Source organism: Cupriavidus sp. FW306-01-F10A (genome assembly GCF_058782785.1).
On record NZ_JBYSYA010000013.1, the window covers coordinates 1 to 114,903 of the forward strand.

The window sequence follows — 114,903 nt, forward strand, 5'->3', positions numbered from 1 at the left end:
TGGTCGAGCAGCTCCTTGAACTTGAACAGGATGCGCGCGCGGCGCAGCGGCGGGGTGTCGGCCCAGGCGGGGAATGCCGCATGGGCGGCGGCAACGGCGTCGGCCACGTCCTGCGTGGTGCCGAGCGCCACGCGTGCGGCGACTTCGCCGGTGGCGGGGTTATAGATATCGGCCAGACGCTGCGATGCGCCGCGTGTCTGCCGGCCTGCGATGCTATGGCCGATGATGGTCTGCACCGCGCTGGCTTCTGCAACTATGTCTTCCACTTCCGCTCCTGAATGCTGGGTCGCTGACGGCATGCGGCTTGCCCGAACTTTGCGTCTGGTGAAGACGCTGGCGCAAACATCCGCCAGTCTCGCACTGGCATCGATGCCGCGTCGCACAAGGCGTGCCGGGCCGTATTGAGCGCAAGCTTGGTGCAGTTGCGCGGCCCCGTCCAATGATTTATCGTCAATCGCAATATAAGCCACGCAAAATATTGCGCCGCACCACGCCTCGCTCCCGCGCCACCTTTCGCCCCGACACTGCCTTGGACCTCCACCACCTGCGCGCCTTCGTTGCCGTCGCGCGCGAGGGCAACCTGACCCGCGCCGCGCAGCGGCTGCACCTGACGCAGCCCGCAGTCAGCCTGCAGCTGAAGGCGCTGCAATCAGCGTGGCGCATCCGGCTGTTCGAGCGCACTGCCGCGGGCCTGACGCTGACCGCCGACGGCGCCGCATTGCTGCCGCTGGCCGAGCGCATCCTCGACGGCGTGGGCGACCTGCAGCACACCGTCAGCGCGATGCATCACACCGTGCGCGGCCGGCTGGCGATCGGCACCATCCTCGATCCGGAATTCACGCGGCTGGGCCCGATGCTGCGCACGCTGGTGGAACGCCACCCGCAGATCGGCACCGAGCTGCGCCACGGCATGTCGGGCTGGGTGCTGCAGCAGGTACGCAGCGGCGCGCTCGACGTGGGCTTCTACCTGGGCCAGCCGCCCGACGCCGGCTTCCATGCGCTGACGCTGACGCCCTTCTCTTACTACGTGGTGGCGCCCAAGGGCTGGAAAGAGCGCACCGCGCTGCGCTCATGGGCGCAGCTGGCAACGCTGCCGTGGATCTGGACGCCGCCCGAATCGGCGCACAACCGGCTCTTGTCCGCGCGCTTTGCGCAGGCCGGCGTCGACCCGGCCGGCGTGCCCAAGGTGGCGCATGTCGACCAGGAGGCTTCGATGCTCGACCTGGTGCGCTCCGGCGTGGGGCTGTCGCTGGTGCGCGACGCGATCGCGCTGCGCGAATCGCATGCGCACGGGCTGGTGATCGTTGAAGGGGTCTCGGTGCAGACCGAACTGACGCTGGTATGCCTGGCCACGCGCCGCGACGACCCGGTCGTCGCGGCAGTGTTCGGCGTGGCCGAGTCGGTGTTCCGGACTTAGTGTCCCTGCTGCTGCAGGTGACGCTGCAGCCAGCCGGTCAGCGCCGCGAACACTTCGCCGCGCAGCGGCAGCGCTTCATTGAAGATCTCGTGGTAGCCGTGCTCGAACCAGACCTGTTCGCGCAACTCCGGCGGCGCGTGGTCGAAGAAGCTGCGGCTGCCGGCCGGGTCCACCACGCGGTCGGCGCCGCCGACCAGCATCAGCGTGGGGGCCTCCAGCAGCGCGGCATCGGCCTGGGCCTGCGCCATGCCGCGGATAAAGCTCTCCAGTACACTGGCGGTGATGGTGGTCTGCACCAGCGGGTCTGAGCGGTAGGCGGCCACCACGGCGGGATCGTGCGACAAGAGCCGCGCATCGATCGGATTGGGCACGCGCAGCCGCGGCGCCAGCGCCAGCAGCACGCGGTGCAGCGCCAGCATCGGGCCCGACAGGCGCAGCGCCAGCGCGGGCGAGGACAGCACCAGCGCGCGCACCGGGCGCACGCGCGCGGTGGCAAAGCGCGCCGCGATCATCCCGCCCATGCTGTGGCCGAGCAGGATCGGCAGCTCGTTCCAGCCAGGCACCGCGGCATCATAGATCTCGGCGAGGTCGTCGAGGTAGGCATCCTGATGGTCCGCCACCATGCGCGCGCCGCCGCTGGCGCCATGGCCGCGCAGGTCGTGCGCACGCACGCGCAGGCCCAGCCCGCACAGCACATCGGCCACATGCTGGTAGCGTCCGGCATGCTCGGCAAGACCATGCACCAGCAGCACCGAGCCGAGCGGCTCGGCAAAGCGCGCCGGATCGGGTTGCCAGGTGCGCAGCAGCAGCTCGGTGCCGTCGCGCATGCGCTGGCGGCTCTGCACCGGCGCGTGCGTGCCGGCAGGGGTAGCGGCAGGCATGCCGGCAACACCGGCAATAGCAGGATCGTCCGTCATCGGTTGTTCCATTCGCGCAAGTCTCCTCCCGGCACGGAGCGCCAGCAAAGCGCTGGCGCCGGCTGTCGTTATTCTTTGTGGTGCTGCCTGCTGCCTGCCTTGCCTTGCACTGTCTGTCCCGCTCAACCGTGGCAGGCAAGCCTGCCCTGAGCTTCCGGCTGCGCCATATCGGCCAGGATCGGGCAATCCGGCCGGTCGTCGCCGCTGCAGTGCTGCGCCAGCTCGCGCAGCGTGTCGCGCATGGCCGCCAGTTCGGCGATGCGCAGCTCAAGGTCGGCCACATGCCGCAGCGTCAGCGCCTTGACGTCGGCGCTGGCGCGGCCGCGGTCATGCCATAGCGACAGCAGGTTGCGGATCTCGTCGAGCGAGAATCCCAGATTACGGGCGCGCCGCACGAAGCGCAAGTTGTGCACCGCGCGTTCGTCATAGCGGCGGTAGCCGCCCTCGGTGCGCGGCGGTGCCGCCACCAGCCCGATCGATTCATAGTGCCGGATCATCTTGGCCGACACGCCCGACGCCTGCGCCGCTTCGCCGATATTCATCACTCACCTCCTTGCGCGGCAGGTGCCGCACCGGCTTGTGGACGCCAGCGGCGCAGCAGCAGCGCATTGCTGACCACGCTGACACTGGAGAACGCCATCGCCGCACCCGCCACCACCGGGTTCAGCAAGCCGGCTGCGGCCAGCGGAATGCCCACCACATTGTAGAAAAAAGCCCAGAACAGGTTCTGCCGGATCTTGCGCACGGTGCGGTGCGAGACCGCCAGCGCATCGGCCACCAGCGCCGGGTCGCCGCGCATCAGCGTGATGCCGGCGGCGTGCATGGCCACGTCGGTGCCGGTCGACATGGCAATGCCCACGTGCGCCGCCGCCAGCGCCGGCGCATCGTTGATGCCGTCGCCCACCATCGCCACCACCGCGCCATCGCGCCCCAGCGCCTGCACCCGGGCGGCCTTGTCCTCGGGCAGCACCTCGGCCTGCACGTCGTCCAGCCCCAGTGCCTGCGCGACGCGAGCCGCCGCGCCGGCATTGTCACCGGTCAGCATCACGGTGCGCACGCCGGCCGCACGCAGCCTGGCGATCGCCGCCGGCGCGCCCGGCTTGATGGCATCGCCGAACGCGACCAGCCCGGCCACGCGCGGCGGCGTGGTTTCGACCAGCCACGACACGGTACGGCCATCCGCGCGCAACTGCTCCGCCAGCGTTGCCAGCGAGCCTGCCGCTGCGCCCAGCGCGTCACGCAGGCGCTCGCTGCCCAGTTGCAGCGCCTGGCCGTCCACCACGCCGGCAATGCCGCGGCCCGGCAGGGCCTGCACCTCGGTGGCCTGCGGCGCGGCAATGCCGCGCGCCTGCGCCGCGGCCAGCACGGCGCGGGCCAGCGGATGCTCGCTGCCGGCCTGCAGCGCGGCCAGCCGCGCCAGCAGCGCGCTGCCGTCGGCATCGGCGGGATCGGCCGCATGCAGCGCCACCACTTCCGGCTTGCCGACCGTGAGCGTGCCGGTCTTGTCGAATGCCACGACGCTGACGCGGTGCGCCACCTCCAGTGCCTCGGCGTCCTTGATCAGGATGCCGGCGCGCGCGCCGGCGCCGGTGCCGGCCATGATTGCCGTGGGCGTGGCCAGGCCCAGCGCGCACGGGCAGGCGATCACCAGCACCGCCACCGCGTTGAGCAATGCGGTTTCCCAGTCTCCGGCAAAGAGGCCCCAGCCCAGCACCGTCAGCAGCGCAATGCCCAGCACCACCGGCACGAACACCGCGCTGACCTGGTCGACCATGCGCTGGATCGGCGCCTTGGCCGCCTGTGCGTGCTCGACCATGCGGATGATGCGTGCCAGCACGGTCTCGGCGCCCACCGCCTCGGTGCGCGCAACCAGCAGCCCTTCGAAATTGATGGCGCCGCCGGTGATGCGGTCGCCGGGCTTCTTCGGCACCGGCACGCTTTCACCGGTCAGCATCGATTCGTCCGCGTGGCTGTTGCCTTCGATCACCTCGGCGTCCACCGGGATGCGCTCGCCGGGGCGCACCACCACCTCGTCGCCTACGCGCACCGCCGCCAGCGGCACGCTCTGCTCCACACCGCCGCGGCGCACGCGCGCGGTATCGGGACGCAGCGCCGCGAGTGCGCGAATGGCATCGGCGGTCTGGCGCTTGGCGCGGGTCTCCAGCCACTTGCCCAGGCGCACCAGCGTGATCACCACCGCCGCGCTTTCGAAGTACAGGTGCGGCATGGCGTCGGCCGGCGTGCGCCACATCAGCCACAGCGACAGCCCATAGGCCGCCGTCGTGCCCAGCGCCACCAGCAGGTCCATATTGCCCGCGCCGGCACGCACCGCCTTCCAGCCAGCCTTGTAGAAGCGCCAGCCGAACACGAACTGCACCGGCGTGGCCAGCAGCCACTGCAGCCATGCCGGCAGCATCCAGTGCACGCCGAACCATTCCAGCACCATGGGCGCCACCAGCGGCAGCGACAGCGCCGCCGAGATCGCCACCGGCCAGGGGCCGTCCCAGAAGGCAGTGCCCTGCCCGGCCTGCGGCGCCTGCGATGCGGCATCGGCCACCGGCGTCGCGCCATAGCCGGCGCGCGCGACCGCGGCCACCAGCGCAGCGGTATCCGCCGCTCCGCGCAGCAGCGTGACGCTGGCGCGCTCGGTCGCCAGGTTGACCTGCGCCTCCATCACGCCCGGCACGCCGCGCAGCGCCTTCTCGACCCGGCCAACGCATGAGGCGCAAGTCATGTCGGCAATATTCAGCTCGATGGTGTCCTGCGGCACCGTGTAGCCGGCATCGGCCACGGCACGGGCGGCGGCCGGCAGCACCGCGCCCGAGTCGGCGCGCAGCGTTGCGGCTTCAGTTGCCAGGTTGACGGCCACGTCGCGCACGCCCGGCACCCGGGCCAGCGCGTTCTCCACGCGGCGCACGCATGAGGCGCAAGTCATGCCGTCTACCGGCAGGCGCCATTCGGGCATTTCGTCGGCCGGCCGGTCAGCCGGCCTGACAGGTTGTGAAGCGAGCACAGCGCTGGAATTTGGCATGGGTTCTGAGTCATCCACAGTGTCGATGTCAGCATCATGGACCTTACCATCATTGGAAGGTCAAGGTCGGATGCACAGGGGGTTACCGTCACATAAGCGCCAATAAATTCCTCTTGCGCTTCCCACCATGGGAACGTTCAAACTACATCTGTCGCGGCACCCGCCGCCCGTCCCATCCCGTTCAGGAGAGTCCCACCATGATCCAGTTCCAGGTCGAAGGCATGTCGTGCAACCACTGCGTGGGCGCCATCACGCGTGCCGTACAGGCGGTTGACCCGGCCGCGCGTGTCAGCGCGGATGTGCCCGCCCAGGCCGTACGCGTCGAGAGCAGCGCCGACACAGAGGCCCTGCGCGATGCCATCGAAGAGGCCGGCTATCCGGTCAGGTCGGTGGCGTAAGCTGGCCACCGCAGCCGGCGCCAATAAGAAAGGGCACCCCCGGTGCCCTTTCTGCCGTCAGTGTGCCGCGCTCAGAAGCGGTAGCCCACGTTCAGGAAGGTCACAACGGGATCGATCTTGATCTTGGTGTGCGACTGGATCGTCACCGGGCCCGCCTGGGTGGTGAAGGACGCGCGGGTCGACACCGGCACGTACGAGACCGACAGGCCGACAAACCAGTTGTCGTTGATGGCGTAGTTGGCGCCGATGTTGAAGACCGGGTTCCACGACGGCTTGGCGCTGGCGGTCATGCGCGCACCCGGCACGAACTCGCGGTTGACGAAGTTCTGGTTGGTGATGGTCTCATCGGTGAACCAGGTGTAGTTCACGCCGATGCCGACATAGGGACGGAACCTGGTCTTGGCGTCGAAGAAGTGGTACTTGACCAGCAGCGCCGGGCTCCACTGCTTGACCGAACCGAGCTTGCCATACTGGGCATAGTTGCCGGTGCCCTTGACGTCGTGCTTGGGCGGAATGCCCGCGACGATTTCACCGGAGATGTTGTCGGTGAAGTAGTGCGTGAAGCCCAGGCCCAGCGTGTCGGCGGATTCGATTTCCGCGCCGGTGTTCGGCCGGGTCAGGCCCACCGGGCGGCCGTTGATGCTGTCGACAGTCAGCGGATCGGCGGAGCTGTTCGGCATCACGCGGAACCAGCCCAGGCTGACGATATTACTGCCGGCGGACTGCGCGTGTGCGGCTCCGGCCAGCGCCATGACAGCGCCCGCCGCCAGCATCTTCTTATAGGTCGATTTCATAATCCTCTTACTCCTCTTTCGGTTACTGCCGTGTGCATTATCCGGCCAGCCGGTGCACGACTGTTTCACCGATGACACTGATTCGTAGAGGACGCCCCCTAAAAGGAGGGTTAACCACTAAGAAACCAGCATGGGAGCGGCTCTCAGGGCGGGTCACCGAGGCATCCGCACAACGGTTTATGCCGCGCGCAGGAAAAAACCCTCAGGCAAGAGCGGTTTTATAGGGCGGGCACGCAACAGTGGCCGCGCGCCTGCCCCATCCCTGTGCGGTCAGGGTGTCACGATGCTGAAGTTCGGCTCGGCCTTGTCCATCAGCGCCGTCCACGCCACCAGCGCCTGCGGGTCGCCGTCCACGCGCGCGCGGCCCGCCTGGGTCTCGGCCTGCAGCGTGGTCTGGCCGGCCAGCACGCCCATCAGCACGGCGCGCGGCATGGTCAGCGTGGCCTGCGGGGACGCGTGCTGCGCGTCGGGCTTGTAGCGGAACACGCCGTTCTCAACCGTCAGCGCAAAGCGCTTGCCGGTGTCCGGCTGTACCCAGTTCAGCGCCAGCGTCTTGCCCGCGGCGCGGTCGCCGTTCAGGCTGATCGCCAGGTAGTCCAGGAACATGGTGTCGGTCATGGCACGCAGCACGTCCGGGCTGCCGGCGCGGCGGCCGGCCTGGGGCGGGCCGCTGCGCAATTCGGCGGCACCGGTCAGGTAGGCATTGCGCCAGGTCGAGGATTCGGCCTGGTAGCCAAGCTGCTCCAGCGCGTCGGCTTCCAGCCGGCGGGCTGCTTGGTTGGACGGATCGGCAAAGACCACGTGCTTGACCACCTCGGCCACCCAGCGGTACTCGCCACGCGCGTACGCTGCGCGCGCCTGCTCCAGCACGCGGGGCGCGCCGCCCATGAATTCGACATAGCGCTTGCCCGCCTCTTCCGGCGGCAGCGGGTTCAGGTTGGCAGGATTGGCGTCATACCAGCCCAGGTAGCGCTGGTACACCGCCTTGGCGTTGTGGCTGACGGTGCCGTAGTAGTCGCGCAGATGCCATTCGGCAGCCAGCGGCGGCGGCAGCTTCACGCGCTCTGCGATTTCGGCCGGCACGTAGCCCATGTTGGCCAGCCGCAGCGACTGGTCATGGATGTACTTGTAGCCGTCGCGCTGCTTGCCCAGGTAGGTGACGATGTCCTGGCGGCCCCAGGTAGGCCAGTGGTGCTGGGCGAACAGGACCTCGGTGCGGCCGCCGAAGCGGTCGATGGTCTCGTCCAGCGCGCGCCACCACTGGTTGGCGTCGCGCACTTGGGCGCCGCGGATGGTGTACAGGTTGTGCAGGTTGTGGGTGGCGTCCTCGGCGGCGCACAGTGCCTTCCACTGCGGGAAGTACATCAGCATCTCGGCCGGGGCCTCGGTGCCCGGCGCCATCAGGAATTCGATCTGCACGCCGTCGATGGTGCGCGTGTCGCCGGTCTTGTGGATCAGGTCCGTCGGCGCAATCAGCGTCACCGTGCCGTGCGCCACGCCCTTGCCCAGCCCCGCATCCACCTGCCCGGTGGCCGAGCGCGGCAGGTGGATGCCATACATGTACTGCGCGCGGCGGCTCATGGCGTTGCCGGCGAAAACGTTCTCGCTGACGGCCTCTTCCATGAAGCCTTCCGGGGCCAGCACCTTGACCCGCCCGGCCTTGACGTCGTCTTCGCTGATGACACCCTTGACCCCGCCGAAGTGGTCGCCATGGCTGTGCGTGTAGATCACCGCGACCACTGGCTTTTTGGGCCGGTGCTTGAAGTACAGGTCGAGGCCGGCGCGCGAGGTTTCCATCGCCGTCAGCGGGTCGATCACGATCAGGCCGGTATCGCCCTCGATGATCGTCATGTTGGCGATATCGAAGCCACGGATCTGGTAGATCCGATCCGTCACCTGGAACAGCCCGTTGTGCATATTCAGCTGGGCCTGGCGCCACAAGCTAGGGTTCACGGTGGCTGGCGCCTGGTCTTGCTTGAGGAAGCCGTACGGGTCCAGCGCCCACACCACGTTGCCCTTGGCGTCACGGATCTCGGCATTGTCCAGCGTGCCGATAAAGCCACGGCGCGCTGCCTCGAAGTCACGCCGGTCCTGGAACGGCAGTTGTTGCAGCACCGCCGCATTGGCACGGGCGGTGGCATCGGTGGCTGGATTGCCCGCGGTGGCCGGGGCAGGTGCGGCGCCGGCGGTGCCGGCAAGGCTGATTGCGGCTGCAGCCAGCGCGGCGGCGGCTGCGGCAATGGCAGTCGGGTACGACATCTTGGTCTCCTGGAAATCCTGGGCCGGATGTCCGTCTCCGGCCTGGCTTCTGTAATTATGCTGAACGTTCAGTACAATACTGGAGTTTGCTGGCAGATCCCGGCCGCTGTCAAATAGGCATCCGGCCCGAATACTCTTAAATTGCTGCCGGCACCACCTGTCTTCCGCCCCGCCCATGCCACCGACCCGCCCGGCCGCACAAAAGCCTCCAGCCTCCGTCACCAAGAACCGCCGCGGCCTGGAAACGCGCGAACGCGTCATTGCCGTGACGCGCGGACTGATCAGCGCGCACGGCTACGCCGAGGTGACCCTCGACCAGATCTCCGCCGAGGCCGGCGTGGCCAAGAGCAGCCTGCTGTGGCATTTCGGCAGCAAGGAAATGCTGCTGGCGGAAGCCGCAACCAGCCTGTTCCGGGACATTGGCGAGGGGCTGGGCGCAGAGCCGCACCGGGGCAAGACCGCGGCGCGGCGGCTGGAAAACGCCTTCGACCGGGTGGCCGACTATTTCACGGCCAATCCGGAAGCCAAGGGTGTCGTGCTGGCCCTGCTGTTCTCAGGCAGCGTGCCGCCCAGCGTGCGCGAGGAGATCCGCCGCAGCTGGGACGCGCATGTGCAGGACCTGGTCGATGCGCTGTCCGCCCCGGGGCGCCCACTGCCCGCGCCGATCGCGCGCCTGATGGTGGCGACCATCCATGGCTGTTACTGCCACTGGTATGCCAGCGACCGCAGCGAACCGATCGCCGGCTTCCTGGCGCCGGCGCGCGAGCTTTTCAGCGACTGGCTGCGCGCCAGGGACGGCGGCGAGTAATCAGCCGCGGCTGGCCAGCACGCAAGCGGCCAAGTCCCACAGCGCGTAGCCCACGCTCTTGAACACCAGCGGGCTGCCAGCCCGCGCGCGGATGGCATCGGCCTGCAGGATCGCGGTCTCGAACGGCTGCACGTCGGCCCAGTCGATGCCGGCCTGCAGCAGGTCGCCGGCCTCGTCCTCGATCCCGAACAGGGTATCGGCCAGCAGCCGGCCGCTATCCGCGGCCGCATGGCACAGCGCCGGCGGCAGTTCGCACATGTCGGGCCGGAACGCGCCGACCGCGGCAATGAAGTGATCGTCGCGCCAGAGGCCGCTGTCCAGGTCCGGCAGCACCGGGCTGCGGCTGGACGTGACCGTCACCACCATCGATACCCGGCGCAATACCGCCGCGACCGACTCGGCCACCTGCGCTTGCACCCCCAGCGTGCGCGCGTGCGCGGCCAGCGCCTCGGACTTGTCGCGCGTGCGCGAATGCAGCCACACCTTGCGCACGCCCAGCCCGGCCACGAAGGCCTCCAGGTGCGTCAGCGCCTGCACCCCGGCGCCGACGATCAGCAACTCGCCATCCTTGCGCGCGGCAAAGCACTGCGCCGCCAGCAGCGACACGGCCGCAGTGCGCCGTCCCGTCACCGTGGGGCCGTCGAGCATGGCGATACGCGCGCCGGTGTGCGCGTCGGCCACCACCACCTCGCCGAGGATATTGGGCAGCCCGCGCTGCGGGTTGCCGGGATGGACGGTGATGTTCTTGGTCATCACCAGGCTGCGGTTGCGCGCGGGCATCACCAGCAGCGTGCCTTCGCCACCTTGCGCATCGCCCACCGGCAGTGCAATGCGCGGCGGCGCCATGGCGGTGCCGTCGCGCAGCTCGGCCAGCATGTCGGCGATGGCTTGCGCCAGTTCGGGATACGGCAGGCGCGCCGCCGTGCTGGCGGCATCGAGGGGGACGAGGGACATGCGCTGGCTCCGGCAAGACGTTGCGAAGCGCCATTATTGCGCACAGAGCGCCAGCGGCCTCAGCGCTTGGCCGCTGGCACCGGCGCGCGCACTGACGCGCCACGCACCTCGATGCCGATGCGGTCCACCACCTTGCCAGACGCATCGAGCAGCTCCACCTGGTGCCGCCCCGGCCACGGCAGCCATGCCACCTCGCCGCCGCGCCCCAGCGGCTTGCCGTCCATGCGCCAGCTGACCGTGCGCGCGGTCTGGCCGGCCACGCCCTCGGCATGGAACCAGACCCGCTGCGCCGCGGGCGGCATGTCGGGGTCCAGCGCAAACACGGTGCCGTCGGCGGGATTGGCGATCACGGGTGCGGTCGGGCGCGCGGCGGGTGCGCTCACGCTGACGCGCCGGATCGCCGTGCCGGCCAGAAAGACTTCATCGCGTGCCGGCTCCAGCCCGTCGTCGAAGCTCAGCGCCACGCGCTGCACGCCGGCGGGCATGGCGGGCGCGTGGCTGGCGCGCGCGCGGTGCAGCGCTTCCATGATGTCGTGCCAGACCGGCGCTGCGCCCGATACGCCCGAAACCTCGTGCATGCTCGCGCCGCTGGCATTGCCGACCCACACGCCCACGGTGTAGTGCTGTGACCAGCCGATGCACCAGTTGTCGCGCATGTCCTTGCTGGTGCCGGTCTTCACCGCGGTCCAGAAGCGCGTGGTGAGCGGGCTGTCCAGGCCGAAGGTGCGCGCGCGCGCATGGCGGTCCGACAGGATGTCGGCGATCACGTAGCTCGCGCCCGGCTGCATCACCGCTGTCATCGGTGCGGCCGCTGCCCCTTCCCGCAGCCGTGGCGGCGCGTAGCGCCCGCCATTGGCCAGTGCCCGGTACGCATTGGTCAGCGCCAGCAGCGACACGTCGGCGCTGCCCAGCGCCAGGCTGAACCCGTAGTAGTCCCCGGCCTCGGCCAACGGCAGCCCCAGCGCCACCAGCCGCTTGTGGAAGCGGTGCGGGGTCACCATCACCAGCGTGCGCACCGCGGGCACGTTCAGCGACGCGGCCAGCGCCGCGCGCAGGCTGACCCAGCCGACATAGCGGTGGTCGTAGTTCTGCGGCACGTAGAGCCCGCCGCCGACCGGCAGGTTTACGGGCCGGTCGTCCAGCAGCGAGGCCGCGGTCAGCCGCGTCTCTTCCAGCGCCTGCTCGTACAGGAAGGGCTTGAGCGTCGAGCCCGCCTGCCGCAGCGCGGCCGCGTGGTCCACCTGCGCGGCGCCTGACAGCGTGCCCGACGAGCCCACATAGGCCAGCACGTCGCCGCTGGCATTGTCGATCACCACCACCGCGCCGTCCTCGACATTGCGCCCGCCCAGTTCGCGCAGGTGCCGGTCCAGGCTGGTGGCAGCCACGCGCTGCAGGCGGGCATCGAGCGTGGACGCGATGCGCGCAGGCATGGGTACGCCCGCGGCCAGTTGCGAGCGCGCTTCGCCGACCAGGCGCCGTGCCAGGTGCGGTGCCAGCTGCGGCGACGCCGCCGATGGCGTGGCGGCCGCGGCGCGCTGCGCGACCGGCCCGGTGCGCAGCAGCGCCAGTTGCGCAAAGCCTTCCAGGCCTTCGCACTCGCGCGGCAGGCGCATCTCGCGCAGGATGCCGCAGGCGCGGCTTGCCACCTGGGCGGCCTTGGCATTGGGCGCGCGCACCAGCGCCACCGCCAGGGCCGATTCCCTCGCGTTGAGCCCTTCGGGGTACTTGCCGAACAGCACCTGCGACATCGCCGACAGGCCCACCAGCTCGCCGCGGAACGGCACCAGGTTCAGGTAGCCCTCCAGGATCTGGTCCTTGCTCCAGCTGCGCTCCAGCGCCGCCGCACCGGCGGCCTGCCCCAGCTTCTGCGTCAAGCTGCGGCCCTGCCCCGGAGCGCCCGGCCGGCGCAGGTCCTCATCGAGCAGGCCCGCCAGCTGCATGGTCAGCGTCGAGGCGCCGCGCGTGCGTGTGTTCCACAGGTTGGCCCAGGCCGCGGCCGCCACGCCCTGCCAGTCGACCCCGCTGTGGGCATAGAAGCGCCGGTCCTCCGACAGCACGATGGCAGTGCGCAGCGCGGGCGAGGTATCGGCCAGCGCGACCCAGTCGCCGCGGCGCGCGCGGAAGTCGTCGCGCACGCGGCCCACGGTATCGCCGTGGCGGTCCAGCACCACCACGTCGGCACTGCGCCAGTCGGTACGGACTTGCTCGAAGGACGGCAGGGCCATGGCCGGCGCGGACCAGATCAACGCCGTCACCAGCACCATGCGAATACAGCGCTGCTTCATGCCTGCTCGCGTCCCGCCACGATGCCCGCCACCAGCAGCACCTGTGCCGCGGCGTAGGTCCACCAGATGCCAAGCTGGAAGGATTCGAACGGCACCAGGAAGCGCGCGATGCCGATCATCATGTCCGATGCGGCAAAACACAGCGCCCCCAGCGCCGCCAGCGGCGTGGGCAGGCGCGCCACCAGCGCGCTGCAGGCCATCGCCGCCAGCACGCCCACGTATACCGCCACCGGCACCGTCAGCGGGCCCATATTGGGCCAGAAGCGGCCCAGCATGGTGCCCGCCACGCCCAGCATGGCGCCGCACGCAATCAGCCGGTGCGGGCGCGTGTCGCCCGCCAGCGGCACCAGCACGCGCAGGTAGGCCAGGTGCGCGAGCAGGAAGGCGCCAAGCCCGCCCATGAACGAAAACGTCAGCGTCGGCAGCGCCAGCAGGAGGTCGCCCAGGGCCGAGAACAGCAGCGCAGTGACCAGCCAGCGGCGCTCAACCAGCGGCCGGTGGAACCACGCGGCGCGTGCCAGCAGCAGCGCCATCGCGGTCTTCCACGCGGGCTGCATGGCGATATGCCCGGTCAGCGGCGCGCCTTCAGGCAGCTCGATCGCCACCTGCACCAGCAGCGCGCCGTAGATGATGCCGGCCAGCGTGCCCGCGAGCCACCACTCGCGCACGCGTGCCGGCATCATCATCGACAGCCAGCTCATGGGCGCGCCCCCACCGCCAGCCGCGCATTGGGCGCCACGCCGAACACGTCGGGCGCGTACATCGCTTCCACGCGCGTGGGCGGCAGCGCGAAGTCGCCGGCGTTGTTCAGCCGCACCGTGTATTCGACCGATACCGTGCCCTTGGGCAGGTAGCCGAAGTACTCGCGGTAGGCCTGCGGCGTGCGCTCGGTGTAGGCCGGCCAGGCCGCGCCCTTGCGCTGCTCGCCGCGCGTGGCGATCGCGGAGTCACGGCCCAGGCCGCTGCCGAGGATGGTGGCGCCGGCAGGCACCGGATCGCTGACCACCACCCAGGTCATGTCGGCCTGCGCATCGATCTCCAGCTTGACGCGGTACACATCGCCGCGCGACCACTTGCCCTGCACCGCCTGCTCCTGCGGGGTCACGGTGCGCTTGATGCGGTAGCCCGCGGCCAGCGGCGCGGTCACCGGCACCGCCGCCAGCGCCTGCACCGTGGCCCACGGATGGCCGGCGCCGGCGTGCTCCACCTGCAGCGTGCCGCCGTCGGCGCCGGTCGGCCACGGCAGCTCGACGCTGCCCTCGGCCACGCCGTCGGTGCGCTGCGCGCGCGCCCAGTCGAAACTGCGCGAGGCGTCGGCCGCATTGCTCACGCTCGCCCGCGTGGTGCCCGCCACCGGTGTCTTCTCGAACGCCTGCGAGAAGCGCGTCACCGCCAGCATGCCCCACGCGTTGGCAGTGGTGGTGCCCCAGGCACCATGCACCTGCCGGCCCAGCAGCCCGGTGGCCAGTTGCGGCGCATCTTCCTTCCAGCCCGGCAGTTCCGACGCCAGCGCCAGCAGGCGCGCGGCATTGGTGTCGCCGCCGGCCATCATCCACCACCAGTTGTCGTTGCGCTCGGTGGAGAACGCCAGGCGCGTGCCCTGCACCGTCAGGCGCGAGCGCAGCAGCTGCTGCGCCTCGGCCAGGCGTTGCTCGCGCTGCGGGATGTCCTGCATGCGCGTGAGCAGCAGGGTCCAGTCCAGCAGCGCCGAGGTCGGCCACTGCGCCGGCAGGATCTGGATCGACCCCAGCATGCGCGCCTGCGCATGGCCGGTGCGCGACAGCGCCTCGAGCGCTGCCAGCTTGCGCGCCTCCAGGTACTGCGTGCCGGCCACCGGCGCCCAGCTGTCGCGGCGGATGCGGCCTTCGACGAAGTCGGTCAGCCCGCGCTCCATCTGCGTGCGCTGCGCGTCGGGGATGCGCAGCGCCAGCCCGACGCGCGCGGCCTCGTCGGTGACCGCCAGCAGGTAGGCGGTCAGCACTTCGCTGCCAAAGTCGCCGTCGGCGTTCAGCGGGAAGTACGAGGCCAGCCCGTTGGCATCGAGGTAGGACGGCAGCTGCGTCATCAGCGCGTCCCACGCGGCGGTGTCGTTCAGGCCGATGGCCTTCGATGCGCGCTGCTCCAGGCAGGTGAACGGGTAGTTGCGGAACCACTCGCGCACGCCCGGCATACCGCCCGCCAGCGACGACTGGAAGTTCACCTGCAGCCCCCCGCGCACCTTGCCCGCAGGATCCGCCAGCGCGCCCGGCGGCGCCTTGAGCGGCACCGACAGCGACGGCGACACCTGCGCCAGCGTGGCCTGCTGCACTGTCACCGGCACCGCCGGCACGATCTGCTGCGACACCTTGATGCGGTCGGCCGCCCCACCCGTGCCCTGCTCGCTCGCCTGCACTTCCCACATCACCGTGCCGCTGCGCGAGTACGCCAGCAGCGCGGGCGCGGTCACGTCCCAGCCAATCTCGCGCGCTTCGCCGGCGGGGACCTGCACGGTCTGCGCCGGCAGGCTGGCCTCATTGCCGAGCAGCGTGCCGCGCGCGCTGGCCTGCACCGTCATCGCGCGCTTGGTGGTATTGCGCAGCGTAAACATGGCGCGGTAGCGGTCGTCCTCGCGCACCAGCAGCGGCAGGCCGGAAATCACCTGCAGGTCCTGCGTGGCGGCGATGGTGGCGCTGCCCGTGCCGAAGCGGCCGAGGCCAAGGTCCGCCACCGCGACGATGCGGAAGCTGGTCAGCGAATCGTTGAGCGGCACCTCGATGCTGGCGCGGCCCTCGGCGTCGAGCTGCACGCGCGGGTTCCATACCAGCAGCGTGTCGAACAGCTCGCGCGTGGGGCTCTTGCCGCCGCCGCCGCCCGCCGGCACCGCCTTGCGCCCGTAGTGGCGGCGCCCGATGATCTCCATCTGCGCGGTCGACGTTTCCACGCCGTAGCCGCGCCGCTGCAGCATCGCATCGAGCAGATCCCAGCTGGTGTTGGGCATCAGTTCCAGCAAGGCCTGGTCCACCGCGGCCAGGGCCACTTCGCCGTTGGCGGCGGGCTTGCCGTCGGGCAGCTTCACCTGGATCGCCACGCGCGCCTTGCCGCGCACCGGATAGCTGGCCTTGTCCGGCGTCACGGTAACGTCGAGCCGGTGGCCCGCATTGCCGACGCGGATCTCGGCCAGCCCCAGCCGGAAGGCCGGCTTGGACAAGTCCACCAGCGCGGTCGGCGCGGCATATTCGCGGCCCTCGCTGCGGAACGCGCGCCACCACTCGCCCGGCTGGCGCCAGCCCCAGGTGAAGAACGAATACCAGGGCACCTCATGCAGGCGCCCGCGCAAGGCCAGCACCGACACGTAGACGTTGGGCCCCCACTCCGGCTTCACATGCACGCGCACGGTGGGATCGCTGCCGTGCAGCTCCACCACCTGGGTCTGGTAGATGCCCTCGCGCTCCACCGCGACCAGCGCGGTGGCATGGCGGAACGGCATGCGCACCTGGAACACCGCGGTCTCGCCCGGCGCGTAGGACTTCTTCTCCGGCAGCAGGTCGATGCGGTCATGGTTCTCGCCGCCGAACCAGAGCTCGCCCTGGCGCGTGACCCAGACCGTCGAGGCCGCCTGCGCGGTGCGTCCGTCCTTGTCGCGCGCGCTCGCCACCAGTTCGATCTGGCCGGCCTGCTCCAGCGCCACGTCGCAGCGCGCACGGCCTTGCGCATCGGTGCGGGTCTCGCACACGGTGCCGAGGTCGCGCGTCTCGGAGCGGTTGTCATAGCGGTAGAAGCCGCCCACCACGCGCTTGCGCGCCGAGGTGGTGATGCGTGCCCGCGCGTTGATCTTGACCGGCGCATCCGCCACCGGCTTGCCGTTGACGTCCAGCACCACGCCGTGCACGGCCAGCTTCTGCTTGACCGAGACCCAGCCATCGGTGCGGATGCCGGCCACCACCGCCGCCGGCCACACCGGCACGGTCTGGCGCAGCGTCTGGATCTCGCCGTTGGGGTCGGCAAAGCCGGCTTCGAGCAGCAGGTCGCGCGGGGCTTCAATCTTGGGCAGCTTGCGCAGCGTGACGGTGCCGTTGCCGTTCTTGTCGAGCGTCACCGGCAGCTTGTCGGCGACCAGCTTCTGGCTGTCGGCACTGGCATCGCCCTGCCCGTCCTCATCCATCTCCTCGTCGCCGCTGGCGCTTTCGCGCTGCGCGCGCGGCGGGTTGAACGAGAACTCGTCATAGCCGGGGAAGCTGACGTATTTGTCGCGCAGCAGCGCGGACACGCGCACGGGCAGCCCGGCCGCACCGCCGCCGGAGAGGTAGTGGATCTCCACGCCGACCGGCAGTTCGGCAGGCGCCACCACGGCCCCCGCCTTGCCTGCCACCTGCAGCGTGCCGGCCAGTACCGGCAGGCGGAATGCCTCGACCCGGAAACTGCCGCTGGTGTAGCTGCGCGCGCCACCATTGTCCTGCGCTGCGCCTTCGCCCTTCTGCGTTTCCAGCTCGACGCTGTAGACCCCCAGCTTGGCCGCCGCCGGCACCTGGAAGGTGCTCTCCGCGCTGCGCCCGCCGGTCGCGGTCTGGCGCCATTGCAGCGGCAGCTCGTAGGTCTGGCCGCTGCCTTCATGGCGGATCACCACGCGCGTGGGCAACGGGCGGCTGGCCGGCGGCAGGGCAAAACCCTGCGCGGTCTCGGCACGGATCAGGTGCTTCATCGACACGGTCTCGCCGGCGCGCAGCAGCGTGCGGTCGAAGATGGTGTGGGCGCGCACCGTGGGTGCGGTGCTGGTGTCGGTCGGCACATTGAAGCGCCAGCTCTCGATGCCGCGGTTCCAGTCCGACATCACGAAGGCCATGTCGGCCTTGCCGCGTGCCTGCGGGTGGCCGGCGGCGATGCGCGCCGAGACGAAATATCCCGACAGCCCGTTCTGCTCGCAGGCGCTCTCGGGCGCGGCAGCCAGCCTGGCAAAACGCACCACGCCGCTGGCATCGGTACGCCCTTCGCCCAGCAGGCGGCCGCTGCAGTCGCGCACCGCCACGGCGGCATCGGCAACCGGCTTGCCGTCATCCAGCGTGGTGACCCAGGCCAGCCCGCTGCGGCTGCCGTCGTCTTCATTGCCAGCGCTGCGGCCCAGCTTGAAATGCACGCCCAGGTTGGTAACCAGCGCCGCGGTGCGCACGTACATCGGCGCGCGCTTGCCCAGCAGCGACTCGCCCAGCATCGGCGAGGCGATCTCCACCACATGGAAGCCCGGTTCCGGCAGCGGGATGCCCATCACCTCGAACGGCCGCGGCGCATCGCCCGAAGGCTTGGGCACGGCCAGCTTCTGCACGCCGGGGGCGCGATCCAGCAGAGACACCGAGCGCGTCTCGATCGACACCGCATTGCGCGGGTTGTTGACGCGATACGGGGATCGGCCCGCCAGCACGGCGTCGAGCTCGGCCCGGGTATAGCTGGCCTCATGCATGCGGCGCACCAGGCCAAACCATTGCATCACGGCCGTGTCGTCGTCCACGCGCAGCTTCATCACGGTGCCGGCCCTGGCCTGCACGCCGCGCACGGCGAGGTCGGCCTCGACGTTGCGCAGCGTCACCGGCAGCAGCGGCGGGTAGTCGGCCGGCGCCTTGCCGCGCGGCAGCTCGCCGAAGCGTTCCACCACGCCAAACGGCGCCGCGGCAAACTTGGCCAGCGGCGGCATCGATGCGGTGGCCACCTTGAGCGGGAACAGGTCGGCATTGGCCAGCGTGCGGCCGCTGTCGTCCTTCAGGTTGCGCGGCACTTCGATGGTGAACTGGGCCTTCTCCGCGAACGGCGCGGCAAAGGTCAGCGCGCTGACGCTGGCGTCCGGCGCCAGGTCGGGATCGAACTGCGGCGCGCGCGGGCCGGACGGCGTCTTCAGCACCACACTCTCGGCCAGCTTGCGCGGCACCGGCGAGGAGAAGCTGACCGACATCGGCCGCAGCGGCGTGCACGGCGACTGCGCGTGTTCACGCTCGCAGCTGAAGCTGGCGGTGAAGGGTTCGCGCACGGTGTAGTCAAAGCGGCGCTCGTCGCGCGTGGCCACGCCGGACGGCGTGGCAATGCCCGCGCCCAGCACCAGTTGCACCCGCGCCGCGGCCGGCAGCCGCTGCTGGCAGGCAAGCAGGTGCACGGCATCGGGCGCCTGCCTGGCGATGCGTTCCCAGTGGATGGCGTCGAGCACGGCATCACGCTCCTTGCCGGCAAGCAAGCGCACCGGGATGCGCTCGCCCAGCCCCTGCGCCTGGCACCAGGCGTGCTCGCGCACCGAGGCCGCGGTGGCGGCGCCATTGAAGCGCAGCGCAAAGACCTGATCTTCCTCGATCTCGCCGCCCGAAGGCCGGCTGGACACGACCGTCGGGCCCCCGGTCTCGAACCGGTACTCCGGCTTGCCGGCATAGGCGGTGCCGGCCACGCTGCGCAGGCCGGTGCGCATGCGCACGGTGCAGCGCACCCCCGGCGGCAGGTCGCTGGCAAAGTCATAGACCCAGTTCTTCGCATCGATCCAGCGGGCCTGCCCGCCGGTGCCGGCACCGGTGCAGGAAACCGCCGCGGGCGCGGTGGCCTGGACGTCGCCCATCGGCACCATGGCCTCGTCGAAGCGGATCGCCACCTGCCGCACCTGCCCGACCGTGCCTTCAGGGGAGAAGCGCGTCACCTGCGCGGCCTGCGCGCCGCCCGCTGCCAGGATTCCAAGCGTGGCCACCAGGGCCAGGACTGCGCGCCGCGCATGCAATTGCGTTGGCATCCTGCCAAGACCCCGATCGGCTCGGGCGACGATTCCCTTCATCCTGCCATCCTCCGTTCCCGCCACGTTTGCGGCACCTGGCGAGGGTGACACGCACGCCACAGGAGCGCAAGACCGGCACGCAAACCTGCAACGCGCCGCAGGAAAAGATTCAGCGCAGGTGCGACAGCGGCAGCGGCCCGTCGCACTTGATCGCGGTCAGGACGATATTCGAACGCACGCTTTCCACGCCGGGCACGCGCATCAGCCGCTTCATGGTGAATTCGGCCAGCGTGGGCAGGTCGGGCACGACCACGCGGATCAGGTAGTCAGCCTCGCCGGCCACCGAATAGCACTCCTGCACCTCTTCCAGCAGCAGGATCTCTTCGCGGAAGCGTTCGATGATGGTGTCGGCATGGTGGGCCAGCTTGACGCTGATAAAGACCATCACCCCCAGGCCCAGCGCCTGCGATGACAGGTTGACGCGGTAGCCGGTGATGACGCCGTCGGCTTCCAGCCGCGCCAGCCGGCGCCCGACCTGGCTGGGCGACAGGTGCACGCGTTCGGCCAGCTGCTGGTGGGTGGTGCGGCCGTCGGCCTGCAGGACGGCCAGCAGCGCGAGGTCGAAGGGGTCCAGGGAGACGCCGGAGGCAGTCATACACAAATCCCGCACTCTTTATTTGAACGATGCACATTATATGCGCCGCCGCACCAAAACAAGCGGATTTTGCGGCCATTCTGCGCGCCTGGCTGTCTAAACTACGCAGTAAATCCGCATTCATGCTGCCGCCGATGCAGCAAGCACGCATTACAAGGAGACGCGCACCATGTCCATCGCCACGGCCACCGAAGCCCCCGGCGCCTTCCAGGGCACCCTGACCGACAAGCTCAAGGAACAGTTCGACGCCGGCCTGCTGTCCGGCCAGGAACTGCGCCCCGACTTCACCATCGCCCAGCCGGTGCACCGCTACACCAGCACCGACCACGCCATCTGGCGCAAGCTGTACGAACGCCAGGCCGCGATGCTGCAGGGCCGTGTCAGCGATGAATTCCTGCAGGGCCTGGCCACGCTGGGCATGGACAAGGACCGCGTCCCCGATTTCGACCAGCTCAATGAAACCCTGATGCGCGCCACCGGCTGGCAGGTCGTGGCCGTTCCCGGCCTGGTGCCGGACCAGGTGTTCTTCGAACACCTGGCCAACCGCCGCTTCCCGGCCAGCTGGTGGATGCGCAAGCCCGAGCAGCTGGACTACCTGCAGGAGCCGGACTGCTTCCACGACGTGTTCGGCCACGTGCCGCTGCTGATCAACCCGGTCTTTGCCGACTATATGGAGGCCTACGGCAAGGGCGGCCTGAAGGCGAACGGGCTCGGCGCGCTGGACATGCTGTCGCGGCTGTACTGGTACACGGTTGAATTCGGCCTGATCCGCACGCCGCAGGGCCTGCGCATCTACGGCGCGGGCATCCTGTCGAGCCAGGGCGAGTCGATCTACAGCCTGGATTCGGCCAGCCCCAACCGGATCGGCTTCGATGTGCGCCGCATCATGCGCACGCGCTACCGCATCGACACCTTCCAGAAGACCTACTTCGTGATCGACAGCTTCGAACAGCTGTTCGATGCCACCCGGCCGGACTTTGCGCCGCTCTACGAAGAACTGCGCGCGCAGCCGACGCTGGGCGCGGGCGACGTGGCCCCGGGCGACCAGGTGCTCAATGTCGGCACCCGTGAAGGCTGGGCCGACACCGAAGACATCTGATCCGGCCCCTTGCCGGCAAACCCGGGGCGCGCTGCCCCGCTTCCCGCTTTGTGAAACAATGCCGGCATGCCCGCCGCCACGGCGCGGGCGGGCCGGCTGTCCGCATTGATTTGCGGCCTTCGTTTTCGTTACGACCAGATCGAGCCCCTTATGACCCCTCTTTCCCCGCAAGCCCGTGTCACGCTGCTGGCAGACCTGCCCGGCTGGGCCACCGTCCCGGACCGCGACGCGATCTTCAAGCGCTTCACCTTCCATGACTTCAATGCCGCCTTCGGCTTCATGACGCGCGTGGCGATCCAGGCCGAGAAAGCCGACCACCACCCGGAATGGTTCAACGTCTACAACCGCGTCGACATCACGCTGTCCACGCACGATGCCAACGGCCTGACCCAGCGCGACATCGACCTGGCCCACTTCATCGAGCGCGCCGCCGACGCGGTGACGGACTAAGCGCGGGCGCGGCGGCAGCGCCGGATCGGGCCGCTGTAGGCAATCCGTAAGGAAGCGGAGGCCCGCGGCTAGTACAATCTGCGGCAGGCCCGCACCTCCCGTGTGCGCCAAGAGGCCTTCCCTCCAGCCATGCCCAACTTCCTGCCCGAACTGCCGCCATGCGTATCCTGCTGATCGAGGACGACCGCCAGATTGCCAGCGGCGTCGAAGCCGGCCTGTCCCGCGCTGGCCACCAGATGCGCGTCGTCCACGACGGCGTCTATGCCACCGAACACCTGCTGCGCGAGCAGCACGACCTGGTCATCCTGGACCTGGGCCTGCCCGGCATCGACGGCATGACCCTGCTGGCGCGCTACCGCGCCCGCAACCGCACCACCCCGGTCATCATCCTGACCGCGCGCGACGAGCTGGAAGACAAGCTCTCGGGCCTGAACGCCGGCGCCGACGACTACCTGATCAAACCGTTCGCCCTGCCCGAGCTGGAAGCGCGCGTGCGCGTGCTGCTGCGCCGCAGCCAGCACGGCGAGGCCGCCCCCGAGCGCGACGTGCGCCTGGGGCGCCTGCGGCTGTCGGGCAACGACCGCCGCATGTTTATCGACGCCCGCCCGCTGGAGCTGTCGCCGCGCGAGTTCGCGGTGCTGGAGCTGCTGCTGCAGCGCCAGGGCCGCGTGGTCAGCAAGGCGCAGCTGCAGGACCACCTGGCCACCTTTGCCCACCCCGCCGGCGAAGGCGGCGACACCGTGGGCGACACCGCGATCGAGGTCTATGTGCACCGCGTGCGCAAGAAGCTCGAGGACAGCGATGTCGAGATCGTCACCGTGCGCGGCTTCGGCTACCTGCTGCAGATCCGCGCCGGACAATGAAACCGCTCCGGCCGCCGCGGTTATCCGACACGCGGCCCTGCCTTTCGGCCTAGCCGGCAATGTGGCCTCGCTCCCGCACCTCCTCCCGGGTTTCCTGGCGCACGGCCTCCCGCATCGCAACGCGGAACGTGCCCCCGGCTTCCGCCGCCGCTGACGCCGCCGGCGACACCCCTGCGCCCGCGGCGACGCGCCAGGCCTCCCGCCCCGGCTCCAACATCAGCCTGCGCGCGCACCTGCTGCGCGCACTGGCCACGCCGCTGTTTGCACTGGTGCTGACCAGCGGCTCGCTGTCGTACTGGCTGGCGGCGCACTACACCACGCAGGTGTTCGACCGCGCGCTGTATGGCGTGGCCAACAACATCGCCCAGCAGATCCGCATTGCCGGCCCGCGCCTGGAGCAGGACATCCCGATGATCGCGCAGACGCTGGTCGAGGCCGAGGGCACCGACCGCATCTACTGGCGCATCCACGGTCCCGACGGGCTGATCGGCGGCATGGACACCTGGCTGGGCTACGGCACCGGCCAGACCACGCTGCACGATGCGCGCCTGTTCTACGCCTGGTTCAGCGGCCGCCAGGTGCGCGCGGTGCGGCTGCCGGTGATGCTGCCCAGCGCCGCGGTGGACGAACTCGGCACCAGCGAGGCCGGCAAACCCGCGCGCGGGCCGATCGTGGTGGAGGTGGCGGAGCTGCTGGACCGGCGCGAGACCGCCGCCAACGAGATCCTGTTGTCGGTGTCGGTGCCGCTGATCCTGCTGCTGCTGGTCGGCAGCCTGATCCTGTCGCACGTGCTCAAGGAAGAGCTGGTGCCGCTGCAGATCCTCGCCGACAAGCTCAACCGGCAGACTGCCCGTTCACTCGCCGCGCTCGACGAGACCCAGGTGCCGGCCGAGGTGGCGCCGCTGATCCGCGGCCTCAATGCGCTGCTGGCGCGGCTGCGCGACGCGCTCGACGCGCAACGCAAGTTCATTGCCGATGCCGCGCACCAGCTGCGCACCCCGCTGACCGCGGTCAAGCTGCATGCCGACCGGGCCCAGGAAGCCGATTCGCTGGAAGTCGCCCGGCATGCGCTGCGCGAGGTGCAGACCGCCGCCGACCGCGCGGTACGGCTGTCCAACCAGCTGCTGTCGCTGGCGCGCGCCGAGCCGGGGCTGTCGCTGGAGCGTCTCGGGCCGGTGGAACACTTCGACCTGGCCGAGCTGGCCTTCGAGATCGGCGCCGAGTGGGTGCCGCAGGCGCTGGCGCAACGCATCGACCTGGGCTTCGAGATCCTGCCCGGCCCCACCTTCACCGGCAGCGCGCCCGCGGTGGTGCGCGGCAACCGGCTGCTGATGCGCGAGGCCCTGTCCAACCTGATCGACAACGCGGTGAAGTACGTGCCCGCGGGCGGGCGCATCACGGTGCGCGCCGGCGGCGAGGCCATGGGTCACCGCGGCATGGCGGTGGTGATGGTCGAAGACAACGGCCCCGGCATCCCGCCGCAGCGGCGCGAGGAAGTCTTCAAGCGCTTCTTCCGCGGCGACCGCGCCCCCGAGCCGGGCGGCGGGCGGGCGGCCCACAGCGGCGGCGCCGGGCTGGGGCTGGCCATCGTCCATGAGATCGTGACGCTGCACCAGGGCACCATCCGCATCGAGGACGTGCCGCCGGTTCCAGGTGCGGCCGGCGATGCACCGGCCGCGGACGGCGCGCCCGAACGGCGGCCGACCATGCGCTTCGTGATCCGGATCCCCTGCGAACCACCAGGATCGGTGGCCTGAACCCGCCGCTGCGCTGGCGGCGGCGCGGGTTGGGACGCGCGCCTTACTTGGCCTTCTTCTTCTTTTCCTTCGGTGCCAGCATGGTGCCGCGGCATTGCGGGCTGCCGCAGCGGCACTCGAATTCCTTCTTCAGCTTGGCGGTATAGCGCGCGTCGATGACCAGGCCGTAGTCGTAGAACAACTCCTCGCCCTGGGCAATGTCGCGCAGCGCGTGGATAAACACGCGGCCCTTCTTCTCGCGCGCCTCGCAATTGGGTTCGCAGGCGTGGTTGATCCAGCGCGCGCGGTTGCCGCCGTACTTGGCGTCGATCACGCTGCCGTCGTCCAGGCTGAAGTAGAAAGTGTGGTTGGGATCGCTGGGATCGTGCGGATGGCGCTCCAGCGCCTTCTTCCACGAAATATGCTCGCCCTTGTACTCGATCACGCGTTCGCCTTCGGCGATCTGGCCGATCGCATAGACCCCCTTGCCGTGCACGCCTGACTGGCGCACCTCGATCCGGTCGCTCGCCGTCTTCTTCTTGCCCTCGTCCGCTGCCTTGCGCTTTGCCTTGTCCGCCATTTGCCTTTCCGTGCTCGTCGCCTGTTGTGCCTGAGTGGCCCGCTGTGCCGGCCGTTCCGGCGCGAGCGGGGATGATACCGGTGCAACCGTGACACGTATACGTAACACCCCTTCCGGCGACCTCACCGTATACGCCTTGGTTGCAATTGGCACGTATACGGCACCCCGTTTCCGCCTCAGCCGCCGCCCGTTTACGTCCCCGCGTGTGGATAACCCCGCCTCGAACTGTGGACAAGCACGCGGATTGGATGTGGGCTGCCTGGGGCTGGCATGGGGATGCCTCAGGCATAAGTCGGAGGGCTTGCGGCACTGGCCTCCTCCGGATGGCTGAGTCATCCACCTCGACCAACATTGGATACGACCACTTCTCGTTTACGTAAACCGTTGAACCGAAAGACGTTTACGTGGTTTTCCACAGCAGGAGCGGGTGTTTACTTACTACTACTATTTGTATACATGAAAGAAAAAGGTAAACCGAAAGAACGAACCAACGGCGTCGGCAACAGAATGCCCCCAAGGCATCATCCGAATGGCCGGGACCGTAAACGTCGCGATAGCGCGAAACTTTGTGGTTTTGGGTTTGAAGATTGGGCGTATACCTCGGGCGTATACGCCCAATCACACCGACTTGCGCGTATACGCTGCCAGACAGTATCTGGAGCCGGTCCGTAAACCGATCCTGCAAGGCGCCATGCATGCCCCGAATAGCTGCTCTGTTCGCTGTCAGGCCCGGTGATCCGATAACATGCAACATAGTGCAGTCGGTGCCTCCCGAGGCTGCCAGAGCGTCTGCAAGCGCTTCTGGCCGTCGCTGGCTCTCCAGGCCTGTCCAATACGCCTCGGCGTGCGCAGAGGGCCTCTGAGAGCCTCTGGTGAGGGATGGGTGAGGGCACAGGCACCCGGTCCGCGCGCCATCGCGCCTGCGCGGCTTGGGTGCCCTGCCCTGTCAGCTTAGGGCGCTTTCGTCACCTTCCGCCGCTTGCGATGGCTGTACCCAGCTGCGTCGATTTGCCGCGAAGCCCAGCCTGGCGCGGCCTCGCGGAAACTGCCAGGTAACAATCTGTTCCCGGTGCGCCTTGTCCGACACGGTATCATGTGGCCCGCGGCGTCTTTGCCGGAGCGGTGCCAGTCAGGCCGCCCGGCATGCGGACGCCTGTGTTTTATCAACTCGATACGGAGTGAAGCATGACGAAAACCGAACTGATCGACGCTATCGCAGCCGGGGTGGACGGTCTGACCAAGTCCAAGGCGGAACAGGCACTGAACGTGACCCTGTCGGCCATCATGGACGCCGTGGCCAAGGGCGAAACGCTGAGCCTCATCGGCTTTGGCACGTTCAGCAAGGGCGAGCGTGGCGAGCGCATGGCGCGCAACCCGCGTACCGGCGAAGAAATCAAGGTCGAAGCAGCCAAGACCGTGAAGTTCAAGGCTGGCCAGAAGTTCAAGGACGCTGTCAACCAGTGAGCCTGACGGGCTGCACTGCAGGGCCCGAATTGTCAGACCCCGCCATGCCGCCGCCCGGTGCCCGAGGGTGCAGGCGAGCGCCAGGCGGGGGACGTTATCCACAGCAGTAAGCTGATTTTCTGCAGTATCCGCCGCATCGCTGAATCCGCCATCGGGGCGATCGCGCGCGAAGTCTTCCAACAGGCGTCCAGCCGTGGCCGTGACAGGCCGGACCGGGTGCCGTGCCACATGGGGCCTCCATGCTTGCCCGTCCGCCGCGCCGCAGATCTCCACAGCGTTATGCACAGCGCTTTCCACAGCCGGTTCCACAGCTTTCTCCACAGGCTGCAGGCGCCATGCGCGCGGCCTGCGTTGCCGTGGCGCTGGCACTGCTGAGTGCCTGCACCACCGTCAGCGAGCCGGTGCGGCCGCAGGCGAGCGCCCTGCCCGACACCGAAAGGCCGGTGACGCGCCCGGGCGCCACGCCGCGCGAACGCATCGTCGAGATCGCCACGCAGGAATGGGCCCGCTGGGGCGGGCAGGTGGTGCGGCTGGGCCGGGACGACACCTCCTGCGTCACCTACAGCCCGGTGCCCGCACCGGAACTGCCTGCGCCACTGCCAGAGATCCCGGAGGCCCAGCCAGCTTCCCCCGCGGAGGCCGGGGCACCCGCTGCCGCCACCACCGACACCGAATCCAAGACCAACGGCAATCCGCCACCCGCCGCCAGCTGCCTGTCCTTTCCGGACGGCACCGGCATGGAAGCCACGCCCCTGGGCTGCTCGCTGGCGCGCCGCTACTGGGGCATCGTCGGCGAAGCGCCCGGGTGCCGGCAGGTGACGCAGGGGTCCTGGGCCTGGTCGGCGGTGTTTATCTCATGGGTGCTGCGCAAGGCGGGGCTGGACGAGCGCCAGTTCCTGACCGGGCAGTCGCACTCGATGTACGTGGTCGATGCCCGCGACGGCATCCTGCCCAGGCCAGCCTTCCATATCGAGCCCGTGCCCGCCATGCCCAGGCCCGGCGACATCATCTGCGCCGGGCGCGGGCGCGACCGCTATCTCGAGGACATCGCCGAAATCGGCTTCGGGACCACCCCCATGCATTGCGACATCGTGGTCGGCGTGGATCCGGCAACGCGCGTGGTGCGTGCCATCGGCGGCAATGTCCAGCAGTCGGTGTCGATGGAGGAGATCGAGCTGGGCGATTCGGGCCGGCTCGACGGCGTCACCAATTCGCATATGCCGTGGCTGCTGGTGATGCGCAACGACCTGCAGTAGCTGGTTTATTGATGCGATTTATCAGGGTGTCCTGATTTTATTTGCGTTGATTATTCGCGGGAATAATCATGCGATTAGTCGAACAGTTCCAGTTGCGACGTATCCCGGTCGCTGGTCCCTACCCCCACCCCCAGCAGCCGCACCGGCAAGCCCCGGCGCGCATGGCCCTCGGCCAGCAGGCGCGCGTAGACGGTGCGGTCCGGCGCGTGGCCGCGGCATTCCACCGTGGTCTGGCGGAAGTCAGAGAAGCGCAGCTTCACGGTCAGCTTGTCGATGGTGTCGTGTGCCTGAGCCCGGTCGATGCGGGCTTCGAGCATGGCGATCAGCGGTTCCAGCTCGGCCATGCAGGCCTGCAGGTCGGGCAGGTCGTTGGCATAGGTCTCTTCCACGCTGATCGACTTGCGCTCGCGCTCGGGCGTGACCTCGCGCTCGTCGACGCCGCGGCACAGCTTGTAGAGCCGCGCCCCGAAGACCCCGAACTCGCGGTGCAGCCGGTCCGGCGACCACGGCCGCAGGTCGCCGCAGGTCTCGGCACCCAGGCGCCGCAGCTTGGCCGCGGTGACCTTGCCCACGCCGTGGATGCGCTCCACCGGCAGCGCGGCGACAAAGCCATCGACCGCCGCCGGCTTGACCACGAACAGTCCGTCGGGTTTGTTCCAGTCGCTGGCGATCTTGGCCACGAACTTGCTCGGCCCCACCCCGGCCGACACCGTCACCCCCACTTCATCGCGCACACGCTGGCGGATTTCCTCGGCGATGCGGGTGGCGCTGCCGGCGTGGCGGGTGCAGAGGCTCACGTCCAGGTAGGCCTCGTCCAGCGACAGCGGTTCGACCAGCGCGGTGTATTCGCGATAGATCGCGAAGATCCGGCGCGAGACCTCGCGGTACTTGTCCATCGCCGGGCGCACGATCAGCAGGTTCGGGCAACGCTTGAGCGCCTGTGCCGACGGCATCGCCGAACGCACGCCGAAGGCGCGCGCTTCGTAGTTGCAGGTGGCAATCACCCCTCGCCGGTCGGGCGAGCCGCCCACGGCCATCGGGCGGCCGCGCAGCGAGGGGGCGTCGCGCATCTCGACCGAGGCGTAGAAGCAGTCGCAGTCGCAATGGATGATCTTGCGCTGGACCGAGGGAGTGGCATCAGGCGGGGCGGACATGGTGGCCAGGCACCGTATTGGTTATCCGTGCGACGAATGAAATGGCTTGATTTTTAGTTGGTTTCATTGATCGATTGGATGATAGTGGGCTTCTGCCGCGCATTCATCCATAGCCCCTCGGCCGCATACAAGGCCAGCGACAGCCAGATCAGCGCGTAGCCGACCTGCTTCTGCGCCGGGAACGGCTCGTTCCACAGCCACACGCCCAGCAGCAGCTGCAGCGTCGGCCCGGTGTACTGCAGCAGGCCCAGCAACGACAGCGGAATGCGCCGCGCGCCGGCCGCAAAGAACAGCAGCGGCACCGCCGTGACCGGCCCGGCCAGCAGCAGCAGCCACTGCGTACCCGGCGCTGCGTGGGTGAAGCTGTCCTGGCCGGTGGCGAACAGCCAGGCCAGTGCCGCCGCGGCCAGCGGGAACAGCAGCAGCGTCTCCAGCGACAGCCCTTCCAGCGCACCCAGCGCGCCAGTCTTGCGCAGCAGGCCATAGCCGCCGAAACTGGCCGCCAGCCCCAGCGCGATCCACGGCAGCTGGCCTGCCGCCACCGTCAGCCAGGCCACCCCGGCCGCGGCTACCGCGATCGACAGCCATTGCACCCGGCGCAGCCGCTCGTGCAGGAACACCACGCCCAGCAGCACGCTGAACAGCGGGTTGATGAAGTAGCCCAGGCTGGCATCGACCACGCGGTTGGCCGACACCGCCCAGATGTAGAGGAACCAGTTGGCGCACAGCAGCGCCGCGCTGGCGCCGAACGACAGCAGCAGGCGCCGGTCCCTGAGCACCCGGCCCAGCCACGCCCACTGGTGCCGCCAGGTCAGGATCAGGCCGAGGAATACCAGCGACCACACCATCCGGTGCAGCAGGATCTCCAGCGGTGCAATGCCGGGCAGCGATTTGATATAGAGCGGGAGCAGCCCCCAGATGACGTAGGCCAGGAGGGCGTAGAGAATGCCGAGTTGCATAGGGATTTCCGGTAGATGCCGGCGATTCTACCGGCGCCGCGCGATCCCCGCCCGACGGGCGCCCGCCTGCCGTGGCCAACAAAAAACCCCATGCTCCCGAGGGAACATGGGGTTTGCGGCAGGCCCCGGGGCGGCCGGGGCAGTGTGCCGCTTACAGCTTGCGCGCGAAGCTGAACTGGGCGAAGCCCTGTTCGGCCACGTTGAACCAGGCGGCCTGGTTGTTGCGGAACACGCGCCAGTCGTCGTAGATCTTCTTGAACGACGGGTTCTTGGCGGTTTCGTCGGCGTAGGATTCCTGGGTCGCCTTGAAGCAGGCCTCCATGATCTCCTTGGAGAACGGGCGCAGCTTGACGCCGTTTTCCAGCAGGCGCGCCAGCGCCTGCGGGTTGACCGTGTCGTACTTGGCCATCATGTTGGTGTGCGCCTCGATGGTGGCGGTTTCCAGCGCGCGCTTGTACAGCGCCGGCAGCTTCTCGTACTCGGTGGCCGAGGCGTAGAACGACAGCTGCGCGCTGCCTTCCCACCAGCCCGGGTAGTAGTAGTACGGCGCCACCTTGTAGAAGCCCAGCTTCTCGTCATCGTACGGGCCCACCCACTCGGCCGCGTCGATGGTGCCCTTTTCCAGCGCCGGGTAGATGTCGCCGCCGGCGATCTGCTGCGGCACCACGCCCAGGCGCGACAGCACCACGCCGGCAAAGCCGGCGATGCGGTACTTCAGGCCCTGCAGGTCGGCCACGGTCTTGATTTCCTTGCGGAACCAGCCGCCCATCTGTGCATTGGTGTTGCCGCCCAGGAAGTTGACGACGTTGTATTCCTTGAAGAACTCGCGCATCAGCTTCATGCCGTTGCCCTGCATCATCCAGGCGTTCTGCTGGCGTGCGGTCAGGCCGAACGGGATGGTGGTGTCAAAGCACAGCGTCGGGTTCTTGCCGAAGTAGTAGTAGCCGGCGGTGTGGCCGATCTGCACGGTGTTGTTCTGCACCGCGTCCAGCACCTGCAGGCCCGGCACGATTTCACCGGCGGCAAACACCTTGATGTTGAACTTGCCGTCGGTCAGTTCCTTGACGCGGGCCGACAGCAGCTCGGCACCGCCGTAGATGGTGTCGAGCGACTTGGGGAAGCTCGAGGCCAGGCGCCATTCCACGGCCGGGTTGCTGCCGACCACGGCCGGCGCTGCCGGGCCGCTGGCGGCGGCAGGTGCTGCCTTCTCTTCACCCTTGCCGCACGCGGCCAGTGCCCCCGTGGCGGCCACGGCCGACGCTTTCAACAGAAAGGAACGACGTTCCATCTCCACTTCTCCTCTTATAGATATTGATTCGGATGCAGGCTCGCGGCTTGCATGATGCCGCGCGCCGGACCGTGACGCACCAGCCGCCGGGGTACAGCGGCTTGCGCAACGCTGTGCCTGTTGCGAACGGGCACGGCGGCGTGCCCTGCATGCCTGGCGCCGGTCGCGGGCCACGGCAAAGGGCTGTCTTACCCGAAAGACAAGCCAGCCGATTATAGCGGTGGCTCTTTCGCCACGGGGTATCGCGCAAGTGCGGGTTTTCGCTAGTCAATCGCGCCATATCCCGGGGTTTTTCGCATTGTGAGACGGCGCACAGTGTGATGGATTTTGTAACCCGGCTTGCGGTCAAATGGGTCGGCTGATAAAAAACAGTCCCGCCTCCGGAGCCCTTGCCTGCTCCGGCCATCGTTGTTGCTTGACTGAATTGCTGTCCGAATTGCCGCCAGTCTCCCGTCGAATTCCCGCCATCCCGCTTTGTCCCGGCCCTGCCGGACGCGATGGCCTGCCCCTGCGCCGCCTCGGTTTTGCCGTGCTGGCCGCGTGGGGCCTGGTCGCGTGCGCGCAGACCGGGGATGCGACGACCAGCGCGACCACCCCGCCGCCCCGCATCGAACCGCGCCCGGCGGTGCCGCCGGTGGTGACCGCTGGTTCGGCGCTAGCCGCCGGGCCTGCTGCCACGCCGGCCACGGCAAGCACGGAGGATCCGCTGGCGGCGCTGATCGCCGGCGAAGCGGCACCTGCGGCCAGCGTGACCGTGCCAGCGGCACCGGCGCCAGGCACCACGGGCGAGCCGGCTGCCCAGCCCGGCGTGCAGCCTGACGGCAGCGCGCCGGCAACCCTGGCCGGCACCAGCCCCGCTGCCGACCCGAGCTTCGTCGGACCGCCTGAACCGCCACCCCAGCCGCCGCCGCCACTGGTGCTGTTCCCGCCCCGGCTCGGCCAGTTCCAGGCCGAGGCGCCCGCCGAGCCGGCGGACAGCACCACCGGTGGCACACCGCCGGACGCCCCGCCGGTACTGCACTCGCAGCTGCCCGCCGACGACCCCGCCGGGGATTCCGTGTGGCGCCTCGGCTACAGCGGCCGCGCCGCGGCCGAGGAACGCCCGGCCACCATGCGCGCCTGCCCCGGCGGCGCGCTTTCCACCGGTATCGGCAACGGGCTGGCCTGCCGCAGCGCCGGCGAGGTCAAGATCCGCGAATCGGTGCTGGACCTGGATGGCGGCGCGCAGGTGATGCTGATCGCGCAGGCGCGCGGCACCGACGCCACCACGGTCAATGGCCGCCCCGCGGCGATCGATCCCTACGCCCTGGTGCCGCAGTTCTATACCGCCGTCAGCGGCCTGGCGGTGCTGGACGGCGCCACCATGTGGGCCGGCCGGCGCGACAATGCGCCGTTCCTGCTGTCGTCCGGCCTGCTGCCGCCCAATTCCACGGCGATGCGCTTCGGCGTCGACAACGCCAAGGTGATCGGCGATATCGGCCTGAGCTACCAGTACACCGCGCGCGCCGACCAGAACGGCCAGAACCTGCCCAGCTACCACTCGCTGCGCACCGCGCCCATCAATACCAACGAACAGGGTTCGATCCAGCTCGGCTTCACGCGGGTGGAGGCGCAGCCGCTGGTGGAAGACCCCGGCGGTGCATGGTGGGCGTCTGCGTTGCACGAGCAGAAGGGCGTGCTGTTCGGCACCAACCGGCTCGGGGTGCAGTTCGGATCGGGATCGCGCACCGCCATGACCGGCTACACCGGAATGGGACCGGCGCTGTCGCGCACGCGCGTGGCGGAATCGATGGAATGGAAGGGCCGTTCAGGGCTGAGCGGCGCGGTGGAGCAAAGCCTGCAGTTCGACCGGTCGCCGGTCGGCACGCTGCAGTGGACCACCACGCGCTTGCGTCCTGCCTACGTTGCCAGCAACCAGTTCCGCCTGAACTTCGAGGTCTCGCACGACCAGATCTCGTCCGGCTTCGGCGTCAGCGGCCAGCGCACCGCGCTGACCGTGGCGCCCACGCTGACGCTGGGCAAGTCGGCCGGCAATGCCAACCTGCGCGCCTTCTACACCTATAGCCGTGCCAGCGACGTCGACGGCATCGGCTACACCGCGCCGGCCGACGCGTGGGCCTCGCAGGCGAGCGGCTCGATCTTCGGCGTGCAGCTCAATCGGCGCTGGTAGGGGCGCTGGCGGGCGCAGCGCGCCAGTCGGCCTGCGCCGTGGCGGCCGCAGCGGGTTTGCGGCACAGCCAGTGGAACAGCAGCGTGGCAGCCAGCCCGCCGCCGATCTGGGCCAGCACGAAGCCCGGCACGTCCTGCGGCCGGATCCCGGTAAAGGTATCGGTCAGCGCGCAGGCGATGGTCAGTGCCGGGTTGGCAAACGAGGTCGACGACGTGAACCAGTAGCCCGCGGTGATATAGCCTGCCACCACGAACGGCACCAGCTGCGGCCGGCTGCGCAGCGTGCCGATGCCCACGCCGACCAGGCCGAAGGTGGCCACGCACTCGCTCCACCACATCGCCGCGCCGGTGCGGCTCTGCGCCGACCAGGCCAGCGCCGGCTCGCCGAACATCGCATGGGCGGCCAGCACGCCGCAGACGCCGCCCGCCACCTGCACCATCACATAGCGCAGCGCATCGCGCGGCGGCAGCGTGCCCTGCAGCAGCACCGACAGGCTCACCACCGGGTTGAAATGCCCGCCCGAGACCGGGCCCAGCGACACCAGCAAGGCCACCAGCCCAGCCCCGGTGGCCAGCGAATTGGCCAGCAGCGCCAGCGCGGTGTCGCCTGCGGCGAGGCGCTCGGCACGGATGCCGGAGCCCACCACGATCGCCACCAGCAGCGCCGTGCCCAGGCCTTCGGCCACCAGGCGGCGTGCGAGCGTACTCATCGGTGCGCTCCGTTGACGGCGCGCGGCAGCGATAAAGCGGAGCAACGAACGGGATACGAGAGCGGCCGCGAGATCGCGGCAAAGGCAGTAAGGAAAACGTGCAGCGGCAAGATGGACAACGTCGCCTGAGACGACGCCTCGAACGGTGGCGGTTCAGTAGCAAGCCCGCGCGCACGCGGTGAGCGCGGACGCGACAGTGTTCCGCTCGCGCATGGAGCGCGTCAATGCGTGGCCGCTTTGTTGTGTGCAGACGCGCGGTATCGAATCGCCGCCCTGGCCGCGGGCCGTTACCGGTTGCTGGCCGCCAGCCGCAGGCCGAAGCCGACCAGCGCGATCCCGGCCAGTCGCGTTGCCAGCGTGCGCGCGAACGGCAGCGCCCGCAGCCGGCTGGCCACTGCGTTGCCCGCCAGCACCAGCGCTGCCTGGTAGGCAAGGCTGAGCACCGTGACGTGGGCCATCATCGCCGCCAGCGTGGCCGGCGACGCATCCGGGCGCAGGAACAGCGGGAAGAACGCGACAAAGAACAGCACCACCTTGGGGTTGGTCAGGCTCACCGTGAAGCCCTGGCGCAGGTATACGCGCGCAGACTTGCGCGGCTCGGGCGCGCCGGCGTCCGTGGCAAAGCGCGTACGCAGCAGCTGCACACCCATCCAGCACAGGTACGCGGCACCGAACCATTGCAAGCCGTGGAACAAAAGCGGATTGGCCTGCATCACCGCCGCCAGTCCCGCCACCGCGGCGAGCATGTACACGAGGTCGCCCAGCAGCGTGCCGCAGAGCGCTCCCATGCCGGCCGCCACGCCATTGCGCGCGGTGGCGTTGAGAATGGCGATCGTGCCCGGCCCGGGGATCAGCTGGAACACCAGGATGGCGAGCACGAAGCTGGTGTAGTTCTGGATGTCGAACATGGCGGCCTGGCAGTGTTGGATGCGAGCGCGGGATGCTTCGCTGCCGCCATGTTAGTGCAGCCTGGCTTATCGCGACAATGGGAATGGCTTCACCGCCGCAAGGCGCCTCAGCGCAGCAGGAACGCGATGTCCTCGACGCGGATCTGTGCCACCGGAATGCCCTTGCGGCGCTGGAACAGGATGTGCTGCTGCACGCGGCTGCGCTGCTCGGCAAAGGCCGCGGGATCGATCGGCGCGCCCAGGCGCATGTAGTGCTGCACCAGCAGCTTGTAGGCGCGGTGGCGCACCTGCATGGCCTCGGTCTCTGCGCGCAGCCGCCGGATCTCTGCCGGGCTGCGGTCGATTGCCTGGTGCAGCTCTTCGACCGTGCGCGCATGCAGCTCGCGGTAGACGTCGCGCTCGGCCTCCATCTGGTGCAGCTCGTCGCGCAGCGCGCGGATCTTGTGCTGCAGCTTCAGCGTTTGCGAGACCGCCTGCTGCACCCGCCCCGCCGCTCCCAGCGCGTGGCTGGCCGCGGCCATGGTGCTCTTCCACAACCCGCGCTCGTCGCCCGCAGTCTGCGGCGGCCAGCGGTTGTTTGTCCCGATCAACGTATCCATCAGACCCCCCGGTAAGAAAGTAAGCCCTGGACCGGGTGTCCGCGTTATGGGTGCGGCTTGGCCGGCTCGGTCCGCGCCGCCGGGCGGCAGCGCATCAGGGCATCGTAGAGATACATAGATCGGCTGCCAAGTAGAAGATATTTACTTCTGGGTTGGCTGTTGCGCGTTGCTGGCGTTGAGCCGGGATGTGTACGCCGTTGCGGCGACAGGACGGGGACGTGAGTCCGGATGCGTTTATGACACTGCGCCCCAATGCAAAAAGCCCGGCTGCGGGAGCCGGGCTTTTCTTGTTCTGGTGGCCTGGGACGGAATCGAACCGCCGACACAAGGATTTTCAATCCTCTGCTCTACCGACTGAGCTACCGGGCCAAAGAAGCGAAACTATAACTGGACTTTTTTGGTCAGTCAAGCGTCATGTGCGTCACAGCCTCATTGCTCGGCCGGCTCGGGCTTGTTGCGGCCCAGTTCGACGCCGAGCTGCTTGAGCTTGCGGTACAGGTGGGTGCGCTCCAGCCCGGTCTTCTCGGCCACGCGGGTCATGCTGCCGTGTTCGCGCAGCAGGTGGTATTCGAAGTAGGCGCGCTCGAACAGGTCGCGCGCTTCGCGCAGCGGCATGTCGAAGGAGAACTGCATCTCGGCCTCGGGCACGCGCGCGGGGCTGCCGTTGGCGGCGGCCTCGGCGGTGGCCTCGGGCACGATCTCTGACGAACCGGGTTCGGCAGACGGTGCCGTGGCGGGCGCGGCGGTGGTGGCCGAGCTGCTGCGCGGGCGTTCGATGCCGCGGGCCAGGCCCTGCTCGACCGCGGACAGCAGCTTCTGCAGTGCGATCGGCTTCTCAAGGAAATTGAGCGCGCCGATCTTGGTCGCCTCGACCGCCGTATCGATGGTGGCGTGGCCCGACATCATGATGACGGGCATCGTCAGCTGTCCCTGCGCGGACCATTCCTTGAGCAGGGTCACGCCATCGGTATCGGGCATCCAGATATCGAGCAGCACGAGGTCGGGCGTACCCGCTGCGCGGTATTCGCGCGCTTGCAGCGCGTTCTCCGCGAGTTCAACCACGTGGCCTTCGTCGCTGAGGATCTCCGAGAGCAGCTCCCGGATTCCCATTTCGTCATCGACTACGAGGATCGTTGCCATACTTCCCCTCTTAACCCCACCGCAGCGTTCCGGGACCGGACGCCATTGTTGACTATGTCAGTTTAACGAACAGGATCGAGATCTGTGCACCGACGATCTCCGCACCTTCCATGCGATTGCGCATCTCGATTCGCGCGCCGTGTTCGTCAATGATCTTCTTTACCATCGCGAGCCCCAGGCCCGTGCCCTTGGCTTTCGTGGTCACGTAGGGCTCGAACGCACGGCTCAGGATTCGTGGCGCAAAACCGGGACCATTGTCCGCAATGGTGAGCTTGACGGCCTGCCGGTTTTCGCCGGCAGAATCTTTGTATTCTACAGTCTCGGTGTTCAGAGTGATATGGGGCGCCGCCCTACCGGCCGCGACGTTCTCGGTGGCGGCATCCTGTGCGTTCTGCAACAGGTTGTGGATGACCTGGCGCAACTGCGTCGGATCGCCCTTGATCTCGGGCAGCGCCGTGCCCAGCGTCGGATGAATCACCGGATGCTCGTGCACTGCGGGATCATCGATGCCATACAGGTGCAGCACTTCCGCCACCAGGCTGTTGAGCTGCAGCGACTGCAGCACCGCGGGCGGTGTGCGCGCGTAGTCGCGGAAGTCATCGACCATGCGCTTCATCGCGGCCACCTGGTTGACGATGGTGGCGGCGCCACGCTTGAGCACATCGGCGTCGGTGCCTTCGAGCTTGGGCGAGAGCTTCATCTGCAGGCGCTCGGCCGAGAGCTGGATCGGCGTCAGCGGGTTCTTGATCTCGTGCGCAAGGCGCCTGGCCACCTCGCCCCAGGCCACCGAGCGTTGAGCGGAAATCACATCGGAGATATCGTCGAAGACGATCACGTAGCCGGGCTCATCGCGCTCGCCGCCGGGCAGGCGTGCGCCGCGCACCAGCAGCGTAAGCGGCTGTTCCTCGCCCTGCGGCAGCTCGATCTGCTTCTGCCAGTGCTCGGCGCCGCCCAGCACCTCGCTGGTGTTCTGGTCCGAGAAGGCCTGGCGCACGATCTCGCCGAACGGCCCCATGCCAGGGATCTGCTCAACCGGCAGGCCCAGCACCGCGCCGAACGGCTGGCGGAAGATGCGCTCCGCGCCCGGATTGGCGGTAATCAGCACGAAGCGGCGGTCGAACACCAGCACGCCGGCGGTCAGGTTCTGCAGCACGCTTTCCAGGTAGGCCTTCGATTGCTCGAGCGCGGTGCGGTTCTCTTCCACCGCCAGCCGCGCCTCGGCCAGCTGGCGCGTCATCTGGTTGAACTGCTGCGTGAGCATGCCGAGCTCGTCGCGGCTTTTCAGTTCGCGCTTGGGCGAGAGGTCGCCCTCGGCCACTTCCTTGGTCCCCTGCAGCAGCATCAGCAGCGGCCGCGCCAATTGCCCGCCCAGCAGCAGCGCCAGCATCACCGCGATGAACACGGCCAGGAACAGCGTCAGCGTCAGCGTGCCGATATACATCTTGCGCAGGCCGGTGCGGCCCAGCGCCTTCTCCTGGTATTCCTGGTATGCGCGCTGGACCTCGTCGGCATTGCGCGCGAGCACCGCCGGCACCGGGTGCAGCACCTGCAGGTAACGCTCTTCGCGCACGGTCTCGCCAACCAGGCCGAAGCCGCTCGACGGCGATTCCTCCGGGCGGCGCTCGACGGACAGGCCGGAACCGGCCCAGCGCGGCGGCTTGGCCAGCGCGCGCGGGGCGCTGCCGCCTGCCGCGTCATCCTGTGCCGTGGTCGGGCTGGCGCCCAGCGGAATGATCACGCGCAGCCGGTACAGGTGGCTGCTGTCGACGCGCTCGGGGCTCGGGCTGCCGTCGCCCGACGGGTCGGTGCCGCCCTCCACCGCCGCGTAGCCGCCGGCCAGCCGTGCCTGTTCGGCCAGCACGCCCGAAGGCAGGTCCGGCACCAGCGACGCGTAGTTGCTGGACGCCGTGGCCAGCACGCGGCCGCTGCCGGTGAAGATGGCGGCTTCCTGGACGCCATACTGCTCGCGCAGCCGGTTCAGCTGCAGCGAGGTGGCCACGCCGGAGGCGCCGGCGAGCTGCTCGGCCATCAGGCGTGCCTTGACCTGCAGGTCGGCGAGCGAGCTGTCGATGGTGGAGCGGCCCAGGTTCAGGCCGGCCTCGAGCGCGGTTTCCACGCGCACGTCGAACCAGGACTCGATGCTGCGCGAGACGAACTGCAGCGATACCAGGTAGATCAGCACGCCGGGCAGCACGCCCACCACGCCGAAGAACACGGCGAGCTTGGTCATCAGCCGCGTGCCGAACTTGCCGCGGCGATAGCGCAGCCACAGCGTCAGCGCCAGCGCACCCACGATCAGCACCAGCAGGGCGCCGATCACCAGGTTCACCTTGAACAGCAGCGTGAAATAGCGATCGAAGAATTCGGTGTTGGCCGATGCGCCGGCCAGCAGGCCCACCAGCACCAGTGCCAGGAAGACGATGATCCCGGCCACGACGCGGTACAGCACGCGCCGGAACCGGCTGTCCCACAGCGAGTTGTTCATGGCTGGCTCGAGGCGGGCTGCAGCAGCAGTGCGGGCGACAGTCCGTACGACACCGTCTGCATGGTCAGGCCGCGTGAGTCAATGGCAGCGGCAGGCGCCGACGCAGGCGCGGGTACGGCGGGCGAGGCCGGCAGCGCCGGCGATGCGGGCCCTGGGGCCGGCGCGGGCGGCGGCGGCGCTGCGGGCGGCGGGGGTGGCGGCGCTGCGTTCAGGTCCGTCGGCACCGTATAGGCGAAGCGCCGCCAGTCGGAGGCCAGGTTCCATTCACGCGTGTTGACGGCGTTGATCTGGAACGGCTTGGGCAGTTGCGACAGGTCCAGCCGCATGCGCACTTCCGCGTGGTAGGTCTCGCCCGGCTTGACCACATTGCGCTCGAACACGCGCCAGCCGCGCACGCGCTGGATGAACTGCAGCGCGCCCTTCAGGCGCGTGAACGGCAACTGCAGGCCGCCGGTGGAGACACGGTACTGGCGCGTCAGCGGCTGGTACGACAGGCGCACGCTGCGGGTGGTGTTGACCGGCTTGTCGTCGAACCAGTACCAGCGCGAGCGCGAGAGCTGGAAGTCGACCGCGAAATAGAGGGAGATGCCCTTGTGCAACGCGTCTTCCAGCGCGGGCGGCAGGTCGAAGTCGAAGCTGGCGGCGAGCTCGAAGCCGCCGTCCTGGAACTCGATGCGCGCCTCGGTGGCCTCGATGACCTGCGCGCGCGCGACGGGCGGCAGCCACAGTAGCGAGGCGAGCGCCAGCACCAGTGCCAGCCACCACCGCGCCAGCAGGCCACGCCTGCCCGCGCCGCCGGGGCGCAGATGCAGGCACGCCCGGTCCGCGGCAGCGTCCACGTTCGTGTCCACCATGACGCGGAAGTCTGACAGGCGCGGCGTGCTCAGCATCGGATCAGATCAGGCGCGTTTCTGGAAGCGGGCGTAGAAGAAGCCATCATGATCCGACGGCAGGCTGGTGCCGGCAGTGGTGTCCTTTTCGCCATTGGCGCCGGCGGCTTGCGTGGCATGGGTGCCGGGCAGCAGCTGCCCCGGCGCCTGCAATCGTATCGCATCTGCCAGCTGTGCACCAAACCAGCGCGCCTGCTCCTCGCCTTCCGTTGGGAAAATAGAACAGGTGACATAGACCAGGATGCCGCCCGGTTTGAGCAGCGGCCACAGTTGCGAGACGATGCGGCGCTGCTCGGTGATGAGCTTGGCAATATCGGTCTCGCGGCGCAGCCAGCGGATATCGGGATGGCGCCGCACAATGCCCGAAGCCGAGCACGGCACGTCGGCCAGGATGCGGTCAAAGGGCTGGCCGTCCCACCAGTCGGCGGGCCGGCTGGCATCGCCGACCACGATCCGCGCTTGCTTGCCCAGGCGCGCCAGGTTCTCGGCGATGCGGGTGGTGCGCTGCGGGTCGCTTTCCACCGCGGTGACTTCAATATCGGCCAGTTCCAGCAGGTGCCCGGTCTTGCCGCCGGGCGCCGCGCAGGCATCCAGCACGCGCATGCCGTCGGCCACCTCGAGCAGCGGAGCGGCCAGCTGCGCGCCGGCATCCTGCACCGAGACCACGCCTTCGGCAAAGCCCGGCAACTGCGTCACCGGCACCGCGCGCACCAGGCGCACGGCCTGCGGGCCGACCACATGGCCAGCCAGGCCGGCGTTGGCAAGATCGGTCTGGTACTGCTGCACGGACACGCGCGCGGTGTTGACGCGCACCGTCATCGGGGGGCGCACATTGGCGCTGGCGGCCAGGGCCATCCACTGGTCCGGGTAGGCCTCGCGCAGCATGCGCAGCCACCACGGCGGCAGGTTCCAGCGCGCCTGCTCGTCGCGGTTGACCTCGGCCAGCAGCGCCTTGCGTTCGCGCAGGAAACGGCGCAGCACCGCGTTGACCAGGCCGCGCGCATGCGCAGTCTTGGGTTCGGAGGCGGCGGCGCTGACTGCCTGGTCGACCACGGTGAAGGTGCTGTAGCCCGGGCGGCCGGCGTCCGCGCCGTCCTGCTTGTCGCGCGGGCCCGGTGCGTGCTCCAGCAGCAGCGCCAGCGCCACCGCCAGCAGCGAATCGACCTGCGCGCCCGGCGGGCGCGTGACCAGCTTTGTCACCAGTGCGCGTGCCGTGCCGAACTGGCGCATGGTGCGATAGGCGATGTCCTGCAGCGCGCCGCGCGTGGCGGCATCCTGCACGCGGTCCAGCCGCAGTTGCGCGGCGGCGTCCTCGATCGCCTGGGGCAAGGCTGTGCCTTCGCTGACGGCGCGCACCGCGGCGGCGGCGCCAAGCATCTGGAAGGCAAGCGAATCGGGAGGCAGGCGCATATCGGTCAGGCGGCGGATCAGGCGTTGGAATCGGGAAGCAGGCCGGCGCGGGCACAAAAAAAAGCCCGCCGGTCCATGCGGAACAGCGGGCAGTTTACCCTGTGCGGGGGCCCTGCCCCGGATTTCCGGCCGCTCAGGCGGGATAGGTGCCGGTCTGGGCCATCTGCATCAGGCGCGCGATGCGCTCCTCGGTGGCCGGGTGGGTCGAGAACAAATTGGCGATGGCGCCGCCCGAGAGCGGGTTCATGATCATCATCTGCGCCGTGGCCGGGTGTTCTTCGGCCGCCTGGAACGGGATGCCCTGGGCGTAGCGGTGGATCTTGTCCAGTGCGCTGGCCAGTGCCTGCGGGTCGCCGCTGATCTCGGCGCCGCCGCGGTCGGCTTCGAATTCACGTGCGCGCGAGATTGCCATCTGGATCAGCGATGCCGCCAGCGGGGCCAGGATTGCCACGGCAATGCTTGCGATCGGGTTGCTGCGGTTGCCGTTCTCGTCGCGGCCGCCGAAGAACATTGCCATATTGGCCAGCGCCGAGATCGCACCGGCCATGGTGGCGGCGATGGTCGAGGTCAGGATGTCGCGGTGGCGCACGTGCGCCAGCTCATGTGCCATCACGCCGCGCAGTTCGCGCTCGGACAGCACCCGCAGGATGCCGGTGGTGGCCGCCACCGCGGCGTGCTCCGGGTTGCGGCCGGTGGCAAAGGCGTTGGGCGCGTCTTCGTTGATCAGGTACACGCGCGGCATCGGCAGGCCGGCGCGCTGCGCCAGGTCCTGCACCATGCCGTAGAACTGCGGCGCGCTGCCGGCGTCGACTTCCTGCGCGTTGTACATGCGCAGGACCATCTTGTCCGAGAACCAGTAGGAGAAGAAGTTCATGCCCAGCGCAAGCAGCAGCGCCATCATCATGCCGCTGCGCCCGCCGATCATGCCGCCGATGACGATGAACAGCGCCGTGATGGCCGCCATCAGCATGAAGGTCTTGACCCAGTTGAACATTGCGGTGATCTCCGTGTAATCGTGAGTCGCGTCCCGGGGGAAAGCGGACGCGATGACCGTTAGATAGGGGGCGATACCCGAAAATTCAACGGCTGTTCAACGGCTGTTCAACGGTTTCAGGGGGGAGCCGTGGCCGCTTGCGCCGGCCGGGGCGGTGCCGCCGGCACTTATGCCGCCATGTGCGGCCAAGGCCCGTCCGATCATGCCTGCGCGGCGCCGTTGCCGGGTACCGCGCAGCGCGTGCCCGGCGGCAGCGGCAGGGCCTGCAGGAACTGCTGCGCCGGCTGGCGGCGCCCGCCCGGCTTCTGCAGCTCGGTGACCTGCAGTGCGCTGCCCTCGCCGCAGGCGATGATGATGCCGGCGGCGTCGGCCGCCAGCACCGTGCCGGGCGGATGCGGCAGGCTGCTGGCGGCGGCCAGCGGCACGGCCTGCCAGCACTTGATCACGGTATCGCCGACCTGCACCGTCGCGCCCGGGAAGGGGTTGAACGCGCGCACCTGGTTGGCCAGCGCCGCGGCCGGGCGGCGCAGGTCCAGCGGGGCCTCGTCCTTGGCGATCTTCTCGGCGTAGGTGACGCCTTCGGCCGGCTGCGGCGTGGCGGCCAGCGCGCGGCCGGCGGCCAGCTCCTGCAGCGCTGCCACGGTCATGCGCGCGCCCAGCGCGGCCAGCGTGTCGTGCAGCGTGCCGGTGGTGTCGTCCGGGCCGATCGGCACGGCCTCGCGCGTGAGCATGTCGCCGGTGTCCAGGCCTTCGTCCATCTGCATCAGCGTGATGCCGGTCTCGGCATCGCCCGCCTCGATGGCGCGGTGGATCGGCGCCGCGCCGCGCCAGCGCGGCAGCAGCGAGCCGTGGATATTCAGGCAGCCCAGGCGCGGCAGGGCCAGCACCTCGGCCGGCAGGATCAGGCCGTAGGCGGCCACCACCATCACGTCGGGGGCGGTGCCGGCGAGCGCGTCGATGGCCGCGGCGGCGTCTTCCGGGTACTTGCCCTGGCGGCGCAGCGAGCGCGGCTGCAGCACCGGCCCAAGGCCGCTGGCGGCGGCGAACTGCTTCACCGGGCTGGCGTGCAGCTGCAGGCCGCGGCCGGCGGGGCGGTCAGGCTGCGTCAGCACCGCCACGACGGGAAAACCGGCGGCGTGGATGGCTTCCAGCGCGACGCGCGCGAACTCGGGCGTGCCGGCAAAGGCGACACGCAGGGGTCTGGCTTGGGACATGGCAGGTTCCGTGGCCTGAAACAGGACCGGCCGCTATCGCGGCCGGTTCTTTTGTTCTTCGGAAGTCATAAAGATAACAGACCCCGCGCGGGTGCCGCGCGCTGGCGGCGGGATTCCGGGCGGGCTGTTACATCTTTGTGGCAGGGCGCCGCTACATGCGGGTGCGCTCGCGCTTCTGCAGCTTGCTCTTGATGCGGTTGAGCTTGAGCGGCGACAGGTATTCGACAAAGACCTTGCCGCGCAGGTGATCGATCTCATGCTGGATGCAGACAGCGAGCAGGTCGTCGGCCTCGAGCTCGAAGCTCTCGCCCTTCTCGTTGAGCGCGCGCACGCGCACCCGGTCGGGGCGCTCGACGCGGTCATAGACCTCGGGCACCGACAGGCAGCCCTCTTCCCAGACCTTGCGGTTGTCGCTGGCCCAGACGATCTCCGGGTTGATAAAGACCTGGAGCTGGTCGCGCGTTTCCGAGACGTCGATCACCACCACCTGCTCATGCACGTTGACCTGCGTGGCGGCCAGCCCGATGCCGGGCGCTTCGTACATGGTTTCAGCCATGTCCTTCACCAGCTGGCGGATGCGGTCGTCCACTGCCGCAACGGGTTTGGCAACGGTGTGCAGACGGGGATCGGGGTAGGTCAGGATATCGAGTTTTGCCATGATGCTCAGGCGCAACGCCGGCGGCTGCCGGCAACCGGGCCGCGTTGCGGCGGCGGGTGTTTACATGCAGAATCGGGGCGCAAGTACAAAAATTCAAGGCGCGCCGAAACAGGCACGCTCTCCCGGGTCAATCCGGCCGAACCACCGGCCGGTCAGGAAAATGCGCGATCTTACCAAAGAACACCAGGCGGCGTCGGGCCGCAGGCTGCACGCGTTCATCCCTAAGCTTGCCTATGCGTTGTTGAGTGCCGCCGGCTTCACTGCCGCGGCCACGCTTCCGGCCCTGGCCGCGGACCTCACGGTCACGCCGGCACAGCAGGCCGAAGCCCAGCGCACGGCCCAACAGGGCATCCCCGTTTCAGACCTGGCTGCCAATGCGCCGTCGCAGTACACCGTGCGCACGGGGGACACGCTGTGGGGGATCTCGGGCCGCTTCCTGCGCCAGCCATGGCGCTGGCCTGAGCTATGGGGCATGAACCAGCAACAGATCCGCAACCCGCACCTGATCTATCCGGGACAGATCCTGTACCTGATCCAGCGCGACGGCCGCGCCTGGCTGTCGACCACGCCCGCCGGCAGCGGCACGGTGCGCCTGTCGCCGCAGATACGCGGCAACGCCGCCGACGGCGCCGCCATCCTGAGCATCGCGTCCTCCGATATCGAGCCCTTCCTGATCCGCCCGCTGGTGGTCGACCAGGATACGCTGGCCACCTCGGCGCGCATCGTCGCCGTGTCCGAGTCGCGCGTCATCCTTGGCCGCGACGACACCGGCTATGCGCGCGGCATCCCCGCCGACGCGCCGCAAGGCAGCGACTGGCAGGCCTACCGCCCGGTCACCCCGGTGCGCGACCCCGTCTCCAACGCCGTGCTCGGCTACGAGGCCGAATACGAAGGCAACGTGCGCCTGGCGCGCGGTGCGCAGGGCCCGGATGCGGTCTCGACCATGCAGGTCACGCAGGCCAGGCAGGAAATGGGCGTGGGCACGCTGCTGATGCCGCAGCCCGCGCGCGAAGCGGCGCGCTATGTGCCGCACGCGCCCGATACGCAGCTCGACGGCCGCGTGGCCAAGGTCTATGGCGGGGTCGAGTTCGGCGGCGCCAAGCAGGTGGTGGTGCTCAACCTCGGCAGCCAGGCCGGGGTTGAGCCCGGGCATGTGCTCGCGCTGTCGCGCACCGGCGAGACCGTCGCCGACAAGACCGACAGCAACCGCGCCATCCGCCTGCCTGATGAGCGCTACGGCCTGGCCTTTGTCTTCCGCGTGTTCCCGGGGGTGTCGTATGCGCTGGTCACCGACGCCTCCAACGTGATCGCGGTCGGCGACCGGGCGACCTCGCCGCGCTGAGCCGGCCTTGGCGACATCGCAGGCGGCCCCGGCGGCCGCCGCTTCCCTTTGCCATGCCGGCGCTGCCCGGCAGCTCACCACGCGCGATCCCGACGAGCTGAAGGCGTGGCTGCAGCTCGCCTGCGCGCCCGGCGTCGGCCCGGTCACGGTGCGCCTGCTGCTGACCGCATTCGGGTTGCCGCAGCAGATCCTGGCGCAGAGCGTGGCAGCGCTGTCGTCCGTCGTCCCCAAGAAACACGCCCGCGCGGTGCTGGCCAGGCCCGGCACCGGGCTGCCGGCACTGGTCGAACGCACCCTTGCCTGGCTCGGCACGCCCGGCAACCACTTGGTCACGTTTGGCGACGACGCCTACCCTGCCCGCCTGTTCGACCTGCCCGACCCGCCGCCGCTGCTATATATCAAGGGCGATCCCGCGCTGCTGGCGCGTCCTGCGGTGGCCATCGTCGGCGCGCGCGGCGCCACCGAGCAGGGCAAGCGCGATGCGCAGGCGTTTGGGCGGGCGCTGTCCGAGTCGGGGCTGGCGGTGGTCTCGGGGCTGGCGCTGGGCGTCGATGCCGCCGCCCATGCCGGCGGGCTGCAGGGTTGCGGCGGTACCGTCGCTGTTACGGGTACGGGGGCCGACCGGGTCTATCCGGCCGAGAACCTGGCGCTGGCGCACGAAGTGGCCGCGCGCGGCGCCATCGTTACCGAATTCCCGCTCGGCATGCAGGGCCTGCCTGCCAACTTCCCGCGCCGCAACCGCATCATCGCCGCGCTGGCGCGCGGGGTGCTGGTGGTGGAGGCCGCGGCGCGCTCGGGCTCGCTGATCACCGCACGGCTGGCGGCCGACCTGGGGCGCGAGGTATTTGCGGTGCCGGGCTCGATCCACGCGCCGCTGTCAGCAGGCTGCCACCTGCTGATCCGCCAGGGCGCGAAGCTGGTGGAGCGCGTGGAGGATGTGCTGGAAGAGATCAACCTGCTGCCGGCACCTGCCCGCCCCGCTGCCGCGCGCGTTCCCGCGTCCGTACCGGAGCAACCAGATCTTTCTGACTTTGCCGGCCACGCCGACCCCCTGCTGGCCGCTCTCGGCTACGATCCGGTTACGCTGGATGCGCTGTGCGAGCGCAGCGGCCAGCCGCCGGAAGCCGCCGCGGCGCGCCTGCTGGAACTGGAACTGGCCGGGCACGCCGAGCGTCTACCGGGAAACCTGTTCCGGCGGCTTGGGTGAGCTGCAGCGCAATACCGATACAATCGCCGGCAGCCCGCGTGCCGCGGGCGCCTCATGTTTCCGATGCCATGACCGTTTACTTTCCAGAACGTGACGCAGGCGCCATTGCCGGGTGCCTGGCAGCGCGGCCGCAGGGCCGCCTGGTGGCCTGCCTGTGCGCGCAGTGGTGCGGCACGTGCCGGGACTACCTGGCGGCGCTGACCGCGCTGGCCTCGCGCCATCCGGAGGATTGCTTCGTCTGGATCGACATCGAGACGCACGCGGATGCGCTTGGCGATATCGATATTGAGAATTTCCCGACGCTGCTGGTGCAGCCTGCGTCGGGCGGCACGCCCCAGTTCTATGGCACCCTGCTGCCGCACATCGAGGTGCTGGAACGCATGCTGAGCCGCGGTGCGGCGATGCCGGCGAGTGCCGAAGACGTGCCGCAGGTGCTGGACTGGTTGCTTGCCGGGGGGAGCAGCGCCGCCTAGGCGGCGACTGGGTCGGCGGCGGGGCTTGCTTGCACCGCCGTCGAAAGCGCGCTTATTATTGGCGCCTCATAGCCCCCCGGCGTTCTGATTACTTCGTTTGTAGTGCAATTCGCGGGTTGCCGGATGCAGCTCGCAAGGACCCTTCCCATGTCAAAAGCCCTCATCATCGCGGAAAAACCGTCGGTCGCGGCGGATATCGCCCGTGCCCTCGGGGGGTTTACCAAGCACGACGAGTATTTCGAGAGCGACGACTACGTGCTGTCCTCCGCCGTCGGCCACCTGGTCGAGATCGCCGCGCCGGACGAATACGAGGTCAAGCGCGGCAAGTGGAGCTTCGCCAACCTGCCGGTGATCCCGCCGCATTTCGACCTGCGCCCGATCGCCAAGACCGAGTCGCGCCTGAAGGTGCTGAACCGGCTGATCAAGCGCAAGGACGTCACCGCCCTGATCAACGCCTGTGACGCGGGGCGCGAAGGCGAGCTGATCTTCCGGCTGATCGCGCAACAGGCCAAGGCCAAGCAGCCGGTGCGCCGGCTGTGGCTGCAGTCGATGACGCAGCAGGCGATCCGCGATGGCTTCGCCAGCCTGCGCGAAGACGAAGACATGCTGCCGCTGGCCGACGCCGCGCGCTGCCGCTCCGAGGCCGACTGGCTGGTCGGCATCAACGGCACCCGCGCCATGACCGCCTTCAACAGCAAGGGCGGTGGCTTCTTCCTGACCACCGTGGGCCGCGTGCAGACGCCGACGCTGTCGATCGTGGTGGAGCGTGAAGAGAAGATCAAGCACTTCGTGCCGCGCGACTACTGGGAAGTGCGGGCCGAGTTCATCGCCGCCGCCGGCCTGTATGAAGGCCGCTGGTTCGACCCCAGGTTCAAGAAGAGCGAGTTCGATCCCGAGGCGCGCGAATCGCGCCTGTGGAGCGAGGCCGAGGCCAAGAGCATCGTCGCCGCCTGCCGCGACAAGACCGGCACGGTCACCGAGGAATCCAAGCCGTCGACGCAACAGTCGCCGGCGCTGTTCGACCTGACCACGCTGCAGCGCGAGGCCAACTCGCGCTTCGGCTTCTCGGCCAAGAACACGCTGGGCCTGGCGCAGGCCCTGTATGAAAAGCACAAGGTCCTGACCTACCCGCGTACCGATGCGCGCGCGCTGCCCGAGGACTACCTGGACACGGTCAAGCAGACCATGGACATGCTGGCCGACAGCTCGCCCAACTACCTGCCGCACGCCAAGAAGATCCTGGCCCAGGGCTGGGTCAAGCCGAACAAGAAGATCTTCGACAACAGCAAGATCAGCGACCACTTCGCCATCATCCCGACGCTGCAGGCGCCCAAGAACCTGTCCGAGCCGGAGCAGAAGCTGTACGACCTGGTGGTGCGCCGCTTCCTGGCGGTGTTCTTCCCGGCGGCCGAGTTCCAGGTCACCACCCGCATCACGGAAGTCGCCGGCCACCACTTCAAGACCGAAGGCAAGGTGCTGGTCAACCCGGGCTGGCTGGTGATCTACGGCCGCGAGGCGCAGGGCGACAAGGACGCCGCCAACCTGGTGCCGGTGGCCAAGGACGAGAAGGTCAAGACCGACAAGGTCGAGAGCGTCGGCCTGACCACCAAGCCGCCCGCGCGCTACAACGAAGCCACGCTGCTGTCGGCGATGGAAGGCGCCGGCAAGCTGGTGGACGACGACGCGCTGCGCGAGGCCATGGCCGGCAAGGGCCTGGGCACGCCGGCGACGCGCGCGGCCATCATCGAAGGCCTGCTGACGGAAAAATACCTGGTGCGCGAAGGCCGCGAGCTGATCCCGACCGCCAAGGCGTTCCAGCTGATGACGCTGTTGCGCGGCCTGGGCGTGCTGGAACTGACGCAGGCCGAGCTGACCGGCGAATGGGAGCACAAGCTCTCGCAGATCGAACGCGGGCGCATGAAGCGCGACGAGTTCATGCTCGAGATCGCGCAGATGACGCAGCAGATCGTCAAGCGCGCCAAGGAATACGACAGCGACACCATCCCGGGCGACTACGCCACGCTGGACACGCCGTGCCCGCAATGCGGCGGACAGGTCAAGGAGAACTACCGCCGCTTTGCCTGCACCGCGTGCGAGTTCTCGATCAGCAAGATCCCGGGCGGGCGCCAGTTCGAGATCGAAGAGGTCGAAGAACTGCTGCTGAAGAAGGAAATCGGTCCGCTGCAGGGCTTCCGCAGCAAGATGGGCCGTCCGTTCGCCGCCATCCTCAAGCTGGGCAAGGACGACGAAGGCCATTACAAGATGGAATTCGACTTCGGCCAGAACGACGACGACAACGACGGCGAGCCGGTCGACTTCAGCGGCCAGGAGCCGGTGGGCACCTGCCCGAAGTGCGGCGGCTCGGTGTTCGAGCACGGCATGAAGTACGTCTGCGAGAACAGCACGACCAGCCCCAAGAGCTGCGACTTCACCACCGGCAAGATCATCCTGCAGCAGGAAATCAGCCGCGAGCAGATCGGCAAGCTGCTCACCGACGGCAAGACCGATCTGCTGACGGGGTTCAAGTCGTCGCGCACCGGCCGCAACTTCAAGGCCTTCCTGGTCAAGCAGCCGGACGGCAAGATCGGCTTCGAGTTCGAGGCGCGCGAGCCCAAGGCGGGCGCCAAGACGGCGGCGAAGACCACGGCCAAGGCGGCATCGAATGGCACGGCCGAGGCGGCGCCGGCAACCAAGACGGCAGCGAAGACCGCGGCCAAGACGCCAGCCGCCAAGGCTCCGGCCACCAAGGCACCGGCCAAGAAGGCGGCAGCCAAGAAGGCCCCCGCCAAGACCGCCGCGGCCAAGAAGTCGCGCGCGGCGGCCGCCGGCGAGTAAGCGTCAGCGCGTCACGGCAAAACGCCCGGCATCACCGGGCGTTTTGCTTTGGCTGGCTCGGCCGGGCAGCCGCTCAGGTGCGCACGGCTTGCGCGCCGTGGCTGGCGGCTGGCGCCGGCTGCGCTTCCTTGCCCCGTACCTGCCCTTCTTCGAGCAGGAAGTCGATAAAGGCGCGCACCTTGGTCGGCAAGAACTTGCGGCTCGGGTAGACCACGCTGACGTCGCGCCGCGGCAGCTGGTATTGCGGCAGCACATGCACCAGCTTGCCGGATTCGATATTGGGACGCGCCAGGTAGGACGACAGCATGGCCACGCCCATGTCGGCCAGCGCCGCCTGGTGGGCCAGTTCGGCATTGCTGCACAGCAGCCCGGGGCGGATCGGCACGGTCACCTCGCCTTCCGGGCCCAGCAGCGTCCATTCGTGCTCGGCGCTGGGCAGGCGCATGGCAATGCAGCGGTGGTGGCTGAGTTCATGGGCATGGCGGATCGGCGCGTGCGCCGCCACGTAGCCCGGCGACGCGCACAGGATCACCTCGGCCGACAGCAGCGGGCGCGCCACCAGGTGCGAGCCCAGGCCCAGGTCGGACAGCATCACGGCCACGTCGCGGCCTTCTTCGACGATATCGACATTGCGGTCCGACAGGATCACGTCGAACACCACGTCCGGATACAGCTGCTGGAAGCGCGCCAGCAATTCCGGCAGCAGGTGCAGGCCGAACATCACCGGGGTGACCAGCCGCAGCGTGCCTGACAGCGACTGGCTGCGCGCCGTGACCACGCTTTCGGCTTCTTCCACGTCTTCCAGGATCTGCTGGCAGCGCTGCAGGTAGGTTTCGCCGGCGTCGGTCAGCGACAGGCTGCGGGTGGTGCGGTTGAGCAGGCGCGTGCCCAGATGGCTCTCCAGGTCGGCCACGTAGCGCGTCACCACCGCGTTGGACATTTCCAACTGCTGCGCTGCACGCGCGAAGCTTCCCAGTTCCACCACCTTGGAAAACACACGCATCGATTGCAGGCGATCCATGACACAGTCTCCCGGTTCTGCGCTGAATTCTTACGTAATCAGCCTATTTTATTGTTCGAATCAAAACTAATCATTGTGGATCCTGATATTTATTGATATGAGGGAAATGCCTAATATCTAGCCATCGGATGCCGCAATGCAACATAGTCTTTCGTCGAAGTGATGAATCAGGCATCCATGCAATAGAGAAGGCCTGAATCATGAAAACCAACCGCTACGCCCTGATCGCTGTCGCTACCCTCGCCGCCGCCTTGTCGGCCGCACCGGCCTTTGCCAAGAACGGCAAGTTCGATGTGTTCACCGACGGCGCCAAGGTAGCCAAGTTCGATCCGTACACCGACGGCGCCCGCGCCGGCAAGTTCGATACCTTCGCCGAGGGTGCCCGCGCCGGCAAGTTCGACACCTACACCGAAGGCGGCAAGTACGACACCACCACCGATCGCGCGCCGCTGTAAGGCCGCCTGGCCACCCCAGGCCCGTCTCCCCGGCGGTCTCTGGCAGCGCGATCCCCGGGGCAGCTTCCTCCCCTTGTGCGGCCCCGCCTGCTTCAAACCTGGTCTCCACAGGTCCTTGGGGGAGCGCCTAGCAGCCTCTCCGCCTTTATTGGAGAAGAAGCCCGCACCGGTTCCGGTTGCGGGCTTCTTTGTTTCTGCATCCGGCAGGTTTGCAACCACTGGCGAACGATTATGCCAGACGCCGCAAATGAAAAACGGGCCATGACGGCCCGTTTTGCTGACCCCTACGACTTCTTAGTCGTCGTAGTGGTGGCGATGGTGGTGCTTGTGCTTCTTGCGCTTGTAGCTGCTGTTGTAATAGCGGCGGTCATTGTCGTACGAGTTGCTGCGCGAGACGTTGCCGCCCAGCGCCGCGCCCGCGCCACCGCCCAGGCCGGCGCCGATCAGGCCGCCGGTGCGGCCGCCCATGGCATTGCCAGCCGCGGTGCCGGCACCGCCGCCCAGCGCGCCGCCGATGATGGCACCGGTGCGCTCGCGGCGGTTGGAGGTAACTGCGCCACCGGCGCCGCCGCCCACTGCACCACCGATCACTGCGCCGGTGCTACCGCCCAGCGCGCCGCCCACGGCGGCACCGGCGACCCCGCCGAGTGCGCCGCCCAGGGCGTTGTTCATGTCGCTCGCGACGGCCGGCAGCGCGCAGGCCGCCAGGGCGAGGGCAATGGTCAGGTTGCGAACGGGATGGCGAGTCATATCTTTTTTCCTCGAATTGCCATGATGTGTCGCAAGTGTAGAGAAGGTGCCGCACCCTTGCTGTAACCACCTGTAAAGCCCTGTAACCCGCTACAGAAACGGTATCCGTGCATTACAAAAGCGCGGCAAACACGCAACACTTCATAAAAAGACAGGCGATCAAGTGATCGCCTGTCTGCTTTGTATGCCGCCGGCCCGCAGGACGGCGGCGTTCAGCGTGTGCTCAGCAGCACTTGCCTTGCCCGCCGCCGTAGCGTGCCTCCTGGCGCTCGCGGAAGAACTCCTCGTAGCTCATCGGCGCGCGGTCCGGGTGGGTGCTTTCCATATGGGCCACGTAGGTCTGGTAGTCGGGCAGCCCGACCATCAGCCTGAGCGACTGCCCCAGGTAGCGTCCCATCGTTCCGAGTTGTTCCAGCATGGCGGGCTCCGGTATCAGGACTGGGCCGAGGCGGCGCCCGGCAGCGGCTCGAACGGCGTTTCCTTGTCGGTCGGGCGCTTCGCGGCGCGCGCCTGCAGCGCGGTCTTGAAGCCGTAGAACACGATCGACAGCACCACCAGCATGAACAGCGCGCACAGGCCGGCGTCCAGGTAGTCGTTGAAGACGATGCGGTGCATCTGCTCCATCGACTTGGCCGGGGCCAGCACCTTGCCTTCGGCAATGGCGGCGCTGAACTTGGCGGCGTGGGTCAGGAAGCTGACCTTGGGATCGGCGTGGAACAGCTTCTGCCAGCCGGCGGTCAGCGTGCAGATCAGCAGCCACACGGTCGGCACCAGCGTGACCCAGGCGTACTGGCCGCGCTTCATCTTGACCAGCACGCAGGTGCCCAGCACCAGCGCCACCGCGGCCAGCATCTGGTTGGAGATGCCAAACAGCGGCCACAGCGTGTTGATGCCGCCCAGCGGATCGACCACGCCCTGGTACAGGAAGTAACCCCACGCCGCCACGCACAGCGCGGTGGCGGTCAGGTTGGCGATCAGCGAATCGGTCTTGCGCATCGACGGGATAAAGCTGCCCAGCAGGTCCTGCAGCATGAAGCGGCCGGCGCGGGTGCCCGCGTCGACGGCGGTCAGGATGAACAGCGCCTCGAACAGGATGGCGAAGTGGTACCAGAACGCCATCATGGCCTGGCCGCCCACCACCTGGTGCAGGATATGGGCGATGCCCACGGCCAGCGTCGGCGCGCCGCCGGCGCGCGAGAGGATGGTGTTCTCGCCGACGTCTTTGGCGGTCTGCACCAGCACGTCCGGCGTGATCACGAAGCCCCAGGTCGAGACCGCGTGCGCCACCGCTTCCGGCGTGGTGCCGATCACGGCCGCCGGGCTGTTCATGGCGAAGTACACGCCCGGCTCGATCACCGAGGCGGCCACCAGTGCCATGATCGCGACGAACGATTCGGCCAGCATCGCGCCGTAGCCGATAAAGCGCGCGTGGGTCTCGTTCTCCAGCAGCTTGGGCGTGGTGCCCGACGAGATCAGCGCGTGGAAGCCCGACACCGCGCCGCAGGCGATGGTGATGAAGAGGAATGGGAACAGGTTGCCCGACCACACCGGCCCGCCGCCTTGCGCGAACTGCGTGAACGCCGGCATCTTCAGGTCCGGGGCGACGATCAGGATGCCGACCGCCAGCGCGATGATGGTGCCGATCTTCAGGAAGGTCGACAGGTAGTCGCGCGGCGCCAGCAGCAGCCACACCGGCAGCACGGCGGCGATAAAGCCGTAGATGATCAGCATCCACGTCAGCGCCTTGCCGTCATAGGTGAACAGCGGCGCCAGCACGGCGCTCTCGTGCACGTACTGGCCGCCGATGATGGCCAGCATCAGCAGCACGAAGCCGATCACCGACACCTCGCCGATGCGGCCCGGGCGGATATAGCGCGTATAGATGCCCATGAACAGCGCGATCGGGATCGTCACCGCCACGGTGAACGTGCCCCACGGCGAGTCGGCCAGCGCCTTCACCACGATCAGCGCCAGCACCGCCAGGATGATGACCATGATCATGAAGCAGCCGAACAGCGCGATCATGCCCGGGATCGTGCCCATCTCGGACTTGACCAGGTCGCCCAGCGAGCGGCCGTCGCGGCGCGTGGAGATGAACAGCACCATGAAGTCCTGCACCGCGCCGGCGAACACCACGCCGGCAAGCAGCCACAGCATGCCCGGCATATAGCCCATCTGCGCGGCCAGCACCGGGCCGACCAGCGGGCCGGCGCCGGCGATGGCGGCGAAGTGGTGGCCGAACAGCACCGCCTTGTTGGTCGGCACGTAGTCCAGGCCGTCGTTATGGCGCCACGCGGGCGTCATCCGTTTGGGATCGAGCTGCATCACCTTGTCGGCGATAAAGCGGCTGTAGTAGCGGTAGGCGATCAGGTAGATGCAGAGCGCGGCAACCACGATCCACAGCGCGCTGACGGCCTCGCCGCGCGCCAGCGCGACAGTGCCGAAGGCAAACGCGCCAAGGACGGCGACAGCCAGCCACACCAGGTGTTCTCCGATGCGATTCATAGTGAAGGGTCTCCTCAGACCGGGATATGGATAGCCTGCGGCGGCGAAAGACTGGTAACAGGCAACTGGCAGGATCGGCAGCGGGGGTGCGCCGAGGGCGGGCAGCGGGGGCAATCCGGCGGTGAGGGTGTCTCCTGGGATAGCTGCTGCGCGCCCGGTTGTGTCGTCGTTTCCGGATCTCGTCTTGCAGGCAGGCGACGCACCGTCCGGGTGTGGACGGTGCACCAGCTGCGTCCGCGCATGCGCCCTGCTGGGGCGGCGGCGCGTTCGGCGTGTAGTATTGACACCCGCCAAACCCCGCACAAGCGCGTAACTACGCAGCACTTCTGCGTAGTACTACGCAAATCGACGGTGGCATGCCGCCTGCGCGGCATCGGTGTTTACCCCCGGTCCCCCCGCACCTGTATGAAACTCCGCCAGAAGATCCTGTTGCTAGCCGTGGCGCCACTTGCGGTCGCCATGCTGGGCATCGCACTTGCCGTGCGCTTCCAGGCCACGCAGCTCGCGCAGCATGAACGCGCGCTGGTCGAGGCCGCCTACCTGCAGAGCAAGGAAACCGAGCTGCGCCACTACGTAGAACTGGCGCAGAGCGCGATCGCGCCGCTGGTGCGCTCCGGGCGCACCGACGCCGCCACCCGGCAGGCCGCGATGGAGGCACTTGCGCGGCTGGACTACGGCCCCGACGGCTATTTCTTCCTGTATGACCTGCACGGCCGCAACCTGATGCACCCGCGCCAGCCCGAACTGGTCGGCCAGGACCTGTGGACGCTGCGCGACCCGCAGGGCGCGCTGACCATCCAGCAACTGATCGCCGCGGCCAAGGGCGGTGGCGGCGCGGTGCGTTACCTGTGGAGAAAGCCCTCGTCGCAGCAGCTGGCGCCCAAGCTCGGCTATGTGGTGGCGGTGCCCGAATGGGGCTGGATGGTGGGCACCGGCATCTACCTGGATGACGTGGAAAGCACGCTGCGCCAGCTCGACGCCCGTGCCGAGACCGATATCCGCCAGACCATGGCCTGGATCGGCGTGATTGCCGGCATCAGCATCCTGCTGGTCGCCGCCAGCGGCCTGGCGCTGAACGTCAGCGAGCACCGCGAGGCCGACGCCAAGCTGCGCCAGCTGGCGCAGCGCGTGGTGCAGTCGCAGGAAGAAGAGCGCGCCCGGCTCTCGCGCGAGCTGCACGACGGCATCAGCCAGCTGCTGGTGTCGGTCAAGCTGGTGCTGGAAACCGCTACCAACCGCCTGCGCCTGGCCCCGGCCGAAGGCGCCGCGGTGGCGCCGGTGCTGGGCATGGCGCTGAACCGGCTCGATACCGTGTTCAATGAAGTGCGCCGCGTGGCGCGCAACCTGCGCCCCGCCCTGCTCGACGACCTGGGCCTGCACGCCGCGCTGCAGCACCTGGCGCGCGAGATGCAGGGCGGCAGCGGGCTGGAGATTGCGGTGACCCAGAGCGGCACCCCGCGCGAACTGCCCGACGAGCAGGCCACGGCGCTGTTCCGCATCGCCCAGGAAGCCTTGACCAACGTCGAGCGCCATGCCGGCGCGCGCCGGGTCGCGGTGGCGCTGGCCTTCGATGCCGATGCCACGCGCCTCACCGTGCGCGACGACGGACATGGCTTCGACGTGGCGCGCATGCAGGAGGACCCGCAGCGCGGCATCGGCCTGCGCAACCTGCGCGAGCGCATCGCCGCGCTGTGCGGGCAGTTCGACATCGTTTCGGGCACGGGCGGCACCCAGCTGGTCGCTTCACTGCCGCTGGCCAGGCCCGCGGCCATTGCGCACGATCCCGTTTCAGCAGGACCCTCGCCGTCATGACCCAGTCTTTTGCCGATTCCACCGAAGTACCCGCCCGCGTGCTGCTGATCGACGACCATGCGCTGGTGCGCGACGGCATGCGCATGCACCTGGCGCTGCAGCCCGGCCTGCGCGTGGTGGGCGAAGCCGACGATGGCGAGGCCGCGCTGGCGTGGCTGGACCGTGCCGGTGCCGCCGAGCTGCCCGACCTGGTTATCACCGATATCGGCATGCGCGGCATGGGTGGCATTGCCTTGGCCGCGGCGCTGCATGACCGCTATCCGGAGCTGGCGGTGCTGATCGTGTCGATGCACGACAACCTGGAGTATGTGCGCCAGGCGGTGCGTGCCGGTGCGCGCGGCTATGTGCTCAAGGACGCGCCCGCCGACGAGCTGATGGCGGCGATCCACTCCGTGCTGGCCGGACGGGTCTTCTACAGCGCCCGCATTGCACGCGGCATGGCCGAGCAGAGCCCCGCCACAGGGCCGCTCGATGCGCTCACGCCACGCGAGCGCGACATCCTGCGCGGGATCGGGCGCGGCCTCGCCAACAAGGAAATCGCGGCGCAGCTGGGGGTGTCGGTGCGCACGGTGGAGACGCACCGGCTGAACCTGAAGCGCAAGCTGGGGATCGAGGGGCGGGCGGGGTTGGTGAAGTACGCAGTGGAGACACTGGGGGACAGCGAGGCGGGATAAAAAAACGCCCGTCTCGGCAGAGACGGGCGTCTTTATCGCGAACTGCGCGAACCGTGGCGCGATCAGCCGTCCAGCCGCTTGCCCAGTGCCGCCCGCACTTCGGCCAGCGCCTGCGGCAGCCGATGCCGCAGCTTGGTGAACAGCTCGTCATGCAGCGCCAGCTCCTGCTGCCACGCATCGCGATCGATCGAGGTCACCTGCGTGAACTGCGCCGGCGTGAAGTCCACGCCATTCCAGTTCAGGTCCTGGTAGCGCGGGGTGGTGCCGAACACGTGCTCGGCGCCCTGCCCCTTGCCTTCCACGCGGTCGATCATCCACGACAGCACACGCATGTTCTCGCCGAAGCCCGGCCACACGAAGTTGCCGTCGGCATCCTTGCGGAACCAGTTGACGCAGTAGATCTTCGGTAGTTTCGCGCCCGCGGCTTCCAGCTTCTTGCCGAGTTCGAGCCAGTGGCCGAAGTAGTCGCTCATGTTGTAGCCGCAGAACGGCAGCATGGCGAACGGGTCGCGGCGCACCACGCCCTGCTGGCCGGCGGCCGCGGCGGTGGTTTCCGAACCCATGGTGGCGGCCATGTAGACGCCTTCGGTCCAGTTGCGCGCCTCGGTCACCAGCGGCACGGTGGTCGAGCGGCGGCCGCCGAAGATGAACGCATCAATGGGTACGCCGGCCGGGTTGTCCCAGTTGTCGTCGATCGACGGGCACTGCGATGCCGGCGCGGTGAAGCGGGCGTTCGGGTGTGCAGCCTTGGCGCCGGTGGCCTTGGCGATTTCCGGGGTCCAGTCCTTGCCCTGCCAGTCGACCAGGTGCGCCGGCGCTTCCTTGGTCATGCCTTCCCACCACACGTCGCCGTCGTCGGTCAGCGCCACGTTGGTGAAGATGACGTTTTCCTTCAGCGTCGCCATCGCGTTGTAGTTGGTCTTCTCGCTGGTGCCCGGGGCCACGCCGAAGTAGCCGGCTTCCGGGTTGATCGCGTACAGGCGGCCGTCCTGGCCCGGCTTGATCCAGGCGATGTCGTCGCCGATGGTGGTGACCTTCCAGCCCTCGAAGCCCTTGGGCGGGATCAGCATGGCGAAGTTGGTCTTGCCGCAGGCCGACGGGAACGCGGCGGCGACGTGGTATTTCTTGCCCTCGGGCGAGGTCACGCCCAGGATCAGCATGTGCTCGGCCAGCCAGCCTTCATCGCGGCCCATGGTCGATGCAATGCGCAGCGCAAAGCACTTCTTGCCCAGCAGCGCGTTGCCGCCGTAGCCGGAGCCGAACGACCAGATCTCGCGCGTTTCCGGGAAATGGACGATGTACTTGGTGGGGTTGCACGGCCACGGCACGTCTTTCTCGCCTGCGGCCAGCGGCTTGCCCACGGTGTGCACGCACGGCACGAACTCGCCGTTGGTGCCCAGCACGTCGTACACCGCGCGGCCCATGCGCGTCATGATGCGCATATTGACCGCCACGTACGGCGAATCGGACAGTTCCACGCCGATATGGGCGATCGGCGAGCCCAGCGGGCCCATCGAGAACGGCACCACATACAGCGTGCGGCCGCGCATGCAGCCGTCGAACAGGCCGTTCAGCGTCTGGCGCATCTCGGCGGGTGCGGTCCAGTTGTTGGTGGGGCCGGCGTCTTCCTGCTTTTCAGAGCAGATAAAGGTGCGATCTTCCACCCGCGCCACGTCCGAGGGGTCCGACAGTGCCAGGAAGGAGTTCTTGCGCTTGGCCGGGTTCAGCCGCTTCATGGTGCCGGCGGCGACCATCTGCTCGCACAGGCGGTCGTATTCTTCCTGGGAGCCGTCGCACCAATAGATATTGTCAGGCTTGGTCAGGGCGGCGATTTCCGCGACCCAGGCCACCAGCTTGGGGTGCTTGACCCAGGCCGGCGCATTGACGGGCGCCGTACCTTGCATCGTGGGGTGGTTCATACTGCAAACTCCAGGTTCGTAAAGGGAAGGAAGGGAAGGAATCCTTGCAAAGCCTGGCCAGCGGGCAGATGGGGCCGTCACACGCCCGGAGTGATGGTCGCACTCGGATCGACACATCCCGTTACAACTCCGCGGCGGCCCCGTTTAGGCAAAAGGTCGCGGCGGTCCCTGCGGCTGCGCTACAGTTGCGCTTCGCGCGCGCAGGGGTGGCTGCGCGGGCTGGCCGGACTTTGTCCGGGTGCGATCGCGTGGCGGGAGCAAGGCTCGACCGACAATCCGCAGTGGCACCGGAACGGGCAAGGATACCACTGGCGCACCCCCCTGTTTTTTGCTATGCAACAATCGCCGCCACCGGCCGGCGCGGGTTTTTCGATATTTCTCAACAATACTGTTGGGCGGCGCGCTGCTCGGTGGCCGCGCGCACCAACCGGCACAAGACCGTTACATAACCAGAGTTGCCGATGAAGATTGCCGTACTCGACGATTACCAGGATGCCGTGCGCAAGCTGCCTTGCTTCAGCCTGCTGGAGGGGCACGACGTCAAGGTGTTCAACAACACCGTCAAGGGCGTGGGCCAGCTGGCCGCACGCCTGTCAGACGTCGAAGCCGTGGTTCTGATCCGCGAACGCACCCGCATCACCCGGCAACTGCTGGAAAAACTGCCCAAACTCAAGCTGATCAGCCAGACCGGCAAGGTCGGCGCCGGCCCCGGCAGCCATATCGACCTGGATGCCGCCACCGACCGTGGTGTGGCGGTGCTCGAGGGCGTGGGTTCGCCGGTGGCGCCGGCGGAACTGACCTGGGCGCTGATCATGGCGGCGCAGCGGCGCATTCCCCAATACGTCGCCAGCCTGAAGCATGGCGCCTGGCAGCAATCGGGGCTGAAATCGACGACGATGCCGCCCAATTTCGGCCTGGGCCAGGTGCTGCGCGGCCAGACCCTTGGGATCTGGGGCTATGGCAAGATCGGCCGGCTGCTGGCTGGCTACGGCCGCGCCTTTGGCATGAAGGTGCTGGTGTGGGGCCGCGAGGCGTCGCTGGAAGGCGCCCTTGCCGACGGGCTGGGCGTGGCCGAATCGAAGGAGCAGTTGTTTGCCGACAGCGATGTGCTGTCGATGCACCTGCGCCTCAATGACGACACCCGCGGCATCGTCAAGATGACCGACCTGACCCGGATGAAGCCCACGGCGCTGTTCGTCAACACTAGCCGTGCCGAACTGCTGGAAGAGAACGCGCTGGTCACCGCGCTGAACCGGGGCCGTCCGGGCATGGCGGCGATCGACGTGTTCGAATCCGAGCCGATCCTGCAGGGCCACGCGCTGCTGCGCATGGAAAACTGCATCTGCACGCCGCACCTGGGCTATGTTGAGCGCGACAGCTACGAGCTGTACTTCCGCACCGCGTTCCAGAACATCCTGGACGTGCTGGCCGGCAACCATGACTGCATCGTCAACCCGAAGGCGCTGGCGCCGGTGCTGACGCGCTGAGGGTTTTCTCCGGCCGCCCGGTATTCCCCCTCTCACGCAGGCGGGCGAGGGGAGCCTCGTTCGCACGGTGTTGGCTGCAGCGGGCATCAATCCCCCGCGAACGCGAATTCCACGAAACCGCTACACTCGGGACTTCCCTTACCGCCCGGCCTGCCACGGCCCGCGGCAGCCCAGACAACAACAAGGCGCCCTCCTGCGCCAATCCCTATTCCCAAGGCCGGCATGGACCCCAGGCTAGTGACGCTCTGCGTCGGCAACTTCGTCATTGGCACCGGTGCGATGATCGTTACCGGCATGTTGAACGACATTGCCGGCGATTTCGGGCTGGGCGCGGCCAGTGCCGGGCAGCTGATCTCGGTGTTTGCGCTGGCCACCTGCATCGGCGCCCCGCTGTTTGCCACGCTGGGCTCGCGCATCGACCGCCGGCTACTGCTGGCCGGGTCGCTGCTGGTCTATGGCGTGATGCACCTGGCCGCCGCGTTTGCGCCCAGCTTTGCGGCGCTGATGGCGATCCGCTTCCTGACCGCGATCGGCGCGGCCATCTATACGCCCCAGACCGCCGCCACATTGCCGCTGCTGGTCAACGCGCAGACGCGCGGGCGTGCCATCAGCTTTGTGTTTCTTGGCTGGAGCATTGCCAGCGTGGTGGGCGTGCCGCTGGGTACGTGGATTTCCAGCACGCTGGGCTGGCGCGTCAGCATGGCGCTGGTCGGGGCCCTGGCGCTGCTGGTGTCGGCGGCGGTCTGGCGCGCGCTGCCGCGCGGGCTGACCGTGCCGCCGGCCGGGCGCGAGGCCTGGGGCGCGGTGCTGCGCCACAAGCCGATCATGCTGGTGGTGCTGACCACCATGATCTCGTCGGCGGGCATGTTCACCGTGTTCACCTATATCGCCCCGCTGATGCGCGACGTATACGGCATCAGCGGTGGCGCGCTCAGCCTGATGTTCCTGGCCTACGGCGCCTGCGGCGTGTTCGGCAATGCCATGGCGGCGTCGCGCATGGACCGGGTCACGCCCAGCCGGATCGTGCAGGTCACGCTGCTGACCTCGATCACGGCCATGGTGCTGTGGCCGCTGGCCGGGTTGGGCAGCGTGGCGCTGGTGTTGCTGTTCATGCTGTGGGGCGTGGGCGGGTTTGCCACCAACAGCGCGCAGCAGGCGCGGCTGGTGCTGCTGGCCCCGGAGCGGGCATCGGTGTCGATCTCGCTCAATTCCTCGTCGATCTACCTGGGCCAGGCCGCCGGCGCCATGGCCGGGGCTGCCATCTATACGCTGGCCGGCGCCGATACGCTGCACTGGGGCGCGGCGGCGCTGATGCTGGTGGCGCTGGCGGTATCGCAACGCGCCCGGGCGCTAGGCTGCCAGTGGCAGCGGCCGCAGGCGGCGCAGCAGGTGTGATGCAAGGCTGAAACCCGAGGCGGTTCCCCGCCGCCAGGTTCCTTGTGAGGGACCGCACCAAGCACTTGTCCACAGTGTTATCCGCCCCGTTATCCTCAGGCATATCCGCAGCTTATCCACAACCCTTTCCACAGCCGGAAGGGCAACCACGAAGCGGGGGCGCACGTGAGCGAATCCAGACCTCGGCCGGGCCTTGCGCGCGTGCTGGCGGTAAGCCTGGGCAAGGCCATCCCGCTGGTGGTCGCGGGGGCTGGCACCGAGGCGGTGGTGCTGTCGGGCATTCGCAAGCACCCTGTCAGCACCCTGCTGCACCCGTTGCGGGTACAGGTGCAGCCGCTGGGCCTGGCCGGCGACGAACAGGGCGACCTGACCGTGCACGGCGGCCTGGACAAGGCGGTCTACGCCTATCCCTTCGAGCACTACCCGTGGTGGAACGCGCGCCGCCGCGCGTGCGGGCAGCCTGAGTCAGGCCCGCCGTTGCCGTTTGGCGCCATCGGCGAGAACCTGACCCTGGAGGGGCTGCTTGAATCGCAACTCTGGATCGGCGACCTCGTGCGCGTGGGCACGGCCCTGCTGCGGGTGGAGTCGCCGCGCAAGCCCTGCTACAAGTTCAATGCCGCGCTGGGCTACCGCCACGCGGTGCGCGACATGATCCAGAGCGGCTACTCGGGGGTCTACCTCAGCGTGGTGCTGAAGGGAGAAGTGCGCGCCGGCGATGTCGTGGTTGTGCAGGCCGGGCCACGCGAACTGTCGGTCGACAGCGTCAATCAGTGGCGCCGCGATGGCCGGCGGCAGCTTTTCTGATAATGTTTGTCTAACCATACAAGCGCCCCGCCACACACATCTCCGGCATCCCCTGTGGCCCGGACGGCGTTTGCCGGTGCCGGGCATTACCAGACCCTTGCAACCCTGTAACGGACTGTAATACGCGGCGCTGGCTCCGGCGGGCGAAGCGCGGTACTAGTAGAGTCTTTGCGCGACGCGCACCGGCAACATCTGGGCACAACCAGCCGGGCGATTACGGGGAGTGGCGCGAAGACGCGGTGCAGAGGGTCCACACAAATATGAAATCTGACAGGATCGACCAGCCCAAGGGCTTCGTCGACAGCAACTGGAGGGCGGCCGCCGGAACCGGGCGCGGCCGCGTGTCGCCGTGGGCGGTGGTGGCCGTGGTGCTGGTGATTGCCGGCCTGGGCTGGTTTGCCTGGCGTACCTGGCTTGCGCCCAAGCCGGCGCCCAAGGCGCCGGCAGCCGTGGTGGTGTCCACCGCGCGCGTGCAGCAGGGCGACGTGCCGCTGCAGGTCACGGCCAACGGCAATGTCACCGCGCTGTCCACCGTCGAGGTGCGCCCGCAGGTGTCCAGCACCGTGCGCACGGTCCATATCAAGGAAGGCCAGACCGTCAAGCCGGGCGACCTGCTGTTCTCGCTCGATACCCGCATGGACGAGGCCAACCTGGCCAAGGCGCAGGCCCAGTTGCTGCGCGACCAGGCCGACCTGGCCGATGCCCGGCGCACGCTCGCGCGCAGCCAGGAGCTGCTGCAGCGCAACTTCATCTCCAAGAGCGCGGTCGACACCGCCCAGGCCAAGGTGGATGGCTTTGCCGCCACCGTGCGCGCCGACCAGGCCGCGATCGAAGCCAGCCGCGTGGCGGTCAGCTACGGCGCCATCCGCGCCACCATCAGCGGCCGCACCGGCGTGATCAATGCCTTCCCGGGTTCGCTGGTGCTGCCCAACAGCACCCAGCCGATGGTCATCATCGCCCAGGTGCAGCCGATTGCCGTCACCTTCAGCCTGCCCGAGCGGCAGCTGGGCGCGCTGCGCGAGGCGCTGCACGCCGGCCCGGTGCAGGTCACCGCGCTGCCCAACGACGGCAGCAAGACCCCGGTGACCGGCAGGATCACCTTTGTGGATAACACCGTCGATCCGCAGTACGGCACCATCCGCGTCAAGGCGCAGTTCGACAATGAGGAGCAGCGGCTGTGGCCGGGCACCTATGCCAACGTCAACGCCGTGGTGCAGACCCTGAAGGGCGCGCTGTCGGTGCCGCCGCAGGCGGTGGTGACCGGCCCCGAAGGCCGCTTTGTCTATGTGGTACAGCCCGACAGCAAGGTGGCGCGCGTGCCGGTGCAGGTGGTGACCACCACTGCCGCCGCCGCCGTGGTCGAGGGGGTGCAGCCCGGCGCCCGCGTAGTCGTGGAAGGCATGCAGAACCTGCGCCCCGGCGCGCTGGTGCGCGAGGCCCCGGCCGCCGGCGCCTCGGCCGCCGCCGCCCGCCCGGCCACCGCCACTGCGGGGCACTGAATCATGACGCTGTCTGAACTTTGCATCCGCCGCCCGGTGATGACAGTGCTGCTGTGCCTGGCGGTGGTGGTCGCCGGCATCGTGCTGTACCCGACCATCCCGATCGCGGCGCTGCCCAGCTTCAACTCGCCGGTGATCCAGGTCACCGCCACGCTGCCCGGCGCCAGCCCGGAGACGATGGCGGCGTCGGTGGCCACGCAACTGGAGAAGCAGTTCGCGACCATCCCCGGCGTGACGGTGATCAGCTCGCAGAACACGCTCGGCAACTCCAGCATCACCATCGAATTCAACAACGACCGCGATATCGACGATGCGGCCGTCGACGTGCAGGCGGCGCTGTTCCGCGCCCAGCGCTCGCTGCCGATCGAGATGACGGTGCCGCCGTCGTACCGCAAGGTCAACCCGGCCGATGCGCCGGTGCTGCTGCTGGCGATCAACTCGCCGGCGATGAGCCTGGCTGACCTGAACGCCTTTGGCGACAACCTGATCTCGCCCACGCTGGCCACGCTGCCGGGGGTGGCGCAGGTGCAGATCTTCGGGCAGAAGCGCTTTGCCGTGCGTGTGCGCGCCCACCCCGATGCGCTCGCCGCGCGCGGGCTGACGCTGGACGAGCTGGCCACGGCGCTCAATCGCGCCAACGCCAACACGCCGGTGGGCACGCTCGACAGCGCGCGCCAGACCCTGACCATCCAGGCCAACCGGCAGCTGACCAGTGCCGACGCCTTCCGCAACATCATCGTGGCCAGCCAGCCCAGCGGCGCGCTGGTGCGGCTCTCCGACGTGGCCGAGGTCGAGGATAGCGTCGAGACCATCAAGACCGGCAGCTGGCTCAACAACGAGCGCTCGATCGTGCTGGCGGTGCTGCGCCAGCCCGACGCCAACACCGTGGCGGTGGTCGATGCGATCAACGCCGCCCTGCCCCGCCTGATCCAGCAGATGCCGGGCTCGGTCAATGTGTCGGTGGTCAACGACCGCTCGCGCTCGATCCGCGAATCGATCCACGACGTGCAGTTCACGCTGGCGCTGACCGTTGCGCTGGTGGTGATGGTGATCTTCCTGTTCCTGCGCCGCGCCGCCGCCACGCTGATCCCCACGGTGTCGCTGCCGATCTCGCTGATCGGCACGGTAGCGCTGATGAAGGCGTTCGGCTACAGCCTGGACAACGTCTCGCTGCTGGCGATCACGCTCGCCGTGGGCCTGGTGGTGGACGATGCCATCGTCATGCTCGAGAACATCGTGCGCCATATCGAGGAAGGCGTGGCGCCGCTCAAGGCCGCGCTGGTGGGTTCGCGCGAGATGGGCTTCACCATCCTGTCGATCTCGATCTCGCTGGTGGCGGTGTTTATCCCGATCTTCTTCATGCCCGGCGTGATCGGGCTGTTGTTCCATGAATTCGCGGCGGTGGTGTCGCTGGCGATCCTGGTCTCGGCGCTGGTCTCGCTGACGCTGATCCCGATGTTGTGCGCGCGCTTTTTGTCGGCCGAGAACGTGCCGGTGGATGAGTCGCACCACGCCTATGGCGACCATGCGCCGGGCCATGTGGCGCCGCCCGCCGTGGCGCAGAAGCAGACCCTGGGCATGCGCTCGACGCAGTGGTTCGAGAACCTGTTCGAGTTCACGCTGCACCGCTATGCGCGCGGGCTGGACTGGTGCCTGGCGCACCGCCGCTCGGTGCTTGCGGTCGCGGGCCTGACCTTCGTGCTGACCGCGGTGCTGTTCGTCACCATTCCCAAGGGCTTCTTCCCCGAAGAGGACATCGGCCAGATCCGCGTCAACGCCGAAGGCCCGCAGGACATCTCCTTCGACGCCATGGCGGAACGCCTGCGCGACGCCGCCGAGCGCATGCGCGCCAACCCCGCGGTCAAGAGCATCGTGGTCGCCATCGGCGGCGGCCCGTCGCCGGCCATCAACACCGGGCGCATGTTTGTCGAACTGAAGCCGCGCGGCGAACGCGAGGCCATGCCCAGGGTGATCGAGTCGCTGCGGCGCGATGTTGCCGGAGTGCCGGGCCTGGCGGTGTACTTTGCGCCGGTGCAGAACCTGCAGCTGGGCGGGCGCCAGAGCAAGAGCCGCTACCAGTACACATTGCAGAGCGTGAAGGCCAGCCAGCTGCAGGACTCGTCCGACAAGCTGATGGCGAAGATGCGCGCCGATCCGATCTTCCGCGACGTCACCAGCGATTCGCAGCAGTCCGGGCTGGAGGCGCACCTGTCGATCGACCGCGACAAGGCCAATGCGCTGGGCGTGCAGATGCAGGACGTGCGCACCGCGCTGTACTCGGCCTTCGGCGAGCGGCAGGTGTCGACCATCTATACGCCGATCGACAACTACTACGTGATCCTGCAGGCGGCCGATGTCGACCGCACCGACGAGAGCGCGTTCTCCAAGCTCTATGTGCGCAGCAAGACCGGCCAGATGGTGCCGCTCTCAGCCTTCGCCACCACCGAGCGCCGGGTCGGGCCGATCTCCGTCAACCACCAGGGGCAGCTGCCTTCGGTGACGGTGTCGTTCAACCTGGCGCCGGGCGCGGCGCTGGGCGATGCTTCGGCACGCATCGACCGCTACCGGCAGGAGATCGCCATGCCCAGCTCGATCTTCACCAGCTGGGGCGGCGACGCGGCGGTGTTCCAGTCGTCGCAGGCGACGCAGATCGTGCTGCTGGTGGCAGCCATCGCGGTGATCTACACGCTGCTGGGCGTGCTGTATGAAAGTTATATCCATCCGCTGACGATCCTGGCGGGGTTGCCTTCAGCGGCGGTTGGCGCGTTGCTGACGCTGTTCATCTTCAATGTCGAGCTGTCGCTGATCGCCGTGATCGGCGTGCTGATGCTGATCGGCATCGTCAAGAAGAACGCGATCATGATGATCGACTTCGCGCTGGCGGCGCAGCGCGAACAAGGGATGACACCGGCGAAGGCGATCCGGCAGGCGTGCCTGCTGCGCTTCCGGCCGATCATGATGACGACCTTTGCTGCCGTGATGGGGGCGTTGCCGCTCGCGCTCGGCTTGGGCGCCGGTGCCGAGTTGCGCCAGCCGCTGGGGCTGGCGGTGGTTGGCGGCCTGCTGTTCTCGCAGGTGATCACGCTGTTTATCACGCCGGTGATCTACCTCGCGCTGGACCGGTTCTCGGGGACGGGGCCGTTGCAGATCGATTCGGAGGGGAACAAGCTGCCGGAGAAGGCGCCTGGGGAAGCGGTGAAGCAGCACTGAGGCTTTCTTGCTCCCCTAACCTCGTCTCAGCCTTCTCCCTGGTCTGCCAGCATCTCCCAGGGTACGTCCAGCGCCTTCGCCAGCTTCCGCAGCGCGTCGTGGCTGCCGGGTCGGGAGCGGTTCTCGATCTGGCTGAGATAGGGCTTGCTCAGGCCGCAGGCCCGGGCAAGCGCGTCCTGTGTCATCCGGCGGTAATTGCGCCAGGCCTTCACTGGGTGATCTCCCGCCAGCTCGGCGTCCAGCACCGCGGCAGGCACCCGGAAGCCATCGTCCTCGGCCTTGGCAGCATCGAACAAGGCGACGTCGTCGGCAGCTTCGATGAGATGCTTCACGCGTTCCCAGACCTCGATTGGCACCACCGCAAACTCGCGACGGCCATCCCGCTCGATGAATTGGATTTCGGTCATTGGTAGGCGCCTCCACGGGAACTGACCGCCAGCACCAGGATTACTAGCCGGCCGTCTTCAATCTGGTACAGCACGCGCCAGTCACCCACCCGCAGCCGGTAGCCATCGCGGCCGGCGAGCTTGGTGGCGTTCGGGTTCGGAGCATAGGGATCCACGGCAAGGGCATCGATCTTTGCGCGGATCCTTGCCGCTACGTTCCTGGGCATTGCCTTCAAGGCCTGCGCGGCTTGCTTGGTGAACTCGATGGCGTACATGGGTATGTTAGCGAGGCGCTAACACCGTCGCAAATAAAGTTTGCAACGGGTTGCTGGGCCGGTCTCCAACATTGCACACATGTGGTACTGCCGCCACATCCTTTGATCTAAGGGATCCCTCCGACCTGATGCACGGTCGCAAGGCCGGCGGCGAGCTGGGCCTGAACTGGAACGGCATCGACAGCGGCTTCGGCCAGACCGCCGGCCCGTCCGACCCGGCCTGCCTGCCCGGCCTGCGCGCGACCTACCAGTACCGCAACCAGACCAGCGTGCGCATCTACGGCGCCGAATGGCGCGGCACGTGGCGCTTCCTGCCGCAATGGCGCGTCGACGGCGCGGTGGCCTATGCGCACGGCAACAACGAGCAGACCGGCCAGCCGCTGAACAGCGTGTCGCCGCTGCGCGCGAGCGCGGGCCTGAGCTGGGAGCGCACGCCGGGCCGGGGCGCGGGCATTCGCTGGCGCGGCGCGCGTCCGGTCACGCGCACCGACGATACCTCGTTCACCTACTTCAAGCCGTCGGGCTACGGCGTGGTCGACCTGCAGGCGTGGTGGCGCTTCCACCGCTACGTCAGCGTGGCGCTGTCGGTAAACAACCTGTTCGACAAGAAGTACTGGCTGTGGGGCGATGTGCGCCAGACCGGCGTCGCGGCCACCGAGCCCGGCTGGTGGCGACCGACCGCTACGAGGCCCACGGCGTTGACGACAAGCTTGCCGCACAGCTGCATGCGTACTACGTCAACGGCGGCCGTGCCAACTTCAGCGCGATGATGCGCACGCTGGCCGCGCAGCAGTTCCGCCTGCGCGCCGACGGCGATATCCCGGCACCGGTCGCCTTCCCCAAGGCGGCCTACTACCATCCTAAGCTGGCCAACGTCATCACCACCTCGCCGGAAGAAGCGCTGGCCGCGACCGGCAGCAGCGGCCCGGTGATCGGCATCGCCATCCACCAGGCCTATGTCTCGGGGCTGGACAGCGCCTTTATCGACGACCTGATCCGCCGCCTGGAAGCCCGCCATGCGCGCGTGCTCACCTTCTACGGCCCGGTGATGGATGCCGACGGCATCCTGCGCATGGCCATGCCCGAAGGCAGGCGCCTGGTCGACGTGCTCATCAACGGCCAGATCATGCTGAACCCGCAGGGGCGCAAGGCCGAGTTCGAAAAGCTCGACGTGCCCGTGATGCAGGTGATGCCCTACCGCAAGGGCGATGCGCAGGCGTGGCAGGACGATCCGCACGGCATCAGCCTGACCGATACGCCGTTTTACCTGGTGCAGCCCGAACTGGCCGGCGTGATCGATCCCATCGTCGCGGCCGCTACCGCGAAGGGCGACGGCGCCATCGTCAGCCTGCCGGCGCAGCTCGACACCGTTGCCGACAAGGCGCTGGCACTGGCGCGGCTGCGGCAGCTGCCCAATGCCGACAAGCGCGTGGCGATCCTCTACTACAACTACCCGGCCGGCGAGAAGAACCTGTCTGCATCGTTCCTGAACCTGCCCAGGAGCCTGGCCAGCACGCTGGCCGCGCTGCGCGCCGCTGGCTATGCGACCGAGGCCGCCGACGAAGCGCGTCTGCAACGCGACCTGGGGGCGCTGCTTGCGCCCTTCTACCGCAGCGGCAAGCTCGAACCATTGCTCGATGCGGGCATGGCGGTGTGGATGCAGATGTCGCAATACCGGCGCTGGTACGAAGCGCAGCCTGCCGCATTCCGCGCCGCGGTGGCGCAGCGCAGGGGCAACCCCGAGCAATCGGCGATGGCCACCACGCGCAACGGCGAGGCCGGTTTCGTGATTCCGCGCCTGCAGCTCGGCAATGTCGTGCTGATGCCGGTGCCGCCGCGCGGCGAGCGCAGTGAATCCGACGAGAAGGCGCTGTACCACTCCACCACCACGCCGCTGAACCACTTCTACATGGCCGCCTACCTGTGGGCACGCGAAGGGCGCGAGGCGCTGGTGCACTACGGCACGCACGGCACGCAGGAATGGACGCCGTGTCCGTCACCGACCAGCCCTACCTCGTGCTGGGCAGCGTGCCAGTGATCTACCCGTATATCGTCGACGACGTGGGCGAGGCCATCCAGGCCAAGCGCCGCGGCCGCGCGGTGATCGTCAGCCACCAGACGCCGCCGTTTCGCCCGGCGGGCCTGCATACCGAGCTGGTGTCGCTGCACGACCAGCTGCACCAGTTCCTGCAGCAGGATGCAGGCGCGGTCAAGGACACGATCAGGCAGCAGATCCTGGCGCGCAGCGCCACCATGCACCTGTTCGAGGACATGGGCTGGACCGCGGCGCGCGCGCGCACCGATTTCACCGGCTATCTCGATGCACTGCATATCCACCTGCATGAACTCGGCGGCACGCTGCAGCCCTATGGCCTGCATACCTTCGGCCGGTCGCAGGACGACGGGCTGCGGCTCTACACGACCATGGCGATGCTCGGCAAGGACTGGCTCAAGCGCGTGTTCCCGGAAGCGCCGGAGGAGCTGTTCGCGGTCGACTACGCGCAGCTTGCGCAAACCGCGCCCTACGCGATGGTGCGCCGCTACGTGGCCGAAGGTGCCCCACTGGACGAGCTGCGCGATGCGCGCCAGCGCGAAGACATGCAGCGCGCCCGGCAGCTCTACGCCAGCCTCGACGCTGCGCCGGAGAACGCGGGATTGCTGACCGCGCTGGCAGGCCGGCACCTGTTGCCAGGCACCGGCGGCGATCCGGTGCGCAATCCCGACACGCTGCCGACCGGACGCAACCTGTATGGCTTCGATCCCTCCAAGGTGCCCAGCCGCGAAGCCTGGAAGGCCGGCCAGGCCGCGGCCGAGGCCATGATCGCCGACTGGCGCAAGCGCCATGGCCGGTATCCCGACAAGCTGGCGTTCTCGCTGTGGAGCGTGGAGACCATGCGCCACCAGGGCATGCTGGAAGCGCAGGTTCTAGCGGCGCTGGGCGTGCGGCCGAGGTGGGACGATGGCGGCCGCGTCGTCGGCGTGGAAGCGATTCCCGCGACGGAACTCGGGCGCCCACGCGTGGACGTGGTGCTGTCGGCAACGGGCCTGTATCGCGATCACTTCCCCAACCTGATGAAGTGGCTGGCCGAGGCGGTGAAGCTGGCCGCCGCGCAGCCGGAGGCCGACAACGTCGTCGCCGCCAACACGCGCGCGGTGCGCGAGCGGCTGGCAAAGCTCAAGGTCCCCGCCGACCGGCTCGATGCGCTGGCCGTGACACGCATCTTCGCCAGCGAATCGGGCAACTACGGCACCGGCCTGAACGATGCCGCGATGGCCACCGACACCTTCGGCAGCGGCCGTGAGGCCGACGCCAAGCTGGCCCAACTCTACCTTGCGCGCATGCAGTACGCCTACGGCCCTGACGAGCAGCACTGGGGCGAGGCGCTGCCGCAGGTCAACCTGTATGCCGAGAACCTGAAGGGCGTGGATGGCGCGCTGCTGTTCCTGTATGCCTTCTGGGCGCTGGGCGAGTTCGCCATGCAGGCCTGGCTGCGCGCGCGCCATCCGATTGAAAGCGGGCGCGGCTACGTGCTGGTGACGTGGGCGCGCCGGCACAAGGTGGCCAATGCCGATGCGCTCGACGTTGCCGCGCACCGCCTGCTGGAACGCCCGCGCATCGCCACGCGCGTGGCGCCGATGCTGGGGCTGGTGGCCACCATGATCCCGATGGGTCCGGCGCTCAAGGGCCTGTCCGGCGGCAACCTGGCCAATGTGGGCGAGAATCTCACCATTGCCTTCTCCGCGGTGATCCTGGCACTGATCGCGGCCAGCATCACCTTCTGGGTGGTCAATGTGCGCCGCCGCTGGCTGGCCGAGGAGCTGGTGTGGCTGGGCCAGTCGCGGCCGCAATGGGAGCCCGCGGAATGAAGTTCCTGGAAGAGAGCGAAGCCGACGACCCGATCCTGTCGGTGGTCAACCTGATCGACGTGTTCCTGGTGGTGATCGTCGCCCAGCTGGTGGCGATCGCGCAGAATCCGGCCAACCCGTTCACGCATGACGACGTGACCATCATCACCAACCCGGGCAAGCCCAATATGGAGATCGTGTCGCGCCAGGGCGAGAAGGTGGTGCGCTACCAGGCCAGCGGGCAGGTGGGTTCGGGCGACGGCATCAAGGCTGGCGTAGCCTATCGGATGAAGGATGGGTCAATGGTGTATGTGCCGGAGCAGGCGGGGCAGCAGGCCGCCGGCCCCACCACCACAACGAGATGAGGAAAGGATCTTGGTGATGTCATTGCGTTTGCCTGTCGCCAGCATGCTGGCCGCCGCTGTTGCTGTGCTCGCTACCGGCTGTGCGGCCACGCGCCCCGCTCCCGAGGCGGTCAGCGCCGCCTTCGCCGGCAAGTCCTACGTGCTGCTGGGCGAGGTCCACGACAACGCCGCCGCGCAGCAGCAGCGCCTGGCCGCGCTGACGCGCGCCATCGAGCAAGGCTGGCGCCCGGCCATCGCCATGGAGCAGTTCGACCGCGAGCGCCAGCCCGATATCGAGCGCGCCCGCCGCGAGCGCCCGCGCGATGCCGACTACCTGATCGCCCAGGCCGGCGGCGGTGCCTGGCAATGGCCGCTGTACCGGCCGGTGGTGGCGCTGGCGCTGCAGTACGACCTGCCGCTGGTGGCGGCCAACCTGTCGCGCGCCGACGCCGGCAAGATCGTGCGCGGCGGACTGGACAGCCTGTTCCCGGCCGGCGAGCGCCGGCAGCTGGGCCTGTCCGGTGCGCTGCCCGACGACCTCGTGGCCGCGCAGACGGCGGTGCTGGACCTGGGCCACTGCGGCAATTTCCCCAAGGCCATGCTGCCCGGGATGCTGGCGGCGCAGGCCGCGCGCGATGCGGTGATGGCGCAGACGCTGCGCCCCTACGCGCAGCGCGGCGCGGTGCTGATCGCCGGCAACGGCCACGTGCGGCGCGACATCGGCGTGCCGCGCTGGCTGGGGGCGGGCGTGGGGCAGGTGGTCAGCGTGGGGTATGTGGAAAACCCGCCTGCCGACGGCGAGTTCGACATGGCCGTGGTGGTGCCGGCGGTGGCGCGCAAGGACCCGTGCCTGCAGGCGAAGCCGGCGGCGTGAGGCCGAATGCTCCCAAGCGGCTCGAGCTAGTCTCGAGGTTTGCTCCCTCTCCCCTCAGTGGGAGAGGGGCGCAAACCGGCGGCATGCCGGGGCGCCATCCACGTAAACCCCGACCATTTCTCCCACCAATTGACAGCCTTTTGACAGTTTCCGCCGCCTAGAATCCGCCCCATGACCGGTAATTCCGGTCTGACGTTCACCAAAAGTCCAAGAACAGTCCCGGCCACGCCCCGCCGCGCCGGACAGGAGACAAGCACCGGGACTGCGCCTTGCGCGCAGTCCGCCAGGCTGTCTTCCCGTCCCCCGCAACGCAGTGGCAGCCGGAACGCCCGGGTCGGATCGCGGCTGCCAGCAGGCTGGCATGGCGCATCCCCGGTAACACCAGGAGACCGCTATGCGCCGTACCTATTCCCGCCTGGCCCATGCCGTGATGGCATCGGCCGCCGTTGCCGCCACCTTCGCCGCCGCGCCGGCCTTTGCGCTGGACAGCGTCAAGGTCATGATCGGCGCCAACCCCGGCGGCGGCTTTGACCAGACCGGCCGCTCGCTGGGCGCCGCGATGATTGCCGCGGGCCAGGCCAAGACCGCTTCATACGACAACAAGGGCGGCGCCGGCGGCACCATCGCGCTGACGCAGTTCGTCAATACCGACAAGGGCAACCCCAATGCGCTGATGGTGGTGGGCGCGGTGATGGTGGGCGCGATCGAGACCAACAAGCCGCCGGTCACGCTGAAGAACGCCACCCCGATCGCACGCCTGTTCGCCGACACCATGGTCATCACCGTGCCGGCCAGCTCGCCGATCAAGTCGATCAAGGACCTGACCACGCAGCTCAAGGCCAACCCGGGCAGCGTCAGCTGGGGCGGCGGCTCCAAGGGTTCGATCGACCACATCCTGGCCGGCCTGATCGCCAAGGAATCGGGCGTCGATCCCAAGAAGATCAACTACGTGCCGTTCCAGGGCGGCGGCGAAGCCTCGGCCTCGATCATGGGCGGCCACGTGACGGTGGGCATTGCCGGTGTGTCGGAATTCCTGCCCTTCATCAAGAGCGGCAAGATGCGCGCGCTGGCGGTGACCTCCAAGGACCGCACCGCCGATATCCCGACGCTCAAGGAGCAAGGCGTGAACGTCGAGATCTATAACTGGCGCGGCGTGTACGGCGCGCCCGGCATCAGCGCCGAGCAGCGCAAGGCCATGATTGACGCGGTGGTCAAGGCCACCGAGAGCCAGGCCTGGAAGGACACGCTGCAGAAGAATGACTGGACCCCGTTCCTGCTGACCGGCGACGAGTTCGGCAAGTTCGTCGACAGCGAATCGGCCCGCCTGGGCGGCTCGCTGCGTGAACTGGGCGTGGCCAAGTAAGTACTGCCGGCAGCACCCAAACCGGCAGTACCGCATCAACCTGCTTTACCTGTCGTGCCTGCCAACCCCGCCGGTGAACCCGGCGGGGGGAAAACGGCGCAGGGCCCGGTGTCCACCTGCGATACCAGACAAATAACCATATGTCGCCGGGCCCTGCCGCCGCGCGGGCAGCACCTGCCAGCGTCGCGGACGCCAGCACCCATGCTGGCGACAAAGGCCAAGGAGTCTCCATGAAACCCTCGCACCTCGCCATCGGCATTGCCGTGCTGGCGCTCTCGCTGTTTTTCTTCCTCGGGCTGTCCGGCATTTCCGGCGACGAGGGCTACGCCGGCCTGTCGCCGCGCTTCGTGCCCACGCTGGTGGCCGTCGGCCTGGCCGTGTGCGGCGCGCTGCTGACCTGGCAGGGCGTGCGCGGCGGTTTCCGCAACATGCCGGAAGAAGATGCCGAGCTGCCCAACGCGCCGCACAACTTCGGCGGCTTCCTGTGGGTGGCCGCGGGCCTGGTGCTGAACATGGCGCTGATCGGCACGCTTGGCTTCGTGATCGCTTCCACGCTGCTGATGGTGTGCGTGGCGCGTGGCTACGGCAGCCGCCGCATCGTGCGCGACGCGCTGATCGGCCTGTGCATCACGGTGCCGATGTGGGCGCTGTTTGAATTCCTGCTCGGCATCAACCTGCCGCTGCTGCCCATCGCCGGCTTCTGAGCCCGCCCGCCCGTCCAGCAAGGAGTCTTCGAATGGATACCCTGAACCAGCTGATGCACGGCTTTGCCGTGGCCATCACGCCGATCAACCTGATGTGGGCCCTGGTGGGCTGCTTCCTTGGCACCGCCATCGGCGTGCTGCCGGGCATCGGCCCCGCGCTGACGGTGGCGATGCTGCTGCCGCTGACCGCCAAGGTGGAACCGACCGCCGCGCTGATCATGTTCGCCGGCATCTACTACGGCGCGATGTACGGCGGCTCGACCACCTCGATCCTGATGAACACGCCGGGCGAGTCTTCCACCATGGTCACAGCCATGGAAGGCAACCTGATGGCCAAGAACGGGCGCGCCGGCCCGGCGCTGGCCACTGCGGCGATCGGCTCGTTCGTGGCGGGCACCATCGCCACGGTGATGCTGTCGATGTTCGCGCCGGTGGCGGCGGACGTGGCGCTGCAGTTCGGCCCGGGCGAGTACTTCATGATCATGCTGCTGGCCTTCACCACGGTCTCGGCCGTGCTGGGCTCGTCGCTGCTGCGCGGCATGACCGCACTGTTCCTGGGCCTGGGCATCGGCCTGATCGGCATGGATTCGCTGTCGGGCCAGACCCGCTATTCGATGAACGTGCAGGAGCTGTACGACGGCATCGACATCGTGGTGGTGGCGGTGGGCCTGTTCGCGGTGGGCGAGGCGCTGTTCAACGCGTTCTTCCCGCAGCCGGCAGGCACCTTCAACAAGCTCAGCTCGGTCCACATGAACAAGTCGGACTGGAAGCGCTCGATCCCGGCGTGGATCCGCGGCACCTTCATCGGCTTCCCGTTCGGGCTGATCCCCGCCGGCGGCGCCGAGATCCCGACCTTCCTGTCGTATGCCACCGAGAAGAAGCTGTCGGACCACAAGGAAGACTTCGGCAAGGTCGGCGCGATCGAAGGCGTGGCCGGCCCCGAAGCGGCCAACAACGCCGCAGTGACCGCGACGCTGGCCCCGCTGCTGACGCTGGGCATCCCCACCTCCAACACCACCGCGATCCTGCTGGCCGCGTTCCAGAACTACAACCTGCAGCCGGGCCCGATGCTGTTCCAGACCTCGGGCGACCTGGTGTGGGGCCTGCTGGCGTCGCTGTATATCGGCAACGTCATGCTGCTGGTGCTGAACCTGCCGGCGATCGGGCTGTGGGTGCGCATGCTGCGCGTGCCCACGCCGCTGCTGTACGGCGGCATCCTGATCTTCGCCGGGCTGGGCGCCTACGGCATCCGCCAGTCGTGGTTCGACCTGCTGCTGCTGTTCGTGGTCGGCCTGCTGGGCATGGTGATGCGCCGCTTCGACTTCCCCACCGCGCCGGTGATCGTGGGCATGATCCTGGGGCCGATGGCCGAGAAGCAGCTGCGCAATGCGCTGTCGATCGGCCAGGGCGACTGGACCCTGTTCCTGCGCCAGCCGATCTCGGCCACCATCCTGGCGCTGACCGTGGCGGTGGTGGTGATCCCGCGCCTGTTGCGCTGGCACGCGACCCGCACCTCGGCGCACGCGCAGGCCGACAACGCGGCCTGATGCACGCGATCTTGCGGTAAGCTTTGCGAGGCCCGCACGCCAATGGTGTGCGGGCCTCTTGTCTTTCGTCTCTCGTTTTCCAAAACAACAAGGCGCCGGCGCTTCCGTGCCAGGCCGCTGAACCATGCGTCTCTTCTCCAACCCCTGGCTGTCCGCGCTGCCCACGCTGGCGCTCGGGCTGGCCGCCGCCCTGCTCTGCTCCGCGCTGCATACCCCGCTGCCGTGGATGATCGGCCCGCTGCTGGCCGTGGCCGCCGCGCGCATGGCCGGGGCCGACCTGCGGGCGCCGTCGCAGGCCCGCAATGCGGGCCAGTGGGTGATTGGCGCGTCGCTCGGGCTCTACTTCACGCCGGACGTGGTGGCGCGGCTGGTGGAGTACCTGCCCTACATCATTGCCGGCTCGCTGTTCGCGCTGGTGCTGGGCGCGGGCGGTGCCATCCTGCTGCGGCGGACCACCGGCGTGGCCTTCAAGACCGCGTTCTTCTCCACCGCCATCGGCGGCGCCTCGGAGATGGCCAACCTGGCCGAGCGCAACGGCGCGCGCATCGACCAGGTGGCGGCCGCGCATTCGCTGCGGGTGCTGATGGTGGTGGTGACCGTGCCGGCCATCTTCCAGTACGGCGGCATCCACGGGCTCGACCCCTATATCCCCGGCCCGCGCGTGGTCAGCGCGCCGGGGCTGCTGGCGCTGGTCGCGATCACGCTGGGCGTGGCGCTGCTGGTGAAGCGGCTGAACATGCCCAACCCGTTCGTGATCGGCACGCTGCTGGCCGCGGCGGTGCTGACCGCGTCCGGGATCGAGCTGTCGGCCATCCCCACCTGGATGAGCCGTGCCGGCCAGCTGCTGATCGGAGTCTCGCTGGGGGTGCGCTTCTCGCGCGAGTTCCTGCATACCGCGCCGCGCTTCCTGTCGGGCGTGGCGCTGTACACGGTGATCGCACTGGTGGTGTCGGCGCTGTTCGGCTGGGGGCTGGCGGCGCTGTCGGGCGCGCACCCGGCCACGGTGATCCTGGGCACCACGCCGGGCGGCATTGCCGAGATGTGCATCACGGCCAAGGTGCTGGAGGTGGGGGTGCCGCTGGTGACCGCGTTCCACGTGATCCGGATGGCCTTCGTGGTGCTGGCCACCGGCCCCCTGTATCATTGCCTCAAACATCGCGTCGCGCCGGAGGAGACAGAGTAGCGGTCCGTCACAGGACGGCTACGGTGCGGCCAGCCAGAACCAGGAGCGCCATGTCCGAAGCCGCACCGCAATTCAGCCTCACCGATATCGATGCCACGCTGGAGCGCGTGCTGGCGCCATGGGTGCGCCAGCTCCGCCTGCGTGCCGAGGCCGTCGATGCCCAGGGCGTTACGCTGCGCCTGCCATTCAGCGAATCGTTCCGCCATGCGGGCGGCGTGGTCTGCGGCCAGGTGCTGATGTCCGCCGCCGATACCGCCATGATCGTCGCCGTGGCCAGCGCGCTGGGCGCGTTCCGCCCGATGACCACGGTCACGCTCACCACCAACTTCATGCGCCCGGTGATCGACGGCGACGTGCTGGTGCGCGCCAACGTGCTGCGCCTGGGCAAGACCGTGGTGTTCGGCGAGATCGAGCTGACTGGCACCGACGGCAAGCTGGCGGTGCAGGCCACCACCACCTACGCCCTGCTCTGATCCGCTCGCAACGCCAGCGTCCATGACTTCCGGCCACACCCATCCCTTCGACCAGGTCGTCTTTGCCGGCGGCGGCAACCGCTGCTGGTGGCAGGCGGGCTGGTGGGACACGGTCGCGCCGGAACTGGAGCTGCGCCCGCGCGTGATCGCCGCGATCTCGGCCGGTGCGGCGACGGCGTGCATGGTCTATGCGCACGACTCGCACCAGACCATGGACTACTACCGCGAGGTGCTGTCCAACAACCGCCGCAATGCCTACTGGGGCAACCTGCTGCGCAATGAGCGCGTGTTCCCGCACTACGGCATCTACCGCACCGCGCTGCTGACGATCTTCGCCGACGGGCGCCTCTCGCACCTGCAGCAGGCGCCGGAGATCCGCATCGGCGTGGCCCATATCCCGCGCTGGAGCGGCCCGCGCCTGGCGGTGGCAGCGGGGCTGCTGGCGTACAACATCGACAAGCATGTGCTCAAGACGCTGCACCCGCGGCTGGGGCGCAAGCTGGGCTTCCGGCCGGAGTTCGTGCGCGCGCAGGACTGCGATTCGCCCGAGCAGCTGGCCGACCTGCTGCTGCAGTCGGCCTCCACGCCGCCGTTCACGCCGGTGCTGCGCCGCGGCGGCCGCCCGGTGCTGGACGGCGGGCTGGTCGACAACGTGCCCGTGGACGCGCTCGATGCCACCCCGGGCAATGTGCTGGTGCTGGTGACAAGGCTGTATCCGCGCCCGCGCCGTTTCGTGCTTGAGCAAGGCGGCCAGCGCCGCCTGTACCTGCAGCCCTCGCAGCGCGTGCCGATCTCGAGCTGGGACTACACCCGGCCCGATGCCATGACGCACGCCTACGAGCTGGGCCGCCGCGACGGGGAAACTTTCCTGCGCGAGTGGCCGTCGATCCTGAATACCGAACTGCGGCCCGCTGCCTAGTGATTCGTTTGCTGGCGCTGGCCTGATTGTTGTCGATGCGGCCCGCGTGCCGCGACAGGAGGCATGGATGACTAAGCGCCAGACAACCCCCGCCGGGGCCAAGGAACCGCGGCGCGCCCGCGAGGTCAGCGCGGCGCCGCCGGTGGAGCAGGTGCCGCGCGTGCGCGACGGCCGCACGCGGCGCAACGACAAGGTGCGCAAGGCAGACCTGGTGGTGATCGGCGGCGGCTCGGGCGGCGTGGCCTGCGCGCGGCGTGCCGCCGCGCACGGCGCACGCGTGATCCTGGTCGAGCGCGATGCCATCGGCGGCACCTGCGTCAACCGCGGCTGCGTGCCCAAGAAGATGCTGTCCTACGGCGCCGGCTGGTCGGCCATCCTGTCGGGCTGCCTGTCGCATACCGGCGGGCGTGAGGACTGGCGCGATGCCATCGTGCGCGTCAATGCCGAGGTTGCGCGGCTGAATGCGGGCTACACCCAGCGCCTGCACGAATCCGGCGTGGAAATCCTGCGCGGCGATGCGCTGGTCACCGGCAAGGACGAAGTGCGCGTCGGCGACGAGACCATTCACGCGCGCCGCATCCTGATTGCCACCGGCGCGCGCCCGCGTGACCTCGAAGTCCCCGGCGGCGAACTGGCCGCCAGTTCCGACGACGTCTTCACCTGGCAGACCGTGCCGGGTTCGATCGCGGTCATCGGCGGCGGCTACATCGGCGTGGAGCAGGCCTCGATCCTGTCGCGCTACGGCGTCAAGGTAGACCTGATCGTTGCCGGCGACCGGCTGCTGCCCCACTTCGACCACGACATCTCCCGGTCGCTGGCCGAGGCACTGACCGCGCGCGGCGTGCGCCTGCACCTGAACGCCAGGGTGCACCTGCTGAGCCAGGCCAACGGGGCCGTTGAAGTTTGCTACCGTCCCACCGACCGCCCGGGCCAGACCGAGGCTGTGCGCGCGCAGGCCGCGCTGGCGGCGATCGGGCGCATTTCCAACGTGCAGGGCTTCGGGCTCGAGGCGCTTGGCGTGGACTTTGGCGACAAGGGCGGCATCCGCGTGGACCGCCAGTTCCGCAGCAACGTGCGCGGCATCTACGCGCTCGGCGACGCCGTCGACGGCCTGCACCTGACCCCGGTGGCCACCGCGCAGGGCCGCTGGCTGGCCGACCGCCTGTACGGCCGGCGCGGCGAACGCGCCGATTTCGACTTCGTGCCCACCGCGGTGTTCTGCGAGCCCGCCATCGGCGCCGTGGGCCTGACCGAGGCCCAGGCGATCGCAGCCGCCGGCAAGCCCGATCGCATCCGCACCGTGGTCAAGCGCTTTGTCTCGCTGGAAAACCGCTTTGCCGGCACCTCCCACCAGTCGATGTTCAAGCTGGTGCTGAACGCGCGCAGCGGGCGCGTGCTCGGTGCGCACCTGATGGACGACGCCGCGCCCGAGATCGTGCAGACGCTGGCGGTGGCATTGCGGCTGGGCGTGCGCGAATCGCACCTGCAGACCACGGTGCAGCTGCATCCGACGGTGGCGGAGGAGTTATATGGTTAGGGGTTATTCGCCGATGGGCAGCTTCAGCACCGCGCGCACGCCGGTGCCCTGCAAGCCGTCGCCAAGCTCCACCGTGCCGCCAAAGCGCGCCGCCATCTCGCGCGAGATCGCCAGCCCCAGCCCGGAGCCCGGCTCCGCATTGCCCACGCGCCGGTAGAAGCGCGCGAAGACCTTTTCGCGCTCTTCGGCCGGAATGCCCGGCCCATCGTCTTCCACCACCAGGCAGGCGGTCTGGTCGGCGCGCGTGGCCGACAGCGTGATGCGGCTGCCGCGTGGCGAGTACTGGATCGCATTGTGGACCAGGTTGGCCAGCGCCTCGCGCAGCAGCGCGGGGTCGGCGCGCACCGGCAGCTTCAGCCCCGGCACCGGCTCCCAGCCGAAGTCCTGCTGCTTGCCGCGCGCCAGCGGCAGGTAGTCCAGCGCCACCTGCTCGGCCACGGTGACGGCGTCGATGATGTCGATGCCATCGGCTTCCTGGGCGGCTTCGCCGTGGTGCTGGCGTACCCGCGCCAGCGCCAGCAGCTGGTTGGTCAGGCGCGCGGCCTGCTCCAGCTGGGTGACGATGCCGCCCACGGCTTCGCCGGCGGCCTGGCGCGCGGCTTCGGGGTCGGGCGCGTGCAGCTGGCGCTGGGCGTATTCGGCCTGGGTCTTCAGGATGGCCAGCGGCGTGCGCAGCTGGTGCGCGGCGTCGGCGATGAACTGGGCCTGCGACTGCGCCATCGCCGCGGAGCGCGACACGTGCAGGTTGACCGCGTCGACCAGCGGGCGCACCTCGGCGGGCACGCGCTCGAATGTAAGCGGTGTCAGGTCATCCGGCGAACGCGCTTCCACGTCGTCGCGCACGCGCGCCAGCGGGCGCAGCACGTAGGTGACGCCGCCCACCAGGATGCCGGCGCTCAGCAGGATCAGCAGCAGGTCGCGCGCCAGCGCGCTGCGCCAGACCGTGCCGATCAGCGTGGTGCGCGGCTCGGCGGTCTCGGCCACCTGGATGATCACGCGCATGCGCGCGTCCGGGCGGTATACCGGCCGCGCCATCGCGGCGATGCGCACGGCCTCGCCCAAATATTCGGCGTCGTAGAAGCGCGGCTGGTTGTTGACGAGGGTGCCGGCAGGCAGCGGCAGGTCGTCGTAGCCGGTGACGGTCTCGACCTGGCCGGCGCGCTCGGTCGACACGCGGTAGAACACATGGGTCTGCGCCGCGGTCTCGAACATCTCCATGGCGGCATCGGGCAGGGTCAGCTGGACGTTGTCGCCAGCCATGCCGATGGCACTGTCGATGGCGCGGATCGAGCCATAGAGCGAGCGGTCATAAGCCGTGTTGGCGGCGTCGCGCAGGGTGCCGTAGGTGAGCCAGGTGTCGATCGCCATCATCGCCGCCAGCGCCGGCACCAGCAGCAACAGCAGTTGCCGGCGCAGGCTGCCGCGGCGCCAGGACGGGACGCGATGGCGCCGCGCCATCTTCAGCGCCCGGCCTCGGGCTCCAGCAGGTAGCCGAAGCCGCGCAGGGTGACGATGGTGACGCCGTGCCCGGCCAGCTTCTTGCGCAGCCGGTAGACCAGCACCTCGATCGCGTCGGGCGAGACATCGGCGTCGAGCGAGAACACCTTGTCGAGCAGCTGCGCCTTGGTCAGCGGCTGGCCGCTGCGTGCCAGCAGCGCGCCCAGCAGGGTCGATTCGCGCGGGGTCAGCGCCAGCGGGGCGCCGTCCAGCGTGAAGCTGCGGGTCTCGCCGTCGAACACCAGCGTGCCGCACTGCAAGCGCGGATGCGCGCGCCCGCGGCTGCGGCGGATCAGCGCCAGCAGCCGCGCTTCCAGCTCGGCAATGGCAAAGGGCTTGGGCAGGTAGTCGTCGGCGCCCAGGTTCAGGCCGCGCACGCGTTCGTCCAGCGTGTCCTGCGCGGTCAGGATCAGCACCGGGGTGCGGTCGTCGCGCGCGCGCATGGACTTGAGCACGGCCAGCCCGTCCTTGCCGGGCAGGCGCAGGTCGAGCAGCACCGCGTCGTATTCCTCGGCCTGCAGGCGGGCCTCGGCCTGCAGCCCGTCGGCGACATGCTCGATCACAAAGCCGCCCTGCTCCAGCGCGCGGGCGACCCAGCGTGCCAGTTCGATTTCATCCTCCACCAGCAGGATGCGCATGCCGGTCTCCTCCTCTGCCGGTTTGGTCCATGTTTCAGTCGCGGCGGCGGAAAACGTCCGCACAACAGGGGGCTGCACCGATGGAGCGCGCCCGCCGCGGGCGCCTATAATACCCCCGCCCCGCTGGTCCCGGCGCGTGTTGTCCGTGCGCCCGCTCCCTTCCACAGGCAGTTCTTCCGTTTCCGACCACCGTGCCCACGCGTCCACCCCCGCCGTCCCTGCCGTGCGCCTGCGAGCCGCCTGCCTCGGGGCAGCGCCGCCGCCTGCTGGGCGCATCGCTGCTGGCCGGCGCCACCTTGCCGGCCGCGTGGCCCCTTCATGCCCAGTCTAGGCCCCCGGTGCCGCCGCCGGGGTATCCGTCCGGGTATGACGCCACCATCGCCGGCGCCATGCGCGAAGGCATGGTCACGGTCTATGCATCGACCGACCTGAAAGTGGCGCAGCCGCTGATCGCCGCGTTCGAGGCGCGCTACCCGGGCATCCGCGTGCACTACCAGGATCTCAACACGATCGAGCTGAACCAGCGCTTCCTGGCCGAGACCGCGGCGCTGGGCGGCAGCCGGCCCGCGCCCGGTGCGGCCTTCGCCGACGTGCTGTGGAGCACGGCCATGGACCTGCAGATCAAGCTCGTCAACGACGGCCATGCGCAGCGCTACGCCTCGCCCGAGCGCGGCGGCCTGCCCGGCTGGGCGGTGTGGCGCGACGAGGCCTGGGGCACCACCTTCGAGCCCGCGGTGATCGTCTACAACCGCCACCACCTGGCCGGCATGCGCCCGCCGCGCAGCCGCAGCGGGCTGGCGCGGCTGCTGCAGGAGCACGCGCCGCGCTGGCATGGCAAGGTGGTGACGTATGACGTGGAGCGCTCGGGCGTGGGCTACCTGCTGGCGCAGCAGGATGCGCGCATGGGCAGCGAGTTCTGGTACCTGGCGCAGGCGCTGGGGCGCGCCGGGGTGCAGCTGTCGGCGTCCACCGCCGAGATGATCGAGCGCATCGCCAGCGGCGAGCTGGTGATGGGCTACAACCTGCTGGGTTCGTACGCGCTGTCGCTGATGGAGCGTGGCGCGGCCATCGACGTGATCGCCCCGCGCGACTACACGCTGGTGATGTCGCGGGTGGCCTTTATTGCCCGGCGCGCGCCGCGGCCCAATGCGGCGCGGCTGTGGCTGGACTACCTGCTCTCGCGCGAGGGCCAGGCGCTGCTGGCCAAGTCGACCTCGCAGCTCTATACCATCCGCACCGATACCGACAGCGTGCACACCGCGGCGGCATTGTCCGAGCGGCTGGGCTACGCGCTCAAGCCGATCAGCGTCGGCCCGGGCCTGCTGGCCGCGCAGGACGCGATGCGCAAGCGCGCATTCCTGGCGCGCTGGCGCGAGGCCATGCGCGGCTGAGCGCGCGGCTCAGGGGACCAGGTCGCCGGTATCGAGCCCGCCCGGCTGGCCGTTCGGGCAGGCCTGCTGGCACAGCGTGGACAGTTCCCGGTCCAGCGCCGCCATCGGGCGCGGCACGTAGCCGTGGCGCAGCGCCGGTGAGAACTTCAGGGTATCGATGAAGGCGTCGGACATGCGCTCGGCGTTGGCGTCGAGGTCGAAGTCCTGCGGCGAGAACAGCCAGTGCGCCAGCACCCCGCCGATGGCGGCATGGAAGGCGTTGACGGCCAGGTCCAGGTCCAGGTCGGCGGGCAGCTGGCCGCGCTCCAGGGCCAGGCGCAGGTGCTCGCGCATCTTGATCAGGCCTTCCTGGTGCGACTGGCGCTGGCGCTCGAAGATGGCGCCGTTGTCCTGCACCATTTCGCACTTGTGGAAGATGATCTCGAACACCCGGCGCCAGCGCGGGTTGACCACGGTCTGGCGCATCACATAGGCGCAGATGTCGCGGATGCCGCCGAGCGGGTCTTCCTGGCGCGCGAGCCGCTCGGGGTCGCACAGCGCTTCCACGGGCAGGTTGACGCGGTCGCACATGGCGGCGAACACATCGCTCTTGTTCTTGAAGTGCCAGTAGATCGCGCCGCGCGTGACACCCGCCGCCTCGGCGATGTCGGCCAGCGACGGGCGTGCCACGCCGCGGGCGTGGAACACGGCTTCGGCCGCGTCGAGAATCCGGTGGCGCGTTTCAAGCGCCTCTTCCTTGGTACGTCTGACCATTTTTGTCTCTGGTGCCGGCGGCATGACGCGATCGAGCCGTCATGGCCAGCCTTGTTAGTTCTCCCTGGGTGCGGCCCCCGCTGTGGCAGCCGCACGGGCCGGCGCACGCGCCGGCGGGTCGTTGTCGTCACATGCCAATGTGCTTGCAGCTTGCGAGCCGACACGACGGCGCGCATCCTAACCCGAGCCGGCGGTTTGCGCCGTGATTCCGAACGGGTAGGGAGGCAATTCGGACTGGCCGGTTGGGTTTGACCGGGGCCAGGATCCGTATTCCAGCGGCCCCGCTGCGCAGGTTGTGCGCCGAAAGGCCCTTCTGCAACATCAACTTAACATACATGCTTGAATGTATATATAATACGCGCTTGCCCGGCATTCGGCCAGCCGCCTTCTGTGACATACCCAGCACAGCTGGCAATCCCTGCCGCAGGCCAGCCGGTCATGAATCCAGTCGTTACATAAAAGCCACCGTTCGTCGCATTTGACATTGCGACGCCGCGAATTGTGGCTAGCATCACGCTTTTGTCCGCCGCAAACCGTGCGGCGCGCTGTGTCGTTTCCGTTTGTCGGATGACAGGTCGGGACGATGCGGCAGATCTCAAATTGCCATCATGGGGTTATCGATGAGGAAGTCCCAACGTATCCGTTGCGTTGCTGCCTATGCACTAGCGGCGCTGTCTGCCGTGGCGCTTGTTGCCTGTGGCGACAAGAAGGCCGAAGGCAGCGCTCCGCCCCCGCCGGAAGTGGGTGTGGTGACCGTGACGCCGTCGCCGGTCGCCGTCGTCAATGAACTGCCGGGCCGCCTGGAAGGCATACGCACGGCCGAAGTGCGTGCTCGCGTCGAAGGCATCGTGCTGTCGCGCAACTACACCGAGGGCGGCGAAGTGAAGGCCGGCCAGGTGATGTTCCGCATCGACCCGGCACCTTACCAGGCCACGCTGGCTTCGGCACAGGCCGCGCTGCAGCGCGCCGAGGCCAATGCCGTCTCGGCGCGCCTGAAGGCCGACCGCTACAAGCCCCTGGTGGCCGTCAACGCGGTCAGCAAGCAGGAGTACGACGACGCCGTGGCCTCCGCCGGCCAGGCCAACGCCGACGTGGCTTCGGCCAAGGCGGCGGTGCGCACCGCCCAGATCAACCTGGGCTACACCACCGTGACCGCGCCGATCAGCGGCCGCGCCGGCCGTGCGCTGGTGACCGAGGGCGCGCTGGTGGGCAAGGGCGAGGCGACCAAGCTGGCGCTGGTGGAGCAGGTCGACCCGATGTGGGTCACCTTCACCCAGCCGGCTTCGGAAGTCACGCGCCTGCGCCGCGCCATCGAGTCCGGCGTGGTCAAGGGCGTCAACGGCGGCGCCAACGTGCGCCTGTTCGTGGAAGACGGCCGCGAGTACGAGCACACCGGCAAGCTGCTGTTCTCGGACATGACGGTCGACCCGACCACCGGCGCGATCACGCTGCGTGCGCAGTTCCCGAACCCGAAGCGCGAGCTGCTCTCGGGCACCTTCGTGCGCGTGAAGATCGAGCAGGGCGTGGACGAGAACGCACTGACCGTGCCGCAGCGGGCGCTGATCCGCGGCGCGCAGGGTGCCAGCGTGATGGTGGTGGGCACGGACGGCAATGTCGCGGCGGTGCCGGTCAAGGCGCCGCAGGCCATTGGCGACCGCTGGGTGGTGACCGAAGGCCTGAAGGGCGGCGAGAAGGTGATCGTCGAGGGCCTGCAGAAGGTCAAGGTCGGTGCGCCGGCCAAGGCGGTGCCGTTCAAGCCGGCCGGGGCCTCGGCACCGGCCGCGGCGACGGCCTCCGCCCCGGCGGCGCCGGCCTCGGCCCCCAAGGCCGAGGGCCCGCAGCAAGCCAAGTCTGACGCCAAGCAAGGCTGAACCCTGCCGTACCACCAATACGGCAAATACGGCTAGACCGCTAGACCAAGAGGGAGCCAGTTTATGGCCAAGTTTTTTATCGACCGGCCGGTGTTCGCGTGGGTGCTCGCGCTGATCATCATGCTGGGCGGCATATTGGCGATCCTGCAGTTGCCGATCGCGCAATATCCGAACATCGCCCCGCCGACGATCTCGGTCACCGCCACCTACCCGGGTGCGTCGGCCAAGACGCTGGAGGATTCCGTCACCTCGGTGATCGAGCAGGAGCTCAACGGCGCCCCTAACCTGCTCTACTACAACTCCACCAGCGAGTCGTCCGGCCTGGCGAGCATCACCATCGCCTTCGCGCCGGGTTCGAACGTCGACCTGAACTCGGTCGAAGTGCAGAACCGCCTCAAGCGCGTGGAAGCGCGCCTGCCGGCTGAAGTGCGCCAGCAGGGCGTGCGCGTGGACAAGGCCGGGAACAACTACATGATGTTCCTGACCGTGTCGTCCAAGTCCGGCACGGCTGACGCGATCCAGCTCGGCAACTATGTCTCGGCGCAGGTGATCGACTCGATCCGCCGCGTGCCGGGCGTGGGCCAGGCCGACCTGTTCGGCACCGAGTACGCCATGCGGATCTGGCTGGACCCGGCCAAGCTGACCGGCTACAACCTGACCCCGACCGACGTCACCGCCGCGGTGGGCGAGCAGAACATCCAGGTCGCCGTGGGCGAGCTGGGCGGCACGCCCTCGCCCAAGGGCACCGAGCTCAACGCCACCGTCACCACCGAAAGCCGCCTGACCACGCCTGAGCAGTTCGGCAACATCCTGCTGCGCACCAACCCGGATGGGTCCTCGGTGCGCATCAAGGACGTGGGCCGGGTCGAGCTGGGCGGCGCCGACTACTCGACGCAGGCCCGCACCAACGGCAAGCCGTCGGCGGCCATCGCCATCAAGCTGGCCCCGACCGGCAACGCGCTGGCCACGGCCACCGCGGTGCGCGCCAAGATGGAAGAACTGTCCAAGAACTTCCCGGCGGACTACCAGTACTCGGTACCTTACGACACCTCGGCCTTCGTCAAGATCTCGATCGAGGAAGTGATCAAGACCCTGCTCGAAGCCGTGGTGCTGGTGTTCCTGGTGATGTACCTGTTCCTGCAGAACTTCCGCGCCACGCTGATCCCGACTCTGGTGGTGCCGATCGCGCTGCTGGGTACGTTCGGCGCGCTGCTGGCGTTCGGCTTCTCGATCAACGTGCTGACCATGTTCGGCATGGTGCTGGCCATCGGTATCCTGGTGGACGATGCCATCGTGGTGGTCGAGAACGTCGAGCGGATCATGAGCGAGGAAGGACTCTCGCCACGTGAAGCCACGCGCAAGGCCATGGGCCAGATCACCGGCGCCATCGTCGGCATCACGCTGGTGCTGACCGCGGTGTTCATCCCGATGGCATTCTTCTCGGGCTCGGTGGGCAACATCTACCGCCAGTTCTCGCTGTCGCTGATCTCGTCGATGGCGTTTTCGGCGCTGCTGGCGCTGACGCTGACCCCGGCGCTGTGCGCGACGCTGCTCAAGCCCGTGGAAGCCGGCCATCACCATGAGAAGACGGGCTTCTTCGGCTGGTTCAACCGCACCTTCGCGCGTTCGGCCACCAGCTACCAGGGCGTGGTCGCGCGCATCCTCAAGCGCTCCGGCCGCTACCTGATCATCTACGCGGTCATCATCGTCGGCGTGGTGGTGCTGTTCAAGCGCCTGCCGTCGTCGTTCCTGCCCGACGAGGACCAGGGCTACATGATCACCGTGGTGCAGCTGCCCAACGGCGCCACTCAGGACCGTACCATCGGCGTGCTCAAGCAGATCGAGGACTACTACCTGCAGAAGGAAAGCAAGGTGGTTGACCAGATGATCACGGTGGCGGGCTTCTCCTTCTTCGGCCGCGGCCAGAACGGCGGTATCGCGTTCGTGCGCCTGAAGGACTGGAAGGAGCGCACCGGCGACGGCGAGACCGCGCAGGCGCTGGTCGGCCGTGCCTTCGGCGCGCTGTCGTTCATCAAGGACGCGATTATCTTCCCGCTCAACCCGCCGGCGATTTCCGAGCTGGGCAACTCCTCGGGCTTTGACTTCCGCCTGCAGGACCGCACCGGCCAGGGCCACGCCAAGCTGATGGAAGCGCGCAACATGATGCTCGGCATGGCCGCGCAGAGCCCGGTGCTGATGGGCGTGCGCCCCGAAGGCCAGGAAGATGCGCCGCAGCTGCAGATCGACATCGACCGCGAGAAGGCCAAGGCGCTCGGCGTCACGGTGGCGAGCATCAACTCGACGCTGTCGATTGCGTTCGGCTCGAACTACGTCAACGACTTCATCTATGAAGGCCGGGTGCGCAAGGTGATCGTGCAGGCAGAAGGCTCGGACCGCCGCCTGCCGGACGACCTGACCAAGCTGCGCGTGCGCAACAGCAACGGCGACATGGTGGCGTTTGCCGCGTTCGCGACCTCCAAGTGGGTGATGGGCTCGCCGCGCCTGGAGCGCTACAACGGCATGCCGGCGGTGAAGCTGGCGGGCCAGGCCGCGCCGGGCCGCAGTACCGGTGAAGCCATGCGCGTGATGGAAGAGAACTTCGCCAAGCTGCCGCCGGGTTTCGGCTTCGAGTGGTCCGGCCAGTCTTATGAAGAACGCCTGGCCGGCTCGCAGGAACCGATCCTGTACACGCTGTCGCTGATCATTGTGTTCCTGTGCCTGGCCGCGCTGTATGAAAGCTGGTCGATCCCGTTCTCGGTGCTGCTGGTGGTGCCGCTGGGCGTGCTCGGCGCGCTGCTCGGCGTGACGCTGCGCGGCATGCCCAACGACGTGTACTTCAAGGTGGGCCTGATCGCTACGATCGGCTTGTCGGCGAAGAACGCCATCCTGATCGTGGAATTCGCCAAAGACCTGCAGGCGCAGGGCAAGGGCCTGATCGAAGCCACGCTGGAAGCAGTGCACCTGCGTTTCCGCCCGATCCTGATGACGTCGATGGCGTTCATCCTGGGCGTGCTGCCGCTGGCGATCGCCACCGGTGCGGGTTCGGCCAGCCAGCGCGCCATCGGTACCGGCGTGATTGGCGGGATGATCACCGCCACGGTGCTGGCGATCTTCCTGGTGCCGGTCTTCTTCGTGGTGGTGCGCAAGCGCTTCAAGGGCAGTGCGCGCCAGCGCATGCTGGACCAGAAGTGGCACGAGCCGAAAGAGGAAATCTGAACATGACCAAGACTCTGACCACACTGCTGCTGGTGGCCGGCGTTCTGACGGGGTGCACGCTCGCGCCCCACTATGACCGCCCTGCCCCGCCGGTGGCAGACAGCTTCCCGGTGGCGCCCGAGGGCTACGCCACCGCCGAGGTGAAGAGCGGCGAGACCCGCCGCGCCGTCGACATCGGCTGGCGCGAGTTCTTCCGCGACCCGCGCATGCAGACGCTGATCGCGACCTCGCTGGAAAACAACCGCGACCTGCGCACCGCCGCGCTGCGCATCGAGGAAGCGCGCGCGCTGTACCAGGTGCAGCGCGCCGACCTGCTGCCCACGGTGAACGCGACCGGCGGCTACACCCGGGCCCGCACCACCGCTGCCCAGTCGGCAACGGTGCTCGGCCAGCCCGGCGTGACCGAGGTCTACCAGGTGGGCCTGGGCATCACGTCGTATGAGCTGGATTTCTTCGGACGCGTGCGCAGCCTGTCCAATGCCGCGCTGGCGCAGTACTTCGCCACCGAAGAGGCACGCCGCTCGGCGCAGATCTCGCTGGTGTCGGAAGTTGCCAAGGCCTACCTGGCCGAGCGCTCCTTCGCCGAGCAGTACGACCTGGCGCGCAACACGCTGAAGGCGCGTGAAAGCACCTACGGCCTGGCCAAGCAGCGTTTCGAGGCGGGCGCCACCTCGGCGCTGGACCTGCGCGACAACGAATCGCTGGTGGCGCAGGCCCGCGTGGCCGCGGCGCAGCTGGCGCGCCAGCGCGCGCAGGCGCAGAACGCGCTTGAAGTGCTGGTGGGCAAGCCCATCGGCAGCATCGAGAACCTTCCGGCGCCGGTGCGCCTGTCGGACGAGCGCATCATCAGCGACATCCCGGCCGGCCTGCCGTCGGAGCTGCTCGAGCAGCGCCCCGATATCCGCCAGGCCGAGCAGTTGCTGCTGTCGGCCAACGCCAATATCGGCGCGGCGCGCGCGGCGTTCTTCCCGCGCATCACGCTGACCGCCAGTGCGGGCACCATCAGCCCGACGTTCTCGGGACTGTTCGATGCTGGCACGCGCGCGTGGTCGTTTGCGCCGCAACTGGTGCTGCCGATCTTCGACTATGGCCGCAACCTGTCGAACCTGGACCTGGCCAATGTGCGCAAGAACATCCAGATCGCCAACTACGAGAAGACCATCCAGACGGCCTTCGCGGAAGTGGCCGATGCACTGGTGGCGCGCGGCACGCTGGAAGACCAGGTCACCGGCCAGGAAGAGGTGCGCAACGCGGAACAGGCACGTTATGAACTGGCGCGCCTGCGCTTCCGTAGCGGCATCGCCAGCTACCTGGACGAGCTCGATGCGCAGCGCCAGCTGTTCACTGCCGAGCAGGCGCTGATCCAGGCGCGGCAGCTGCGGCTGAACAATGCGATCGACTTGTACCGGTCGCTGGGCGGTGGCTTGCAGGAGAGCAGTCCGGTGGCGCAGCAGGGGACGCCTGCTACGTCGGGCACCGTCACGCAGTAAGGTCAGCCTGCAGCGCTTCCCGCGCCGCTGGTTTGCTCCCCTCTCCCGCAAGCGGGAGAGGGAGACCACAATCGGTCAATCAAGAACCAGCGGTACTGCCGCTGGCTTTTCTTCTTTCAGCCGTCAGAACTTGTACGAAGCCGCCAAAAAGAACACCAGCGGATTCGGCTCCAGCTTGGTCTTCGACGTCGACAGCACGGTCCCGTCGGCCGCCTTGATCGTCATCGTCGACGTCGTCTTCAGCGGGATATAAGTCACCGCCGCCGTCAGCCCCCAATGCTCGTCGAAGTTGTAGGTGCCGCCGATATTGAACACCGGCGCCCATGACGACGATGCATCCGCACTCACCGACGTCGGCCCCGGGATGCCCGCCCCCGCCGCCAGGATCGCGCCGAGGTTGTTGTTGACCGAACTCGCAAACGCCGGATTGACCTCGATGTTGGTAAAGAAGTTGTATGACACCCCCACCCCCAGGAACGGGCGGAAACGCGTGCCCGGATCGAGGAAGTGGTATTGCACCATCGCCGCCGGGCTCCACTGGCGTGCCTTGGTGACGATGGGGTTCAGCGACGGATCGCCCAGGCTCTGGCGCCCGAGCGCGCCGGCCGGGCCGGGCGGGATCAGTTCGCCGTGGCCGTAGAGCTTGAACTCCGGCGGGATGCCGCCCACCGCGGTGATCGCGATATGGTCGGAGACGAAGTGGCTGAAGGTCAGCCCCAGCGTATTGGCGTTGGATGACGAGATGCTGCTGCCCGGTGCGGTGAAGCTGGATGGCAGCCCGAGCGGGTAGTTGATCGGCACGTCGAGCAAGGTGGTGGTCAGCGGACCGCTCTGGCCGTGGGTCTGGATATGGAACCAGCCCGCGGATACCACGTTGTCGCCCTTCTTCTGGGCATGGGCAGGCAGGGCGAAGCTGGCCAGCGCGGCCAGCATCAGTGTGAGCGTGAGGCGTATGGTTTTCATCTTGTGTCCCCCGGCATTGGATGTCTCTGTATGGTCGAATCGTGGCGCAGTGGCCCGGGCTGCAATGGCCCGGGCCTGGTAGCAGTGCCTACTGCACGAATGCGCCGACGGTGAAGTACGGGCCGCTGTCGCGCTGTTCCAGGAAGCCGAACACGCCGCCGGTGAACATCAGCTTGCCGGTCGGCGGCGAGCCTGCGGGTGCATCGCGCCGCGAAGTGCGGACCACGCCGGGCACCTGCTGCGAGAAGTCCAGCCGGTACGGGATGGCGAGCGACGCATCGTGCGGCCGGAACGGATCCATCATGGTGGCCGCGGCGCCGATCAGTGCCGTCACGCGGTAGTTGAAGTTGCTGTCGACGCCGACGTATTCGCCGTTGACCGTGCCCTCGCTGACCGCTACCGCCGGCGCCATCATGCCGATGCCGATCTCGTCGTCGGCACCAAGCGGGCCGTTGGCGAGCGTGTCATTGGCATAGCCCACGCGGATCATGATCGGCACCAGCTGGCCGCGCAGCTTGCCCACGATCAGGTAGGCCTTGCCCAGCGTGCCGCCCAGCGTGGGCGGCTGGCTCTCGGCCTTGTAGTTGGTCGACAGCAGCGCGCCGCTCGCCTGCGGCACGAAGTTGTTGCCCTTGCGCTCGCACGTGTTGGTGGCGTTGTCGCAGACGGTGAACGAACCATCGGCAGCCAGCGCCATGCGGTAGTCCTGCGCCACCAGCTGGAACTGCTTGGACGGCACCTCGTGGAAGCCCGTGCCGTTGTACTGGCCGGCAATCTTCGACAGGTCGGTCTCGGTCTGCGCGAAGCCGATGAACTGGAAGTACGGGAAGGTGGTGTCAGGCACCGCGCCGGCGCCCAGCACGCCGTTGAACTGGATGCGCGCGCCCGGGATGGTGCCGCCCACCACGCCTTCGCCGACAAAGAGCTTGGCCGGGCGGTTCGGATCGAGGCTGGCGCCGCTCAGCTCGAACGCGCACTGGTTAAGCTTCTCGGTCGGCAACCCCGTCTCCGCCTTCAGCGTGCCGCGCATCACGTTCTGCCCGTTGGTGGGGTCGCTGCGCGTGGGCTGCACGGTGCCGGTCTGGCGCGGCACCGAGGAATCCACGAAGGTCACCTGCCAGGTCTTTTTGGTGGTGTCGATCTGCACCTTCACCAGCTCGCCGGAGCCGGTGCCGCCGGTGAAGGTGGTGGTGTAGTCGAGCGATGCCGGGCACAGCCGCGTCTGCACCGCGGCCGGCGTGGACGGCGCGTCGTCGCCGCCGCCGCCACCGCAGGCGGCGAGCATGGCGGCGGCGGCCACGGCCAGCGCACGCGCCGGCACCGTGGATGGGCGCGAGGCCCGCGGCAGGATCAGTCGATGGGGTTGCATGGCGTGGTCTCCTCGGTCTTGTGTGTTCTTGGTGGACTCAGGGTGCTGCCAGCACGCCGACGCGGAAGGTCGGGCTGGCGCTGCCGGCGCCGGACAGGTGGCTGAACACCCGGCCGCTGGCAATCAGCGCACCGGTGGTGCCGCTGTTGTCGGTGGTGGCGATCATGCCCGGCGCGTTCTGCGTGAAGTCGAGCTGGAAGGCGCCGGTCTGGTTCATCGTCATCGGGTCCAGCAGCTCCACGCGCGCGCCCTTGACCAGCGAGGCGGTGTAGACAAAGTCGCTGCCCGAGCCGATATAGCCGCCGTCAAGCTGGCCGCTCGCCAGCGCCTTCGCCGGCGCCATCAGCGCCAGGCCCGATTCGTCGTCGACATTGACCGTCAGCGGCAGCAGCGAGATCTGCGCGTAGCCGGTGCGCACCAGCAGCGGCACCAGCGCGCCGTTGAGCTTGCCCACCACCATCAGCCCCTTGGCGCGGCTGGCGTTGTTGCTGGTGATGGCCGCACTCTGGAACGACGGGTAACGGCGGCTGCCATCGGCATTGCTGCTTTCGAAGGCGCCATCGGCGCTGCGCAGCTTCCAGCTGTTGCCGGTGCTGAGGCAGCTGCCGGCCGCGGCGGTGCAGCTGCCGTCGGCGTTCAGCGTCTCGGTGGTCTGCGCGGTCGCGGGCGTGAAGTGGCTCGACGAAGTCAGCGAGCCGCCGGACGGCACCTGGTGATAGCCCAGCAGGTTGTAGCTGCCGGCAACCTTGATGAAGTCGGTCTCGGTCTGCGCGAATGCCAGCACCGGGTAGAACGGGAACGTGGTGGCCGGGATCGCGCCCAGCCCGAGCACGCCCGGATAGGAGATGGTGGCACCCGGGATGCCGCCGCCGGCAACGCCGTTGCCCAGGAAGATCACCGGCGGCTTCGCGCTGTCGATATTCGCCTGCGAGGTGCCGTCAGACGCCGTTGCTGTCTGCAGCGCAACCGCGCAGCGGTTCTGCTCGGCAGTCGGCAGCGAGGTCATGTTGGCAAAGGTGCCGGTAAAGGTCACGCCCGCGCGCGTCGGGCTGACGCTGCCGGGTTGCTTGGGCACCGGCGACTCGATGATCTCAAGCTGGTAGGTGCGGGCCGCGGTGTCGAAGCGCAGCTTGACCAGTTCGCCCGCGCCGGAGCCGCCGGTGAAGGTGGTGCTGTAGTCCAGTGCCGCCGGGCACAACGACCCCGGCGGGCCGCCGATGGTGACCGGCCCCTGCGCGGGGCACGTGCCCGTGTCAGCGCATTGCGGTGCCTGCGTGCCGGCGCGCGGCGCCTCTTCATCGCCGCCGCCGCCACCGCAGCCGGCCAGCGCCGCGGCAAGGCTCACCCCTGTCAAAACCAAAGTACTGCGTCGAAGCATCGACATGGTCATTGCCTGTCTCCTGATTTTTTCCTGGCGACCCCTGTTTCTGGATCTGGTGTCCGGCTCTGCGGCCGGATCCCTCCCGGGTGCGGCGACTCTCGCCGCTCGCGTGTTTTTGCGTCAATAGAGCGGCCGTTCCAAACAGGCGCGCCTGGCGTGCATGCCGCATGTGGCTGTGGATTGCGGGTGTTGCACAGACTGCCCGGCAAAGCGGCGCGGCCACCGATTCAAACGCACGGTGCGCGCCGCTTTGCCGATATCAGAAGCGATAGTCAGGATTGGCCGGATCGAACGCCGAGGCCTCGAAGGTCTTGCGCACCAGCTTGTCGAACACGATCTTCTCGACCATGTTGCCGTCGGCATCCCAGGCCGTTTCCACGCGGATATAGGGATGCTTCAGGTCCAGCATCAGCTGCACCTTCTTGGCGTAGTACTGCGGCGCGCCGGCCGGCAGGTCCCAGGTCAGCGCCACCATGCGCACGCCCTGCTCCTGCACGATCTCGGCCTTGCTGTATTTCTCGGACAGGCCGGCGGCACGCAGGGACCTGGCATCGCGCTCCAGCATCGACAGCACGAACTGGAAGCCCAGGTCGCGCACGGTGTGGTTGGACTGCGAACGCGCCAGGGTGCCGTCCAGCGCGATCCACATCGAGGTGAAGCCCAGCACGCCGCCCAGGTGGCCGTACATCTCGTCCTTGCGGCGGGTCTCGTCGTAGATGATTTCCTGGCCCGACTGCGCGCCGCCGGGCAGCCACTTGGCATAGAGCTGGCGCGGCTGGTGGCGGTAGCGGATCTGCATCCTGGCGGGCTGGTCCTGCCACTGGTTGTTGAGCCGCTCCTGGCGCGACATCCAGTACTCGTACTCGGGATAGCGGTTCATCTCGGCACGGGCCCATTTCAGCAGTGCATCCGGCTGCAGCGCCTGGAACACGGCCAGCACCTGCTCATCGGACAGCCGCGCGAGTTCGCCGCTGGCGACCTGGCGCGAGAACAGTGCGGCTTGCTGTGCGGATGTTTGGCCGTCATAGCCCGTGCCCGCGGCGGCGGTGGTTGTGGCCGTCTGGGCCATGGCCACGGGGGGCATGGCCAGCGGTGCGGCCAGCAGTCCGATGACGGCACCGGCGACGGCGGCAAGGTAAAGCGGTTGGATCGACATGGCAGCTTCCTCCTCAAGATGTCCGCCAGGAGGCGGAGCGCGGGCAACGCAGGGACGAACGGGGCCACCGCCGCGCCCTTGGAAAATCCGATAAGGCGCACGGGGTCCGCGGGGCCTGTGCGTGGCCTCGCTGGATGGATCGACGGTTCAGGTTTGCGTGAGCGCGGTGGCGCCGGCCCGGCGGTAACCGGGCGTGGCGCGCGCCGCTATGTCCTGGTGCGCATTCGCATCCAGTCATCCAGCGGGTTGCTGGGGAAGCTCACGGTCTGCTCGCGCGCGCGGACCGGCATGCTGGTCACGGCTGCGCGTTTGGTGCCCTCATTGCGCACGGTGCGTGCGCTGATGCGGGCCTTGCCGAGGGCGGCGGCGGTCTGGCTGGCCGCATCGCCCATCGTTGCCGCCATTGCGGCATAACTGGCACCCGGGTCATCGGCAGACTGCGCAGCGGCCAGCCTGCTGGCGCGCTGCTCGGCCTGCTGCTGCTCGCCGAGCTCGAACACCGACTGCAGCGCCGAGAACTCATCCGCGCTGGGTTGCGCCACGTTCAGCACCGCTTCCACCATGGCGGTGAGCTGGGCCAGCACGTGCGCATCGCTCATCTGCCGGCCCTGCGTGAACGCCGGCAGCAGGTTGGTGAGTTCTTCGCCGGCCAGCACGCCGGCCAGCGCCTTGAGCGCAAACTGCAGGCGCCAGCCCAGCTCATGCCGCGGCAGCCCCGGAATGGCGCGCGAGAAGGCGTCGAAGAAGCGCCCGTACACCGGAGCGTAGTGCTCCAGCAGGTATTGCTGGATAAAGGGCGAGGTGTCCGAATACACGCGCCCGAGCAGCCGCAGGAATGATGGCCCGCCCACCGACGGGTCGCGTGCCATCTGCAGCGCGGGCACGAACAGCGCACCCATCACGTGCTCGCAGCGGATGCTGTTGCCGGGCCAGCGCGCTTCGCACGCATCGAGCAGCGCCAGGCGCCGCGCGTTGAGCGGATCGAGCCGCCGGCTCAGCACGGCGTGCATCATGATGTCTTTGCTGCGGAAGTGGTAGTTCACGGCGGCCAGGTTGACGATGGCGCGCGACGTGACCTGCCTGAGCGAGGTGGCTTCATAGCCGACCTCGGTAAACAACTTTTCCGTGGCGTCGAGAATCCGGGCCTTGGTGTCTCCTGCCGAGCTTTTGCCGGTCTTCATGGGGGCGTCTCTCTTCGTTGCTGCCGTAAACCCCTTAGCAATTTGCTACGCTGTTCCGCTCCCTGCTCTGACGGCATACGGATGCTTGAAACAGCTGTACGAAGCCTATCCACCGCTTCGAGCGTTTCACAAGAGCTGAATTGGAGTGGACATTCTAATTGCGCCACTGGCGTGGGGAATCGCACAACAATGTCGCCCGCAGCCTGCATCGGGCAGCCATGCCGGATGCCTGCAACGCAGGACATTGCAGGCTTGCGCGGCCAATACCTCATGACGTGAGGCGCCGTGCCAGCGCGTGCGCATTCTGTGCCGTCAGCGCGAACACCGACAATTGGGGATTGGCCCCCACGCTGGTCGGGAACACCGAGCCGTCGAACACCGACAGGTTGGCCAGCTGGTGGTGGTTGCCATGGCTGTCCACCACGCCGCCGCGCGCATCGTCGCTCATGCCGCAGCCGCCCATCAGGTGCGCGGTGAACAGCGCGGTGCGGAATGGCTTGAGCGGCAGTTGCGCGATGGCGTTGCGCGCCTCGGGCCAGCTGCGGTACTCGGCGGCGTCCAGGTGGGCGGGCCGCACCCGCTCCGCGCCGGCGGCAAACTGCGCCTGCGCCATGCTCAGCCACGCGCGCCGCACGCCGTCCCAGGCGTAGTCGCTCATCTCATAGTCCAGCAGCGGGCTGCCGTCGGCCGCCAGCCGCACGCGCCCGCCCGTGCTCTCTGGCACGAAGCCGTCGCGCAGCAGTGCCAGCATGGCGTTGGTATGGGGCAGTTGCGCCATGTCGCGGCGCAGCGCCTCGCCCACGCCGTTGAGCACGCCCGCGCTGATGCCGGGGAACATCGGCGGCACCTCCAGCTTGTAGCCCATCGGCCCGGTGGCGCCATCCTTCCACTGGAAGTGGTCGGAAGCGATCGACTGCGGTGCGCCATAATAGGGATCAATGCGCTCTGGCATTTTCGCGATACTGATATTCACCGGGTGGATAAACGTGCGCAATCCCAGCCGCTCATGCGGGTCCGGCACGCGCGAGCGCAGCAGCAGCGCCGGCGTGTTGATGGCGCCGCCGGCGGCGATGAAGTGTTTGGCGCGCACGACCACGCCGACGCCGGTGGGCGTATAGCCGTCCGCGCCCAGCGCTTCGCCGGTGACCGACTGCACGCGCTTGCCGTCATGGTCCAGCGTGCGCACGCGCACGCGGTGCACCAGCGTCGCACCGCTGGCCAGTGCCGCCGGGATGGTCGACACCAGCATCGACTGCTTGGCATTGACCGGGCACCCCAGCCCGCAATAGCCGGAGTTCCAGCAGCCCTTCACGTTGCGCGGGATCACGTGCCATTCCCAGCCCAGTGTCGAGCAGCCGCGCTTGAGCACGTCGTTGTTGGGATTGGGCGCCATCGCCCATGGCGCGATGCCCAGGCGCTCTTCCACTTTCCTGAACCACGGCGCCATGTCGGCCTCGCTGTGGCCGGTGACGGCGTGATGCGTTGCCCAGTGCGCCAGCGTCTGCGGCGGCGTGCGGAAGCTCGATGACCAGTTGACCGTGGTGCTGCCGCCGACGGAGCGGCCCTGCAGGATGGCGATGGCGCCGTCGGCCGTGGTGCGGGCCGCGGCCTCTTGATAGAGCTCGCGATAGGCGCGGTTCTCGTCCATGTCGCGGAAGCTGTCCGAGGTGCGCAGCGCGCCCTCTTCCAGCAGCACCACGCGCAGGCCGGCGCGGCTGAGCGCCTCGGCGCTGATGCCGCCGCCCGCGCCGCTGCCGACGATGACGACGTCGGCATCCAGCGTGCGCGTGGTGGTGAAGGTGGCGGCGTCCAGTACCTTCCAGCCGGCGGCGATGCCGGCGTCGTAGAGATTATCAATGGCCATGTCGGGGATCAGGCGTGCAGCGCCTTGTAGACGGCCGCGTTGGGGCCGGGATAGCCGCTGCCCGCCCACGCGGCCGGCAGTACGTAGTAGCCCACGCTGGTGAGCTTGACCAGTACCACCGCGCCGGCATTGAGCGTGGCCAGGCGGCTGGCGCGCCAGCGCGCCAGGAAGGACTGCACCTGCGGGGGCGTGGCCGCGCTCCAGTCCTGGCGGATGCCGGTCAGCGCCCAGCGCAGCGGCGTGCTGGCAAGCAGGCCGAACAGCTTGCGCAGCTCGGCTTGCGCGCCCGCGCCCATGGCGGCGCAGGTCGCGTCGATATTGCGCAGCGCGTCCTGCTCCAGGGCCGCGCGCCGCGGCGGCGGCGCTTCGGCCAGCTCGGTGACGATGGCCGGCAGCAGCGCGCGGAACATCGCCACGTCTTGCGGGCGCAGCCAGGTCATGCCGGCCTGCGGCGCGGGATCTGCCGACGAGCAGCCGGCCAGCGACGGCACCAGCGCGGTACAGGCCAGCGCGGCCGAGAAGCCGAGGCCGACTTTCAGGAAGCCGCGCCGCGTCAGCGCGTGCAGCGCCTCGGCATCGGCATCCGCACGGCGGTGTGGATGATTGGGGGCCATATTGTCTCCATGCGTCGGTCTCTTGTATTCAGGCGGGGGCAGGCCCGCATTGACGCTACCCGGAGTTTGGATAAAGATCGGTGCCCGGTCTTGATCCCGCACGACAGGTGATTTGATGCCACGCGCCAACCAGCCCGACGGCGGTGCCAGTGGTGCGCAAGCGGGCACCGCACTGGGCACCGTCTCGCTCGCCTACCTCCGCGCCGTGCTCGACCACGGCGCGCGCCAGGGCATTGCCCCGGCCGACCAGCTGCGCGCCGTCGGCGTGCCGCCCGAGCTGCTGCACGCCACCGGTGCGCAGACCGCCACGCGCATTCCCGGTGCCGCCTACCTGGCGCTGCTCGACTGGCTGGAGCAGGTCACCGGCGATCCCGATGTCGGCCTGCGCGCCGGCGCCGCCTTCGCGCCGCGCCACTATGCCGAGATGGGCTACGTGGTGCTGACCACGCCCACCGTGCGCGACGCCATCCTGCAAGGCATCCGCTATGAGGTGCTGGCCAACGATATCGGCGGCACCCGCCTGATCGAAACGCCGCATGCCGCCTGCATGACCTGGGAAGCCCGGCATGGCCCGCTGTCGCGCCATGCGCATGAGTTGCACATGGCAACCTGGGTGGTGTTCGCGCGCTGGCTGATCGGTGAGCAGCACGTGGCCACCCAGGTGGAATTCCCGCATCCCGCGCCGGCCGATACCCGCCTGCATGCCGAGGTGTTCGGCTGCCCCGTGGTCTTCAACGCCGCGCGCCATGCCATGCATATCGACCGGGCCTTGCTCGACCTGCCGTCGCTGCAGGCCGACGCGGGCATGCAGGCGCAGATGACGCGCATCGCCGATACCCAGCTGCAGCAGATCGCGCCGGCCGGGGCCGACGCCTTGGCGCAGGCGCGTGCCTATATCAGCGGGCGGCTGCCGCAGGGCGAACTGCCGATTGCCGACGTGGCCACGCACCTGGGCATGCCCGTGCGCACCCTGCAGCGGCGGCTGCAGGCGCAGGGCATCAGTTATTCACAGCTTGTGGATAACGTGCGGCGCGCGCTGGCGGAGCAGTATCTTGCCGATCCCGGCATCAGCCTGGCGCAGTGCGCGATGCGGCTCGGCTATTCCGAGCAGAGTGCCTTCACCCACGCCTTCAAGCGCTGGACCGGTGAAACGCCGCACGGCTGGCGCCGCAAGGGACAGGCGGCCTAGCGCCCCGATATTGCGGCCACGCCTTCGTGATCCGCGAAGCCTGAAAAAAATCTCCCGGTTTCAAACGCACGACCGAATCCCACGGCGCAAGCGCCTGCGGGGTGGCATCACCTTGTTTTATGTGCGTGAAACGCCGCTGGAAATCCCCAGAAATTAGAACCATCCTTCAACTCACGGCATTGACCACCTGCCCTGCGCTTCCTACGATGACATCCATCAATGTCACAATAAACACTGTAATAACGGTGAGGAGCGCCCATGAATGCACCCGCGGAGTTGCCGCAGCAGGCATCCCCTGCCCTTGAGCACACAGACATTGCCATCATCGGCAGTGGCTTTGCCGGCCTCGGCATGGCGATACGGCTGCGCGAGCGCGGCGAGCGCAACTTCCTGATCTTCGAGAAGGCCGGCGCAGTCGGCGGCACCTGGCGCGACAACCATTACCCGGGCTGCGCCTGCGATGTGCAGTCGCACCTGTATTCCTTTTCATTCGCGCCGAACCCGGACTGGTCGCGCATGTTCTCGACCCAGCCGGAGATCCGCGCCTACCTGGAAGGCTGCACCGACCGCTTCGGCCTGCGCCCGCACCTGCGGCTGCACCATGAACTGCGCCACGCCGCCTGGGACGAGGCCGCGCAGGTGTGGCGCCTGGAGATGGCCGACGGCAAGGTGGTGCGGGCGCGCGTGCTGGTCTCCGGCATGGGCGGGCTGAGCCGGCCTTCCTACCCCAATATCCCGGGGCTGGACTCGTTCGAGGGCGAGTGCTTCCACTCGCAGCACTGGAACCACGCCTATGCGCTCGCCGGCAAGCGCGTGGCCGTGATTGGCACCGGCGCCAGCGCGATCCAGTTCGTGCCGCAGATCGCGCCCCAGGTGGCGCAGCTGGACCTGTACCAGCGCACTCCGCCGTGGATCATGCCCAAGCCGGACCGCGAGGTCAGCGCGGCGGAGCGCTGGCTGTTCCGCCGCCTGCCGTTCACGCAGACGCTGGTGCGCACCGGCATCTACTGGATGCTGGAATCGCGCGTGCTGGGCTTCGTGCTGCATCCGAAGATCATGAAGGTGGTGGAGCGCGTCGCGCGCCGCCATCTGGCCAGGCAGGTGCGCGACCCTGCCTTGCGCGCGACGCTGACGCCGGACTACACCATCGGCTGCAAGCGCGTGCTGATCTCCAACGACTACTACCCGGCGCTTGCGCGCGACAACGTGGACGTGGTCACCACCGGCATCGCCCGCGTGGAGCGCGACGCGGTGGTGCTGCGCGACGGCACGCGCCGGCCCGTGGACTGCATCATCCTGGGCACCGGCTTCCATGCCACCGATCCGATGCCGCGCGGCGTGATCTCGGGCCTTGACGGCGTGGACCTGGTCGATGCCTGGCGCGACGGCGCGCAGGCCTACCTGGGCACCACCGTGGCGGGCTTCCCCAACCTGTTCTTCGTGGTCGGCCCCAATACCGGCCTGGGCCACAGCTCAATGGTGTTCATGATCGAGTCGCAGGTGGCCTACATCGTCGACGCCCTGCAGCAGATGCGCCGCGAAGGCGTGCAGGCGGTGGACGTGCGCGAGCCGGTGCAGCGCCGCTTCAACGAACGGCTGCAGGCGCGGCTGGGCCATGCGATCTGGTCCGCCGGCGGCTGCGCCAGCTGGTACATCGACCCGCGCAGCGGCCGCAACACCACGCTGTGGCCGGGCTTCACCTGGCAGTTCCGCCGCGCCACGGCGAGCTTTCGCATGACCGACTACGACCTGTACCCGGTGCGGCGCGCGTTGCCGGACGAGACCGCAATGCAGGCCGGGTCGGCCGATATCGCCACGGTCGCCGGTGCCTGACGCACACGCATTCCCCCCGATTCACACCCAAAAGAACGACATCACCGGAAGGAGACCGGACATGAAGGACTTCCGCAACAAGGTTGCCGCAATCACCGGCGCCGGCTCTGGCATCGGCCGCGCGCTGGCGCTGGCGCTGGCACGGCAGGGCTGCCACCTGGCGCTGTCAGACCGCAACGAGGCCGGGCTGGCGCAGACCGTGGTCCAGGCCATGGCCGCCGCACCGCAGGCCCGCATCACGCAGCACACCGTGGATGTGGCCGACCGCGCCGCGGTCTATGCGTGGGCCGCCGCGGCCGCCGAGGCCCACGGCCGCATCAACCTGATCTTCAACAACGCCGGCGTGGCGCTGTCCAGCACCGTCGAGGGCATGAGCTACGACGACCTGGAATGGATCATGGGTATCAACTTCTGGGGCGTGGTGTATGGCACCAAGGCCTTCCTGCCGTACCTGAAGGCCAGCGGCGACGGCCACGTGGTCAATACATCGAGCATCTTCGGCATCTTCGCCCAGCCCGGCATGGGCGCCTACAACGCCAGCAAGTACGCGGTGCGCGGCTTCACCGAATCGCTGCGGCAGGAACTGGACCTGATGGACTGCGGCGTGTCGGCCACCACCGTGCACCCGGGCGGCATCAAGACCAATATCGCCCAGGCCAGCCGTGTGTCATCCAGCGTCAACGGCTTCCTGGTGCGCGACGCCCAGCATGGCAAGGATGAGTTCGAGAAATTCTTCATCACTTCGCCCGACAAGGCCACGCGCGTGATCCTGGAAGGCGTGCGCCGCAACCGCCGGCGCGTGCTGATCGGACCCGACGCCTACGCCGCCGATGCCATGGCGCGGCTGCTGCCCGCTGCCTACCAGTCGCTGGTGGTGCGCGAGACGCGACGCAAGCGCGATCTGGGCCCCGTTGCCGCACCGGCCTCGGTCGGCCAGGGAGAGCGCCCGTGAACCGGCTTGCGATCGAACAGGATGCTGCGCTGCTGGCGCCACCGGGGGCGCTGACGCGCTGGTTCGGGCAGGGCCGCGTAGGGCTGTTCAGCCTGTCGCGCGCCACGCTGGCGCAGCGCCATGCGCTGCCGGCCTCGCGCTGGGTGCGCGTGCTCGATGCGATGGTGCACTACACCGATGAAGGCCCCGCCGACGGCGACACCCTGGTGCTGATCCACGGCTTCGCCGCTTCGCTGCATACGTGGCAGGGGATGGTGCCGATGCTGGCGCAGCGCTATCGCGTGCTGCGGCTCGACATCGCCCCGTTCGGGCTGACCGGGCCGCTGCGCGATGCGCGCGGGCGCATCGAAACCATGGACGTGCACCGCTACCGCGATTTCATCGATGCCTTCCTGGCCGCGGTGAACGTGCGCCGCGCCAGCATCATCGGCAACTCGCTGGGCGGGCTGATCGCGTGGGACCTGGCGGTGCGCCGGCCCGATGCGGTCGACAAGCTGGTGCTGATCGACGCCGCCGGCTTCCCGATGCGGCTGCCGATCTACATCGACCTGTTCCGCCATGCGCCGGTGCGCTGGTCGGCACCGTGGATGCTGCCCGAGTTCATCATCCGCGCCGCCACGCGCGACGTCTATGGCGATGCCTCGCGCGTGCCGGAATCCACCTTCCGCCGCTACGTTGATTTCTTCTACGCCGAAGGCAGCCGCGAGGCCGTCGGCAAGATGGTGCCCAGGCTCGACTTTGCCCAGCTTGACACCCACCTGCTCGGCAGCGTGCGCGCGCCCACGCTGGTGCTGTGGGGCGAGCGCGACCGCTGGATCCCGCCCGCGCACGCGCAGGCCTTCACCGAGCGCATCCCCGGCGCGCAGCTGCGCCGCTACGCGGGGCTTGGCCACGTGCCGATGGAAGAAGACCCGCAACGCGTGGCGGCAGACCTGCTGCCATTCCTCGCCAGCCAATGAATTGCGCCGGCGCAGCACGCGCCGGCCGTCACCCAAGGAGACCGCCATGATGCCAGTCCGCCGCGACGTGCATCCCCACCTGCCGCCAGAACGCATCAGCGACTGGCACGAACGGGGCCGTCACGTCACCCATTTCATCAACGCGCTGTCGATCTTCTTCCCCGCCGGGGAGCGCTTCTTCATGGACAGCGTGCGCAACTACCGCGACCAGGTGAAAGACCCCGAACTGAGCCGCGCCATCGCCGGCTTTATCGGCCAGGAAGCGATGCACACGCGCGAGCACATCCTCTACAACCGGCTGATGGAAGACGCCGGCCTGCCCGCCGCGGCGCTGGACCGCACGGTGTGGAAGCTGCTGGACCTGCTGCGCAAGATCCTGCCCAAGTCGTGGCAGCTGGCCCATACCATCGCGCTGGAGCACTACACCGCGATGCTGGCCGGCGGCCTGTTGCAGGATCAGCGCCACATGGGCGCGGCCTCCGAGACCGGCTACCGGCAGGTGTGGACCTGGCACGCGCTGGAAGAAACCGAGCACAAGGCGGTGGCCTACGATGTCTGGAACACGGTGATGAAGCCCGGCCCCTACCGCTACTTCCTGCGCACCTTCACCATGCTGACCACCACCGTGACGTTCTGGGCCATGGTGTTCGTGTTCCACATCGCGCTGGTGATGGGCGACAAGGGCTGCCGCAACAAGCTGAGCGGGTTTGGCAGCGTGCTGCGCTTCCTGTGGGCCTCGCCCGCGGTGCTGCCCAAGATGATCCCGGAATGGCTCAGCTACTTCCGCCCCGGCTTCCATCCGTGGGACGACGACAACCGCGCCGAGCTGGCGCGCATCGCCCCGCTGGTCGAAGAAATCGAAAACACCGCGCGCGCCGCCGGTGTCTCCACCCGAGCGCCCTCGCTGCGGGGGGCCGCATGACCATCTGGCAGTGCCGTATCTGTGGATTCGTTTATGAAGAAGCGCTCGGCATGCCCGAGCACGGGATCGCGCCCGGCACACCGTGGGGCGCGGTCCCGCTGGAGTGGAGCTGCCCGGACTGCGGCATGGCGAAAGCGGATTTCGACATGGTTGCGCTATAGGCGGGCGGTGATCAACGAGGGGTGATGGCTGTCAGCGCCCCGATCCATCAAACAAAAAGCCCGGCATCACTGCCGGGCTTTTTTGCTTACCGCAACCTGCAACAGCTTCAGCTCTTCGCCACCACTGCCGCCTTGCCCTTGCCGAGCATGCGGTTGATCTGCCATTGCTGCGCAATCGACAGAATGTTGTTCACCACCCAGTACAGCACCAGGCCGGCCGGGAAGAAGAAGAACATCACCGAGAACACCAGCGGCATGATCATCATGACCTTGGCCTGCACCGGGTCCGGCGGGGTCGGGTTCAGCTTGGTCTGCACGAACATCGACACGGCCATCACGATCGGCAGGATGTAGAACGGATCCGGCACCGACAGGTCATGGATCCAGCCCAGCCACGGCGCGCCGCGCATTTCCACCGACGACAGCAGCACCCAGTACAGCGCGATGAACACCGGGATCTGGATCACGATGGGCAGGCAGCCGCCGAGCGGGTTGACCTTCTCGGTCTTGTACAGCCCCATCATCTCCTGGTTCATCTTCTGCGGGTCGTTCTTGTAACGCTCGCGGATCGACGTCATGCGCGGCTGCAGGTCCTTCATCTTGCCCATGGACTTGTAGCTTGCCGCCGACAGCGGGAAGAACACCAGCTTGATCAGCACCGTCAGCGCGATGATCGACCAGCCCCAGTTGCCCAGGAAGCCGTGCAGCTTCTCCAGCAGCCAGAACAGCGGCTTGGCCAGGATGGTCAGCCAGCCATAGTCCTTCACCAGCTCCAGGCCCGGGGCGATCTTCTCGAGCATGTGCTCTTCCTGCGGACCGGCGAACAGGCGTGCATCGGTGGTCACCGTGGCGCCCGGGGCCAGTTCACCCAGCGGCTGCTGCACGCCCACGCGGTACAGGTGCGGGTCGATCTGCTGGACGTAGAAGCTGTGCTCCTTGCCGGTCTGCGGGATCCAGGCCGAGGCAAAGTAGTGCTGCACCATCGCCACCCAGCCATTGTTGGCGGCGGCCGGCACGGTGGCCTTGCCCTTGGCGATGTCTTCGAAGTCGATCTTGTGGTACTTGTCGGCGTCGGTGTAGACGGCCGGGCCGGTGAAGGTGCTGTAGAACTGCGACTGCTCGACCTTGCTGCCGTCGCGCGCCAGTTCCAGGTACAGCGTCGGCGAGACCGGCGCGGCACCCGCGTTGGTCACCGCGAACTTGGTGTCGACCACATAGCTGCCCTTGCGGAACACATAGGTCTTGACCAGCTTCACGCCGTTCTTCTCGGCGGTCAGCGCCACTTCCAGCTGCTCGGCGCCGTCCAGCGTGCGCGGGCCCGGGGCGGCGGTGAACACCGTGGTGTGGTTGGGCAGGTCGCCGCCGATCAGGCCCGAGCGTGCCATGTAGGTGCGCACGTTGTCGCGCTCGAACAGCACCACCGGCTTGCCGTCCTTCTCATGCTCCTTGAGCAGCTCCAGGCGCGACACGATGCCGCCGGCGGTGTCGATCTCGGCGCGCACCGTGTCGGTGGTCACCACGACCTTCTCGCCGGTGGGCTGGGCCGCGGCCTGCGGCGCGGCCGGGGCAGCGGTACCCGCTGCGCCTGGCGCCACGTTGGCCTTGGGCACGTCGCCCTGCGCGGCAGCGCCGCTGGCGGCGGGCGCCGAGGCGGCCTGTTGGGTCGTGCTCGGGAAGAACATCGACGCATGGCCTTGGGAGCGCTGCCAGTTGTCGTAGAGCAGCACGAGGGACATCGAGAAGATGACCCAGAGGATGGTGCGTTTGATATCCATGTCTGGCTGTGGTCGGAGAAATCAGGGTCTGGGCAGACGGATCGCCACAGGCGCATGGCCTGCGGCGGCATGGACGGAACGGCCCGCGTGGGTGTCCGGCCTGGCAGTGTCGTCAGCTTCCGTGCCCGGCACGGGATCATACCCGCCTTGGGCGAAAGGATGGCAGCGGCACAGCCGGCAGGCGGCCATCCAGCTGCCGCGCGCGGCGCCGTAGTGGATGACGGCGTCGCGGGCGTACTCGGAACAGGTCGGCAGGAAGCGGCACTGCGAGCCCAGGTAGGGACTCAGGGCGATCTTGTAGATACGCAGCAGGGCTAGCAGGATTCGCTTCATGGCAGGCGGTTCAGGCCGGAAGGCCTGGTGGCAGGCTTTGCGAGGGGCTCGCCGGTGGCGCCGCGGGTGGCGGTGCCGAGGGCGAGGCAGGCGGTGCGGGTGGCGGCAGCGGCTTGGCCGCTACGTCGAGCAGGCTGGCGATTTCCGCCGCGCATGCCCTTCGGACCGCCGCGCGCGTCGCAAATTCCGCGCGCGGAAACTTGGCTTGCAGGCGCAGCAGCACGTCGCGCCCCGCCAGGTGCTCACGGCGCTGGCGGAACAGCTCGCGCGCCATGCGCTTCACCAGGTTGCGCTCAGCCGCGCGCGGCGCGAACTTCTTGCCGACCACCACGCCAAGCCGTCCTTCCGGACGGTCATTGGCGCGCACGTAGAGCACGAAATGCGGGCTGCGCCGCCGGGGCCGCAAAGCAAAAACGGATGAAAACTCATCCGTCTTTGTTAGCCTCGCGGCTTTGGGGAAGGCATGGGCTGACACGCTGGGTGACACTGGCGAGCGCTGGCGAATACTACTGCTGGCGCAAAAGCGGCGCCCTGCGGCAAGCTGCCGGCCGACCTGAAGCCGAGGCGGTGGGCATTGACGGCTGCGCGGCACGGCTGCGGTACGCTGCAGCCGGCGCCGGGCGCGCCGTCAGGCCGGTCGCCCGGGCCTCAGATGGCCAGGCGCTTGCGGCCCTTGGCGCGACGTGCGTTGATGACGGCACGGCCGCCGCGGGTCTTCATGCGCACGCGGAAACCGTGGGTACGCTTGCGGCGGGTAACGGAAGGTTGGTAGGTACGTTTCATGTTGCACTCTCTGGTTGATCTTGGCTCGCCCGACTCCGGCCGGTGCCGGGGTGCCGTGGCCGCCGCGTATGGTTCGCATGGGGGCTGCCGCTTGCGAGGAACTGCAGCGGCGTATCCGACGATTCTGGTTCTGTCTTGCTGCCGGCCGTGCTTACGCGTGTGCAGGTAGCTAACCTGTTAGCGCGGACGGCACGAACAGGCCAGACCGGCGATGCGCATACGTGATCCCCTGCCGCATCGCAGAACCCGCCATTTAAACGATTTTCTCCGGCGCTGTCAAGGCGCAAGTCTGTGTGCAAGGGCACAATTGCCACAGCGCCCTGTGGCCCGTGGTGCCCCATTGTCCACAACAGCCGGTGGGTAACTGCATGTGTCCCGAAGGCCACCTCCAGCGCAGTCATCCACAGGCGAAGTCCCTGTTTTGCCTGAGATTTTGCCCGTTTCCACACCCCGCAAAGCCGCATCACAGCAAGGGTTGTGCACACAAATCCACCGCATTTGCACAAGTTGTCCACAGACTTATCCTTTGTGGATAACTCAGCGGCGGGTATACAATCCGGGTCCAAACACAACACGGGCTGCGTGGCGCAGGCGCAACCCGGGCCCCCACCGCGGCAACGCATGACTGAACGCACGCCAGTGCGGCGAGCCTGAAGGCTCGCTGGCGGCTGCATGGCATGCCGCGGAGGCCTAGCCGAAGGGAATTAATTCCCAATACGGCTGGGACGGCCCGGATAGCGCGGCATATACGCCGCTTGTGGCGTGCCCGGGCCGCTGAAGAAGCGGACCCGGGTGCGATTACCAAACAACAAACAATGCAAGATTTCTGGCAGGCGGCAGCAGCGCAACTAGAGCGCGAGCTGACGCCGCAACAGTTCAAAACGTGGATCAAGCCGCTGGCGCCCGTTGCGTTCGATGAAGAAACGCACGCGCTGCGCATTGCCGCGCCCAACCGTTTCAAGCTGGACTGGGTCAAGAGCCAGTTTTCGGGGCGCATCACCGCACTGGCCTGCGAGTACTGGGAAGCGCAGGTCAGCGTCCAGTTCGTGCTGGATCCCGCCGCGTCGGGCCGTGCCGCTGCCTATATGCAGCCGGCCCAGCCCGGCATGGGCCCGGGCGGCATGGACGGCCACGCAGCACCGGGTACGGGCATGGCCGGCTATCCCGGCGCCCAGCCGATGGGCGGCCAGGCCCCGTTTGCCATGCCCGGCCAGCCCGGCTATGGCGAATACCCCACCGCAGCCGCGTACGGCATGGGCCAGCCGCAGTACGGCAATCCGGCCGGCATGCCGTCCGCCGCCCCGGTCCCGGCCGGCGCGCGCGGCCAGGCCCCGGGCATGGGCGGCCAGCACCCCGGCCAGCATCACCCGCAGCACGGCGCCGACATGGGCGAGATCGACGTGGTCCACATGGACCCCGCCGAGGCCAGCGCCCGCTCCTACCGCGTGCAGCCGCAGCAACCCCAGCAGCCGCACCCGTCGCATCAGTCCCACCTGCAGGTGGGCGGCGCCACGCCGATGCCGGGCCACCAGCCCAGCGACACGGTGCATGAGCGCTCGCGCCTGAACCCGATCCTGACCTTTGACAACTTCGTCACTGGCAAAGCCAACCAGTTGGCAAGGGCCGCGGCCATCCAGGTGGCCAACAACCCGGGCAAGTCGTACAACCCGCTGTATCTCTATGGCGGCGTGGGCCTGGGCAAGACCCACCTGATCCACGCCATCGGCAACTACATGCTGCTGGAGAACCCGCGCGCGCGCATCCGCTACATCCACGCCGAGCAGTACGTCTCCGACGTGGTCAAGGCGTACCAGCGCAAGGCGTTCGACGAGTTCAAGCGCTACTACCACTCGCTCGACCTGCTGCTGATCGACGATATCCAGTTCTTCTCCGGCAAGAACCGCACGCAGGAAGAGTTCTTCTACGCCTTTGAGGCCCTGATCGCCAACCGGGCGCAGGTGATCATCACCAGCGATACCTACCCGAAGGAAATCAGCGGCATCGACGACCGCCTGATCTCGCGCTTCGACTCCGGCCTGACCGTGGCCATCGAGCCGCCAGAGCTGGAAATGCGCGTGGCCATCCTGATGAAGAAGGCCGCCGCGGAAAGCGTCAACGTGCCCGAAGAGGTTGCCTTCTTCGTCGCCAAGCACCTGCGCTCCAACGTGCGTGAGCTGGAAGGCGCGCTGCGCAAGATCCTGGCGTTCAGCAACTTTCACGGCAAGGACATCACCATCGAGGTGACGCGCGAGGCGCTGAAGGACCTGCTGACCGTGCAGAACCGCCAGATCTCCGTGGAGAACATCCAGAAGACCTGCGCGGATTTCTACAACATCAAGGTCGCTGACATGTACTCGAAAAAGCGGCCTGCCAATATTGCACGGCCGCGCCAGATTGCGATGTACCTGGCCAAGGAGCTGACGCAGAAGAGCCTGCCCGAAATCGGCGAGCTCTTTGGCGGCCGCGACCACACCACCGTGCTGCACGCCGTGCGCAAGATCGCCGACGAACGCAGCAAGGACGCGCAGCTCAACCACGAGCTGCACGTGCTGGAGCAAACGCTCAAGGGCTGATGCATGGCCGATGCCCGGGTACCCCCGGGAAGGCGTTTTGAAGGGCCGGCCCCTCGGGGCTGGCATACTGTAGAGTGCGCGCCACGGACATCCCGTGGCGCCTGGGGAATTAACGTCAGCGTCGCCGGGGCAAGTGTCCGGAAAATGGCCACTGATAAGGCTTTGCGGTGAGTCGGGACGGGATGGCAAGTACGGTTTGCGCCAGCGTGGCTTTTTGTGCACAGCTGGCCCGCCCGCCGGTCCCGCCCCGCTTCACCGCAGCGGCTTATCCTTGGTACAATGGCACATTAACTCCTTGATTCCTAAGTGAATTCGGAGCTATTTGCGTTCTGCGGTCGCCGATTACAAACGACGAAGGATAAATTCAATGCAATTGGTCAAAACCTCGCGAGACAACCTGCTGCGTCCGCTGCAAATCGTGAGCGGCATCGTGGAGCGCCGCCACACCCTCCCGATCCTGGCCAATCTGCTGATTCGCAAGTCCGGGTCCAACGTTTCCTTCCTCTCGACCGACATCGAGATCCAGATCACCACGCATGCGGAATGCGGCGTCGGCAGCGACAGCGTTGCCACCACCGTGGCCGCGCGCAAGCTGCTGGACATCCTGCGCGCCATGCCTGACGGCGACGTGGCCCTGTCGCTCAACGACAAGCGCATGACCGTGCAATCCGGCAAGAGCCGCTTTGCCCTGCAGACGCTGGCCGCAGAGGAATTCCCGACCGTTGCTGAAGCCAGCGAATTCAACGCCAGCGTCAGCCTGCCGCAGAAGACCTTCAAGCACCTGCTGGCGATGGTCCACTTCGCCATGGCGCAGCAGGACATCCGCTACTACCTGAACGGCATGCTGCTGGTGGTGGAAGGCAAGAAGGTCATGGCAGTCGCCACCGACGGCCACCGCCTGGCCTACTGCGGCGTTGAGCTCGAGAACGAAGCGGCTGGCGTCGGCTCGCGCCAGGAAGTCATCATCCCGCGCAAGACCATCCTGGAACTGCAGCGCCTGCTGGAAGACAACGACGATCCGGTGACGGTGCAGCTGGCCGCCAACCAGGTCAAGTTCACGTTCGCCAATATCGAACTGATCTCCAAGCTGGTCGAAGGCAAGTTCCCCGACTTCCAGCGCGTGATCCCCAAGGGCTACAAGAACGCCTTCGCGATCGACCGCGTGCAGCTGCAGCAGGCGCTGCAACGCACCGCGATCCTGACCACCGACAAATTCAAGGGCGTGCGCTGCATCCTCGACACGCACATGCTCAAGATCAGCTCCACCAACGCCGACCAGGAAGAGGCGCAGGAAGAGCTGGAACTCGATTACTCGGGCGACGCGCTCGATATCGGCTTCAACGTGACCTACCTGCTCGACGTGCTTGCCAACCTGAAGACCGAGCAGGTGCAGGTCAGCCTTGGCGACTCGAATTCGAGTGCGCTGATTACCGTGCCGGAAGACGACAACTTCAAGTACGTCGTCATGCCGATGCGCATCTGATGATCCGGTAACAGGACTACAGATACAGAGATACCGGAGCAGCAAACGGCACGCTACGACACCCGCCTCATCGCGGGACGTCTCTTCGCAGCGGGGGCAGGATCGAAAACGATCTGCCCCTTTTGCCGTTTTTAGTAACCCGCCATGCGGAAAGCCAGACGCCCTGCCAATGTGCCGGCGCGGCCGGGCTTTCGCATCAGCCGTTGAGTAGAAAGACATGACCGAACAGCAGAAACCGCAACAGGAAAACACCTACGGAGCCTCTTCGATCCAGATCCTGGAAGGCCTGGAGGCGGTACGCAAGCGCCCGGGCATGTATATCGGCGACACCTCCGACGGCACCGGCCTGCACCACCTTGTGTTTGAGGTGCTGGACAACTCCATCGACGAAGCGCTGGCTGGCTACTGCACCGAGATCCAGGTCACCATCCACAGCGACAACTCGATCTCCATCGTCGACAACGGCCGCGGCATCCCGCCCCTGGTCAAGTTTGACGACAAGCACGAACCCAAGCGCAGCGCGGCGGAAATCGCCATGACTGAGCTGCACGCCGGCGGCAAGTTCAACCAGAACAGCTACAAGGTATCCGGCGGCCTGCACGGCGTGGGTGTGTCCTGCGTGAACGCACTGTCCAAGTGGCTGCGCCTGACCGTGCGCCGCGACGGCCAGGTGCACCTGATCGAATTCGCCAAGGGCGACGTGCAGAACCGCATCGTCGAGACCGTGCCCGGCCCCGACGGCCAGCCCGTTGAAGTCTCCCCGATGAAGATCATCGGCGCCACCGACAAGCGCGGCACCGAAGTCCACTTCCTGGCCGACGAAGAGATCTTCACCAACGTCGAGTTCCACTACGAGATCCTCTCCAAGCGCATCCGCGAGCTCTCGTTCCTGAACAACGGCGTCCACATCAAGCTGGTGGACCAGCGCACCGGCAAGGAAGAAGACTTTGCCTTCTCCGGCGGCGTGAAGGGCTTTGTCGAATACATCAACCGCTCCAAGAGCGTGCTGCACCCCAACATCTTCTACGCCAACACCGAAAAAGACGGTATCGCCGTGGAAGTGGCCATGCAGTGGAACGACGGCTACAACGAACAGGTGCTCTGCTTCACCAACAACATCCCGCAGCGGGATGGCGGCACCCACCTGACCGGCCTGCGCGCTGCGATGACCCGCGTCATCAACAAGTACATCGAAGAAAACGAAGTCGCCAAGAAAGCCAAGGTGGAAACCACCGGCGACGACATGCGCGAAGGCCTGTCCTGCGTGCTCTCCGTCAAGGTGCCCGAGCCCAAGTTCAGCTCGCAGACCAAGGACAAGCTGGTCTCGTCCGAAGTGCGCCTGCCCGTGGAAGAACTCGTCGGCAAGGCCCTGAACGACTTCCTGCTGGAAACCCCGGGCGACGCCAAGATCATCTGCGGCAAGATCGTAGACGCCGCCCGCGCCCGCGAAGCCGCCCGCAA

At 68.2% G+C, this 114,903-nt stretch carries 91 protein-coding genes, 1 tRNA gene and 1 pseudogene (1 of these 93 only partly in view); 46 read left to right on the forward strand and 47 right to left on the reverse strand.

Annotation, left to right across the window (positions count from 1 at the left end; translation table 11 throughout):
• Positions 1-236, reverse strand: a 236-nt coding sequence (locus AC3WLF_RS19000; protein ID WP_492358691.1) for an aldehyde dehydrogenase family protein, incomplete at its 3' end; no start/stop codon positions are given.
• 293 nt (positions 237-529) lie between these two features.
• On the opposite strand from AC3WLF_RS19000, the gene AC3WLF_RS19005 reads away from it, so the two are divergent.
• Complete coding sequence (locus AC3WLF_RS19005) at positions 530-1,417, forward strand: LysR family transcriptional regulator (RefSeq protein ID WP_010811291.1); 888 nt, start codon at positions 530-532, stop codon at positions 1,415-1,417.
• Here the strand turns inward: AC3WLF_RS19005 and AC3WLF_RS19010 are convergent.
• From AC3WLF_RS19010 to AC3WLF_RS19020, 3 genes are all read right to left on the reverse strand, one after another.
• Positions 1,414-2,346, reverse strand: coding sequence for an alpha/beta hydrolase (locus AC3WLF_RS19010; RefSeq protein ID WP_492321544.1), 933 nt, complete (start codon positions 2,344-2,346; stop codon positions 1,414-1,416). The two genes, AC3WLF_RS19005 and AC3WLF_RS19010, sit on opposite strands and share 4 nt — an antisense overlap.
• A gap of 110 nt (positions 2,347-2,456) precedes the next feature.
• Positions 2,457-2,876 carry a Cu(I)-responsive transcriptional regulator gene (gene cueR / locus AC3WLF_RS19015; RefSeq protein WP_010811293.1) on the reverse strand — a complete coding sequence of 140 codons (420 nt, stop codon included), beginning with the start codon at positions 2,874-2,876 and terminating at the stop codon, positions 2,457-2,459.
• Positions 2,876-5,365 (reverse strand): heavy metal translocating P-type ATPase, encoded by a 2,490-nt coding sequence (locus AC3WLF_RS19020; RefSeq protein WP_492352669.1) that lies wholly within the window; start codon positions 5,363-5,365, stop codon positions 2,876-2,878. Before AC3WLF_RS19020 ends, cueR begins: the two co-directional genes overlap by 1 nt.
• A 197-nt stretch (positions 5,366-5,562) precedes the next feature.
• Here AC3WLF_RS19020 and AC3WLF_RS19025 point away from each other — a divergent pair, with 197 nt between their 5' ends.
• Complete coding sequence (locus AC3WLF_RS19025) at positions 5,563-5,763, forward strand: heavy-metal-associated domain-containing protein (protein WP_492321546.1); 201 nt, start codon at positions 5,563-5,565, stop codon at positions 5,761-5,763.
• A 71-nt stretch (positions 5,764-5,834) separates the two neighbouring features.
• On the opposite strand, the gene AC3WLF_RS19030 is transcribed toward AC3WLF_RS19025, so the two are convergent.
• Positions 5,835-6,557, reverse strand: coding sequence for an OmpW/AlkL family protein (locus AC3WLF_RS19030; protein WP_492321547.1), 723 nt, complete (start codon positions 6,555-6,557; stop codon positions 5,835-5,837).
• A gap of 270 nt (positions 6,558-6,827) precedes the next feature.
• Complete coding sequence (locus tag AC3WLF_RS19035) at positions 6,828-8,816, reverse strand: alkyl/aryl-sulfatase (RefSeq protein ID WP_492358632.1); 1,989 nt, start codon at positions 8,814-8,816, stop codon at positions 6,828-6,830.
• Between the two features lie 175 nt (positions 8,817-8,991).
• Here AC3WLF_RS19035 and AC3WLF_RS19040 point away from each other — a divergent pair, with 175 nt between their 5' ends.
• Positions 8,992-9,624 (forward strand): TetR/AcrR family transcriptional regulator, encoded by a 633-nt coding sequence (locus AC3WLF_RS19040; protein WP_492358633.1) that lies wholly within the window; start codon positions 8,992-8,994, stop codon positions 9,622-9,624.
• On the opposite strand, the gene AC3WLF_RS19045 is transcribed toward AC3WLF_RS19040, so the two are convergent.
• The 5 genes from AC3WLF_RS19045 to AC3WLF_RS19065 form a co-directional block, all read right to left on the reverse strand.
• Entirely contained in the window at positions 9,625-10,578 is a 954-nt protein-coding gene (locus tag AC3WLF_RS19045; RefSeq protein ID WP_492358634.1) for a delta(1)-pyrroline-2-carboxylate reductase family protein, read from the reverse strand. It lies immediately after the preceding gene.
• A 59-nt stretch (positions 10,579-10,637) separates the two neighbouring features.
• Positions 10,638-12,863, reverse strand: a complete 2,226-nt coding sequence (gene pbpC, locus AC3WLF_RS19050) for a penicillin-binding protein 1C (protein WP_492358635.1) — start codon at positions 12,861-12,863, stop codon at positions 10,638-10,640.
• Positions 12,860-13,564, reverse strand: a complete 705-nt coding sequence (locus AC3WLF_RS19055; RefSeq protein WP_492358636.1) for a lysoplasmalogenase — start codon at positions 13,562-13,564, stop codon at positions 12,860-12,862. Before AC3WLF_RS19055 ends, pbpC begins: the two co-directional genes overlap by 4 nt.
• Positions 13,561-19,635, reverse strand: a complete 6,075-nt coding sequence (locus tag AC3WLF_RS19060; protein WP_492358637.1) for an alpha-2-macroglobulin family protein — start codon at positions 19,633-19,635, stop codon at positions 13,561-13,563. Before AC3WLF_RS19060 ends, AC3WLF_RS19055 begins: the two co-directional genes overlap by 4 nt.
• A 109-nt stretch (positions 19,636-19,744) precedes the next feature.
• Positions 19,745-20,230, reverse strand: a complete 486-nt coding sequence (locus tag AC3WLF_RS19065; RefSeq protein WP_010811303.1) for an Lrp/AsnC family transcriptional regulator — start codon at positions 20,228-20,230, stop codon at positions 19,745-19,747.
• Between the two features lie 169 nt (positions 20,231-20,399).
• On the opposite strand from AC3WLF_RS19065, the gene phhA reads away from it, so the two are divergent.
• From phhA to AC3WLF_RS19085, 4 genes are all read left to right on the forward strand, one after another.
• On the forward strand, positions 20,400-21,329 hold the full coding sequence (phhA, locus tag AC3WLF_RS19070; RefSeq protein WP_492321554.1) for a phenylalanine 4-monooxygenase: 930 nt from the start codon (positions 20,400-20,402) through the stop codon (positions 21,327-21,329).
• Positions 21,330-21,479: 150 nt separating this feature from the next.
• Complete coding sequence (locus tag AC3WLF_RS19075) at positions 21,480-21,779, forward strand: 4a-hydroxytetrahydrobiopterin dehydratase (RefSeq protein ID WP_492358638.1); 300 nt, start codon at positions 21,480-21,482, stop codon at positions 21,777-21,779.
• A gap of 158 nt (positions 21,780-21,937) precedes the next feature.
• On the forward strand, positions 21,938-22,642 hold the full coding sequence (locus AC3WLF_RS19080) for a response regulator transcription factor (RefSeq protein WP_011616251.1): 705 nt from the start codon (positions 21,938-21,940) through the stop codon (positions 22,640-22,642).
• A gap of 128 nt (positions 22,643-22,770) precedes the next feature.
• Entirely contained in the window at positions 22,771-24,399 is a 1,629-nt protein-coding gene (locus AC3WLF_RS19085; RefSeq protein WP_492357064.1) for a sensor histidine kinase N-terminal domain-containing protein, read from the forward strand.
• A gap of 43 nt (positions 24,400-24,442) precedes the next feature.
• Here the strand turns inward: AC3WLF_RS19085 and AC3WLF_RS19090 are convergent, their stop codons facing one another.
• Positions 24,443-24,958 carry an SET domain-containing protein gene (locus tag AC3WLF_RS19090; RefSeq protein WP_492352664.1) on the reverse strand — a complete coding sequence of 172 codons (516 nt, stop codon included), beginning with the start codon at positions 24,956-24,958 and terminating at the stop codon, positions 24,443-24,445.
• Positions 24,959-26,143: 1,185 nt separating this feature from the next.
• Here AC3WLF_RS19090 and AC3WLF_RS19095 point away from each other — a divergent pair.
• Together AC3WLF_RS19095 and AC3WLF_RS19100 are read left to right on the forward strand one after the other, a co-directional pair.
• Complete coding sequence (locus tag AC3WLF_RS19095) at positions 26,144-26,422, forward strand: HU family DNA-binding protein (RefSeq protein WP_010811309.1); 279 nt, start codon at positions 26,144-26,146, stop codon at positions 26,420-26,422.
• Between the two features lie 239 nt (positions 26,423-26,661).
• Positions 26,662-27,678 (forward strand): DUF2272 domain-containing protein, encoded by a 1,017-nt coding sequence (locus AC3WLF_RS19100; protein ID WP_492321558.1) that lies wholly within the window; start codon positions 26,662-26,664, stop codon positions 27,676-27,678.
• Positions 27,679-27,752: 74 nt separating this feature from the next.
• Here the strand turns inward: AC3WLF_RS19100 and dinB are convergent, their stop codons facing one another.
• The 3 genes from dinB to AC3WLF_RS19115 form a co-directional block, all read right to left on the reverse strand.
• Positions 27,753-28,832, reverse strand: a complete 1,080-nt coding sequence (gene dinB, locus AC3WLF_RS19105) for a DNA polymerase IV (protein ID WP_492358639.1) — start codon at positions 28,830-28,832, stop codon at positions 27,753-27,755.
• Positions 28,833-28,885: 53 nt separating this feature from the next.
• The gene (gene rarD / locus AC3WLF_RS19110; protein ID WP_492321560.1) at positions 28,886-29,791 is read right to left on the reverse strand and encodes an EamA family transporter RarD; all 906 of its coding nucleotides are present in this window, start codon (positions 29,789-29,791) and stop codon (positions 28,886-28,888) included.
• Positions 29,792-29,942: 151 nt separating this feature from the next.
• Complete coding sequence (locus tag AC3WLF_RS19115; protein WP_492321561.1) at positions 29,943-31,079, reverse strand: TRAP transporter substrate-binding protein; 1,137 nt, start codon at positions 31,077-31,079, stop codon at positions 29,943-29,945.
• A gap of 349 nt (positions 31,080-31,428) precedes the next feature.
• On the opposite strand from AC3WLF_RS19115, the gene AC3WLF_RS19120 reads away from it, so the two are divergent.
• Complete coding sequence (locus AC3WLF_RS19120) at positions 31,429-33,249, forward strand: carbohydrate porin (RefSeq protein WP_492321562.1); 1,821 nt, start codon at positions 31,429-31,431, stop codon at positions 33,247-33,249.
• Here AC3WLF_RS19120 and AC3WLF_RS19125 read toward each other — a convergent pair.
• From AC3WLF_RS19125 to def, 11 genes are all read right to left on the reverse strand, one after another.
• Positions 33,233-33,958, reverse strand: a complete 726-nt coding sequence (locus tag AC3WLF_RS19125; RefSeq protein WP_492358640.1) for an aquaporin — start codon at positions 33,956-33,958, stop codon at positions 33,233-33,235. The two genes, AC3WLF_RS19120 and AC3WLF_RS19125, sit on opposite strands and share 17 nt — an antisense overlap.
• A 287-nt stretch (positions 33,959-34,245) precedes the next feature.
• Positions 34,246-34,866, reverse strand: coding sequence for a LysE family translocator (locus AC3WLF_RS19130; RefSeq protein WP_492352660.1), 621 nt, complete (start codon positions 34,864-34,866; stop codon positions 34,246-34,248).
• A gap of 107 nt (positions 34,867-34,973) precedes the next feature.
• Positions 34,974-35,465: a hypothetical protein gene (locus tag AC3WLF_RS19135; protein WP_492321565.1), complete on the reverse strand. Its 492-nt coding sequence runs from the start codon at positions 35,463-35,465 to the stop codon at positions 34,974-34,976.
• Positions 35,466-35,758: 293 nt separating this feature from the next.
• Positions 35,759-35,834, reverse strand: a tRNA-Phe gene (locus AC3WLF_RS19140).
• A 60-nt stretch (positions 35,835-35,894) separates the two neighbouring features.
• Positions 35,895-36,605, reverse strand: coding sequence for a response regulator (locus AC3WLF_RS19145; protein WP_492352659.1), 711 nt, complete (start codon positions 36,603-36,605; stop codon positions 35,895-35,897).
• A 52-nt stretch (positions 36,606-36,657) separates the two neighbouring features.
• Entirely contained in the window at positions 36,658-39,090 is a 2,433-nt protein-coding gene (locus tag AC3WLF_RS19150; protein WP_492321567.1) for a sensor histidine kinase, read from the reverse strand.
• Positions 39,087-39,980 (reverse strand): DUF4390 domain-containing protein, encoded by an 894-nt coding sequence (locus tag AC3WLF_RS19155; protein ID WP_492358641.1) that lies wholly within the window; start codon positions 39,978-39,980, stop codon positions 39,087-39,089. Before AC3WLF_RS19155 ends, AC3WLF_RS19150 begins: the two co-directional genes overlap by 4 nt.
• Positions 39,981-39,989: 9 nt before the next feature.
• Complete coding sequence (gene rsmB, locus AC3WLF_RS19160; RefSeq protein ID WP_492321569.1) at positions 39,990-41,390, reverse strand: 16S rRNA (cytosine(967)-C(5))-methyltransferase RsmB; 1,401 nt, start codon at positions 41,388-41,390, stop codon at positions 39,990-39,992.
• Positions 41,391-41,523: 133 nt separating this feature from the next.
• Positions 41,524-42,384, reverse strand: a complete 861-nt coding sequence (gene htpX, locus AC3WLF_RS19165) for a zinc metalloprotease HtpX (protein WP_010811323.1) — start codon at positions 42,382-42,384, stop codon at positions 41,524-41,526.
• A 200-nt stretch (positions 42,385-42,584) separates the two neighbouring features.
• Positions 42,585-43,598, reverse strand: coding sequence for a methionyl-tRNA formyltransferase (gene fmt, locus AC3WLF_RS19170; RefSeq protein ID WP_492358642.1), 1,014 nt, complete (start codon positions 43,596-43,598; stop codon positions 42,585-42,587).
• A gap of 151 nt (positions 43,599-43,749) precedes the next feature.
• Positions 43,750-44,256, reverse strand: a complete 507-nt coding sequence (gene def, locus AC3WLF_RS19175; protein WP_010811325.1) for a peptide deformylase — start codon at positions 44,254-44,256, stop codon at positions 43,750-43,752.
• A gap of 160 nt (positions 44,257-44,416) precedes the next feature.
• On the opposite strand from def, the gene AC3WLF_RS19180 reads away from it, so the two are divergent.
• The 4 genes from AC3WLF_RS19180 (at position 44,417) to AC3WLF_RS19195 (ending at position 50,113) form a co-directional block, all read left to right on the forward strand.
• The gene (locus AC3WLF_RS19180) at positions 44,417-45,598 is read left to right on the forward strand and encodes a LysM peptidoglycan-binding domain-containing protein (RefSeq protein WP_492352655.1); all 1,182 of its coding nucleotides are present in this window, start codon (positions 44,417-44,419) and stop codon (positions 45,596-45,598) included.
• 7 nt (positions 45,599-45,605) lie between these two features.
• Positions 45,606-46,805: a DNA-processing protein DprA gene (dprA, locus tag AC3WLF_RS19185; protein WP_492358643.1), complete on the forward strand. Its 1,200-nt coding sequence runs from the start codon at positions 45,606-45,608 to the stop codon at positions 46,803-46,805.
• A gap of 68 nt (positions 46,806-46,873) precedes the next feature.
• Positions 46,874-47,278, forward strand: coding sequence for a thioredoxin family protein (locus tag AC3WLF_RS19190; RefSeq protein WP_011616267.1), 405 nt, complete (start codon positions 46,874-46,876; stop codon positions 47,276-47,278).
• A gap of 147 nt (positions 47,279-47,425) precedes the next feature.
• Positions 47,426-50,113 carry a DNA topoisomerase III gene (locus tag AC3WLF_RS19195; protein ID WP_492352653.1) on the forward strand — a complete coding sequence of 896 codons (2,688 nt, stop codon included), beginning with the start codon at positions 47,426-47,428 and terminating at the stop codon, positions 50,111-50,113.
• Positions 50,114-50,186: 73 nt separating this feature from the next.
• On the opposite strand, the gene AC3WLF_RS19200 is transcribed toward AC3WLF_RS19195, so the two are convergent.
• Complete coding sequence (locus AC3WLF_RS19200; RefSeq protein WP_010811330.1) at positions 50,187-51,134, reverse strand: LysR family transcriptional regulator; 948 nt, start codon at positions 51,132-51,134, stop codon at positions 50,187-50,189.
• A gap of 200 nt (positions 51,135-51,334) precedes the next feature.
• Between AC3WLF_RS19200 and AC3WLF_RS19205 the strand changes: the two genes are divergently transcribed.
• Entirely contained in the window at positions 51,335-51,589 is a 255-nt protein-coding gene (locus AC3WLF_RS19205; protein ID WP_492321351.1) for a hypothetical protein, read from the forward strand.
• A 294-nt stretch (positions 51,590-51,883) separates the two neighbouring features.
• Here AC3WLF_RS19205 and AC3WLF_RS19210 read toward each other — a convergent pair whose 3' ends face one another.
• From AC3WLF_RS19210 to AC3WLF_RS19220, 3 genes are all read right to left on the reverse strand, one after another.
• The gene (locus AC3WLF_RS19210) at positions 51,884-52,339 is read right to left on the reverse strand and encodes a YMGG-like glycine zipper-containing protein (RefSeq protein WP_340523080.1); all 456 of its coding nucleotides are present in this window, start codon (positions 52,337-52,339) and stop codon (positions 51,884-51,886) included.
• Between the two features lie 223 nt (positions 52,340-52,562).
• Positions 52,563-52,757 carry a YbdD/YjiX family protein gene (locus AC3WLF_RS19215; RefSeq protein WP_012354346.1) on the reverse strand — a complete coding sequence of 65 codons (195 nt, stop codon included), beginning with the start codon at positions 52,755-52,757 and terminating at the stop codon, positions 52,563-52,565.
• A 14-nt stretch (positions 52,758-52,771) separates the two neighbouring features.
• On the reverse strand, positions 52,772-54,844 hold the full coding sequence (locus AC3WLF_RS19220) for a carbon starvation CstA family protein (RefSeq protein WP_492352652.1): 2,073 nt from the start codon (positions 54,842-54,844) through the stop codon (positions 52,772-52,774).
• 405 nt (positions 54,845-55,249) lie between these two features.
• Here AC3WLF_RS19220 and AC3WLF_RS19225 point away from each other — a divergent pair, with 405 nt between their 5' ends.
• Together AC3WLF_RS19225 and AC3WLF_RS19230 are read left to right on the forward strand one after the other, a co-directional pair.
• Positions 55,250-56,656: a cache domain-containing protein gene (locus AC3WLF_RS19225; RefSeq protein WP_492321349.1), complete on the forward strand. Its 1,407-nt coding sequence runs from the start codon at positions 55,250-55,252 to the stop codon at positions 56,654-56,656.
• Entirely contained in the window at positions 56,653-57,330 is a 678-nt protein-coding gene (locus AC3WLF_RS19230) for a response regulator (RefSeq protein WP_492321348.1), read from the forward strand. The genes AC3WLF_RS19225 and AC3WLF_RS19230 overlap by 4 nt, the downstream gene beginning before the upstream one ends.
• 62 nt (positions 57,331-57,392) lie before the next feature.
• Here the strand turns inward: AC3WLF_RS19230 and AC3WLF_RS19235 are convergent, their stop codons facing one another.
• Positions 57,393-59,249 (reverse strand): phosphoenolpyruvate carboxykinase (GTP), encoded by a 1,857-nt coding sequence (locus tag AC3WLF_RS19235; RefSeq protein ID WP_492321347.1) that lies wholly within the window; start codon positions 59,247-59,249, stop codon positions 57,393-57,395.
• Between the two features lie 461 nt (positions 59,250-59,710).
• On the opposite strand from AC3WLF_RS19235, the gene AC3WLF_RS19240 reads away from it, so the two are divergent.
• From AC3WLF_RS19240 to AC3WLF_RS19260, 5 genes are all read left to right on the forward strand, one after another.
• Positions 59,711-60,736, forward strand: a complete 1,026-nt coding sequence (locus tag AC3WLF_RS19240; protein WP_492321346.1) for a D-2-hydroxyacid dehydrogenase family protein — start codon at positions 59,711-59,713, stop codon at positions 60,734-60,736.
• Between the two features lie 222 nt (positions 60,737-60,958).
• On the forward strand, positions 60,959-62,131 hold the full coding sequence (locus tag AC3WLF_RS19245) for an MFS transporter (RefSeq protein ID WP_492321345.1): 1,173 nt from the start codon (positions 60,959-60,961) through the stop codon (positions 62,129-62,131).
• A 165-nt stretch (positions 62,132-62,296) separates the two neighbouring features.
• Positions 62,297-62,935, forward strand: coding sequence for an MOSC domain-containing protein (locus AC3WLF_RS19250; protein WP_011616272.1), 639 nt, complete (start codon positions 62,297-62,299; stop codon positions 62,933-62,935).
• Positions 62,936-63,195: 260 nt separating this feature from the next.
• Complete coding sequence (locus tag AC3WLF_RS19255) at positions 63,196-64,434, forward strand: efflux RND transporter periplasmic adaptor subunit (protein ID WP_492321344.1); 1,239 nt, start codon at positions 63,196-63,198, stop codon at positions 64,432-64,434.
• 3 nt (positions 64,435-64,437) lie between these two features.
• Positions 64,438-67,644 carry an efflux RND transporter permease subunit gene (locus tag AC3WLF_RS19260; protein ID WP_492358644.1) on the forward strand — a complete coding sequence of 1,069 codons (3,207 nt, stop codon included), beginning with the start codon at positions 64,438-64,440 and terminating at the stop codon, positions 67,642-67,644.
• Between the two features lie 26 nt (positions 67,645-67,670).
• Here the strand turns inward: AC3WLF_RS19260 and AC3WLF_RS19265 are convergent, their stop codons facing one another.
• Together AC3WLF_RS19265 and AC3WLF_RS19270 are read right to left on the reverse strand one after the other, a co-directional pair.
• On the reverse strand, positions 67,671-68,051 hold the full coding sequence (locus AC3WLF_RS19265) for a helix-turn-helix domain-containing protein (RefSeq protein WP_492321342.1): 381 nt from the start codon (positions 68,049-68,051) through the stop codon (positions 67,671-67,673).
• A complete protein-coding gene (locus tag AC3WLF_RS19270; RefSeq protein ID WP_492358645.1) occupies positions 68,048-68,305 on the reverse strand; it encodes a type II toxin-antitoxin system RelE family toxin in 258 nt (85 codons plus the stop codon). The genes AC3WLF_RS19265 and AC3WLF_RS19270 overlap by 4 nt, the downstream gene beginning before the upstream one ends.
• Before the next feature lie 128 nt (positions 68,306-68,433).
• On the opposite strand from AC3WLF_RS19270, the gene AC3WLF_RS19275 reads away from it, so the two are divergent.
• From AC3WLF_RS19275 to AC3WLF_RS19325, 11 genes and pseudogenes are all read left to right on the forward strand, one after another.
• The gene (locus tag AC3WLF_RS19275) at positions 68,434-69,075 is read left to right on the forward strand and encodes a TonB-dependent receptor domain-containing protein (RefSeq protein ID WP_492358646.1); all 642 of its coding nucleotides are present in this window, start codon (positions 68,434-68,436) and stop codon (positions 69,073-69,075) included.
• Positions 69,075-72,172 (forward strand): annotated as a pseudogene (locus AC3WLF_RS19280) (cobaltochelatase subunit CobN). The gene AC3WLF_RS19275 and the pseudogene AC3WLF_RS19280 overlap by 1 nt, the downstream one beginning before the upstream one ends.
• Positions 72,169-72,516, forward strand: coding sequence for a DUF2149 domain-containing protein (locus tag AC3WLF_RS19285; RefSeq protein WP_492356862.1), 348 nt, complete (start codon positions 72,169-72,171; stop codon positions 72,514-72,516). Before AC3WLF_RS19280 ends, AC3WLF_RS19285 begins: the two are co-directional and overlap by 4 nt.
• 16 nt (positions 72,517-72,532) lie before the next feature.
• Positions 72,533-73,369 (forward strand): ChaN family lipoprotein, encoded by an 837-nt coding sequence (locus tag AC3WLF_RS19290; protein ID WP_492358647.1) that lies wholly within the window; start codon positions 72,533-72,535, stop codon positions 73,367-73,369.
• 394 nt (positions 73,370-73,763) lie between these two features.
• Positions 73,764-74,732 carry a Bug family tripartite tricarboxylate transporter substrate binding protein gene (locus tag AC3WLF_RS19295; RefSeq protein ID WP_492321335.1) on the forward strand — a complete coding sequence of 323 codons (969 nt, stop codon included), beginning with the start codon at positions 73,764-73,766 and terminating at the stop codon, positions 74,730-74,732.
• A 230-nt stretch (positions 74,733-74,962) separates the two neighbouring features.
• Positions 74,963-75,436 carry a tripartite tricarboxylate transporter TctB family protein gene (locus AC3WLF_RS19300; protein WP_492321334.1) on the forward strand — a complete coding sequence of 158 codons (474 nt, stop codon included), beginning with the start codon at positions 74,963-74,965 and terminating at the stop codon, positions 75,434-75,436.
• Positions 75,437-75,468: 32 nt separating this feature from the next.
• Positions 75,469-76,983, forward strand: a complete 1,515-nt coding sequence (locus tag AC3WLF_RS19305) for a tripartite tricarboxylate transporter permease (protein WP_010811346.1) — start codon at positions 75,469-75,471, stop codon at positions 76,981-76,983.
• Positions 76,984-77,107: 124 nt separating this feature from the next.
• On the forward strand, positions 77,108-78,166 hold the full coding sequence (locus AC3WLF_RS19310) for an AbrB family transcriptional regulator (protein WP_492352297.1): 1,059 nt from the start codon (positions 77,108-77,110) through the stop codon (positions 78,164-78,166).
• A gap of 50 nt (positions 78,167-78,216) precedes the next feature.
• A complete protein-coding gene (locus AC3WLF_RS19315; protein WP_492358648.1) occupies positions 78,217-78,639 on the forward strand; it encodes a PaaI family thioesterase in 423 nt (140 codons plus the stop codon).
• 22 nt (positions 78,640-78,661) lie between these two features.
• Positions 78,662-79,558, forward strand: a complete 897-nt coding sequence (locus AC3WLF_RS19320) for a patatin-like phospholipase family protein (RefSeq protein WP_492321331.1) — start codon at positions 78,662-78,664, stop codon at positions 79,556-79,558.
• Between the two features lie 67 nt (positions 79,559-79,625).
• A complete protein-coding gene (locus AC3WLF_RS19325; RefSeq protein WP_492321330.1) occupies positions 79,626-81,095 on the forward strand; it encodes a dihydrolipoyl dehydrogenase family protein in 1,470 nt (489 codons plus the stop codon).
• 3 nt (positions 81,096-81,098) lie between these two features.
• Here AC3WLF_RS19325 and AC3WLF_RS19330 read toward each other — a convergent pair whose 3' ends face one another.
• A complete protein-coding gene (locus AC3WLF_RS19330; protein WP_492358649.1) occupies positions 81,099-82,553 on the reverse strand; it encodes a sensor histidine kinase in 1,455 nt (484 codons plus the stop codon).
• 2 nt (positions 82,554-82,555) lie between these two features.
• Positions 82,556-83,230: a response regulator gene (locus AC3WLF_RS19335; protein ID WP_010811352.1), complete on the reverse strand. Its 675-nt coding sequence runs from the start codon at positions 83,228-83,230 to the stop codon at positions 82,556-82,558.
• 296 nt (positions 83,231-83,526) lie between these two features.
• On the opposite strand from AC3WLF_RS19335, the gene AC3WLF_RS19340 reads away from it, so the two are divergent.
• Positions 83,527-84,621: an ABC transporter substrate-binding protein gene (locus tag AC3WLF_RS19340; RefSeq protein ID WP_492358692.1), complete on the forward strand. Its 1,095-nt coding sequence runs from the start codon at positions 83,527-83,529 to the stop codon at positions 84,619-84,621.
• Between the two features lie 9 nt (positions 84,622-84,630).
• Here the strand turns inward: AC3WLF_RS19340 and AC3WLF_RS19345 are convergent, their stop codons facing one another.
• Positions 84,631-85,374, reverse strand: coding sequence for a TetR family transcriptional regulator (locus tag AC3WLF_RS19345; RefSeq protein ID WP_492321328.1), 744 nt, complete (start codon positions 85,372-85,374; stop codon positions 84,631-84,633).
• 620 nt (positions 85,375-85,994) lie between these two features.
• Between AC3WLF_RS19345 and AC3WLF_RS19350 the strand changes: the two genes are divergently transcribed.
• From AC3WLF_RS19350 to AC3WLF_RS19360, 3 genes are all read left to right on the forward strand, one after another.
• Positions 85,995-87,245, forward strand: coding sequence for an efflux RND transporter periplasmic adaptor subunit (locus AC3WLF_RS19350; protein WP_492358650.1), 1,251 nt, complete (start codon positions 85,995-85,997; stop codon positions 87,243-87,245).
• A 63-nt stretch (positions 87,246-87,308) separates the two neighbouring features.
• The gene (locus tag AC3WLF_RS19355) at positions 87,309-90,461 is read left to right on the forward strand and encodes an efflux RND transporter permease subunit (RefSeq protein ID WP_492321326.1); all 3,153 of its coding nucleotides are present in this window, start codon (positions 87,309-87,311) and stop codon (positions 90,459-90,461) included.
• A 2-nt stretch (positions 90,462-90,463) separates the two neighbouring features.
• Complete coding sequence (locus AC3WLF_RS19360; RefSeq protein ID WP_492358651.1) at positions 90,464-91,951, forward strand: efflux transporter outer membrane subunit; 1,488 nt, start codon at positions 90,464-90,466, stop codon at positions 91,949-91,951.
• Between the two features lie 123 nt (positions 91,952-92,074).
• On the opposite strand, the gene AC3WLF_RS19365 is transcribed toward AC3WLF_RS19360, so the two are convergent.
• From AC3WLF_RS19365 to AC3WLF_RS19395, 7 genes are all read right to left on the reverse strand, one after another.
• Positions 92,075-92,914, reverse strand: coding sequence for an OmpW/AlkL family protein (locus AC3WLF_RS19365; protein ID WP_492321324.1), 840 nt, complete (start codon positions 92,912-92,914; stop codon positions 92,075-92,077).
• Positions 92,915-93,002: 88 nt separating this feature from the next.
• Complete coding sequence (locus AC3WLF_RS19370) at positions 93,003-94,283, reverse strand: DUF2957 domain-containing protein (protein ID WP_492358652.1); 1,281 nt, start codon at positions 94,281-94,283, stop codon at positions 93,003-93,005.
• A gap of 37 nt (positions 94,284-94,320) precedes the next feature.
• Positions 94,321-95,673: a DUF2957 domain-containing protein gene (locus AC3WLF_RS19375; RefSeq protein WP_492352308.1), complete on the reverse strand. Its 1,353-nt coding sequence runs from the start codon at positions 95,671-95,673 to the stop codon at positions 94,321-94,323.
• 250 nt (positions 95,674-95,923) lie between these two features.
• Complete coding sequence (locus tag AC3WLF_RS19380) at positions 95,924-96,820, reverse strand: DUF1571 domain-containing protein (protein WP_011616285.1); 897 nt, start codon at positions 96,818-96,820, stop codon at positions 95,924-95,926.
• 206 nt (positions 96,821-97,026) lie between these two features.
• Positions 97,027-98,001, reverse strand: a complete 975-nt coding sequence (locus AC3WLF_RS19385) for a TetR/AcrR family transcriptional regulator (RefSeq protein WP_492321320.1) — start codon at positions 97,999-98,001, stop codon at positions 97,027-97,029.
• Between the two features lie 268 nt (positions 98,002-98,269).
• Positions 98,270-99,865: a GMC family oxidoreductase gene (locus AC3WLF_RS19390; protein ID WP_492358653.1), complete on the reverse strand. Its 1,596-nt coding sequence runs from the start codon at positions 99,863-99,865 to the stop codon at positions 98,270-98,272.
• A gap of 8 nt (positions 99,866-99,873) precedes the next feature.
• Entirely contained in the window at positions 99,874-100,479 is a 606-nt protein-coding gene (locus AC3WLF_RS19395; protein WP_492358654.1) for a hypothetical protein, read from the reverse strand.
• Between the two features lie 115 nt (positions 100,480-100,594).
• Between AC3WLF_RS19395 and AC3WLF_RS19400 the strand changes: the two genes are divergently transcribed.
• From AC3WLF_RS19400 to AC3WLF_RS19425, 6 genes are all read left to right on the forward strand, one after another.
• Positions 100,595-101,668 carry an AraC family transcriptional regulator gene (locus AC3WLF_RS19400; protein WP_492358655.1) on the forward strand — a complete coding sequence of 358 codons (1,074 nt, stop codon included), beginning with the start codon at positions 100,595-100,597 and terminating at the stop codon, positions 101,666-101,668.
• 258 nt (positions 101,669-101,926) lie between these two features.
• Entirely contained in the window at positions 101,927-103,501 is a 1,575-nt protein-coding gene (locus tag AC3WLF_RS19405) for a flavin-containing monooxygenase (protein WP_492356870.1), read from the forward strand.
• Between the two features lie 61 nt (positions 103,502-103,562).
• Positions 103,563-104,453, forward strand: coding sequence for an SDR family NAD(P)-dependent oxidoreductase (locus AC3WLF_RS19410; protein ID WP_492356871.1), 891 nt, complete (start codon positions 103,563-103,565; stop codon positions 104,451-104,453).
• Positions 104,450-105,412: an alpha/beta fold hydrolase gene (locus tag AC3WLF_RS19415; RefSeq protein WP_492356872.1), complete on the forward strand. Its 963-nt coding sequence runs from the start codon at positions 104,450-104,452 to the stop codon at positions 105,410-105,412. Before AC3WLF_RS19410 ends, AC3WLF_RS19415 begins: the two co-directional genes overlap by 4 nt.
• Positions 105,413-105,458: 46 nt before the next feature.
• Positions 105,459-106,334 carry a metal-dependent hydrolase gene (locus AC3WLF_RS19420; RefSeq protein ID WP_492358656.1) on the forward strand — a complete coding sequence of 292 codons (876 nt, stop codon included), beginning with the start codon at positions 105,459-105,461 and terminating at the stop codon, positions 106,332-106,334.
• Complete coding sequence (locus AC3WLF_RS19425; protein WP_035817912.1) at positions 106,331-106,495, forward strand: rubredoxin; 165 nt, start codon at positions 106,331-106,333, stop codon at positions 106,493-106,495. The genes AC3WLF_RS19420 and AC3WLF_RS19425 overlap by 4 nt, the downstream gene beginning before the upstream one ends.
• 107 nt (positions 106,496-106,602) lie before the next feature.
• Here the strand turns inward: AC3WLF_RS19425 and yidC are convergent, their stop codons facing one another.
• The 4 genes from yidC to rpmH all read right to left on the reverse strand — a co-directional run bounded on the left by yidC (position 106,603) and on the right by rpmH (position 109,386).
• Positions 106,603-108,270, reverse strand: a complete 1,668-nt coding sequence (gene yidC, locus AC3WLF_RS19430) for a membrane protein insertase YidC (protein WP_011616294.1) — start codon at positions 108,268-108,270, stop codon at positions 106,603-106,605.
• Positions 108,271-108,291: 21 nt separating this feature from the next.
• Positions 108,292-108,603, reverse strand: coding sequence for a membrane protein insertion efficiency factor YidD (gene yidD, locus AC3WLF_RS19435; RefSeq protein WP_492356875.1), 312 nt, complete (start codon positions 108,601-108,603; stop codon positions 108,292-108,294).
• Positions 108,604-108,613: 10 nt separating this feature from the next.
• On the reverse strand, positions 108,614-109,078 hold the full coding sequence (gene rnpA / locus AC3WLF_RS19440; RefSeq protein ID WP_492321353.1) for a ribonuclease P protein component: 465 nt from the start codon (positions 109,076-109,078) through the stop codon (positions 108,614-108,616).
• Between the two features lie 173 nt (positions 109,079-109,251).
• Complete coding sequence (gene rpmH / locus AC3WLF_RS19445) at positions 109,252-109,386, reverse strand: 50S ribosomal protein L34 (RefSeq protein WP_008650850.1); 135 nt, start codon at positions 109,384-109,386, stop codon at positions 109,252-109,254.
• Positions 109,387-110,201: 815 nt separating this feature from the next.
• On the opposite strand from rpmH, the gene dnaA reads away from it, so the two are divergent.
• The 3 genes from dnaA to gyrB form a co-directional block, all read left to right on the forward strand.
• Positions 110,202-111,959: a chromosomal replication initiator protein DnaA gene (gene dnaA, locus AC3WLF_RS19450; RefSeq protein WP_492358657.1), complete on the forward strand. Its 1,758-nt coding sequence runs from the start codon at positions 110,202-110,204 to the stop codon at positions 111,957-111,959.
• Positions 111,960-112,326: 367 nt separating this feature from the next.
• Positions 112,327-113,442, forward strand: a complete 1,116-nt coding sequence (gene dnaN / locus AC3WLF_RS19455; protein WP_492358658.1) for a DNA polymerase III subunit beta — start codon at positions 112,327-112,329, stop codon at positions 113,440-113,442.
• 217 nt (positions 113,443-113,659) lie between these two features.
• Positions 113,660-114,903 carry the start of a DNA topoisomerase (ATP-hydrolyzing) subunit B gene (gene gyrB / locus AC3WLF_RS19460; RefSeq protein WP_492358659.1) on the forward strand. 1,282 nt of this gene lie beyond the right edge of the window, so 1,244 of the gene's 2,526 nt are visible here — the first part of the coding sequence; it begins with the start codon at positions 113,660-113,662; the stop codon falls past the right edge of the window.

Excerpts from the sequence above, each read along its gene's own strand:
- AC3WLF_RS19010 (WP_492321544.1), bottom strand. The coding sequence starts at position 2,346 with ATGGAACAACCGATGACGGACGATCCTGCTATTGCCGGTGTTGCCGGC.
- cueR (WP_010811293.1), bottom strand. The coding sequence starts at position 2,876 with ATGAATATCGGCGAAGCGGCGCAGGCGTCGGGCGTGTCGGCCAAGATG.
- AC3WLF_RS19020 (WP_492352669.1), bottom strand. The coding sequence starts at position 5,365 with ATGCCAAATTCCAGCGCTGTGCTCGCTTCACAACCTGTCAGGCCGGCT.
- AC3WLF_RS19025 (WP_492321546.1), top strand. The coding sequence starts at position 5,563 with ATGATCCAGTTCCAGGTCGAAGGCATGTCGTGCAACCACTGCGTGGGC.
- AC3WLF_RS19030 (WP_492321547.1), bottom strand. The coding sequence starts at position 6,557 with ATGAAATCGACCTATAAGAAGATGCTGGCGGCGGGCGCTGTCATGGCG.
- AC3WLF_RS19035 (WP_492358632.1), bottom strand. The coding sequence starts at position 8,816 with ATGTCGTACCCGACTGCCATTGCCGCAGCCGCCGCCGCGCTGGCTGCA.
- AC3WLF_RS19040 (WP_492358633.1), top strand. The coding sequence starts at position 8,992 with ATGCCACCGACCCGCCCGGCCGCACAAAAGCCTCCAGCCTCCGTCACC.
- AC3WLF_RS19045 (WP_492358634.1), bottom strand. The coding sequence starts at position 10,578 with ATGTCCCTCGTCCCCCTCGATGCCGCCAGCACGGCGGCGCGCCTGCCG.
- pbpC (WP_492358635.1), bottom strand. The coding sequence starts at position 12,863 with ATGAAGCAGCGCTGTATTCGCATGGTGCTGGTGACGGCGTTGATCTGG.
- AC3WLF_RS19055 (WP_492358636.1), bottom strand. The coding sequence starts at position 13,564 with ATGAGCTGGCTGTCGATGATGATGCCGGCACGCGTGCGCGAGTGGTGG.
- AC3WLF_RS19060 (WP_492358637.1), bottom strand. The coding sequence starts at position 19,635 with ATGAAGGGAATCGTCGCCCGAGCCGATCGGGGTCTTGGCAGGATGCCA.
- AC3WLF_RS19065 (WP_010811303.1), bottom strand. The coding sequence starts at position 20,230 with ATGACTGCCTCCGGCGTCTCCCTGGACCCCTTCGACCTCGCGCTGCTG.
- phhA (WP_492321554.1), top strand. The coding sequence starts at position 20,400 with ATGTCCATCGCCACGGCCACCGAAGCCCCCGGCGCCTTCCAGGGCACC.
- AC3WLF_RS19075 (WP_492358638.1), top strand. The coding sequence starts at position 21,480 with ATGACCCCTCTTTCCCCGCAAGCCCGTGTCACGCTGCTGGCAGACCTG.
- AC3WLF_RS19080 (WP_011616251.1), top strand. The coding sequence starts at position 21,938 with ATGCGTATCCTGCTGATCGAGGACGACCGCCAGATTGCCAGCGGCGTC.
- AC3WLF_RS19090 (WP_492352664.1), bottom strand. The coding sequence starts at position 24,958 with ATGGCGGACAAGGCAAAGCGCAAGGCAGCGGACGAGGGCAAGAAGAAG.
- AC3WLF_RS19095 (WP_010811309.1), top strand. The coding sequence starts at position 26,144 with ATGACGAAAACCGAACTGATCGACGCTATCGCAGCCGGGGTGGACGGT.
- AC3WLF_RS19100 (WP_492321558.1), top strand. The coding sequence starts at position 26,662 with ATGCTTGCCCGTCCGCCGCGCCGCAGATCTCCACAGCGTTATGCACAG.
- dinB (WP_492358639.1), bottom strand. The coding sequence starts at position 28,832 with ATGTCCGCCCCGCCTGATGCCACTCCCTCGGTCCAGCGCAAGATCATC.
- rarD (WP_492321560.1), bottom strand. The coding sequence starts at position 29,791 with ATGCAACTCGGCATTCTCTACGCCCTCCTGGCCTACGTCATCTGGGGG.
- AC3WLF_RS19115 (WP_492321561.1), bottom strand. The coding sequence starts at position 31,079 with ATGGAACGTCGTTCCTTTCTGTTGAAAGCGTCGGCCGTGGCCGCCACG.
- AC3WLF_RS19120 (WP_492321562.1), top strand. The coding sequence starts at position 31,429 with ATGGGTCGGCTGATAAAAAACAGTCCCGCCTCCGGAGCCCTTGCCTGC.
- AC3WLF_RS19125 (WP_492358640.1), bottom strand. The coding sequence starts at position 33,958 with ATGAGTACGCTCGCACGCCGCCTGGTGGCCGAAGGCCTGGGCACGGCG.
- AC3WLF_RS19130 (WP_492352660.1), bottom strand. The coding sequence starts at position 34,866 with ATGTTCGACATCCAGAACTACACCAGCTTCGTGCTCGCCATCCTGGTG.
- AC3WLF_RS19135 (WP_492321565.1), bottom strand. The coding sequence starts at position 35,465 with ATGGATACGTTGATCGGGACAAACAACCGCTGGCCGCCGCAGACTGCG.
- AC3WLF_RS19145 (WP_492352659.1), bottom strand. The coding sequence starts at position 36,605 with ATGGCAACGATCCTCGTAGTCGATGACGAAATGGGAATCCGGGAGCTG.
- AC3WLF_RS19150 (WP_492321567.1), bottom strand. The coding sequence starts at position 39,090 with ATGAACAACTCGCTGTGGGACAGCCGGTTCCGGCGCGTGCTGTACCGC.
- AC3WLF_RS19155 (WP_492358641.1), bottom strand. The coding sequence starts at position 39,980 with ATGCTGAGCACGCCGCGCCTGTCAGACTTCCGCGTCATGGTGGACACG.
- rsmB (WP_492321569.1), bottom strand. The coding sequence starts at position 41,390 with ATGCGCCTGCCTCCCGATTCGCTTGCCTTCCAGATGCTTGGCGCCGCC.
- htpX (WP_010811323.1), bottom strand. The coding sequence starts at position 42,384 with ATGTTCAACTGGGTCAAGACCTTCATGCTGATGGCGGCCATCACGGCG.
- fmt (WP_492358642.1), bottom strand. The coding sequence starts at position 43,598 with ATGTCCCAAGCCAGACCCCTGCGTGTCGCCTTTGCCGGCACGCCCGAG.
- def (WP_010811325.1), bottom strand. The coding sequence starts at position 44,256 with ATGGCAAAACTCGATATCCTGACCTACCCCGATCCCCGTCTGCACACC.
- AC3WLF_RS19180 (WP_492352655.1), top strand. The coding sequence starts at position 44,417 with ATGCGCGATCTTACCAAAGAACACCAGGCGGCGTCGGGCCGCAGGCTG.
- AC3WLF_RS19190 (WP_011616267.1), top strand. The coding sequence starts at position 46,874 with ATGACCGTTTACTTTCCAGAACGTGACGCAGGCGCCATTGCCGGGTGC.
- AC3WLF_RS19195 (WP_492352653.1), top strand. The coding sequence starts at position 47,426 with ATGTCAAAAGCCCTCATCATCGCGGAAAAACCGTCGGTCGCGGCGGAT.
- AC3WLF_RS19200 (WP_010811330.1), bottom strand. The coding sequence starts at position 51,134 with ATGGATCGCCTGCAATCGATGCGTGTGTTTTCCAAGGTGGTGGAACTG.
- AC3WLF_RS19205 (WP_492321351.1), top strand. The coding sequence starts at position 51,335 with ATGAAAACCAACCGCTACGCCCTGATCGCTGTCGCTACCCTCGCCGCC.
- AC3WLF_RS19210 (WP_340523080.1), bottom strand. The coding sequence starts at position 52,339 with ATGACTCGCCATCCCGTTCGCAACCTGACCATTGCCCTCGCCCTGGCG.
- AC3WLF_RS19215 (WP_012354346.1), bottom strand. The coding sequence starts at position 52,757 with ATGCTGGAACAACTCGGAACGATGGGACGCTACCTGGGGCAGTCGCTC.
- AC3WLF_RS19220 (WP_492352652.1), bottom strand. The coding sequence starts at position 54,844 with ATGAATCGCATCGGAGAACACCTGGTGTGGCTGGCTGTCGCCGTCCTT.
- AC3WLF_RS19225 (WP_492321349.1), top strand. The coding sequence starts at position 55,250 with ATGAAACTCCGCCAGAAGATCCTGTTGCTAGCCGTGGCGCCACTTGCG.
- AC3WLF_RS19230 (WP_492321348.1), top strand. The coding sequence starts at position 56,653 with ATGACCCAGTCTTTTGCCGATTCCACCGAAGTACCCGCCCGCGTGCTG.
- AC3WLF_RS19235 (WP_492321347.1), bottom strand. The coding sequence starts at position 59,249 with ATGAACCACCCCACGATGCAAGGTACGGCGCCCGTCAATGCGCCGGCC.
- AC3WLF_RS19240 (WP_492321346.1), top strand. The coding sequence starts at position 59,711 with ATGAAGATTGCCGTACTCGACGATTACCAGGATGCCGTGCGCAAGCTG.
- AC3WLF_RS19245 (WP_492321345.1), top strand. The coding sequence starts at position 60,959 with ATGGACCCCAGGCTAGTGACGCTCTGCGTCGGCAACTTCGTCATTGGC.
- AC3WLF_RS19255 (WP_492321344.1), top strand. The coding sequence starts at position 63,196 with ATGAAATCTGACAGGATCGACCAGCCCAAGGGCTTCGTCGACAGCAAC.
- AC3WLF_RS19260 (WP_492358644.1), top strand. The coding sequence starts at position 64,438 with ATGACGCTGTCTGAACTTTGCATCCGCCGCCCGGTGATGACAGTGCTG.
- AC3WLF_RS19265 (WP_492321342.1), bottom strand. The coding sequence starts at position 68,051 with ATGACCGAAATCCAATTCATCGAGCGGGATGGCCGTCGCGAGTTTGCG.
- AC3WLF_RS19270 (WP_492358645.1), bottom strand. The coding sequence starts at position 68,305 with ATGTACGCCATCGAGTTCACCAAGCAAGCCGCGCAGGCCTTGAAGGCA.
- AC3WLF_RS19275 (WP_492358646.1), top strand. The coding sequence starts at position 68,434 with ATGCACGGTCGCAAGGCCGGCGGCGAGCTGGGCCTGAACTGGAACGGC.
- AC3WLF_RS19285 (WP_492356862.1), top strand. The coding sequence starts at position 72,169 with ATGAAGTTCCTGGAAGAGAGCGAAGCCGACGACCCGATCCTGTCGGTG.
- AC3WLF_RS19290 (WP_492358647.1), top strand. The coding sequence starts at position 72,533 with ATGTCATTGCGTTTGCCTGTCGCCAGCATGCTGGCCGCCGCTGTTGCT.
- AC3WLF_RS19295 (WP_492321335.1), top strand. The coding sequence starts at position 73,764 with ATGCGCCGTACCTATTCCCGCCTGGCCCATGCCGTGATGGCATCGGCC.
- AC3WLF_RS19300 (WP_492321334.1), top strand. The coding sequence starts at position 74,963 with ATGAAACCCTCGCACCTCGCCATCGGCATTGCCGTGCTGGCGCTCTCG.
- AC3WLF_RS19305 (WP_010811346.1), top strand. The coding sequence starts at position 75,469 with ATGGATACCCTGAACCAGCTGATGCACGGCTTTGCCGTGGCCATCACG.
- AC3WLF_RS19310 (WP_492352297.1), top strand. The coding sequence starts at position 77,108 with ATGCGTCTCTTCTCCAACCCCTGGCTGTCCGCGCTGCCCACGCTGGCG.
- AC3WLF_RS19315 (WP_492358648.1), top strand. The coding sequence starts at position 78,217 with ATGTCCGAAGCCGCACCGCAATTCAGCCTCACCGATATCGATGCCACG.
- AC3WLF_RS19320 (WP_492321331.1), top strand. The coding sequence starts at position 78,662 with ATGACTTCCGGCCACACCCATCCCTTCGACCAGGTCGTCTTTGCCGGC.
- AC3WLF_RS19325 (WP_492321330.1), top strand. The coding sequence starts at position 79,626 with ATGACTAAGCGCCAGACAACCCCCGCCGGGGCCAAGGAACCGCGGCGC.
- AC3WLF_RS19330 (WP_492358649.1), bottom strand. The coding sequence starts at position 82,553 with ATGGCGCGGCGCCATCGCGTCCCGTCCTGGCGCCGCGGCAGCCTGCGC.
- AC3WLF_RS19335 (WP_010811352.1), bottom strand. The coding sequence starts at position 83,230 with ATGCGCATCCTGCTGGTGGAGGATGAAATCGAACTGGCACGCTGGGTC.
- AC3WLF_RS19345 (WP_492321328.1), bottom strand. The coding sequence starts at position 85,374 with ATGGTCAGACGTACCAAGGAAGAGGCGCTTGAAACGCGCCACCGGATT.
- AC3WLF_RS19350 (WP_492358650.1), top strand. The coding sequence starts at position 85,995 with ATGAGGAAGTCCCAACGTATCCGTTGCGTTGCTGCCTATGCACTAGCG.
- AC3WLF_RS19355 (WP_492321326.1), top strand. The coding sequence starts at position 87,309 with ATGGCCAAGTTTTTTATCGACCGGCCGGTGTTCGCGTGGGTGCTCGCG.
- AC3WLF_RS19360 (WP_492358651.1), top strand. The coding sequence starts at position 90,464 with ATGACCAAGACTCTGACCACACTGCTGCTGGTGGCCGGCGTTCTGACG.
- AC3WLF_RS19365 (WP_492321324.1), bottom strand. The coding sequence starts at position 92,914 with ATGAAAACCATACGCCTCACGCTCACACTGATGCTGGCCGCGCTGGCC.
- AC3WLF_RS19370 (WP_492358652.1), bottom strand. The coding sequence starts at position 94,283 with ATGCAACCCCATCGACTGATCCTGCCGCGGGCCTCGCGCCCATCCACG.
- AC3WLF_RS19375 (WP_492352308.1), bottom strand. The coding sequence starts at position 95,673 with ATGACCATGTCGATGCTTCGACGCAGTACTTTGGTTTTGACAGGGGTG.
- AC3WLF_RS19380 (WP_011616285.1), bottom strand. The coding sequence starts at position 96,820 with ATGTCGATCCAACCGCTTTACCTTGCCGCCGTCGCCGGTGCCGTCATC.
- AC3WLF_RS19385 (WP_492321320.1), bottom strand. The coding sequence starts at position 98,001 with ATGAAGACCGGCAAAAGCTCGGCAGGAGACACCAAGGCCCGGATTCTC.
- AC3WLF_RS19390 (WP_492358653.1), bottom strand. The coding sequence starts at position 99,865 with ATGGCCATTGATAATCTCTACGACGCCGGCATCGCCGCCGGCTGGAAG.
- AC3WLF_RS19395 (WP_492358654.1), bottom strand. The coding sequence starts at position 100,479 with ATGGCCCCCAATCATCCACACCGCCGTGCGGATGCCGATGCCGAGGCG.
- AC3WLF_RS19400 (WP_492358655.1), top strand. The coding sequence starts at position 100,595 with ATGCCACGCGCCAACCAGCCCGACGGCGGTGCCAGTGGTGCGCAAGCG.
- AC3WLF_RS19405 (WP_492356870.1), top strand. The coding sequence starts at position 101,927 with ATGAATGCACCCGCGGAGTTGCCGCAGCAGGCATCCCCTGCCCTTGAG.
- AC3WLF_RS19410 (WP_492356871.1), top strand. The coding sequence starts at position 103,563 with ATGAAGGACTTCCGCAACAAGGTTGCCGCAATCACCGGCGCCGGCTCT.
- AC3WLF_RS19420 (WP_492358656.1), top strand. The coding sequence starts at position 105,459 with ATGATGCCAGTCCGCCGCGACGTGCATCCCCACCTGCCGCCAGAACGC.
- AC3WLF_RS19425 (WP_035817912.1), top strand. The coding sequence starts at position 106,331 with ATGACCATCTGGCAGTGCCGTATCTGTGGATTCGTTTATGAAGAAGCG.
- yidC (WP_011616294.1), bottom strand. The coding sequence starts at position 108,270 with ATGGATATCAAACGCACCATCCTCTGGGTCATCTTCTCGATGTCCCTC.
- yidD (WP_492356875.1), bottom strand. The coding sequence starts at position 108,603 with ATGAAGCGAATCCTGCTAGCCCTGCTGCGTATCTACAAGATCGCCCTG.
- rpmH (WP_008650850.1), bottom strand. The coding sequence starts at position 109,386 with ATGAAACGTACCTACCAACCTTCCGTTACCCGCCGCAAGCGTACCCAC.
- dnaA (WP_492358657.1), top strand. The coding sequence starts at position 110,202 with ATGCAAGATTTCTGGCAGGCGGCAGCAGCGCAACTAGAGCGCGAGCTG.
- dnaN (WP_492358658.1), top strand. The coding sequence starts at position 112,327 with ATGCAATTGGTCAAAACCTCGCGAGACAACCTGCTGCGTCCGCTGCAA.